The sequence below is a fragment of the Acinetobacter sp. UC24323 genome (assembly GCF_024151445.1).
Classification (GTDB): domain Bacteria; phylum Pseudomonadota; class Gammaproteobacteria; order Pseudomonadales; family Moraxellaceae; genus Acinetobacter; species Acinetobacter baumannii.
Genome location: NZ_JAHIBY010000013.1, coordinates 1 through 115343, shown reverse-complemented (window position 1 = coordinate 115343; position 115343 = coordinate 1). Strand labels below are relative to the sequence as shown.

General features: G+C 38.4%; 105 protein-coding genes and 1 pseudogene (1 of these 106 running past the window's edge). 40 read left to right on the top strand and 66 right to left on the bottom strand.

Annotation, left to right across the window (positions count from 1 at the left end; translation table 11 throughout):
- From KNQ97_RS16475 to KNQ97_RS16425, 11 genes are all read right to left on the bottom strand, one after another.
- Positions 1-400 carry the start of a hypothetical protein gene (locus KNQ97_RS16475; RefSeq protein WP_253612474.1) on the bottom strand. It extends 764 nt beyond the left edge of the window, so the window shows 400 of its 1164 coding nt (coding positions 1-400); it begins with the start codon at positions 398-400; the stop codon falls past the left edge of the window.
- A complete protein-coding gene (locus KNQ97_RS16470; protein ID WP_253612473.1) occupies positions 393-1721 on the bottom strand; it encodes a TolC family protein in 1329 nt (442 codons plus the stop codon). The genes KNQ97_RS16475 and KNQ97_RS16470 overlap by 8 nt, the downstream gene beginning before the upstream one ends.
- Positions 1718-3304 carry a GH3 auxin-responsive promoter family protein gene (locus KNQ97_RS16465; protein ID WP_253612472.1) on the bottom strand — a complete coding sequence of 529 codons (1587 nt, stop codon included), beginning with the start codon at positions 3302-3304 and terminating at the stop codon, positions 1718-1720. The genes KNQ97_RS16470 and KNQ97_RS16465 overlap by 4 nt, the downstream gene beginning before the upstream one ends.
- Positions 3301-4089, bottom strand: a complete 789-nt coding sequence (locus KNQ97_RS16460; protein WP_075874782.1) for a hypothetical protein — start codon at positions 4087-4089, stop codon at positions 3301-3303. The genes KNQ97_RS16465 and KNQ97_RS16460 overlap by 4 nt, the downstream gene beginning before the upstream one ends.
- Positions 4090-4276: 187 nt before the next feature.
- Positions 4277-5824 (bottom strand): DHA2 family efflux MFS transporter permease subunit, encoded by a 1548-nt coding sequence (locus tag KNQ97_RS16455; protein WP_005135229.1) that lies wholly within the window; start codon positions 5822-5824, stop codon positions 4277-4279.
- 24 nt (positions 5825-5848) lie between these two features.
- The gene (locus KNQ97_RS16450; RefSeq protein WP_253612471.1) at positions 5849-6910 is read right to left on the bottom strand and encodes an HlyD family secretion protein; all 1062 of its coding nucleotides are present in this window, start codon (positions 6908-6910) and stop codon (positions 5849-5851) included.
- Between the two features lie 1045 nt (positions 6911-7955).
- On the bottom strand, positions 7956-9350 hold the full coding sequence (locus KNQ97_RS16445) for a methylenetetrahydrofolate reductase C-terminal domain-containing protein (RefSeq protein WP_253612470.1): 1395 nt from the start codon (positions 9348-9350) through the stop codon (positions 7956-7958).
- A gap of 73 nt (positions 9351-9423) precedes the next feature.
- Positions 9424-10191 carry an NUDIX domain-containing protein gene (locus tag KNQ97_RS16440; RefSeq protein ID WP_000155306.1) on the bottom strand — a complete coding sequence of 256 codons (768 nt, stop codon included), beginning with the start codon at positions 10189-10191 and terminating at the stop codon, positions 9424-9426.
- A gap of 60 nt (positions 10192-10251) precedes the next feature.
- Positions 10252-11745, bottom strand: a complete 1494-nt coding sequence (locus KNQ97_RS16435; protein WP_253612469.1) for a nicotinate phosphoribosyltransferase — start codon at positions 11743-11745, stop codon at positions 10252-10254.
- Positions 11746-11756: 11 nt separating this feature from the next.
- On the bottom strand, positions 11757-12641 hold the full coding sequence (locus KNQ97_RS16430; RefSeq protein WP_253612468.1) for a phosphoribosyltransferase family protein: 885 nt from the start codon (positions 12639-12641) through the stop codon (positions 11757-11759).
- A 181-nt stretch (positions 12642-12822) separates the two neighbouring features.
- Entirely contained in the window at positions 12823-13632 is an 810-nt protein-coding gene (locus KNQ97_RS16425) for a sulfite exporter TauE/SafE family protein (protein WP_253612478.1), read from the bottom strand.
- A 98-nt stretch (positions 13633-13730) separates the two neighbouring features.
- Between KNQ97_RS16425 and KNQ97_RS16420 the strand changes: the two genes are divergently transcribed.
- The gene (locus tag KNQ97_RS16420) at positions 13731-14519 is read left to right on the top strand and encodes a helix-turn-helix domain-containing protein (RefSeq protein WP_253612467.1); all 789 of its coding nucleotides are present in this window, start codon (positions 13731-13733) and stop codon (positions 14517-14519) included.
- Here the strand turns inward: KNQ97_RS16420 and KNQ97_RS16415 are convergent.
- The 4 genes from KNQ97_RS16415 to KNQ97_RS16400 are packed head-to-tail and all read right to left on the bottom strand — an operon-like array spanning position 14514 to position 17795.
- Entirely contained in the window at positions 14514-15005 is a 492-nt protein-coding gene (locus tag KNQ97_RS16415; RefSeq protein WP_057051822.1) for a GNAT family N-acetyltransferase, read from the bottom strand. The two genes, KNQ97_RS16420 and KNQ97_RS16415, sit on opposite strands and share 6 nt — an antisense overlap.
- Complete coding sequence (locus KNQ97_RS16410) at positions 15002-15766, bottom strand: ABC transporter ATP-binding protein (RefSeq protein ID WP_253612466.1); 765 nt, start codon at positions 15764-15766, stop codon at positions 15002-15004. The genes KNQ97_RS16415 and KNQ97_RS16410 overlap by 4 nt, the downstream gene beginning before the upstream one ends.
- Positions 15763-16773, bottom strand: coding sequence for an iron ABC transporter permease (locus tag KNQ97_RS16405; RefSeq protein ID WP_190597306.1), 1011 nt, complete (start codon positions 16771-16773; stop codon positions 15763-15765). The genes KNQ97_RS16410 and KNQ97_RS16405 overlap by 4 nt, the downstream gene beginning before the upstream one ends.
- A gap of 2 nt (positions 16774-16775) precedes the next feature.
- Positions 16776-17795 (bottom strand): ABC transporter substrate-binding protein, encoded by a 1020-nt coding sequence (locus tag KNQ97_RS16400; protein ID WP_190597304.1) that lies wholly within the window; start codon positions 17793-17795, stop codon positions 16776-16778.
- A 250-nt stretch (positions 17796-18045) separates the two neighbouring features.
- Here KNQ97_RS16400 and KNQ97_RS19270 point away from each other — a divergent pair.
- Positions 18046-18153 (top strand): annotated as a pseudogene (locus KNQ97_RS19270) (hypothetical protein); the annotation flags it as partial.
- A 71-nt stretch (positions 18154-18224) separates the two neighbouring features.
- Here KNQ97_RS19270 and KNQ97_RS16395 read toward each other — a convergent pair.
- From KNQ97_RS16395 to KNQ97_RS16385, 3 genes are all read right to left on the bottom strand, one after another.
- Positions 18225-19277, bottom strand: coding sequence for an NAD(P)-dependent alcohol dehydrogenase (locus KNQ97_RS16395; protein WP_000206299.1), 1053 nt, complete (start codon positions 19275-19277; stop codon positions 18225-18227).
- Positions 19278-19332: 55 nt separating this feature from the next.
- Positions 19333-19971 carry a carboxymuconolactone decarboxylase family protein gene (locus KNQ97_RS16390; protein ID WP_001181581.1) on the bottom strand — a complete coding sequence of 213 codons (639 nt, stop codon included), beginning with the start codon at positions 19969-19971 and terminating at the stop codon, positions 19333-19335.
- 112 nt (positions 19972-20083) lie between these two features.
- Positions 20084-20578 (bottom strand): cupin domain-containing protein, encoded by a 495-nt coding sequence (locus tag KNQ97_RS16385; RefSeq protein ID WP_065708665.1) that lies wholly within the window; start codon positions 20576-20578, stop codon positions 20084-20086.
- Between the two features lie 208 nt (positions 20579-20786).
- Here KNQ97_RS16385 and KNQ97_RS16380 point away from each other — a divergent pair, with 208 nt between their 5' ends.
- Complete coding sequence (locus KNQ97_RS16380) at positions 20787-21671, top strand: AraC family transcriptional regulator (RefSeq protein WP_000013631.1); 885 nt, start codon at positions 20787-20789, stop codon at positions 21669-21671.
- 95 nt (positions 21672-21766) lie between these two features.
- On the opposite strand, the gene KNQ97_RS16375 is transcribed toward KNQ97_RS16380, so the two are convergent.
- The 4 genes from KNQ97_RS16375 to KNQ97_RS16360 form a co-directional block, all read right to left on the bottom strand.
- Positions 21767-22639, bottom strand: a complete 873-nt coding sequence (locus tag KNQ97_RS16375; RefSeq protein ID WP_002133499.1) for an NAD(P)-dependent oxidoreductase — start codon at positions 22637-22639, stop codon at positions 21767-21769.
- A complete protein-coding gene (locus tag KNQ97_RS16370; protein ID WP_004747117.1) occupies positions 22639-24015 on the bottom strand; it encodes an MFS transporter in 1377 nt (458 codons plus the stop codon). The genes KNQ97_RS16375 and KNQ97_RS16370 overlap by 1 nt, the downstream gene beginning before the upstream one ends.
- Positions 24016-24048: 33 nt before the next feature.
- A complete protein-coding gene (gene denD, locus KNQ97_RS16365) occupies positions 24049-25020 on the bottom strand; it encodes a D-erythronate dehydrogenase (RefSeq protein ID WP_001101646.1) in 972 nt (323 codons plus the stop codon).
- A 210-nt stretch (positions 25021-25230) separates the two neighbouring features.
- Positions 25231-26166 carry a LysR family transcriptional regulator gene (locus KNQ97_RS16360; protein WP_065184787.1) on the bottom strand — a complete coding sequence of 312 codons (936 nt, stop codon included), beginning with the start codon at positions 26164-26166 and terminating at the stop codon, positions 25231-25233.
- A 111-nt stretch (positions 26167-26277) separates the two neighbouring features.
- Between KNQ97_RS16360 and KNQ97_RS16355 the strand changes: the two genes are divergently transcribed.
- The 3 genes from KNQ97_RS16355 to KNQ97_RS16345 all read left to right on the top strand — a co-directional run bounded on the left by KNQ97_RS16355 (position 26278) and on the right by KNQ97_RS16345 (position 30922).
- Positions 26278-27453: a fumarylacetoacetate hydrolase family protein gene (locus KNQ97_RS16355; protein ID WP_001011893.1), complete on the top strand. Its 1176-nt coding sequence runs from the start codon at positions 26278-26280 to the stop codon at positions 27451-27453.
- An 87-nt stretch (positions 27454-27540) separates the two neighbouring features.
- Positions 27541-29328, top strand: a complete 1788-nt coding sequence (locus tag KNQ97_RS16350) for an IlvD/Edd family dehydratase (RefSeq protein WP_253612465.1) — start codon at positions 27541-27543, stop codon at positions 29326-29328.
- A gap of 16 nt (positions 29329-29344) precedes the next feature.
- On the top strand, positions 29345-30922 hold the full coding sequence (locus tag KNQ97_RS16345; protein ID WP_253612464.1) for an aldehyde dehydrogenase (NADP(+)): 1578 nt from the start codon (positions 29345-29347) through the stop codon (positions 30920-30922).
- A gap of 77 nt (positions 30923-30999) precedes the next feature.
- Here the strand turns inward: KNQ97_RS16345 and KNQ97_RS16340 are convergent, their stop codons facing one another.
- Positions 31000-31620, bottom strand: coding sequence for a TetR/AcrR family transcriptional regulator (locus KNQ97_RS16340; RefSeq protein ID WP_001278392.1), 621 nt, complete (start codon positions 31618-31620; stop codon positions 31000-31002).
- A 166-nt stretch (positions 31621-31786) separates the two neighbouring features.
- Between KNQ97_RS16340 and KNQ97_RS16335 the strand changes: the two genes are divergently transcribed.
- Positions 31787-33364 (top strand): MFS transporter, encoded by a 1578-nt coding sequence (locus KNQ97_RS16335; protein WP_253612463.1) that lies wholly within the window; start codon positions 31787-31789, stop codon positions 33362-33364.
- Positions 33361-34446 (top strand): HlyD family secretion protein, encoded by a 1086-nt coding sequence (locus KNQ97_RS16330; RefSeq protein WP_253612462.1) that lies wholly within the window; start codon positions 33361-33363, stop codon positions 34444-34446. Before KNQ97_RS16335 ends, KNQ97_RS16330 begins: the two co-directional genes overlap by 4 nt.
- Positions 34447-34524: 78 nt before the next feature.
- Here KNQ97_RS16330 and KNQ97_RS16325 read toward each other — a convergent pair whose 3' ends face one another.
- From KNQ97_RS16325 to KNQ97_RS16300, 6 genes are all read right to left on the bottom strand, one after another.
- Positions 34525-35793: an OprD family outer membrane porin gene (locus KNQ97_RS16325; RefSeq protein ID WP_253612461.1), complete on the bottom strand. Its 1269-nt coding sequence runs from the start codon at positions 35791-35793 to the stop codon at positions 34525-34527.
- A gap of 66 nt (positions 35794-35859) precedes the next feature.
- On the bottom strand, positions 35860-37203 hold the full coding sequence (locus KNQ97_RS16320; RefSeq protein WP_000081456.1) for an aromatic acid/H+ symport family MFS transporter: 1344 nt from the start codon (positions 37201-37203) through the stop codon (positions 35860-35862).
- A gap of 111 nt (positions 37204-37314) precedes the next feature.
- Entirely contained in the window at positions 37315-38016 is a 702-nt protein-coding gene (locus KNQ97_RS16315) for a fumarylacetoacetate hydrolase family protein (protein ID WP_000008093.1), read from the bottom strand.
- Between the two features lie 32 nt (positions 38017-38048).
- Positions 38049-38687, bottom strand: coding sequence for a maleylacetoacetate isomerase (maiA, locus tag KNQ97_RS16310; protein ID WP_000781207.1), 639 nt, complete (start codon positions 38685-38687; stop codon positions 38049-38051).
- Positions 38684-39904, bottom strand: a complete 1221-nt coding sequence (locus tag KNQ97_RS16305; RefSeq protein ID WP_253612460.1) for a 3-hydroxybenzoate 6-monooxygenase — start codon at positions 39902-39904, stop codon at positions 38684-38686. Before KNQ97_RS16305 ends, maiA begins: the two co-directional genes overlap by 4 nt.
- A 27-nt stretch (positions 39905-39931) precedes the next feature.
- Complete coding sequence (locus KNQ97_RS16300) at positions 39932-40969, bottom strand: cupin domain-containing protein (RefSeq protein ID WP_000400481.1); 1038 nt, start codon at positions 40967-40969, stop codon at positions 39932-39934.
- Between the two features lie 154 nt (positions 40970-41123).
- Between KNQ97_RS16300 and KNQ97_RS16295 the strand changes: the two genes are divergently transcribed.
- The gene (locus tag KNQ97_RS16295; protein ID WP_079548619.1) at positions 41124-42017 is read left to right on the top strand and encodes a LysR family transcriptional regulator; all 894 of its coding nucleotides are present in this window, start codon (positions 41124-41126) and stop codon (positions 42015-42017) included.
- Between the two features lie 101 nt (positions 42018-42118).
- Here KNQ97_RS16295 and KNQ97_RS16290 read toward each other — a convergent pair whose 3' ends face one another.
- Entirely contained in the window at positions 42119-42577 is a 459-nt protein-coding gene (locus KNQ97_RS16290) for a DMT family transporter (protein ID WP_002047413.1), read from the bottom strand.
- Positions 42578-42586: 9 nt separating this feature from the next.
- A complete protein-coding gene (locus tag KNQ97_RS16285) occupies positions 42587-43021 on the bottom strand; it encodes a DMT family transporter (RefSeq protein ID WP_001166493.1) in 435 nt (144 codons plus the stop codon).
- A 99-nt stretch (positions 43022-43120) separates the two neighbouring features.
- Here KNQ97_RS16285 and KNQ97_RS16280 point away from each other — a divergent pair, with 99 nt between their 5' ends.
- Positions 43121-44053: a LysR family transcriptional regulator gene (locus KNQ97_RS16280; RefSeq protein ID WP_000366426.1), complete on the top strand. Its 933-nt coding sequence runs from the start codon at positions 43121-43123 to the stop codon at positions 44051-44053.
- Between the two features lie 100 nt (positions 44054-44153).
- Here the strand turns inward: KNQ97_RS16280 and KNQ97_RS16275 are convergent, their stop codons facing one another.
- Entirely contained in the window at positions 44154-45497 is a 1344-nt protein-coding gene (locus KNQ97_RS16275) for an MFS transporter (RefSeq protein WP_002047463.1), read from the bottom strand.
- Positions 45498-45792: 295 nt separating this feature from the next.
- Between KNQ97_RS16275 and KNQ97_RS16270 the strand changes: the two genes are divergently transcribed.
- On the top strand, positions 45793-46671 hold the full coding sequence (locus KNQ97_RS16270; protein ID WP_253612459.1) for an SMP-30/gluconolactonase/LRE family protein: 879 nt from the start codon (positions 45793-45795) through the stop codon (positions 46669-46671).
- A gap of 93 nt (positions 46672-46764) precedes the next feature.
- Here the strand turns inward: KNQ97_RS16270 and KNQ97_RS16265 are convergent, their stop codons facing one another.
- Positions 46765-47496, bottom strand: coding sequence for a GntR family transcriptional regulator (locus KNQ97_RS16265; RefSeq protein WP_000883494.1), 732 nt, complete (start codon positions 47494-47496; stop codon positions 46765-46767).
- A 111-nt stretch (positions 47497-47607) separates the two neighbouring features.
- Between KNQ97_RS16265 and KNQ97_RS16260 the strand changes: the two genes are divergently transcribed.
- From KNQ97_RS16260 to KNQ97_RS16250, 3 genes are read left to right on the top strand one after another with little or no spacing between them, the layout of a single operon-like run.
- Complete coding sequence (locus KNQ97_RS16260) at positions 47608-48897, top strand: SLC13 family permease (RefSeq protein ID WP_000126044.1); 1290 nt, start codon at positions 47608-47610, stop codon at positions 48895-48897.
- A 7-nt stretch (positions 48898-48904) separates the two neighbouring features.
- On the top strand, positions 48905-49717 hold the full coding sequence (locus tag KNQ97_RS16255) for an amidohydrolase (RefSeq protein ID WP_253612458.1): 813 nt from the start codon (positions 48905-48907) through the stop codon (positions 49715-49717).
- Positions 49718-49726: 9 nt separating this feature from the next.
- On the top strand, positions 49727-51067 hold the full coding sequence (locus KNQ97_RS16250; protein WP_000786781.1) for an MFS transporter: 1341 nt from the start codon (positions 49727-49729) through the stop codon (positions 51065-51067).
- Between the two features lie 193 nt (positions 51068-51260).
- Here the strand turns inward: KNQ97_RS16250 and KNQ97_RS16245 are convergent, their stop codons facing one another.
- Positions 51261-51401 carry a hypothetical protein gene (locus KNQ97_RS16245; RefSeq protein WP_000770269.1) on the bottom strand — a complete coding sequence of 47 codons (141 nt, stop codon included), beginning with the start codon at positions 51399-51401 and terminating at the stop codon, positions 51261-51263.
- A 249-nt stretch (positions 51402-51650) separates the two neighbouring features.
- On the opposite strand from KNQ97_RS16245, the gene KNQ97_RS16240 reads away from it, so the two are divergent.
- The gene (locus KNQ97_RS16240; RefSeq protein WP_002125199.1) at positions 51651-52103 is read left to right on the top strand and encodes a hypothetical protein; all 453 of its coding nucleotides are present in this window, start codon (positions 51651-51653) and stop codon (positions 52101-52103) included.
- Positions 52104-52192: 89 nt separating this feature from the next.
- Here the strand turns inward: KNQ97_RS16240 and KNQ97_RS16235 are convergent, their stop codons facing one another.
- The 4 genes from KNQ97_RS16235 to KNQ97_RS16225 form a co-directional block, all read right to left on the bottom strand.
- Positions 52193-52861, bottom strand: a complete 669-nt coding sequence (locus KNQ97_RS16235) for a hypothetical protein (RefSeq protein ID WP_228150505.1) — start codon at positions 52859-52861, stop codon at positions 52193-52195.
- A gap of 169 nt (positions 52862-53030) precedes the next feature.
- Positions 53031-53447 (bottom strand): hypothetical protein, encoded by a 417-nt coding sequence (locus KNQ97_RS16230; protein WP_253612457.1) that lies wholly within the window; start codon positions 53445-53447, stop codon positions 53031-53033.
- Between the two features lie 104 nt (positions 53448-53551).
- Positions 53552-53701: a hypothetical protein gene (locus KNQ97_RS19265; protein WP_367398854.1), complete on the bottom strand. Its 150-nt coding sequence runs from the start codon at positions 53699-53701 to the stop codon at positions 53552-53554.
- 299 nt (positions 53702-54000) lie between these two features.
- On the bottom strand, positions 54001-54480 hold the full coding sequence (locus tag KNQ97_RS16225; protein WP_253612477.1) for a hypothetical protein: 480 nt from the start codon (positions 54478-54480) through the stop codon (positions 54001-54003).
- Between the two features lie 93 nt (positions 54481-54573).
- Here KNQ97_RS16225 and KNQ97_RS16220 point away from each other — a divergent pair, with 93 nt between their 5' ends.
- Both KNQ97_RS16220 and KNQ97_RS16215 read left to right on the top strand, forming a co-directional pair.
- A complete protein-coding gene (locus KNQ97_RS16220; RefSeq protein ID WP_002047802.1) occupies positions 54574-54780 on the top strand; it encodes a helix-turn-helix domain-containing protein in 207 nt (68 codons plus the stop codon).
- Between the two features lie 112 nt (positions 54781-54892).
- Positions 54893-60958 carry an ATP-binding protein gene (locus KNQ97_RS16215; protein ID WP_253612456.1) on the top strand — a complete coding sequence of 2022 codons (6066 nt, stop codon included), beginning with the start codon at positions 54893-54895 and terminating at the stop codon, positions 60956-60958.
- A gap of 68 nt (positions 60959-61026) precedes the next feature.
- On the opposite strand, the gene KNQ97_RS16210 is transcribed toward KNQ97_RS16215, so the two are convergent.
- Positions 61027-61749 carry a hypothetical protein gene (locus KNQ97_RS16210; protein WP_253612455.1) on the bottom strand — a complete coding sequence of 241 codons (723 nt, stop codon included), beginning with the start codon at positions 61747-61749 and terminating at the stop codon, positions 61027-61029.
- A gap of 317 nt (positions 61750-62066) precedes the next feature.
- On the opposite strand from KNQ97_RS16210, the gene KNQ97_RS16205 reads away from it, so the two are divergent.
- The 3 genes from KNQ97_RS16205 (at position 62067) to istB (ending at position 64881) form a co-directional block, all read left to right on the top strand.
- Positions 62067-62303 carry a hypothetical protein gene (locus KNQ97_RS16205; RefSeq protein WP_002047769.1) on the top strand — a complete coding sequence of 79 codons (237 nt, stop codon included), beginning with the start codon at positions 62067-62069 and terminating at the stop codon, positions 62301-62303.
- Positions 62304-62572: 269 nt separating this feature from the next.
- The gene (gene istA / locus KNQ97_RS16200) at positions 62573-64138 is read left to right on the top strand and encodes an IS21 family transposase (RefSeq protein ID WP_253612454.1); all 1566 of its coding nucleotides are present in this window, start codon (positions 62573-62575) and stop codon (positions 64136-64138) included.
- Positions 64135-64881, top strand: a complete 747-nt coding sequence (gene istB / locus KNQ97_RS16195) for an IS21-like element helper ATPase IstB (RefSeq protein WP_253612453.1) — start codon at positions 64135-64137, stop codon at positions 64879-64881. The genes istA and istB overlap by 4 nt, the downstream gene beginning before the upstream one ends.
- A gap of 67 nt (positions 64882-64948) precedes the next feature.
- On the opposite strand, the gene KNQ97_RS16190 is transcribed toward istB, so the two are convergent.
- The 3 genes from KNQ97_RS16190 to KNQ97_RS16180 all read right to left on the bottom strand — a co-directional run bounded on the left by KNQ97_RS16190 (position 64949) and on the right by KNQ97_RS16180 (position 66494).
- A complete protein-coding gene (locus KNQ97_RS16190; protein ID WP_253612452.1) occupies positions 64949-65131 on the bottom strand; it encodes a hypothetical protein in 183 nt (60 codons plus the stop codon).
- Positions 65132-65541: 410 nt separating this feature from the next.
- A complete protein-coding gene (locus tag KNQ97_RS16185; RefSeq protein ID WP_253612451.1) occupies positions 65542-66096 on the bottom strand; it encodes a TetR/AcrR family transcriptional regulator in 555 nt (184 codons plus the stop codon).
- Positions 66097-66332: 236 nt separating this feature from the next.
- Positions 66333-66494 carry a hypothetical protein gene (locus tag KNQ97_RS16180; RefSeq protein WP_153300538.1) on the bottom strand — a complete coding sequence of 54 codons (162 nt, stop codon included), beginning with the start codon at positions 66492-66494 and terminating at the stop codon, positions 66333-66335.
- A gap of 513 nt (positions 66495-67007) precedes the next feature.
- Between KNQ97_RS16180 and KNQ97_RS16175 the strand changes: the two genes are divergently transcribed.
- Together KNQ97_RS16175 and KNQ97_RS16170 are read left to right on the top strand one after the other, a co-directional pair.
- A complete protein-coding gene (locus KNQ97_RS16175; RefSeq protein ID WP_253612450.1) occupies positions 67008-68390 on the top strand; it encodes an amidohydrolase in 1383 nt (460 codons plus the stop codon).
- Positions 68391-68652: 262 nt separating this feature from the next.
- The gene (locus KNQ97_RS16170; RefSeq protein ID WP_000276394.1) at positions 68653-69333 is read left to right on the top strand and encodes a hypothetical protein; all 681 of its coding nucleotides are present in this window, start codon (positions 68653-68655) and stop codon (positions 69331-69333) included.
- Positions 69334-69377: 44 nt separating this feature from the next.
- On the opposite strand, the gene KNQ97_RS16165 is transcribed toward KNQ97_RS16170, so the two are convergent.
- The 3 genes from KNQ97_RS16165 to KNQ97_RS16155 form a co-directional block, all read right to left on the bottom strand.
- Positions 69378-71216, bottom strand: coding sequence for a monovalent cation:proton antiporter-2 (CPA2) family protein (locus tag KNQ97_RS16165; RefSeq protein WP_253612449.1), 1839 nt, complete (start codon positions 71214-71216; stop codon positions 69378-69380).
- Between the two features lie 235 nt (positions 71217-71451).
- On the bottom strand, positions 71452-72894 hold the full coding sequence (locus tag KNQ97_RS16160) for a glucose/sorbosone family PQQ-dependent dehydrogenase (protein ID WP_069371077.1): 1443 nt from the start codon (positions 72892-72894) through the stop codon (positions 71452-71454).
- A 188-nt stretch (positions 72895-73082) separates the two neighbouring features.
- Complete coding sequence (locus tag KNQ97_RS16155) at positions 73083-74009, bottom strand: LysR substrate-binding domain-containing protein (protein WP_000845355.1); 927 nt, start codon at positions 74007-74009, stop codon at positions 73083-73085.
- A 152-nt stretch (positions 74010-74161) separates the two neighbouring features.
- Between KNQ97_RS16155 and KNQ97_RS16150 the strand changes: the two genes are divergently transcribed.
- From KNQ97_RS16150 to KNQ97_RS16125, 6 genes are all read left to right on the top strand, one after another.
- Positions 74162-74803, top strand: coding sequence for a hydrolase (locus tag KNQ97_RS16150; protein WP_000200064.1), 642 nt, complete (start codon positions 74162-74164; stop codon positions 74801-74803).
- A gap of 39 nt (positions 74804-74842) precedes the next feature.
- Complete coding sequence (locus KNQ97_RS16145; RefSeq protein WP_024437362.1) at positions 74843-75139, top strand: putative quinol monooxygenase; 297 nt, start codon at positions 74843-74845, stop codon at positions 75137-75139.
- Positions 75140-75323: 184 nt separating this feature from the next.
- Positions 75324-75893, top strand: a complete 570-nt coding sequence (locus KNQ97_RS16140) for a TetR/AcrR family transcriptional regulator (RefSeq protein ID WP_253612448.1) — start codon at positions 75324-75326, stop codon at positions 75891-75893.
- A 140-nt stretch (positions 75894-76033) separates the two neighbouring features.
- Positions 76034-77053 carry an MBL fold metallo-hydrolase gene (locus tag KNQ97_RS16135; protein WP_253612447.1) on the top strand — a complete coding sequence of 340 codons (1020 nt, stop codon included), beginning with the start codon at positions 76034-76036 and terminating at the stop codon, positions 77051-77053.
- A 198-nt stretch (positions 77054-77251) separates the two neighbouring features.
- Positions 77252-77800, top strand: coding sequence for an Rrf2 family transcriptional regulator (locus tag KNQ97_RS16130; protein ID WP_000323486.1), 549 nt, complete (start codon positions 77252-77254; stop codon positions 77798-77800).
- Between the two features lie 158 nt (positions 77801-77958).
- Positions 77959-79164: an NAD(P)/FAD-dependent oxidoreductase gene (locus KNQ97_RS16125; RefSeq protein WP_253612446.1), complete on the top strand. Its 1206-nt coding sequence runs from the start codon at positions 77959-77961 to the stop codon at positions 79162-79164.
- Positions 79165-79255: 91 nt separating this feature from the next.
- Here the strand turns inward: KNQ97_RS16125 and KNQ97_RS16120 are convergent, their stop codons facing one another.
- On the bottom strand, positions 79256-79948 hold the full coding sequence (locus tag KNQ97_RS16120) for a type 1 glutamine amidotransferase domain-containing protein (protein WP_004841099.1): 693 nt from the start codon (positions 79946-79948) through the stop codon (positions 79256-79258).
- Positions 79949-80103: 155 nt separating this feature from the next.
- On the opposite strand from KNQ97_RS16120, the gene KNQ97_RS16115 reads away from it, so the two are divergent.
- Complete coding sequence (locus tag KNQ97_RS16115) at positions 80104-80520, top strand: MerR family transcriptional regulator (protein WP_001026795.1); 417 nt, start codon at positions 80104-80106, stop codon at positions 80518-80520.
- A 75-nt stretch (positions 80521-80595) separates the two neighbouring features.
- Complete coding sequence (locus KNQ97_RS16110) at positions 80596-81402, top strand: type 1 glutamine amidotransferase domain-containing protein (protein ID WP_032000616.1); 807 nt, start codon at positions 80596-80598, stop codon at positions 81400-81402.
- Positions 81403-81463: 61 nt separating this feature from the next.
- Here the strand turns inward: KNQ97_RS16110 and KNQ97_RS16105 are convergent, their stop codons facing one another.
- From KNQ97_RS16105 to KNQ97_RS16095, 3 genes are all read right to left on the bottom strand, one after another.
- Positions 81464-82531 carry a trans-acting enoyl reductase family protein gene (locus tag KNQ97_RS16105; RefSeq protein ID WP_098714114.1) on the bottom strand — a complete coding sequence of 356 codons (1068 nt, stop codon included), beginning with the start codon at positions 82529-82531 and terminating at the stop codon, positions 81464-81466.
- A gap of 15 nt (positions 82532-82546) precedes the next feature.
- Positions 82547-83785, bottom strand: a complete 1239-nt coding sequence (locus tag KNQ97_RS16100) for an NADH:flavin oxidoreductase/NADH oxidase family protein (protein ID WP_000862286.1) — start codon at positions 83783-83785, stop codon at positions 82547-82549.
- A gap of 160 nt (positions 83786-83945) precedes the next feature.
- Positions 83946-84776, bottom strand: a complete 831-nt coding sequence (locus KNQ97_RS16095) for an alpha/beta fold hydrolase (protein WP_098714115.1) — start codon at positions 84774-84776, stop codon at positions 83946-83948.
- A 329-nt stretch (positions 84777-85105) separates the two neighbouring features.
- Here KNQ97_RS16095 and KNQ97_RS16090 point away from each other — a divergent pair, with 329 nt between their 5' ends.
- Complete coding sequence (locus KNQ97_RS16090; RefSeq protein WP_098714116.1) at positions 85106-86002, top strand: acetoacetate decarboxylase; 897 nt, start codon at positions 85106-85108, stop codon at positions 86000-86002.
- 129 nt (positions 86003-86131) lie between these two features.
- Here KNQ97_RS16090 and KNQ97_RS16085 read toward each other — a convergent pair whose 3' ends face one another.
- Genes KNQ97_RS16085 through KNQ97_RS16060 form a run of 6 tightly spaced genes read right to left on the bottom strand, consistent with a single transcriptional unit; the run spans position 86132 to position 93301 of the window.
- The gene (locus KNQ97_RS16085; RefSeq protein ID WP_253612445.1) at positions 86132-86749 is read right to left on the bottom strand and encodes an NIPSNAP family protein; all 618 of its coding nucleotides are present in this window, start codon (positions 86747-86749) and stop codon (positions 86132-86134) included.
- Positions 86746-88482, bottom strand: coding sequence for an FAD-dependent oxidoreductase (locus tag KNQ97_RS16080; protein WP_098714118.1), 1737 nt, complete (start codon positions 88480-88482; stop codon positions 86746-86748). The genes KNQ97_RS16085 and KNQ97_RS16080 overlap by 4 nt, the downstream gene beginning before the upstream one ends.
- 12 nt (positions 88483-88494) lie before the next feature.
- The gene (locus KNQ97_RS16075; protein ID WP_098714119.1) at positions 88495-90270 is read right to left on the bottom strand and encodes an FAD-dependent oxidoreductase; all 1776 of its coding nucleotides are present in this window, start codon (positions 90268-90270) and stop codon (positions 88495-88497) included.
- A 5-nt stretch (positions 90271-90275) separates the two neighbouring features.
- Positions 90276-91103, bottom strand: coding sequence for a sugar phosphate isomerase/epimerase (locus KNQ97_RS16070; protein WP_058061844.1), 828 nt, complete (start codon positions 91101-91103; stop codon positions 90276-90278).
- A complete protein-coding gene (locus tag KNQ97_RS16065) occupies positions 91093-91908 on the bottom strand; it encodes a shikimate dehydrogenase (RefSeq protein WP_058061845.1) in 816 nt (271 codons plus the stop codon). The genes KNQ97_RS16070 and KNQ97_RS16065 overlap by 11 nt, the downstream gene beginning before the upstream one ends.
- A gap of 37 nt (positions 91909-91945) precedes the next feature.
- Positions 91946-93301, bottom strand: coding sequence for an MFS transporter (locus KNQ97_RS16060; protein ID WP_098714121.1), 1356 nt, complete (start codon positions 93299-93301; stop codon positions 91946-91948).
- A 209-nt stretch (positions 93302-93510) separates the two neighbouring features.
- On the opposite strand from KNQ97_RS16060, the gene KNQ97_RS16055 reads away from it, so the two are divergent.
- Entirely contained in the window at positions 93511-94281 is a 771-nt protein-coding gene (locus KNQ97_RS16055; protein ID WP_005305821.1) for an IclR family transcriptional regulator, read from the top strand.
- 89 nt (positions 94282-94370) lie between these two features.
- Here KNQ97_RS16055 and KNQ97_RS16050 read toward each other — a convergent pair whose 3' ends face one another.
- Complete coding sequence (locus KNQ97_RS16050; protein ID WP_098714122.1) at positions 94371-95579, bottom strand: MFS transporter; 1209 nt, start codon at positions 95577-95579, stop codon at positions 94371-94373.
- Between the two features lie 101 nt (positions 95580-95680).
- On the opposite strand from KNQ97_RS16050, the gene KNQ97_RS16045 reads away from it, so the two are divergent.
- Positions 95681-96298 (top strand): TetR/AcrR family transcriptional regulator, encoded by a 618-nt coding sequence (locus tag KNQ97_RS16045; protein WP_005305827.1) that lies wholly within the window; start codon positions 95681-95683, stop codon positions 96296-96298.
- A 38-nt stretch (positions 96299-96336) separates the two neighbouring features.
- Here KNQ97_RS16045 and KNQ97_RS16040 read toward each other — a convergent pair whose 3' ends face one another.
- From KNQ97_RS16040 to KNQ97_RS16020, 5 genes are all read right to left on the bottom strand, one after another.
- Positions 96337-97671 carry a carbohydrate porin gene (locus tag KNQ97_RS16040; RefSeq protein ID WP_252357164.1) on the bottom strand — a complete coding sequence of 445 codons (1335 nt, stop codon included), beginning with the start codon at positions 97669-97671 and terminating at the stop codon, positions 96337-96339.
- 211 nt (positions 97672-97882) lie between these two features.
- Complete coding sequence (locus tag KNQ97_RS16035) at positions 97883-99235, bottom strand: aromatic acid/H+ symport family MFS transporter (protein ID WP_058061848.1); 1353 nt, start codon at positions 99233-99235, stop codon at positions 97883-97885.
- Between the two features lie 87 nt (positions 99236-99322).
- On the bottom strand, positions 99323-99655 hold the full coding sequence (locus tag KNQ97_RS16030; protein WP_013197722.1) for an NIPSNAP family protein: 333 nt from the start codon (positions 99653-99655) through the stop codon (positions 99323-99325).
- Positions 99645-101429 carry an FAD-dependent oxidoreductase gene (locus KNQ97_RS16025; protein WP_058061849.1) on the bottom strand — a complete coding sequence of 595 codons (1785 nt, stop codon included), beginning with the start codon at positions 101427-101429 and terminating at the stop codon, positions 99645-99647. The genes KNQ97_RS16030 and KNQ97_RS16025 overlap by 11 nt, the downstream gene beginning before the upstream one ends.
- A gap of 311 nt (positions 101430-101740) precedes the next feature.
- The gene (locus KNQ97_RS16020) at positions 101741-102547 is read right to left on the bottom strand and encodes an IclR family transcriptional regulator C-terminal domain-containing protein (RefSeq protein ID WP_005305842.1); all 807 of its coding nucleotides are present in this window, start codon (positions 102545-102547) and stop codon (positions 101741-101743) included.
- Positions 102548-102737: 190 nt separating this feature from the next.
- On the opposite strand from KNQ97_RS16020, the gene KNQ97_RS16015 reads away from it, so the two are divergent.
- On the top strand, positions 102738-103478 hold the full coding sequence (locus KNQ97_RS16015; RefSeq protein WP_058061850.1) for an SDR family NAD(P)-dependent oxidoreductase: 741 nt from the start codon (positions 102738-102740) through the stop codon (positions 103476-103478).
- A gap of 125 nt (positions 103479-103603) precedes the next feature.
- Here KNQ97_RS16015 and KNQ97_RS16010 read toward each other — a convergent pair whose 3' ends face one another.
- Genes KNQ97_RS16010 through abaQ form a run of 3 tightly spaced genes read right to left on the bottom strand, consistent with a single transcriptional unit; the run spans position 103604 to position 107503 of the window.
- Positions 103604-105178, bottom strand: coding sequence for an aldehyde dehydrogenase (NADP(+)) (locus KNQ97_RS16010; RefSeq protein ID WP_098714124.1), 1575 nt, complete (start codon positions 105176-105178; stop codon positions 103604-103606).
- A gap of 11 nt (positions 105179-105189) precedes the next feature.
- Positions 105190-106188: an AraD1 family protein gene (gene araD1, locus KNQ97_RS16005; RefSeq protein WP_086261939.1), complete on the bottom strand. Its 999-nt coding sequence runs from the start codon at positions 106186-106188 to the stop codon at positions 105190-105192.
- Between the two features lie 10 nt (positions 106189-106198).
- Positions 106199-107503, bottom strand: a complete 1305-nt coding sequence (abaQ, locus tag KNQ97_RS16000) for a multidrug efflux MFS transporter AbaQ (protein WP_000345063.1) — start codon at positions 107501-107503, stop codon at positions 106199-106201.
- A gap of 169 nt (positions 107504-107672) precedes the next feature.
- Between abaQ and KNQ97_RS15995 the strand changes: the two genes are divergently transcribed.
- Entirely contained in the window at positions 107673-109406 is a 1734-nt protein-coding gene (locus tag KNQ97_RS15995; RefSeq protein ID WP_253612444.1) for an IlvD/Edd family dehydratase, read from the top strand.
- 83 nt (positions 109407-109489) lie between these two features.
- Positions 109490-110206 carry a FadR/GntR family transcriptional regulator gene (locus KNQ97_RS15990; RefSeq protein WP_005110669.1) on the top strand — a complete coding sequence of 239 codons (717 nt, stop codon included), beginning with the start codon at positions 109490-109492 and terminating at the stop codon, positions 110204-110206.
- 67 nt (positions 110207-110273) lie between these two features.
- Here the strand turns inward: KNQ97_RS15990 and KNQ97_RS15985 are convergent, their stop codons facing one another.
- Together KNQ97_RS15985 and KNQ97_RS15980 are read right to left on the bottom strand one after the other, a co-directional pair.
- Positions 110274-111068, bottom strand: a complete 795-nt coding sequence (locus KNQ97_RS15985; protein ID WP_031994141.1) for a TorF family putative porin — start codon at positions 111066-111068, stop codon at positions 110274-110276.
- Positions 111069-111149: 81 nt separating this feature from the next.
- Entirely contained in the window at positions 111150-112064 is a 915-nt protein-coding gene (locus tag KNQ97_RS15980) for a LysR family transcriptional regulator (protein WP_000423293.1), read from the bottom strand.
- Positions 112065-112164: 100 nt separating this feature from the next.
- Here KNQ97_RS15980 and KNQ97_RS15975 point away from each other — a divergent pair, with 100 nt between their 5' ends.
- The 4 genes from KNQ97_RS15975 to KNQ97_RS15960 all read left to right on the top strand — a co-directional run.
- Positions 112165-113271 carry a muconate/chloromuconate family cycloisomerase gene (locus tag KNQ97_RS15975; RefSeq protein WP_001986121.1) on the top strand — a complete coding sequence of 369 codons (1107 nt, stop codon included), beginning with the start codon at positions 112165-112167 and terminating at the stop codon, positions 113269-113271.
- Between the two features lie 23 nt (positions 113272-113294).
- Positions 113295-113585 carry a muconolactone Delta-isomerase gene (catC, locus tag KNQ97_RS15970; RefSeq protein WP_000897234.1) on the top strand — a complete coding sequence of 97 codons (291 nt, stop codon included), beginning with the start codon at positions 113295-113297 and terminating at the stop codon, positions 113583-113585.
- A 160-nt stretch (positions 113586-113745) separates the two neighbouring features.
- Positions 113746-114666 (top strand): catechol 1,2-dioxygenase, encoded by a 921-nt coding sequence (gene catA / locus KNQ97_RS15965; RefSeq protein ID WP_001081618.1) that lies wholly within the window; start codon positions 113746-113748, stop codon positions 114664-114666.
- A gap of 134 nt (positions 114667-114800) precedes the next feature.
- Positions 114801-115343, top strand: a 543-nt coding sequence (locus KNQ97_RS15960; RefSeq protein WP_253612443.1) for a 3-oxoacid CoA-transferase subunit A, incomplete at its 3' end; no start/stop codon positions are given.

The following is a 115343-nucleotide window of genomic DNA, read 5'->3' as shown; positions in this document are numbered from 1 at the left end:
CAAAAATAATCATTTGGCTATAGTTTGGTTCATGCATAGTCTGTTTTACATGTATGCCTAAGACTTTCACCAATGATTTACCCCGATAGCTGTGATCTACCCGTAAATCTCCAGCATAGCGTAAGTTTTGAATGTTCCGATTGATATAACACGGACGGTAACCATTGCTATAACAGGCAACTTTCTTTTGACTCTCGGTATCTTCAATCACGACATGCAGTTTATGCCGATAGAGAATGTCAGACGCCCTAAAATAACTCGATTCACGCTGAAAGCTGATTTGTATGCCTTTGGTGGTCATGGGTACGGCAATTAACTCTCGTAAAGCCTCGTCATCTGCCAAAGTCGCTTCACGGGTAATAAGCGTATTATCAGTAAGTGGTGTATTTGTTTTATTCATTATTCACCTGTTGTGCGGTCTGTGTAGGAACCAAATTGTTTAAACGCCCCATTTGGTCGAGTAGCTGATAGACAAACACCACTTCGTCTTGGTCATTTACGGTTTTCTGGGTTTGTGCATCGAGTAACTTCTGCTCGGTATTAAGCAAATCAAAAGTGGTTTTGGTGCCCACATCGAACTCTTTACGGGTATAGACAAAGGCAATAGACGCTGCCTCTATGGCATTTGCCAATGCGTCTTTATTTTGTCGAATGGTTTGAAGCTGCGCATAGGTGGTACGGGTACGCTTATTCAAGTCCAGCTCAAGACTTCGAATTTTTTGCGCAGCCAAATCGATATCGGCCTGCGCTTTTTTGACATTGGCCCGATTTAAACCATCGTCATAAAGCGGCACATTGAGCTGCACCCCAACCATATAGTTATTACTTTCAGAGCCAATATAGCTCGCTTCATCTTGCTTTCCGGCACGACTGGTCAACATGACCGTTGGCCAGAGTTCGCGTTTAGTTAAAGCATATTGTTTTTCGGCAGCCTGCTTTTCATATTTAGCCCGCATTAACGCCGGATAGTTCTTGGTTTGAGCCAATATCTCATCTAGGTTAGCGGGAATAGTAGGTAATTGATTGATTGGAACAAGGTTGTCAGGAGTTGTACCTGTCACTTGATAAAACTGTGCTTCGCTTACGGTCAAGTTAGATTGCGCCTGTGTAATATCGGCTTGACCTTGTGCGACTTGAGCTAAAACCTGAGCCAAGTCTGCACGGGTAATCATACCGACATCAAAACGGCGCTTTGATTCATATAAAGACCGTTGCAGATTTGCCATAGTCTTTTGTCTGAGTTCTAAAATGGCTTTCTTTTTTAATACGTCGGTATAGACCATCACGGTATTTAAAATCGTTTCCGATCTTTGATCTGATAAGCCTTGGTGTTGGGCAGAAAGCTGACTTTCGGCAATGTCTATTCCTAAACGGTGTCGCCCAGAGGTATAAATCGGATAATCTGCCTGCAATTGCAAACTTCGGCCTTTACGGTTTCCTTCGGTTGGAAACAAGACGTGTGAAGGCGTATTTATTCTTTCATAGTCAAGTTGCCCGACTAAATTGACTTTGAGTCCATCACGTTGCTTGGCCTGTTCAAGCATAGCGGTGGACTGGTTCACACTTAAACGGCTCACTTCAAGCTGGCTTTCATGCCTTAAACTAGCCGACAAAGCCTCATCTAAAGTCATGGCATGTGTATTCGACACAACCAACACGCCTAGAAACAAGGCGTGTCGAAGTGTTAAAAACCGAGTATTAAATGGCTTCATCCCTTTCATAGTTGTTCCAAACTATTCAGGGTGACTTTCTTGAGTGGCTCAGGTTTGATATTGCCTTCGATAATGCCATCAAACATGACTAGTTTCTTGTACGCATTCCAGCCATTATTAGCTTGACGAATTTGAGGCTGATCGAGCTGCCCCAAGTTTCGTGCAAGTTCATAATGGAAGTTTTGACGTAAAATACTGTCGATATATTCATTGTTAATACTGTGATGAATTTCACCTTCAAAAAGCACGCAATAAAATGGTTTAACTTGTTGTTGGGTATCAATCGCCAGTAAAGAAATCGCTTTTGACTCGGTTTCGTTTAACTGAGACAACAACTGTTGAGCAGTTTCAGGTGCTAGTTTTTCACCGACCAGATCTACACCAAAGCGACGGCCTTGGAACTCAAAACACGGAATTTGCTCTATAAAGCCAGTCACTTTTAAGCAGTCATCTAGACAGTAACGCAGTAAGCCATTACCCGAAGTAATCAGCGGGCTGACCACGTCACCTTGTTTAAGCTGCCATGAAGGAACGATTTGACCTTGTTTCTCACCCTCTAAATATTCAAACTCATAGAAGTGACTTTGGTAAGCCAATGGGTATTGGTCGTTATAGGGAATGGTGACTACACCTTCCGTCGCCCATAACCCTTTACCTTCAAACTGAACACTGGGCAATTTCTCTTTTAATTTTTCGGCCCAAGCTTTTGAACCAGCGGTGTCCCAACTCGACACTAAACTTAACTTTGGCCAGAGCTTTTTAAAGTCGATCTGTTCGCCATTTGAACTTGCAATTAAAGCTTGAGCACTTTCAGGGCTATGCGGTGCAATCACTTCTTTTAGTGAAGCCTCACGATTGCCCCATTTGCCACTGTTAAGCACCTCTATCACATCTTTTTGCAATGCCTCTAAACGTTCAAGTAATTGCAACGCAAACGTTGGACTCCATACCGAAATCATGGCTAAGCTACGGTTTGCGACCAAATAACAAATGGTGGCAAACAGTGCATCGTCAGCATTGGCCGCAAATGCAACGTTACTTGGAACCGCTTGGGTAAACTTAGACAAAATGCGCTTACCTACACCAAGTAGCGCACTGTCATCATTTAGGTTTTTGTCTTTTAAAACTTCACGCTGGCTTTCAGGTAACCATGACACTGACCAGTAATGTGTACCCGAACTCAACTGTGGGCATTTGCGGTATAAACTTGCCATCCACGGTGCAATCGCATGGTCAAGTTCATCTAAAAACAGCTTGGTATATGGAATAAACTTGATTTGTTCACTTGAACCACTGGTCGGCTGGAAACGAACCAACTTACTGCTAGAGAGTGAAAGCTTTTGTTCACGGTAATGCTGAATGTCTTCTCGCCAAGCACTATAGCGAGTTGCAGGAAATGCTTTTACAAACTGCTCATAGTTTTGAACCTGTTTATCTTTGGCCAAAGTAGAGGTCTGTAAAATCGAATGCAAAATTTGACGTTGCGTGGTCTCTAAAGCATTAAACTGTTTTTGGAAATTACGGTCAGATGCATCACACCATTTTTTTAAAATAAGATGCGAGCCGAGAGTCAACCATTGATTAGATTTCATTGGATAGCCTCTCTACGTTTTGTTTTATGGCTTAACTGCGCTTCAAATTTTCCTTTACTGGTCGGTTTAGTCATCAGTTTTACAGGGAAACGGGCAATATCTTTCCAACCAAGTCGACCAATACATGGCAGTTCTGTACCGGCTCTCCAAGTTGGATTTTTCTGTTCAAAGAAATGAATATTTGGGTTCTTTTCTCTCATTTCGGCAGTAATCGGTGCGACTTCGCCTTTTAATGGTTGATAATCATCGCCAAAGTTGAGTAAGCCGGCTTCTTTGTCGTAGTATTCACCAAAGAATTTTTCACAGTAATGTTCAACAACTTCCGAAAGATGTTGGTTTTCATCTTTAATGTTTGGGTAATACACATAATAGTTATTAGCAAGTAAGAGATAAGTCTTATAGCCTTTAGAAATGAGAAGCCAATAAAGTTCGTTAAAAGGATATTTAATTCGAAGCTTGATCATGAGTTTGAGCATGGTACTTTGCAATGTACGTGTGCCCCAAAACTTTTTCAAAATGACCGTATCACCGCTAAAGAGCACGGTGTAATCTTTACCGTTTAAGTAGAAATGCTGCACAACTACCGTCGAGAAACCGACAATCTCATCTGTTTCTGAGTCAAAAATTAAGATCGCACCGCTTTTATTTTTAAAATCATCTACGAAAATAGAAAATCTGGTATTTTCATAATACTGCTCGTAAATGGAATACATCACTTTCAATCGTTCAGTATCGATTTGCTCTTTTTCAAAATATTGCCCATAAGTTGCGTTTTTCAGGTTCAATTTTGAAATCAGTTTATATGTTGTATTAATCATAATACTTTAATCTCCCACATCCAGATCTGTGAGTTCCCCTATCTCATACAGCGATATTCGAAACTCATATCAATGTTCTTTTTCTATGAAGGGATATGTTTTGATATGCCCTATTGTTTTCATTCTTTGAAAGCTGCCTTTTATTTCTAAATCGCTACATATTCATTTTCTTCCCCCGATCCATAAATATGGTTAAAAAGGCGGTCACAAACATAATGATTGCGAGCATGCGTAATAAGTCATTGAAACTCGATGTCAGTGCTTGAAAGTGAATATCGCGATAGATCACGCTGAGCGCGATTTGCTGGGCATTTGTACCAACTTCTTGATATTGCGCCGTAAGCTGGTCGAGTCTTTCTGTAAATATCCAGTTTTGTGGTGTCATCGACTGATTAATCTGGGTAACATGCATGGCGGTCAGCCAGTCTAAGGATGAGTTAATAAGAGCCAGTCCAACCGCGCCGCCAATATTGCGCATCAGGTTATAAATCCCACTGGCATCGGCAACTTTACTGAGTGGCAATGTACTCATAGCCAAATGCGAGACCACAATCAGGCAAATCATGAGGCCGATACCACGGTAAATTTGTGGCCAAAACATAAAGTCATAATCACTATGAATGCTCAAATGTGAATTGAGCCAGACACCAAAGCCCGCCAGAATCATTCCGACAAATACGGTTTTTCGGGTATCAAAATTAGGAATGAGCCACGCAAGAAACGGCGCAAAGCAGAACATGACAATACCTGTCACCATCATGACGTGACCAATTTGGCTACTGTTCATTTCACGGACTTGCCCAAGAAAGACAGGAATCATGTAACCCAAGCCATACAGCGCCATACCAATCACAAACGTTGTAATGGCACTTAAGGTAAAGTTTTTATTTTTAAATACCGATAAATCGAGCAAAGGTTTAGGCTGAGTAAAACTTCTAGAGAAGAAAATCATGCCGCCTACAACACAGACCATAAAAGCAATCCGAACGCCTGTGTCTGCAAGCCAGTCATGCCGTGCACCTTCATCAAGGAAATATTCAAGCCCACCCAAAAACATCGCCATACCAACGAGGCTAAACCAGTCCATACTTTTGATGAGTGAATAGTTGGCGCGGTCGATATTTGGACCTGAGTAAATGACTGTGGCAATGATAATGCCCGGAATAATATTGATCAGGAACATCCAATGCCATGAGAAATTATTGGTAAGCCAACCACCAATGGTGGGGCCAATCGCTGGGCCTAATGTACTGATCATGCCAAACATGACCAAAGGCAATGAACGTTTTGGTTCTGGAAACAGTAAATACAACGCCGTCATGGAAGTCGGAATCATGCCGCCACCCATAAAGCCTTGAATGCCACGGAACACCAGTAAACTTTCCAAGTTCCATGACAAAGCACAAAGTAAAGAACTCACCGTAAAGCCGATTGCACACATGGTGTAATACACCCGTGTTGAAAGCACTCGCGAGACAATACTCGACATTGGAATCGCAATAATCTCGGCAATTAAATAAACCGTTTGTACCCAAGTGACTTCATAACGGCTTGCACTCATACCAGCTTGAACTTCGTTTAGAGAACTTGCCACAATCTGAATATCAAGAATCGCCATGAAGTTGCCAAAAATCATGGCAGCAAAAATTGCCCATGCAGTCTTTGCGGGAAACCTCCACTCGGCTTCAACATGCTTATTCATTTATGATTACCCAAAATTTTATTATTAAGTTCTTAGGTCAACGGTGGCGCTCACCGACATTCCAGGTTTTATCAAATCAATATGCGGGCTTGAATCTATAGCGATACGTACAGGAATACGCTGTACAACCTTGTTAAAGTTGCCTGTGGCATTGTCTGGTGGCATAAGTGAGAAAGTCGCGCCTGAAGCGGGAGAAAAACTCTCAATTTTTCCGGTAAAGTTAAGGCTCGGATAGGCATCAAGTTTTAATTTAACTTTCTGACCAATATGCATTTTTTCAATTTGAGTTTCTTTGAAGTTCGCCTGTACATACAAACTATTTTCAGGAATGATCGCCATTAAACGGGTTTGTGGAGAAACACGTGAGCCTTGTTGAATTGCCAGACTACCGATTTTACCGCTTACAGGACTAACCACTTTTGATGAAGCCAAATCGACCTGATACAGGTTTAAGTTTGCATTGGCACTTTGAATATCTGCTAAAAGCTGCACTCGACTGGCTTGTAAACTCCCCAACTGAGCTTCTGCTGCATTTACGGCGGCTTGCGCTTTGCTGAGCTGTGCCTGAGCCGTTAAATATTGAGACTGAATCCCTTCAAAATTTTGTCGGGTAATTACGCCATCTTTTAATAAATCTTGATAACGCTCGAACTCTTTTTTCAAGCGCGCCAGGTCTGCTTGTGCTGCCACTACACCACTATTTGCTTCAATAATTGACGACCGTGCAGACTTTTCATTTTGTTGTTGTACACCAAGCGCTGCTTCTTTTAAGCTGACCACAGAACGGGCTTGGTCATAACGTGCTTGGTAGTCACGATGGTCTAATACCGCTAAAGTTTCCCCTTTTTTTACAAACTGATTATCGTTAATTAATAACTCCATCACTTCGCCTGAAATCTTTGGCATTACCCAAGTGACATCGGCTTGTACATAAGCATTATCAGTAGATTGATAGAATCGGTATACAAAAAAATAATATAAGATGCCAGCAACTAAAAATAACAGCAGGACACTAAAAACACCCCAAGTTATTTTCTTTCGGCTTTGGAAATTAGTATCAGTTTCTAGCTGAGCTACGTTATCCATAATCATTCCGCTTATTTGTAATATTCGATTTTTTATTTAAGCCAATAAAATTATTGGTTTCTTTTTTACGTAACTTTTCACTTGGTTTTATTCAATGAATCGTGACAGCGTAAAATTTGGTGCAAATTATGGTTCTTAAGTGAATTAAATATCATTGACCTCTTTGACATATATTTTTTCTATTTATGTCAATTAATCATATTATATAAACTATGTTTAAAAATTATGTAATTCGAATTTGTCTAAATTTTCGATATAAATTTATTTTAAAGAATTAAATATAAATAATTGTTTTACAAATAAATTACCACTTATTAGACATAGTTTTTTAAATTTACTAAATAGCCTTTTATTGCAATATTATTAAATATAAGTTTAATTATGTAATATTTAAGTGTTATTAATTAAAATAATATGTAATTTTAAAATTGGTTAACAATCTAAATTGTTATAGTTATACGAATAAGATATATAAGCTATAAATATTATATTTCTTTAAATTAACAATAGTAAAACTGACAGAATGTTTAATCTTATAAGTAATCATTGTTTAATAAATAAGCTACTACAATAAGTAAAATAGCTTATTATTTTTAGATAAAACAAACTTACAAATAAGTTTAAACTTACTATTAAAAGGCGAACAAACCTTTAAAAATAGTAATTTAAGTGGTTTTGTTTATTAATTAAACTCTTAAAAATTTCTTCTAAAGTTATTCCAAATGAAACCCACTCATTGAGTGGGCTTTTTTATTGCTAACCGTTTTGCCTGAGGTGATCTTGGAACTCTTGGTCGTGTATTTTGTTGTAATTAACAGGGTCATAAACACATCCAGTTAAAACAACAATTACAGTAAGTACAGCAACCAACTTTTTCATTGAGACAGCCTTCTTTTAACGCAAAATATTCGCTTTAAGTATACTCCTCGGTAGCCATTTTGACTGGACATAATTAAGGCAACTAATTGTTATTTTTAAATTATCGCCGTGCTTTAGCCTATCATTTGATTGTTTAACAAGTTCAAATCAAGGGTTAATACAAAACTTAAGCCTCAGTCGCTAAATACCAGTTTTTCCAAGAACTGGTTCCTCTCGTTTCAAGAGGCACCGTTGGAATCAATTTATCTTTTAATATTTCGGTTTGTTTAACCGCTCTGGCTAGTCTTGCTTTGACTGAATGAATACATTCACGATCACCAAATTCACAGCGATCTAAAGTTGTTCCACCACAAGGACCATTAGCTAAGCCTTTTGGACATGTTTCAGGGCAAATATATAAGGTGTCACCTAAACGGCACTGACCACAGCTTTCACAGCCGACTAGGCTATGTTTACTCAATACTTCTGTTTTGAGTAATGCTTTAGCGACCACAGAATTTTCCCAAAAAGGCGCTTTAAAAATAAACCGCCCAACGCCTTTGGCAATTTTGGATCCGAACAGGGCCTCATGCATCACATGCAGTTGGCGATATTTAATGATTTGTTTAGATGTTGGCTGCCGTGAAAAACGAGCAATTTCAGGGGTAAACTCTTTGCCTGTCTTGACTTGCCAAAGTGAACTCCAAAGCTCTTCTAAGGCCTTAAGGTTAAGATGTCTGTATTGCTCGATGTAACTTTCAAGCAGCATTTGCTCTTCTGGCTTATGACAAGCAGATAAATGAATACCCGCAAATCCTAAGTGTTTACATATTAAAATTTGTAAAGCGCAGCGCAAATAAACACGGTCTGTATGCCCTGCCTGTTTTTCTTCTGCCAAGACTTTTAGCATGTGTGGAGTAATCACAATACCCGCAACTTTATGCTTTACCATGAAGTTAGCACGGCCTAAAGTCAGTGGCATGACGCAAGCTAGTATTTGCTGCGAATAATCATGCTTGGTTAAAAATGATTTGGCTTGTTTTAAGGCTTCAATGTCATAGCCCAATTGGGTAATGATAAAGTCAGCACCTGCTTTAATCTTCTTATGCAGTTTTAAATACTGTGCATCACGCTCAGCTTCGACATATTTAAACGGATTAAAAGCAACGCCAATACGAAAACCACCATGTTGCTTAGCTGCCATTACGGCGTTTACCGACTCTAGGTAACGACTACGAGGCTGTCCATCTCGACCATTATGATGTTCTTTGAGTTTATCGCCTGTAAGCAATAACAAGTTTTGAATATTGGCAGACTTGGCTTGTTCTAAAAAGCGTTCAAAATCTTGTATGTCTCTCGCTTTACCTGAAAAGTGTAAGACTTTCTCTATTGAGTCAGGGTAACTTTTACTGGCTTCAAGCGGCGCGATATCATGATCTGAATGTACACGATCTGCCAATGTCATTGCAGCCGAATATCCTGCAAACTCATGTCTTACAGGATAAATTTCATGTAGTGAAGTGAGGTACTCCACCAACACAAAAAACTGGTTTTGCTGGAAGCAGGGAGAAACGTGTGACATAGGCAAAGTGCTGATCAAAACATGACATCAATCATAAGCGCGGCATTATAAATCAAAAGTGCATCAAGATGCGCTAGTCAGAAAGCTCATTGTTTTGCTTGCCTTCACCCTCTTTATTTCTAGGTAATTCGAGTGAACGAGGAAATATAAAATCAAAAGAATCGAGTGCATAACGGTAAAGCTGAGCTGGTCGTTTGCCTACAATTTTACTGTGGTTGGTTTCTTCAACTGCGCCTGCTTCTATCATACGGCGTCTAAACGCTTTTTTATCTAAGGATTGTCCAAGAATAATTTCATAAATAGTCTGTAGCTCGGTCAGTGTAAATAACTCGGGCATGAGACTAGCTGGCAAAGCTGTATAGCGAGTTTTACTGGTTAAACGCTCTAAAGCTAAGCTGAGCAATTCATTATGATCAAACGCCAATGCTAAATCTTTTGCTTTTGCTACAGGCACCCATTCACTGTATTCAGCCAATGCTTGATGTTGATAGGCATTAAAATCAATTAATGCAAAATACAAAATAGTCACGGCCCAACCACGCGGGTCACGTTTCGCGTTACCGACAGAAGCAACTTGTTCTAAGTAAGGTGAACTAATCCCTGTTTTTTCGACGAGCTTACGATAAGCTGTGGCCATCAAATCTTGATCATGGGTTAAATCGGCAAAACCACCCGGTAAAGCCCATTGGTCTTTGGCTGGAAAGTTGGGCCGCTTAATGAGTAATACCTGCAACTGACCATTAAATACCGAGAAAATAGCCATATCTACAGTGAGTAAAGGTGCGTCATAATCTCGGCGATCATAACTGGCAAGGAATTCTTGTTCAGTTTGAATAGTCACGTTCAGTCTCTCAGTGAAAATGATGAGCCGATACTCATGCAACGGTTCATCTAAACTCAGTTATACGATGGATAAACGCTCACGTATTTGATCCAAAGTACACTCATACTGAAGTTTACCATTTTCAAAGACTGTTTTAAGTGCTCCGCCTTGTTCTTGTTCGGCTGTTTGCTCATCAAACAAAGTAAAGCCATTTTCACTTTCTTCAATGCGTAATAGACCTTTCGCAGATTTTTTAACGCCTGAGTCAGTAATCGGGTCTTTGAACAACTCATGGCCTACCCCATTTACTTGCCCCCAAGTCGCTTTCACAGCAAACCCAAAGGTGTCGCGAGTTAAGTAGTTATAGGTAAAACTGCCTATACCAAACACCAAGTTATTTGAAGCAAAACCTTTGGCTTCTAATCCTTCCAAAATACGCTGTGCACGGTCTAGAGTAATCGAGTCACCGTAAATTAAACCCACACGTTCATTCAGTACTTTATAGCCTTGGTCAGTTGTTGTACCACCAAACACTTCCCATAAACATTCAACAGCGCCTTTATATGCTGGGCTGCCGACTTCGGCGTTTGTGTCACCACAAATAATTTTGACAGGATCACCAGAGTCAGGACGGAAAACTAATTTAGCCAAACCTAAAGCATTCGGTTGTCTTGCCAGAATTTCAGGTTTTAAAGCCACTGTAAATTCTGTAATGACTCGCCAAAAGTCCCAAGTATCAGACACGACACTGACAACACCCGAAGGATAAAGCTCACAGATTAAACGCTTAAATGTGTCTAGCTCACTGTTTTCTGTGCCCATACACATCACACTGTGTTCGGTCGCTGGTACAGATACCCCAATCACACCTGTTGCATTGTAATATTCTTCTGCGTAGTCAATTGAAGCAACCGAATCTGTTCCAATAAAACTGGTTAAGTGACCCACACCAGACTGAGCTGCATCATACATTCCACTCATACCACGGCTACTAAAATCGTGTCCTTGCACAGGTACAAAATCGAGTGGTGCGCCAGTTTTTACGGCATATTGAGTTAATAATCGTTTGTACTCGTAGGCAATCGTTGCTGTAGTACAGCTTTTCCAAAGCTCAGCACTTAACACGGTTTCAATATAGTTGGTTAGCCAAAAGAAACGCGGGTCGGTATTAATAACGGTGAGCACGGGTACACGCATATTGACGCGGCTGCCTTCTGGCAAAGCTTTAATGCGTAATGGTAAATAGCCCAAGTCATGTAATGCTTCAATGTGATCGACCGGCACAGCACCTTCACCTAATGAACTATCCATACGGCGTTTATAAGCAGCTACCACTTTGTCTTTAGGTTGCTTAAAAAAGCCTACATTCCATGTATCGATTAAAAAGTGTTTGATAAAACCCTGAAGACCAAAGAAAACAACTTTATCATCGAAGTCAGGCAACATTTTAGCAAGTCGAGATGAACGCGGCGTAAAGTTTGCGTACACGTACTCTGTACCTGCTGGATACTGACGTCTGTGATCGGCTTTATAAAAATCGATAGCGTTTAATGGATTAAGTTTAATCGTCATCTTTGTTCTCTTTATTCTGCTGCAAAAGCAATTACTGAAATTTTGTCTGATGGTTGTTGTGGAAAGCTGTCCGAGGTAAATAGCTGGTCAAGCAGCCCATCAAAAACCTCTATTCCTTTACTGAAAATACCGTGGGTCACATATAGAACGACCTTATGGCAATTGAGGCGACGCAGTTCTTTGGCAATACCAATAAAGGTTGCACCGCCGTCGCAAATGTCATCGGTAATGACCGCTGTGAGGGCTGATAAATCAGTCGCATGTACATGCGTACCTAAAATTTTGCCAGTTACCGGATCACGTTTTTTATCGCACTGAATAATAGTGATTGGTTGTTTGCGCTTAGAATTAAAAGCATCTGCGACCATTTGTGTACGCGCTTTTGCGCCTTTGTCTGGGCAAACCAGCACTGTTTTTTCATCTTTTAACAATGTGCTTAGCGCTTCACTCTTTGCGATGATGTCTACTGAACTGATGTTTACAACTTCGCTAAAAGAAGTATTGGTAGCAAGTAATGCTGTTGTTACTTCACTATGACAGTCCCAAACAGTGATCTTGCCTTGGTTGCCCGCTTTTTTGTCAGCATTGATGTTGAGTAACTTGGTCATCACATCAAGCGAGAACGCTTGGCCTACTGCACAAATACGGTCCTGACGTGCATATGGAAAATACGGAACTTCTAGGTCAATGGTTAAACCCTGAGTCAGCAATATATTTTCAAGTAACAAATAGTCCATCACATCATGACTTGAAGCCATCTTTGCGCGAACGAGTACTCTGCCAGATAGTGAACCTAAGGTTGTCTCATCAATTTGAACATGACGCTCGCCACCAGAAAACTGCGTAAATTTCACTGGAATCTCATTTCTTGCCGCATCTAAAAGCTGGATAGCCATATCATCCTCTTTTTGTCTGATGACCTTCGATGAATATATAGTGGCACAAAGCCACTATATATTGCAAGTCTAATTTTTAAACTTTTTTCAAAGCCCTTTAATACATAAAATTTATAGTTTTAGAGCATTTAGAGATTCGATTTTTAAAAGAGATTATTCCTCAATCAATTAAAATAAAAAGTTAATTTACTAAAAACATGACGAGTAGAACTATTATTAAAAGTAGCGGATACAACTTTGCCCGCCATAAATCAGGTAGTTTTGAAATAAATTTTTCTGAAAAATATAGTCCAATCCATGTTCCAGCAACCAAGAATAAAGCAGCTTCAAACCAGATTAGACCGATAAATCCGTTGGGTGTCCATGTTGATTGCCAAATTGACAATACACAGTAAGTAAGTGTTGCAGTGAAAGACAAAGGCAGCGTAAGAATGTTTGCAATAGCCGCAGCCTGTGCCATAGAACTACCCCGCCGCCGTAATAAAGGAACCGTCATTACGCTGCCACCAACCCCTAAAAGTGCTGCAACCCAACCAATAATGCCCCCTTTAATGAGTTCACTATTTTGTCCATAGTGTTGCTTTTGCTTTGAGGTCACTATAAACCCTGGTCGGTAATAACAATCTAGAATGGTTATGAACACATAGCCCATAAATATCCAGCGAAGCCAATTTCCATTAAACAATGAGGCCATTACCGCACCGATAATTCCACCAAGTGCAATACCACCCCATAAAAAGCGGATTTTTTGCCAATCTATATGTCCAGACCGATAGTGCCGAAAGACTGCAAAACTTGCCGAGCAGAGCATGACAAAAGCTGATGTAGCTACGGCGATTTGCATGGCATGTATGCCGATATTACTTTCATTACTCCACTTTTGAATAATGACTGTATAAAGCAAAGGTACAGCAACAAATCCGCCGCCAAAACCAAATAACCAAGTCGTTATGCCTGACAGTAGTCCAAATAAAAATAGCTCATATAGCATCATCATCTTCCTCACGTTTATAGAGGCATGATATAAAATAGCTCTATGGCAAACTAACGTAGAAAAGCCATATTTTTATTTGTTTCAGCCAAAAATATATGCGTAATATTCCAATTAACGATGTAGACCATCTACCACAGGCAGTTCTAGCGTTAGGGTCAGATTATCCTGCTGATACCTTGTTAGATACGCATAGCCATCGCCGTGCACAGTTCTTATATGCACCCGAAGGGCTTATGAAAGTTGAAACTGAAGATGGACAATGGCTTGTGTTACCGTACAGCGGTGTATGGATACCGGCAGGCAAACCACATCGGGTATGGTTATCTAAAGTCAGTACTTATAGTTTGTATATAGAAGTGAGTAATGCCCCAAGACAAGCAAACTATTGCGAGGTTATACAAGTCTCGCCTTTGTTACATCAATTGCTCATTCAGGCAAATAAGTTATCCATTGATTACTCGCGCTCAGGCCGTGACGGCGCTCTTATCGATTTATTGTTATATGAATTAGAAATTGCACCAGCCCTGCCTCTGTTTATTCCATTGCCTCGCAACACATTACTATCTCAACAATGTGCTGAGTTTATGGAGCGTCCCGATATTCATAGCAGCCCTAAAGATTGGGCACATGACCACAATAAAAGTGAACGGACTTTTCACCGCTGGTTTAAGTCTGAAACTGGCTTGTCCTTTCAAGCTTGGCGTAATCGAGTCTGCATTATTTATGCTTTAAATGCCTTAAAAGAAAATATCTCGATTACGGAAATTGCTTTTAGTTTGGGCTATGAACACTCGGCAGCTTTTACCGCAATGTTCAGCAAAATTATGGGTTATCCACCTACCCATTTTCAAAAAAGATTTCATACGCATGATAAAGCGCTATAAAGATTTACTCATATGAATGGTGTCATAGGTATCGATCCATTCCCGTTGAATAACCTCAAAACCTCGTAGAGTCCAAAACTCTTCAGCCGCCGGTAAAAATGGATGAGTATGCAAATACAAACTAGTAATAGCATGTTTTTTGGCATGGCTAAACAACATTTTACATAGCATGGTTGCAATGCCATTACGGCGGTATTCAGGCAATACAAATAACTTAACCACCTCAACCGTATTAAGCGGTAAATTTAAATCAAAACGATGGTCATAAGCCCGATATGCAATCGTGCCAATAATACGGTTTTGGTCTTTTACTGTAATGAAGCAGCCCAGTGGATCATGGACATAATGTTGCTCAAAACTCTGTAAATCTTTGGGAATTTGCCCATGATAGATTTCTGGGAATAACAACTGTCTTGTATAAAGTGCAAACTCTACCGCTGACTCATAATCAGTTTTGCCCACTAGCTGATAATTCAACATATTCATAGCCAAGAATGATCAGGAATCACAATGGTTTTGTCTTGAATCATGGCTTCATGGAACTCAACATCATAGACACTTTTTAAAAACTTAGGATCGGTGATTCGTGTTTTAGACTCAGGCTTAACCACTTCGTGTTGGCGCATAAAAAACAGATGATCTGCAAATAAAAAAGCTAAATTGGGATCATGCATAATCGCAATCACCGTAAAATCTTGCCGCGACAACTGACGCAATTTTTTCATTAAATAAGACTGATAATAAACATCGAGATGATTGGTTGGCTCATCGAGCAAAATGACTTTCGGTGCTTGCACTAAAATACGCGCAGTCAAAACCAATTGCCGTTCACCACCCGATAGCTCGGTATAAGGACGATCACGCAAATGCTCAATATCTAAATCAAGCAAAGCTTGGTCTACACGTTCCCAGTCTGATTTTGAAGGTCTATATCTGCTAAAAGCAGCACGCCCCGTAATCACGACATCTTTAACCAAAAATGGAAATACGGTTTTATGAAACTGCGGTAAAAAGCCGAGCAATACAGCCCGATCTTTACCTTTAAAGTCCGATAATGGTTTTCCTGAGTAACGAATCAAGCCATCTTTTACAGGTTCTAGGCCCGCCATCAATTTAAACAGTGTCGATTTACCACAACCATTACGCCCTAAAATTACGGAAAACTGATTTTCAGGAAACTCCAGATGAATATTTTTAAGAACCTGTTTGTGCCCATAGGCATAATTTAACTGATCAATTTGAATCATGCCCAATGAGTCCTCTGTGTTTTCATTAATAATAAGAAAAATGGTGCGCCAAGTAGCATGGTAAAAATACCAATTGGTATTTCAAATGTCAGTAAAACCCGAGAAAAGTTATCAATCAACAGTAGAAAACTGCCGCCCAACACCATATTGGCAGGAATACTGTAGCGATGATCTGGCCCAACCAACATTCTCACAATATGTGGCATAAACAGCCCATATAAACTAATAATGCCTGCCGCAGCCACAGAAGTTGACGTACATACAGTCACCAGAGCAATTAAAAGAAGTTGTTCCCACCCTGGGTTAACACCCACCGCCTGTGCTTCTTCAGCACCAAGTGCCATTAAGTTTAAGCGCCAACGCATTGCAAATAATCCAGCAAGACCAATACAAATCGGAAGCACGGCGTATTGAACCTTTTGCCAAGAAGCCTGATGTAAGTTGCCCATCGTCCATTGCACAATTGCTTGTAATTTAAATGGATCACTTAGGTATTGAATAACCGTAAGTCCTGCTAAAAACAGTCCCGAAACAATCATGCCCGATAAAATTACCATCACTAAAGACGTCTGGCTTTCATGTTTTTGATGTGCAAATAAATACGTTAAGCCAACAGCACAAACGCCAAAAATAAAGGCTGATAGATTGGGTGAAAGCCAACTTAAAGAAAGTGCCAAGGCTGCACCAAACGCGGCGCCAGATGAAATACCAAGTACATAAGAATCAACCAATGGATTACGAAACAATGCCTGCAAGCCATTACCTGCGGTTGCCAATGCAGCTCCCACCATAAAGGTCAGTAAAATTCTGGGTAATCTGACATTTACAAGAATGTTTTGCATCAGTCTAAATTGTTCCGCATCAAAATATGGTGTACCAAAGACTGCTTGCACACCCCACCGCAAATAATCCCATGCACTCAATGTTTGAGTTGGCCCAATAAGCAATGAGATAAAAATCATGATGAAAGGTAACGGGTAAAACCAATAATATTTCAGCTTTTCCATATTCATTGCACCAACGCTTTAGCAAGCTGCTCACCATACAACTTGGTTAAAATACGCTGTTGTAAAGTACTTACTGGTAAATCAGACTGTTCAGGATAAATACTGTGATTTAGATAAATCGCCGTAATAATGATTTTGATGGTGTGCGGGTTATATATAAATGCAGGACTCAAATTAAATACCTTTCGGTTTTGTACAGCGCTTAAACCCTGTAATTCTTTTCGTTCATAAATCAGTTTAGGATTGGTATTCCAAAGCACAATATTGTCAGGGTTCCATTCAATTAATGTCTCGGGGTTTACGTTAGGTTGGTTAGCAGCGGTCTGAACAATGTTGTACGCACCCGCTAGCTCAATAAAGTCATTGGTAATCGACTGACGTCCCGAGGTAGAAAAAATTCGTCCACCAGACCAAGCATAGTAAATCGATTGTTTATTTGGCTGACGGGCCGTTTTGGCTGCGACTTCTGCCACAATTTCATCAGAGAAATTTAAAATTTCCTGAGCTCGCTTTTGGGCGCCGCTCAGAATAGCAATTTCAGACAGTTCTTCTTTCACTTGTTTATAGGTGCCTGACTCCATTACATATACAGCGATGCCAAACTGCCGTAACAGTTCAATCGTTTGAGTCTGCCCGCTTCCTACAATCACCAGATCTGGTTTTAGCAACACGAGACTTTCAATATTGGTTGCATTGGCTCCTTGCGAAGGTGCTGCAAGCTGCTTATTAGCAATGCGTTTATCTATTTTTGAATAGGCATTAAATAATAAAGGTTGAATGTATACTTCAGCAGGTATACCAATTACTTTGTCACCTTGCCCTAGCATATAGAGGCCATCTAAACCCGACTCAAACAAAGAGACAATTCTTTGGGCAGGTTTGGCTACACAGACTTTTGTATTTGTACTATCAAAGACACATATTGAATGAGAGGTTGGGTTTTCTTGAGTTTTTCTATTTTGCTCAGATGAGGAACATCCACATAGAATGAGTAAAGTGAGTAATGAAGCCAATAACTTCATTATGGCACCCCGTGCACAAATAGAGTGCAAAATAAAAAGATGTGTTTATTTAGTGCATTTTTCATGTGAAAAAAACACCATAACAGAGCAAGACGGTTTGAATCATCATTTATACAGCAATCAAATTAAGTATGTTAGATAAGACCTTAGATAGTAAGCAAAAAAAACGCCAAATTTACTAACTAATAAAAACTATTTAATGATTGGGCAAAAAGTCTACAAAAGCGAGTCAAATAATTTAATCATGTTTATAGCGGTGAGCCTCGTGTTAGGACTCAGCTTACCTGTTTTTGGATTTAGTATTTTATTTAAGCTATTTATCTTTGCTATGCGTAAATATATACCTTCTAAATCATAGCGCTCGCATCAATTAACCTGATGGGCTGTGCACACATAGCTATAGTATGCACAGCTCAAATAATGTCTGAATTAATCTTCAGACAGTGTTTTCATATCAATCACAAAACGATACTTCACGTCGCTCTTTAGCATACGTTCAAAAGCTTCATTAATGTTTTGCATATTAATCATCTCTACTTCAGAAACGATATTATGCTCACCACAAAAATCGAGTAATTCTTGTGTTTCTTTAATTCCACCAATAACCGAGCCTGCAATTGATTTTCTACCTAAAATCATAGGTACTGAATTTGCGCTAATTTCACCTAAATATCCAACTAACACAATGGTTCCATTTAAAGCTAAGGTTGGAATATAAGGCTTCAAGTCATGGTTATAAGGCACCGTATCAATAATCAAATCAAATTGATTTAATACCGACTTCATTTGATTCTCATCTGTTGATAACACTACATGATGTGCGCCAAGTTGTTTTGCATCTTGTTCTTTGTTTGCTGAGCGAGTAAATAGTGTCACTTCAGCGCCTAGAGCATTGGCAAGTTTAATCGCCATGTGTCCTAAACCACCTAAACCAACGACAGCAACTTTACTGCCCTTTCCAACATTCCAGTGACGTAGCGGCGACCATGTGGTAATACCCGCACAAAGTAGTGGTGGTACAGCTTGAGCATCCAGATTTTCAGGTACTTTTAATACAAAATCTTGACTACAGGTAATGCTTTGTGAATATCCACCATAAGTTGGGCGTTGGTCATGGCGATCTACGCCACCATAAGTCTGGATGTTACCTTCTTCACAATATTGCTCTAGCCCTGAATGACAAGCAGAACAAGTACGGCATGAATCGACCATACAGCCAATGCCCACTAAATCACCAACTTTATACTTTGTGACTTTAGGACCGATTGAGGTAACACGTCCAACAATTTCATGGCCCGGAACTAATGGATAAGCACTAAATCCCCAATCGTTTTTAGCTTGATGTAGATCAGAGTGACAAACACCACAATACTCAATTTGAATGACAACATCATCTTCACGTGGGGTTCTACGTTCAAATTTAAACGGAACTAAAGGAGTTTCTGATGACAGCGCGGCATAACCTAAAACTTCAGTTGTCATATTTTTTCTCTCATGCTTAATGTAAATGAAGACGATTTTTTCGCTGGGAGCTCATTTAGAGCGATTGATTGTGAAAACTGGTCAATACATTTTGGAACCTTTGACCCACTTGCAGACTTACTTTTTCAGCAAGTATTTTCTGTATATTTTCAAATTGATGAGAACTAACACCTTGAGTCTTTGCAATATTAAGATGGGATTGAAGTTGGCTATCTACACCTTCTAGAGCCGAAAGCATGCTCAAAGTAGCAATCTCACGATCTTGCCAATTCAGCACATCCCTTGAAAAAATATCGCCAAAAAGATGAGCCTTTAAATACTCATCTATAGCTGGAGCAAACTCAAAAAGTGCACCTTTTACAGGTTGACCCACCAACTGAGTTTGATTCTGAGTACCTTGTAAAAGTGCCTGATAATCTTTCGGTAGAGTGCTGTTAGTCTTACCCTCTATGTCACGAATACCGCTTTCTTTACGCTGCTCTAGCACCTGCATAAATGTTGTAAGGGCATTCAAACTTCGAGGAAAACCTGCATAGGCATAGGTTTGAACTAAAACTTCCTTAATTTCTGCAATGGTTAACCCTAAATCTAAACCATCTTTTAATGATTGACTGAGTTTAGCTAGGTCACCATTTGCAGCATAGGCAGCAATCGGTATGATTGCCTGTTGCTGTTCGGATAAAGAATTTTGCATTTGTGTTATTTCCTTCTTTTGAGATAAAGGAAGCTGGACCATATGGGTAGCTGCATAAATCTGTTGATTCAGCGCCAACAAACTGATGGCTAGAAATAGGAACTTTATAATTTCAGTGGCCCGCCTCTTTATATTGCTCATCTGATACAGGCTCTAACCAGTCCACATTTTTGCCATGTTCATCAGTTGCAGTTAAAGCAAGATGTGTCATCGCAGAATTTCCACTTGCACCATGCCAATGTTTCACTCCAGGTGGACAATAAATCACATCTCCTACAGAAATTTTTTCCGCAGGTTTACCCCATTCTTGCACCAGTCCCTCTCCTTCTGTAACAATGAGATATTGCCCTTTAGGATGGGTATGCCAAAATGAACGGGCATTGGCATTAAAACTTACATAAGCACTGGAAGCATTTATACTGTCAGTAACATCAGTTAATGGTTTAATTGCAACTTGACCCGTGAAAATATTATCTAGGCCGGTAATTACCTGTTGTTGGTTGGCTTTTTTAACGGTTTGAAATGCTGTGACTGATTTTTTATCCATTGCGGGTACTCCTATTGAGATAAATAAACTGGTCACAAACGTGACTGCCTTAACATTCATCTTTTTTCCTAGATTGATACCAATGCCCTCAATTTAATGAGGGATGCAGGATTAAGCGTTGTTCAAACAGTATAAAAATGAAAGTTGTAAGGTGTTGTTCTATTCCTCTCACAGATTTGCCTAATCCTCCAAATTGTTGCACTTCTCACTATTTTTCTTATTTGAAATGCCTACAATAAAAATACAGAGGGTAATCGGTAGAATCTGAATGGCGAATAGGTCTAACCATAATCAAGAATTGGCTCAACTTGTCGATCAATGGACACGAGAAAAAGGCACATTCGAAACAGCTATTACGGGACTGACTTTATATCGTGCAGAGACATTGACCAAACCAAGTAGCAGCATGATGGATGCGAGTCTATGTATGATTGCTCAAGGCAAAAAACAGGTGATTCTTAGCGAAGAGACTTATACTTATGACTCTAACCATTTCCTTTTTACTGCAATTGACCTGCCTGTAATTGCTCAAGTGCTTGAAGCTTCTGTTGAACAACCCTATCTCTCAATTGTGCTAAGGCTAGACCCATATTTACTTGCTCAAATCATGCTTGAGGCCCATATTCCCTTTAAAGATGTAAATACTGAGAAAAAAGGAATGGCTGTTGGAGTAGTCAATTCAGAGCTGAATGATGCGTTTATACGGTTAATAAAATTACTAGATACGCCACAAGACATTCCCATCTTGTCTCCTCTTATTATTAAGGAAATTTTTTATCGTTTATTGATGAGCCCGCAAGGCGATCGACTTAAACGTATTGTAGCGGCAGGCACTACAGGTCATCGAATTGTGAAGGCGATTGAATGGCTGAAAACAAATTTTGCAAAACCATTTAGTATTGAAGAACTGGCAAGCACAATGGGGATGAGTGCATCAAGTTTTCATCAACATTTTAGGGATATAACCTCAATGAGTCCCTTACAGTATCAAAAGAGAATGAGATTGACCGAAGCACGGCGTTTATTAATGACCGAAGAATACGATATTTCATCTACCAGCATGCAAGTCGGTTATGAAAGCTTGTCCCAATTTTCCAGAGAATATAAACGCTTTTTTGGGGTTTCTCCGTCAGTAGATATTAAGAATATATAAAAGCAATAAACGTGGACTATTAAAAAATTAATACCAGAAAAAAAGCGGTACTTGATTATGTCTATTCATCAAGTACCGCTAAAATTAAAGCAATATTACACATGATTCATTCGTTCAAGCTCACGAATTAAACCAGAATGATCAAGCTCACCATCTCCGGCAGCAAGCATATTTTCGAACAATTGACTGACTTTTTGGGCTATAGGTAAATTCAACTCAAGCGATTTAGCATAGCTAACGGCTGTATGAATATCTTTATGCTGGTTTCGAGCTGTACCTCCCGGTTTAAAATCTCGATTTAACATGCGTTCGCCATGCTGTTGCAAAATCGGAGAATCTGCAAAACCGCCTGTTAATGCTTGTTTGAGTTTTATCGGGTCTGCTCCTGCTTTACTGGCAAGCAATAAACCTTCACTCACGGTTGCAATGGTGGATGCGACTATCATTTGATTGACGAGTTTTGCCAGCATTCCACAGCCAGCCTCTCCAACTAAAATTGGCCGCCCCATGGCAGATAGAACATGTTCAGCATGTGAAAATGTTTGAGCATCACCGCCAACCATAATCGCCAGACTTGCATTTTGAGCACCTTTTTCACCGCCAGAAACAGGTGCATCTAAATATCTAAGTCCTCTTTCTTTACATTTTTCACTTTGTTTTTTTGCAACTTCAACAGGTATCGAACTCATCACTATGACCGTGCTTTCGGGTTTTAGCTGTGAGATTGCACCACGTTCTTGAAATAGAATTTCATCGCAGGTTTTTCCATCACTGAGCATACAAATCAGAAACTCTACATCTTTTCCAACTTGTTCAAGTTCACTACAAACATGTGCACCAGCTTCTTTTAAACTTTCTGCTTTAGATGAAGTTCTATTCCAAACCTTAACTTGATGACCAGCTTTTAATAAGTTCATGGCCATTGGCATTCCCATAATGCCCGTTCCAACAAAACCAATCCGAGCCATTATTTCATCTCCGTAGCAGTCCGCACTTTAAGTCGCCGTTGTTCTACTTTTAGGCTATCAGACTTTAACTTTGCCAAAAGCAGTAACCCTAAACCGCCCATGGCGACAAATCCTGCAATAGCAAGGAACGCTACTGTATAGGTGCCCGTGGTGGTATATAAATAGCCTGTTAAATATGGACCAGTAAAACCACTTAAATTACCTACAGAGTTAATTAAGCCAATACCGGCTGCGGCACCCACTCCTGTTAAAGTTTGCCCAGGAATAGTCCAGAAAATGTTAATTGCACTAAATACACCAATTGCGAGCAAAATAAAGCCCACAATAATTGCCCACGGTTGATTCACAATCAAAGCAATTGCAATTGCGAAAGCCGCCATAAGTGCAGCACAGGCACCGTGTTTATAACGCTCTTGTTTACGGTCAGAACGGCGGCTCCATAAAACCATACCAACTGCCGCAAATGCATATGGAATTGCTGTAAGTAAACCATTTTGAATAAGGCTAATCTGCATACCAAATGTGTTACGGAATGACTCTAAAACACTTGGTAAGAAGAAGAACATCGCATTTGAACCAGACGTAATTCCAAAATAAACAATTGCCATAATCCACACTAAAGGATTTTTAAACACTTGTTTAATAAGTTCACCTTTTGTTAAAGCAGCATCGGCAGATTGCTCTTTTTCTCTTTCTTCACGTTCTAGCGTATTCATGAGCCATTGGCGCTGCTCAGCTGTTAACCACTGTGCTTCTTTCGGGTTATTGGTTAAATATTTTAGGCAAACTAGTCCTAAAATAATGGAAGGAATCCCTTCTAAAATATACATTAAACGCCAGCCTTCATAGCCAATGGTATTGCCCCATTGCATAAGGCCGACCGAAATTGGCGCTCCAATAATTTGGGCAATTGGTAACCCTAAATAGAAAGTCGCGAAGACACGGGCACGATATTTAGCAGGAAACCATAAGGTTAAATAAAAAATAACCCCCGGAAAGAAACCCGCTTCTGCAATACCCAGTAAAAACCGTAAAATAATAAATTGGGTCCCACTATGGATAAATCCCATAAGCCCGGCAATAATTCCCCAAGTAATCATGATTCGGGCAATCCAAATCCGTGCACCAAACCGATGAAGTAAAACATTACTCGGTACTTCTGCAATAAAGTAACCCAAGAAAAATACACCCGCACCTAAACCAAAAATAGTTTGGGTAATTCCAATTGCATCATTCATATGTAGCGCAGCAAAACCAATATTGGTTCTGTCCAGAAAAGCCATAATGAATAAAATAATAAGAAACGGGATAATGCGACTTGAAATACGTTTAATTGTCTGCTCTTCGAGAGCAGTGACATTTTTGATATCTTCCATAATAACTCTCACATGAATTGGCGATCACTGCCATTAATTTTGGGTATCTTCTATATGTGCCTGAATGATGCTTTCAAAATTCTCATCTGCTTGGAAACCTAAAGATTCGGCATATTCAGCTTTCACTTGAACCGGCCAACTTTGAACAATCCTTTGAATGGTTTTATCTTCTTGCCACTGCACTAAATCAGTTGCTTGTTTACCGGCAACTTTTTCAAGTGCCTCAAGCATTTGCTTAACGGTAACAGTCAATCCCGGTAAGGGAATAATTCGGTTATCTTGGAGTGCCTCTGAAGAAATTGACGCAGCCTTAATCATTGACTCAACACAGCGTCGTGGTGAAGTAATAAAAACCGGAGTATCTGGCGGGACTGGACAAACTGCCGTTTCACCTTTTAAGGGCTCGCGGATAATTGAGCTAAAAAATGTAGATGCGGCTTTATTAGGCTTACCTGGACGAACCACAATAGTCGGTAATCTTAAAACACGGCCATCAATAAAGCCTTTACGTGAATAATCTGAAACGAGCAATTCTCCTACTGCTTTTTGCATACCGTAAGAGGACTTTGGTGTAACCACCGTATCATCTGTTACAACTTCTGGTAATTGACCACCAAATACAGCGCAGCCACTCGCAAAAATGACTCGAGGCATTGTTTGTTTTTTTCTTAATTCTTCTAATAAATTTAAAAGGCCATAAAGGTTTACATCCATTCCCAAGTCAAAATCGGCCTCTGCTGCTGAACTCACCACGGCGGCTAAGTGCCAAACAACATCAATTTTTTCTGTAATATTTGCCACTGTGGTTTTGTCGGTAATATCACCAATCACCACTTCAATTTTTGGATCTTGCGGTAAATCATCACCAGCAAACGCATCAAACAAAATAATTTTATCGATGGGCTTAGCTTGTTTACCGTCTAAAGTTAGGCTTCCGGTTTTTAAAATCTTTTTGGCGATTTGCTTTCCAATAAAACCCGTGCCACCAGTAATTAACACATTCATACAGGGATCCTTTCCTAATTCTTATTCACTTAAAGATTTTTAATCATCATGAATTAAACGATAAGGAGTCCCTGCAATAATTTCCAATGAATAATTTCTAAATATTGATAACTTTTTAATATCAGTTTTATGATGAAACTTTGACTAAATTAAATAGGCTTTCTTTTAATTTAAAAGCCCCAAGTCTTCTATGACTTGAGGCTGAGGACTTTACTTACGTTTTGCATTTTTAAGTAAAATATTGATAAAGGCTGCGGCTATATCAGACACTGGTTCATCTTTACGTGTCAAAATTCCATAATCTTGGGCATCTAAAATCAGGTCTGTTTCTAAAATCTGTAGTTGTCCTTCTTTCACCTGATCAATCACCATTGCTTCTGGCAACATGCCCACCATAGGTGCCCCTTTTAAGATCTGTAAAAAGGTCTGCATCGACATGGTATTTACCGTATTTAAAGGAATTTTGACTTTAGCTCGGGCGAATGCACCTTCCATGCGCTCCCGAATGGGTGTGCCTTTAGGATAAAGTACCCACGGCCATTTTAATAATTCTTCTAATGTACAAAACTTTTTCTGGGCACATGGGTGCTCATTATTGACAACAATACAGAAGGGTTCAGGGCCTAACGGCTGAAAATCGAAAAATTGGCTTTGCGTAACATCAGTAAAACGCCCTATGGCTAAATCTAGAGTATGTTCACTCAACATTTCCATTAAATGGTCACTGGTCTGTTCAACAACATCGATAGAAAGTAGAGGCCATTGTTTCTTAATTTCGATAATTGAGTTTGGAATTACTACTGCGGTTGCTGCAAATATTCCCCCTACTTTTAAAAACCCATGTCCACCCAACCGTAAAATCTCGATGTCTTCGACAAAATGTTTTGCGTCATTCAAAACACGCTGGGCATAACGAATGACATGTTCACCCAATGCCGTTACAGGCATATTACGAGGCAGTCGCTCAAAGACCTGAAACCCAAGAAGGCCCTCAATTTCCTTTAGCATTTTACTTACGGCGGGTTGACTTAAGTTCATCTGCTCGGCAGCCAAATGCATGTTATTGGTTCGAGCTAACGTCTCTAACAAAACCAAATGCTTGAATTTAAGCCAGTTATTTAAACTTGAGTAAGTCAAATCTGCCATTTTTAAAATTCCTTTTTGATAACCACTGGTTATTAATAATTAAATTATTACGATTGGTGTTTATTAAATAAGAAACATATCATGATTTCAAATAAAAGAAGGAAGCTTTAAATGAACTTTACGTTAAATTCCCAGAACTCATTACCAGATGATGCAACTCAAGGATGCTTAATTGGCCGTGCGTGGATTCCAAGTCAAATTTCGGGTCCATCCCCTATTATTTTAAGAGGCAATCAAGTTTTTGATATCTCGGAAAAATTTCATACTATTTCCGAGTTACTTGAAAGTGCTGATCCTTTAAAAGCTTTATCTGAAATTGAAGGAAGACGAGTTGGTTCAATTGATGAATTATTTGCCAATACTGTCGCCGAACCAGATACCAACAAGGCATATTTTTTAGCCCCTATTGATTTACAAGTAATTAAAGCGGCAGGTGTTACCTTTGCTGCAAGCATGTTAGAACGAGTGATTGAAGAACAAGCCGGTGGCGACGCACAAAAAGCTCAATCGATTCGTGAAGTTGTACAAGGCGTAATCGGTGATAATTTAAAAACAATCGAACCCGGCTCTGAAAAAGCGTTACAACTCAAAGAATATTTAATCGAGCAAAAAATGTGGTCTCAATATCTTGAGGTAGGTATTGGTACAGATGCCGAGATTTTTACTAAAGCCCCTGTTTTAGCAGCTGTAGGTACAGGACAAAATATTGGTATTCACCCAAAGTCTGAGTGGAATAATCCAGAGCCGGAAGTCGTATTAGTTGCCAACAGCCAAGGTAAGATTTTAGGTGCGACTTTAGGTAACGATGTGAATTTACGGGACTTTGAAGGTCGTAGCGCTCTCTTGTTAAGCAAAGCGAAAGATAACAACGCATCTTGTGCAATTGGCCCATTTATTCGTCTTTTTGACCATACTTTTACTTTAAATGATATTCGTACTTGCGATGTTGAACTGCAAATTCAAGGCACTGATAACTTTGTGTTAAATGGGGTGAGCTCTATGTCGCAAATTAGCCGAGATCCTGAAGATTTAATTCAACAAACTCTTAATGAAAACCATCAATATCCAGACGGTTTTGTTTTGTTCTTGGGCACTTTATTTGCACCTACTCAAGATCGCGAACAAGCTGGGGCTGGCTTTACCCATAAAGTTGGAGATGTCGTCCGTATTCATTCGCCTAAACTTGGTACTTTGTACAACACGGTTATGACCAGTGATAAAGCAACACCGTGGAATTTTGGAATAAATGCTTTGATGCGTAATTTGAAGCAGCGTGAATTACTATAATTTTCACGTATTATCGATCGGTTGAATTGCAAGATTCATCCCGTAAATAAACTAAATTTCAAAAAGTATGAGTGAAAGGATCAAAAAATGAATGATCAAAATAAACGGATTTTTTTACGTAGCCAAGAATGGTTTGATGATCCTGAACATGCCGACATGACCGCTTTATATGTTGAGCGTTACATGAACTATGGTTTGACCCGTGCCGAGTTACAATCAGGTCGCCCGATTATTGGAATTGCACAAACCGGTAGTGATTTGACTCCATGTAACCGTCATCACAAAGAACTTGCTGAACGCGTTAAAGCGGGTATTCGAGATGCGGGTGGTATTCCAATGGAATTCCCCGTCCACCCGATTGCAGAACAAACCCGTCGTCCAACTGCTGCACTTGACCGCAACTTGGCCTATTTAGGTTTGGTTGAAATCTTGCATGGTTATCCGCTTGATGGTGTAGTGCTGACCACTGGTTGTGACAAAACTACCCCTGCATGTTTAATGGCAGCAGCCACAACAGATATACCTGCAATTGTGTTGTCTGGTGGGCCAATGCTAGATGGTCATTTTAAAGGTGAGTTAATTGGTTCCGGTACTGTGCTTTGGCATGCAAGAAACTTACTTGCCACTGGTGAAATTGACTATGAAGGGTTCATGGAAATGACCACTTCTGCTTCACCTTCAGTCGGGCATTGCAACACCATGGGCACTGCACTTTCTATGAATGCTTTGGCAGAAGCTTTAGGTATGTCTTTACCGACATGTGCAAGTATTCCGGCGCCATATCGTGAACGTGGGCAAATGGCCTATATGACAGGCAAAAGAATTTGTGAAATGGTTTTAGAAGATTTACGCCCTTCTAAAATTATGACCAAACAATCTTTTGAAAATGCAATTGCAGTAGCCTCAGCTTTAGGCGCATCGAGTAACTGCCCTCCTCACCTCATTGCGATTGCCCGTCATATGGGTATTGAGCTGAGTTTAGAAGACTGGCAACGTGTTGGTGAAAACATTCCGCTTATTGTGAACTGTATGCCGGCGGGTAAATATTTGGGTGAAGGTTTTCACCGTGCGGGTGGTGTTCCTGCCGTTCTACACGAATTACAAAAAGCTGGTGTATTACACGAAGATTGTGCATCGGTTAGCGGTAAAACAATTGGGGAAATTGCCAAAAATGCAAAAATCTCAAATGCAGATGTCATTTTCCCTTATGAACAACCTCTTAAACATGGTGCCGGTTTCATTGTGCTCAGTGGTAACTTCTTTGACAGCGCCATTATGAAAATGTCTGTAGTGGGCGAAGCATTTAAAAAAACCTATTTATCAGATCCAAACAATGAAAATAGCTTCGAAGCACGCGCAATCGTTTTTGAAGGTCCCGAAGACTATCACGCACGTATCAATGACCCTGCCTTAAACATTGATGAACATTGTATTTTAGTCATTCGTGGCGCAGGTACAGTGGGTTATCCGGGCAGTGCTGAAGTCGTCAATATGGCTCCACCAGCAGAGTTAATTAAAAAAGGGATTGATTCACTGCCTTGCTTAGGAGATGGCCGCCAAAGTGGAACTTCTGCCAGCCCATCTATTCTCAATATGTCACCCGAAGCAGCTGTAGGCGGTGGAATTGCCTTACTTAAAACCAATGACCGTTTACGTATTGATTTAAATAAACGTTCTGTCAACGTGCTCATTTCTGATGAAGAGTTAGAACAACGCCGCCGTGAATGGAAACCGACGGTATCTCCATCTCAAACACCTTGGCAAGAAATGTATCGCAACATGGTAGGTCAATTATCTACTGGTGGTTGTTTGGAACCCGCAACTTTATATATGCGAGTCGTAAACCAAGACAACCTTCCAAGACACTCTCATTAATTTCAGGATATTTGTTATGACCATTATCGGACACAACTTTATTGGTGGTTCACGCAGCGCACAAGGTACAACCTTATTAAAAAGCATTCATGCTACGACTGGTGAAACTTTGCCTTATGAGTTTCACCATGCAACCGAGCAAGAGGTTAATCAGGCCTGTGAAGCTGCCAGTCAAGCCTTTAAGACTTACCGCCATACGTCTCCTGAACAGCGTGCTGTTTTTTTAGAAAATATTGCCGATGAACTCGATGCTTTGGGTACAGATTTTTTAGAAATCGTCTCACAGGAAACTGCTTTGCCACTTGCACGTTTGCAAGGTGAACGTGGTCGTACCAGTGGGCAAATGCGTTTATTTGCCAAAGTGCTGCGCCGTGGTGATTTTTTAGGTGCCCGTATTGATACTGCTTTACCTGAGCGCCAGCCTTTACCTCGCCCAGACCTGCGCCAGATTAAAATCGGTGTTGGCCCTGTGGCAGTTTTTGGGGCAAGTAACTTTCCTTTAGCATTCTCAACTGCAGGTGGTGACACTGCTTCGGCACTGGCAGCAGGTTGCTCTGTAGTGGTGAAAGCCCATAGTGGACATATGGCGACAGCAGACTTTGTAGCTCAGGCAATTGAACGTGCAGTCGAAAAATCAAATATGCCAAAAGGTGTATTTAACATGATCTACGGTAATGGCGTGGGTGAACCTTTAGTGAAGCATCCTTTAATTCAGGCTGTGGGTTTTACCGGTTCATTGCGTGGTGGTCGTGCTTTATGTGATATGGCCGCAGCCCGTCCACAACCGATTCCAGTCTTTGCTGAAATGAGCAGTATTAACCCGATGTTGATGTTGCCAGAAGCCTTAAAAAACCGTGGTGACAAAATTGCACAGGATTTGGCAGATTCAGTGGTTTTAGGCTGTGGTCAGTTCTGTACTAATCCGGGTTTGATTTTGGGAATTAAATCAGCTGAATTTAACCAGCTCATTAGCAACCTGACTGAAATTATAGGGGCTAAGCCTGCGCAAACTATGCTCAATGCCGGAACTTTAAAAAGCTATACCGCTGGTCTTGAGCACTTAACCCAGCATCAAGGCATCAAACATTTGGCAGGTCAAACTCAACAAGGTAATCAGGCGCAGCCACAACTGTTTAAAGCTGATGTTGAGCTTTTACTGGCAGGTGACCAGCTTTTACAAGAAGAAATCTTTGGGCCAACCACAGTCATCATTGAAGTTGAAGATAAAGCCCAACTCATTCATGCACTACAAAGCATGAATGGGCAACTGACTGCGACTTTAATTGCCGATGAAGCTGACTTAACCGAGTTTGCAGATGTAGTTCCTGTACTAGAAGAAAAAGCCGGTCGATTACTTATAAATGGCTACCCAACAGGTGTTGAGGTGTGTGATGCGATGGTACACGGCGGGCCATACCCAGCCACTTCAGATGCACGAGGTACTTCAGTCGGAACCTTAGCCATTGACCGCTACTTAAGACCTGTGTGTTACCAGAACTATCCGCAAAGTTTATTGCCAGAAGCCTTAAAAGACAGCAACCCATTGCAGATTTTAAGATTGGTCAATGGTGAGATGACCAGAGAAGCGATCTAAGAATAAAAAGAGACCACAAGTTGGTCTCTTTTTACTTCTACATTTAGGTTTTTTAAGGAGGCATAAGTTCCTTAATATCAATCTAGTTTGTAATTAATATTTTTTAAAAATAAATCAACAGCGTATTCAACCCAAGTACTAATTTCATCAGCTGAGATTAAATAATCAGGATGAGTCAAACATTTTAGGTGGGCATCACTTCTTAACAGTGATAAAAAAATATTTGCTGCGACTTCCGAAGAAGACGTTAATTCAATTTCTCCTTGTTTAACCGACTTTTCAAGATAACCTGCAATAATATTTGCTAGACGTTGTGGTCCCACTTCAAAGAACTTTTCGGATAATTCCGGGAACCTTACAGCCTCTGCAATACAGACTCTAAAAAAAGCCAAACCTGAATGCGATAAGATAAAGCACAGATAAGTTTTCCCAATTTCGGTTAAGGCTGAACGTAAATTTTTGGCTTTTGTCTCGACCGACATAATTTGTTTTTGCATGTTGGTACATTGACGTTCAATGACCGCAGCAAACATCGCTTCTTTATTTTTAAAACAACCATACATGGTCGCTTTTGAAACGCCCGCTTCTTTTTGAATCATATCTGTGGTTGTTCCACTAAAACCATGGATCAGAAAAAACTTTGTTGCTGCATCCAGAATTTTTTGATCTTTCTCATTCGTTTTAGTGCAATCAGACATACGACCCTACAAACATATTTAGCAATTTCATTCTTAGTGTAACTCATCGAAAAGTTCAAAATCGAGAATTGACGTAAATTTAATAAGATAGTAGAGTACCGATCGGTACAGTTGAGCTTAATCACCGCTATAAGCATTAAGCTCATTTTAAAATTTAAGGTAAAAGATGAATATACGACCACTCATCGGTTTGGCAGGTGCAATTTTTGCAGCCATGACTGTCGAATTTAATAACCGAATTAGCAGCATTACCTTGGTCGATATTCGCGGTGAGATGGGTATTAGTGTCGACTCCGGTTATTGGGTCAGCAGTATTTATGCCAGTGCCATGATTATTGGGATGATACTGTCCACCAGTTGGGCCGTTATTTTTTCCATGCGTCGGGTTCTTCTTTTTGCGATAGGACTTTGCCTCTTCTCTAGCGTTTTAATTCCTTTTAGCCCAAATATCGAAATATTTTATTTATTACGGGGCTTACAAGGACTCGCCAATGGTTTAACTATTCCTTTATTAATGGCATGTGCACTTAGATTCCTAGGACCTGAAATTCGTCTATGGGGCTTGGCCTGCTATGCATTGACAGCAACTTTTTTCCCAAACTTAAGCGCTGCGCTTGCTGCCTTTTATTTAGATGTGATTGGTTGGAAGATGATATTTTTCCAAACCATTCCTTTTTGTGCTTTAAGTGCTGCGTTAGTTTACTTCGGTATTCCGCAAGATCCGTTAAATTACTCAAGAATAAAAACTTACGATTGGACTGGCGCGATTCTAGCCATTATTGGTTTGGCAAGCCTTAGTACCATGCTTTTGCATGGCAATCATTTGGACTGGTTCCACTCAAAATTGATTTTTGTTTTGGCTTTAATGAGTGCCATTACCCTACCTTTATTTTTAATACATGAATGGCGCTATCCAACACCATTAATTAAACCGCAAATGCTCGAAATACGAAATTTTGGTTATGCTGTTATTGCGTTGTTCTGCTTTGTGGTTATTGGTATGTCAACCAGTACATTACCCCTTAATTACTTAAGCGCTGTGCATGGTTATAAGCCTACTCAAACCATGTGGATTGGCTTACAAATTGCCGCATTACAATTTATCTATATCCCGATTGTTATTAAAGTTTTGAACCAAGCTTGGGTTGATAGCCGATATGTACATGGATTTGGTTTACTTTTGGTTATGGTTGGCTGCTTAGGTGCAAGTCAACTTGATACGACTTGGAACCAAGACCAATTCTATTTTTGGCATGCAATCTCATGTTTAGGACAAACCTGTGTAGTGCTTTCGCTCCTCATGATGGGTACAAATAGTGTCCACCCAACTATGGCAATCTATGCTTCTCCTATGATTAACACCCCACGTGCTATTAGCGGCGTACTCGGTGTGTGCCTTTTGGACTGGGTCAATCGAGTACGTGGTGAATACCATTCAACACGGCTGATTGAAAATACCGCACAACATGTTTTTCAAAATATTCAAGGTCCTGTTATTAATCCTCTTACCCCGCCTGTGCTGAGTGCAGATGGTACCGAACGTGTTTCCGGTGGTTTATCTGCCTTAAATTCTGCGATTCAGGTACAGCAATCAGTATTAGTCATTAGCGATCAATATCTGATTTTAGCGGGACTTACTGCAATTTTATTTATCGTTATGCTGATTTTGCCAGTTAGAACTTATCCACCACGCATTGCTCTCATTAAGTTAATGAATAGTCATAACTCAGGAAAATCTTTATGAGTACTCTCGAAGCCCAAGATCACTCCATGACCGAGTCACCCAAGTTAACAAAGATGCAATATCTTAAGAAACACTGGGTTATGGTTATTGCATTTATTATCGTTCTAGTTTCCATTTTATGGATTTTAAAAGTTATATTTTTACCTTCTTCCATTGTTAAAACTGACGATGCGCGGGTAGATGTCGAGTACTCAACCATTGCTCCCAAAGTGTCAGGTAATATTGAAGAAATTTATATTAAAGATCACCAGACCGTAAAAAAAGGCCAGCTTTTGGCACGAATTGATGCACGTGATTATCAGGCGGCTTTAGCTGAAGCTGAATCTAATTATGCCAAAGCACAAGCTGACTTAAATGAAGCAATGCTGGCAGTAGAAAGACAACCAACTGTTATTCGAGAAACAGAGGCCCAGCTTAGAAAAGTAGAAGCCGGCATTAAACTCACCAAAGATAATACCGCACGCTATGAGCAATTACAGGCACTTGGCGCTGAATCTAGATTGATTACACAACAGTCAAAAACCACACTAACCGAGCAATATGCCGACTTGGACAGCAGTAAAGAAAAAGTCATTGATGCGCAGTATCAGCTCAACCAATATAAGATTCAGGTTCAAGCTAAACAAGCGGCTTTGAAACAAGCCCAAGCTGCGCTTGATAAAGCAAAACTGAATCTGAGCTATACAGAAATTCGAGCGCCTATTGATGGTATGATTGGGCAGAAGTCTGCAAATGTGGGCAACTTTGTTAGCGCAGGTAATCCACTCATGGTGGTTGTGCCTTTAGATCAAGTGTATGTAGAAGCAAACTTCCGTGAAATTGAGCTAAAACAAATTAAAATCGGCCAGCCTGTCACTGTTTATGTCGATGCTTATAACGTTGAGTTAAAAGGTGTGGTAGATAGTTTTTCACCATCGACTGGTGCATTCTTCTCGCCAATTTCAGCAACAAATGCGACGGGTAACTTTACTAAAATTGTTCAGCGTTTACCTTTACGCATCAAACTCCTTGAGAACCAACCTGATATTAAATTGTTGCGTCCTGGTCTATCTGTTGTGGTTTCTGTGGATACGACCAAATAGTTAGTCTAAACATTTGAATATGAAAGAAAAAAGAGACCTTTTATGGTCTCTTTTTTAATGATGAGTATTAAAAAGTCTTTAAAACTTTTTGGTGTAGTTGACAAATAGACGATCTTCACCAAAGTCATTGCCATGTTTAACGTTGTAATCAATACGAATATATTGCAGAGCAACGCCTTTTAAGAACGGCTGTTGAAATGCATAGTTTAAAATCACATTTGACTCGGTTTCGTGGTTTTTCTCGCCATTTGCTGCTTTAAAGTCATGACCGTAAACATATTTCACCATCGCATTTAGGCCAGACACATAGTCTTTAAAATCGTAGCCGTACATCACATGGTAAGACTTTTCGTCTTCTTTAAAGAAACCAGTAGCGTTCCAGTTAATAAAATAGGTTTCTGGTAAAAAACCATCCGGTAGCGGATAAGCTGACTCACCAATGATCTGCTGATAGCCCAAGCCAAAGGTGTGGTTTTTTACTTTTACAGTTTCAAGTAAACCAATGTTCTGCGCATCAATATCAAAAGTATTGCCATCATCTTTTGCATTGAAGTATTTAAATTTAGACGTAAGAGCAAAATTAGATTGTTTCCAATTGTGCTCAAGTCCTACATAGTGTTTATTATACAGATCTTCTAAATTACCGAAGTAATATTCAGCCTTTAAAGACGGCGTGAATTGATATCGCAGATCAATATAATTTAAGCCATCAGATTCTTTGGTAATGCCGTTCGCTGTGAAAGAAAACTTTTTAAAGTCTTCTTCATTACGTGGAGAGACTTTTTCCACTCGTCCAATTTCTGCATAAAGCTGATCTGAAAGTTGTGACTTAAGATTAGTTCCCCAATACGAAGTGAGTAACTGACGACTAGCATCAACAGCCGTTACAGGTAAATCTAGCCAGAGTTCACCGACACTTAAAAGTGTTTTGTCATAACCTAGTTTTAAAGTTGCGCCGTATTTTAAGAAGTCGGATGCTTGTGACTGTGTTTCCTTATTAAAAGGTAAAACCGTGTCCGCAACATGTTTATCTGAACTCAAGCGCACGGCGTATTGAACAGAAGCATCGGCACCAATAGTAATGGGCTTATCTGCAATTTGCAGTGGGGTGTCATGCATTTTCGACTTATAAAATAATGAAGCTGCCTGAGACCAACTGCCCGTATCTTTGATTGCATCATTATCAAAGTCACGGTTTATATAGGCATTCTTTAGCGTGAATTTCCATTCATCTTCGTCTTGTTGAGTGGTATCTGCTGCCCACAATATTGAATGACCACTACAGATAAATAAAAGAGTAGAAAACTTTAAATATTCGATTTTTAAATATTTCATGAAACAAATCATCCTTTAACTATTGTCTGCGCCATCCTTTGGTACAGACATATATTTTTTCAGTGGAATCGTGTTGACTCAATTCGAAGCGACTAAAACTTGAGATTGATTTTTCTTTAAACGTTTAATGAGTAACAACGAAACCGCGGCACAAAATGCAGGTATCGCTAAAATACTTAAAATTTCAAAACTGGAGAGATTTAATGACATTAACCAGCCGCCCATAATTGATCCCACAATCGACCCTGAGCGCCCTACTGCATTGGCCCAACTTACCCCTGTTGCACGGCAATGTGTTGGATAAAAACTAGATGCAAAAGCGTTTGCTCCCACTTGTGATCCACTAATTCCAGCACCTACCCCAAACATAGCAAACATCAATAAAACCGCATTTGCCTGTTCAATTCCAAACCCTAAGCAAATCAGAAAAAAACCACCAAAAACATAAGCCGTACTTAAAATTTTGGTTGCATCCATCTTATCCATTAGCAGGCCTAAAACAATGGCACCAATGGTTCCACCTATTTGGAAAATTGAAGTAAGCCATGATGCGTTGGATAAATTAAAGCCCTCATTGGTTAATAAAGTAGGCATCCAACTTGAAATCATATAAATAATGAGAAGGCTCATAAAAAAGGTAAACCAAATCAAAAAAGTGCCTAAAGCAAAGCCTTTATTAAACAAATCTTTCAAAGTTGATTTTTCAACTTCATTGACTGTTGGAACCAAAGTTGGTGTGTTATTTAAATGCGGTGCGATACGGTGAATAATCTTTTCAATTTTCTCGGGACTCTTCTTTTTAAGTACTAAAAAGCGAAGGGATTCAGGTAGTAAAAAATATAAGAAAGGTACAGTCGCTAAAGGTAACACTCCCCCAATAAGCAAAATACCGTGCCAACCAATATGAGGAAGTAGCTGAGCTGAAAAAATGCCACCAAGAGCAGAACCAATGGTAAAACCACAGAACATCATGGTCACTAAATTAGAACGGCGAGATGTAGGCGCATATTCAGAGGTTAGAGTAATTGCATTAGGTAAAGCCCCACCTAAGCCCAATCCAGTGAGAAATCTCCAAATAATTAGGGTTTGTAAATCTGGTGAAAAAGAGGCAAAAACACTGGCAATTCCAAACATGATGACGGAACCAATCAAAATCGGTTTACGGCCTAATTTATCGGATAACGGCCCAAAAATGAGTGCACCTGCCATCAGTCCAAATAAACCAGCGCCAAATAAAGGTGCCAAATCGGTTGCTTGCAACCCCCATTCTGCCTTTAAAGCAGGTGCAATAAACCCAACTGCTGCGGTATCGAAACCATCAATCGCAACGATCAAAAAACACAACCACATGATTAATTTTTGCAAAGACGATAGCGGTATTTCATCAATGAAACTTTGTACGTCTATAGAATTTTGAGACATGAGAGCTCCTTTCGCCAATACATTGGCGTATATGCAATCCTTAGCAAAGGTGCCCAACTGTATTTTTTATTTAGGTTGAGCACCGATTTCAATAAATCAGATCAATTTGATTTATTTCACCTTCACCGTAATTCCAGTCAGTCCGGTAATGTCTGCACGCATAACATCACCTTTCACTACCGCACCCACGCCTTCTGGAGTTCCTGTAAAAATCAAATCACCTGCTTTTAGTTCAAATAGCGTAGACAAATTGGCAATCGTTTCGGCCACAGACCAAATCAGATGACTGACATCGCTGTGCTGTTCGGTTTTACCATTTACCGTTAAATGAATATCGGCATTATTGATTTCACCCGTTTGAGTAATCGGATGAATTGGGCCAACTGGTGCAGAAAAATCAAAAGCCTTACCGATTTCCCATGGGCGGCCTTTTTCACGCATTGCCATCTGTAAGTCACGGCGTGTCATATCTAAACCAACGGCATAGCCATAGATATAGTTCACTGCATCCTCAACCGAGACATTTTTGGCATTTTTACCAATTGCAACGACCAACTCGATTTCATAATGAAAATTTGAAGTTTCAGATGGATATGGAATATCAACCGCATCTGTATTTACCGGGACAACCGACTCAAGATCATTTGGCTTACAAAAGAAAAATGGTGGTTCACGGTCTGGGTCAAAACCCATTTCACGTGCATGAGCAGCATAGTTACGGCCAACGCAATATATACGGCGTACTGGAAATTTATGCTCTGAGCCGTGAATAAATAGACCCGCAGTGGTCATTGGTTCGAAAATAAATGACATATGTAAATTCCTTCTATTAAGTTAATCACGACTCAAAATGCATCGGCCTGCTGTTCAGGCGCTGCCTTTTGAAATGCTTCTAGCGTCATGCAATGTTGGTAAATCTCATTAATGTTTGGATAAACCGATAAATCGACTTTAAAACGCTCAGCAGAAACTACTTGTGGAACCAAATAGGCATCTGCAATAGTCGGTTGCTTGCCATAGCAGAACTTTTCGCGATTCTGGTCTTGTTCCAAAATATGCTCTAAAGCAGTAAATCCATCTTGAATCCACTTGGCACACCATGCATTGATTTGTGTATCATCCAGCCCTAAGTTCTGGCGTAAATATTCAAGAACACGCTTGTTATTTAGGGGATGAACATCGCATCCAACTAATGCAGCAATGGCACGGACTTTTTCACGACCCAATACATCTGTAGGTAATAAAGCAGGTTCAGGATATTGTTCTTCTAGCCATTCGATAATGGCTGGACTTTGCAACAAGTTTCCCGATTCAGTTTCAAGTACTGGTACAAACCCTTGCGGATTTAAAGCTTTAAAAGCAGCTTGATGGTGTTCGTTTTTAGCGAGCGAGATATAAGTCGCTTCATAAGCCAAACCCTTTAGGTTCAACACAATACGGGTTCGATGTGATGTGCCACTACGGAAAAAGCTATAAAGTTTCATGCCACATTCCCTTGATAGTTTTTCACTGCATCAAGGCATTTATTGACATTCCAGCCATATAACCATTCCATTGCATCATAAAAACGTTCCGTAGGACGTCCACGCCACAAATCGTTGCGAACTAAGCGTTGCACACCTTTGGCATGGTAAATTTTGCCCATTTCACGTGAAGATAAAACAATACGTGCTGTACGTGCTACTCGTGCTTTTTGGTAAATATCAAAAGCTTTTAAAATGTCATGGTCAGTAACACGTAACGCTTCACCTAAAGTTACGGCGTCTTCCATCGCCATACATGCACCTTGCGCCATATATTGCGTGGTCGGATGTGCCGCATCGCCAAGTAATGTCACACGCCCAAAAGTCCATGTTTCAATCGGTTCACGATCTGCAGTTGCCCAGCGGCGCCAGCTTTTTGGTAACTCAATCAATTGACGTGCTTTCTGGCAAATTTCTTGAAAATAAGACAGTACTTCTTCTTTGGAGCCATCAGTTACGCCCCACTGTTCTTGCTCACGGCTATGAAACGTCACTACAACGTTATATTCCTTTCCACCGCGCAGTGGATAATGCACAAGATGGCAATTTGGCCCTACCCAAATACTGGCTGCATTCCATTTCAAGTCTTCAGGAAACTCGCTTTCAGGTACAACAGCACGGTAAACCACATGACCTGTAACCAATGCAGGGTCACCCACATAGGTATCACGCACAACGGATTTAACACCGTCAGCACCGATAAGTGCCTGACCATGATATTGTTTCCCGTTTTGATCGGTAATTGTTACACCAGCATCATCTTGGTCAACTTTTTGAATATGACAATTAGTGATAATTTCTAAGTTGCCGTATCGTTTTGCACCTTCGACCAATGAACCATGAATATCGGCACGGTGAATCACCGCATATGGGTTACCGAAACGTTCACGGAATTTTTCATCGGTTGGAATTTTGCCGACCTGATATTCATCAATCGCATCATGCATGACCATATAATCGGTATAGACCGCTTTACTGCGAGCAATTTCACCAATTCCTAGCGCATCAAAAGCATGAAATGCGTTCGGCCCTAGTTGAATTCCTGCTCCGATCTCACCAATTTCAGGGGCCTGTTCAAAAACCTGTACCTTAAAGCCTTGTTTTGCCAAAGCGAGTGCGGCTGCAAACCCACCAATGCCGCCACCCGCAATTAATATCGGTTGTTGAGTATTTGACATGATTTATATCCTTATAAAATATTCTATTTACTGGCGCTCACGCACAGAGTACAAACCCAGTTTCCGTTGTAAGGGCGCTTCATCTGCAATAAACAAATAACATGGTTGATCTGAGGTATTGATTAAATCAATATGTGAAAAACATGGCGCACATGCCGTATCAGCTTTATTTAAATTGAAATCTTTCTGATCAATTTTGACTTGGAGCTGACCATCAATCACATGAAAAATTTGGGCAGTAGAGCGCGGTTGGAGCTGTAAAGTTTCATTTGGTCTGAGCATTAAAGCTGAGTAACCAATAATATTTTGACAATCATCACCAGTTTCTGGATTGATGTATGTCACCTGAATTGGAGCTTGATGGTTTTTATCATCTGCAAGCGCATGTAAAACTTTTTTGGTTTCTTTCCAAGAGTAACGCATGATCGGATATGAAGTATTTTCACGGGTAAAATGTGCTGTTGGTACAATGCCAGTTCCATAATGATGAGCATTTCCGGCACTGGTTACTTTTTGGATTTCACCCGGTTGTACATAAGAAGCTTCCATGTAATAAACTAAAGGTAAATCCAGTACATCTAACCAGATCACTGGCTCATCGCCATCATGTCCATGTTCATGCCAAAGACCTGATGGTGTAAGGATTAAATCCCCATGCTCCATCATGCATTTTTGACCTTCAACAGTCGTATACGCCCCTTCACCTTCAACAATCAGACGCACTGCATTTGGGGTATGTCGATGTGATGGCGCCCACTCTTTTGGTAATAAAAGCTGCATGCCAAGATACATGACCGAACTGGCTTTCATATTTTCCAGACCATGTCCGGGATTGGCTAAAACCAATACACGGCGTTCAGCTTTTTCAATTGGTGTTAACTCACCAGCTTCAAGCAATAAAGGTTTAATATTCTGAAAATACCAAGCAGTTGCTATGGTCTGCGGCATCGGTTTATGCGGAGGTAATACATTGCGTAAACTTGGCCATAAAGGGACTAAATTTGATTCTTCAAGTTGACCAAGATAACGTTTCGGTAAGTCATCTAGTGTTGCTAAATGTTCCATTTCAGATCCTCTATTTAAGGCCAATTTGTACAAGAATGCTTTGTACTTTTACGGCCTATTCTTCCTTGATCATCAATTTATCAATCGAAAATTGTTGAATCCATGCACAAAAAACAATAGTCTGTATTGATAAAATCAATACAAGGAAATTAAAGTGTTTGATCTTGATACTCGGCTTTTGCAAATTTTCTTTGAAATTTATAAACATAGCAGTGTGTCTAAAGCTGCCGAACAACTTGAAATTGGACAACCAACTTTAAGTATTGCGTTAAATAAATTACGTGAGCATTTTCAGGATCCACTTTTTGTCCGTATTGAAAATAAGATGCAACCTACTGAGTTATCTAAACAAATATTTCCGCTGGTTGTAGAAATTCTGAACCGACTGAAACTGGTTCAAAACTACAATATTGAATTTGATCCAAAGACTTCAAATTATCAATTTAAAATCAGCATGACTGATATTAGCCATCTGGTTTTATTACCTAAACTGATCAATTATTTACGTGCACATGCACCTAATATTCGCTTAGAAATTGTCCCAATTGATGCCAATACACCAGTCATGATGTCAAATGGAGATATTGATTTAGCTATTGGTTTTTTGCCTCAGCTCGAAGCGGGTTTTTATCAGCAAACACTTTTCCAGCAACGTTATATTTGTATTGCCAGTAAAGAACACCCAAGGCTTACAAGGACAACACTATCAGATCAAGAATTTCGCCAAGAGCTGCATGTCGATATTTTCGCAACTGGTGGACACTATGTTCTGGAGCATGAGTTACAAAAACTTGGAGTAAACCGAAATATTCTGGTTCGCCTCCCAAGCTATCTAGGCGTTGGATTAGTTGTTCAAGACACAGATGCGATTGCGACTATTCCTCATTATTTAAGTCAGGTGCTTTTAGTCAGAGGTGGTTTAAAAGTTTTAGAACCTCCTTATCAGTTTCCAACTTATAGCGTGAAGCAGCATTGGCATGCACGAGTTCATCAAACACCAAGCAACCAATGGTTAAGAAGAGTATGTTTTGAACTTTTTTCTGAATAGAATATTTAATCAGACACTATTAAAATCTAATAAAAATAAAAAGACTTTGCGTAGAGGGATAAATTGCTCCACACAAAGTCTTTATAAAATTTTTTACAGCATTACCCCTCTACCTTTTTATCCTTACTGCTTGAATAGATAAAATATAAAGCAATTCCTAAGCAAATTAGCGCCCCTAATCGATATAACGAAAAAGGAAGCGTTTCATTGCCGAACCAGCCAAAGTTATCAATTAAGATACTCATCAAAAGTTGCCCAAAAATCACAGCCACCGTAGCAACTGCAGCCCCAATTCTTTGTACAGCCAGTACCATAATGACAATATAAGGTACGCCACACATGGCACCTAATAACTGCCATTTAGGAACATCTAATAGTGTTAAGGTTTGTTTAGGTTCAAAATAAAAAATAAGAAGAGCCGTAATTAGAGCACCGACCGAGAAAGTCAAAAAAGCACTACGAAATACACCAACTTTTGCTCCAAGTTGACCATTAATTGCGGCCTGTACACTCAGCAAAGCACCACCAATGACGGCGAGAAGAATCATTAAAATTATCATGGCTGTCTCCTACGCTTTTGCCACAAGTACAAGTGCAGCAACAATAAAGATGAGTGCGACTACCCGTTTACGGTCTACTTTCCTATGTGGAGTTCCTAGTAAACCATAGTGGTCGATAATCAGACTTTTAGATACCTGTCCCGCTAAAATGCCAATCATGGTCATTGCAATGCCAATAATTGGAGTGGTAATGGTCAAAATAATGACGTAAGCCGGACCTAAAACGCCACCGAGTAATTGCCAAGATGGAAGTGTAAAAAATGAAGGGCTATTGCGTGGGCTAAAAAACAACATGAGTAAAAAAGTAAGTGCTGCACCCACACCAAAAATACTAAAAGTGGCCCACAACTCACCTACTTCCTTTCCTAACGGCCCTAAAAGCCCAGCTTCGACTGATAGCCCCATTCCCCCTAAAATGGTTAGGAGTAGTAATAGAATTTGCATCTACATTGCCTCATCTGTATCTAGGCAACGAATACTAAGGTAGCCAATTCATCAGAAAAACAGCATAATTCATGAATCACTTTTGCAGAAATTGCACAAATGGATTTAACAAATTCGATTGATATCCGCACGCTTCGCTTCTTTATTAGTGTTTACAATGCTCAAAACTTCTCAAATGTAGCACGTAAAGAAGATGTGTCTGCCTCCATGATTTCTCGAACTATTCAACAACTTGAAGATGCGTTGGGGCAACAACTTTTCTACCGAAATACGCGAGCAATCACACCGACCGAATCGGGCAAATTATTTTTTGAATATGCAAAAAGAATTACCGAACAATTTGATGAAGCTCAAAAGGCTTTACAAGATAAAACCATAGAACCATCTGGACTCGTCCGAATTAATGCCCCTGTATTTTTTGGGCAACGACATATTGCGCCGTGGTTGGCGGGTTTATCAGAGCGTTATCCAAGGCTTCTAATAGAACTAATTCAAACCGATGAATTTATAGACCCATTACGCGAAAGCACAGATTTAATATTTCGTATTGGAGCACTGACTGATTCATCATTTCATGCCCGTATTTTTGGTACACAAAAATATCATTTAGCCGCCTCTCCTCAGTATGTTGCCAAATACGGTACGCTCGACCACCCAACAGAACTTAATCAACACAAGTGCCTAGTCTATAAAGGTTTTGAAGGTCCTAACCGCTGGTTAGTGAGAAAGCCCAATGAAGAATGGGTACATTATCCAATTACCCCGTTACTTTCTTCAAACAATGCCGAGAGTTTAATGACAGCCGCGCTTCATGGCATGGGGATTGTTTTATTTCCTGATTGGCTGATTGGCGAAGCTTTAAAAAAAGGTGACTTAATAAAGCTTTTACCTGAATATGAAGTCGCGATTAAATCACAACCCCAGCATATCGCAGCCATTTATCCAAATGTTCGTCATCCATCACTTAATATTAGAGCAGTGATAGATTATTTTGCAGAAATCTATGGTGACACACCGTATTGGCAGAATTAGTTTTCTTTTCAATGCCAGCAAAGTATTCAAATCTCGACATACTCTGCTGGTGTCTCATCAGAGATAAAAATAAGATTAAAAACTTGAAATAAATAAGAATTTAATTTGCACTCAAACTTAAATTATCAACTTGTTCTGATTTTTCTTTTTTAATGAGATAACCCAATATCATTTGCAAAATCACGCCAATAAACGCACAACATGACATTAAGAGAAAACACCAGATATACCCCTGATGACTATGCCAACCACCAAAGCTCGTAAGCAAATATCCCATAATAATCGGTGCGACAGCCCCACCTACATACTGAGCAACTGTAATTAAACTATTTGCAGTTCCAATTGCTCCGGCTGGCGCATAATCTGATGCTGTCGCATAGAAAATAGGCCAAATTGCGTTGGCAGATAGACCAAAAAACAGTTGTATTGCAATGACGGAAACCACGCCTGAGGTTAAACAAAAACTTGCAATGCTGACCGCCATCCAACAACCACATAAAATCAATGTGAGTCGTCTGCCAATCTTATCGGACAAAGTCGGCCAAATAATTTGCCCCATCATGCCGGTAATTGTAAATACAGCGCTCAAGCCAGCCGATTTCGCCAGATCTAACCCGACAATATTGTATAAAAATGCAGGAAAGATAGTTAAAAAACCAATATAAACCACATGGGTAATTAAAGTACTGGCTGCGGTAAACACAATTCCCCGAGAACTTAGAGTTTGTTTTAAACGTTCCCATGTACTATGCGTACTTGTTTTTTCTTCTCCTTCATCGTGCACAAAATCTGTTGGTGGTGTGAATTGATTATCTACACAAGATTGGTGAAACTCTGAATAACGTTTACGGGTCGAATAAATCGCCCAAAAAGTTAATGCCGGTACAGCAAATATAATTCCAAGAAAAAAGGCATAGCGCCAATTCTGCGGACCAAAATAAGTAATGATGGTAGCCATTGCAACACCACTAAGTAGCGCTCCAACCGGATAACCTGAGTGATGAGCACCTATGGCAAAACCGCGATGTTCCTTGGGCCACCATTCTGCGGTATTACTCACCCCAACTGGCTCTGCCACCCCACAACCCAAAGAAACCATAATACGTAAGGTTACAAACTTATAGAAACTTGAACTTAAAGATGTAATGCCTGAAAGCAACGAAATAAAAGTAAATCCAATTACTAAAGGCCACTGAAAAATTCCTCGCTTCCAACCGGACGCATGTTTATCACTTAAAGCAGCAACCGGAATACTAAGAACAGCCAAAGAAAGTGTAATTGCAGCAATGGTGTATCCCCATTGCGTTGGAGATAAATTAAATTCATTACAAATCATATTGGCTGCGCGGAAAATCAACTCTCGGTCGTATGCAACAACCACCCAGATAATCCAGCAAATCACTAATGATACCCAAGAGTGGCGATGAACTTTTTTTAGGCTCATTTCTAATTCCTTTTTAATTAAAATGCATCCACATGCTTTTACGTATAACGCTATGTCATTTGTCCACTCTTAAACTATCAAGTCGATTTAGAATTACTAATGATATTTCTACACCACGCAATAACTTATATTTATCAATTTAGTTTTTAGTATTTATCTCCATACATTTTTAATTCACAGGACCAATAACAATCTCTTATTAGATAAAGAAAAATTTTCATTGGTTTTTATATTTAGCTTTCATTAATTTAGTTTCATCGATGAGTGACTGAATAAAAGGACTAAAAAAGGAATTATGGAAATTAAAGTACTGGTAGATGTAAAAACAAAACTTGGAGAATGCCCAACTTGGGATGCTGTTCGCCAACGCCTATTTTGGGTAGATATTGTTGATGGACGATTATTCTGTTGTGATGAATTCGGTGGGAATATACGGGCGTGGGAAGTTCATAAAAAAATAGGTTCTTTTGCTTTACAAGAAAATTATAACGGCGCAATTGTTGCGCTCGAAGACGGGTTATATCAACTCGACTTTGACACAGGCAACTTAAAATTTATTTGCAACCCTGAACCAGACCTACCTCAAAATAGATTAAATGATGGTCGTGTTGATCGGCAAGGTCGATTCATTTTTGGCTCTATGAACCGCCTTGAAGATGGGAATACCGCGTCTCTCTATCGATTAGATGCAGATTATAAAATAGAAAAATTAGAAAATAATATTAATACTTCAAATAGTATTTGCTGGAGTCCTGATGGTACTAAGCTCTATTTTGCAGACACATGGCAAGGTGAAATCTGGTCTTATGATTATGATCTTGAAACAGGCCAAATCTCAAATAAAACTATTTTTTGTAAGATAGATACATCAGACGGTGGTTCAGCAGATGGCTCGACAGTAGATCGTGAAGGCTACTTATGGAATGCAAAAGTATATTCGGGTCAGTTAGTACGTTATCGTCCTGATGGACAAATCGATCGTATTATTGAAATGCCTGTAAAAAAAATTACCAGTGCAGTTTTTGGTGGAAAAAATCTTGATGTCTTGTTTGTTACATCTATGTCGCAACCGCCTCTTCCGAGATTCCCTGATGACAACCAATTGCGAGGCAGTGTTTTTGCCATTTATGGGCTAGGCATCCAAGGATTAGCCGATGCTCGATTTATGGGGTAATGACTCACTTCCTACAAGAAATACTTAACCATAAACGGTAGTGAACCAGCTCTGCAGCTTAATAAGGAAATCTTTATTAAGCTGCATAAGGATTTAATTAATTGTTATTTCATAATGAAAATTATCGGCCAAACCATAAGACTCGCGATATTCGACCGCTACACCTTCAAGATTTTTTGCAATACGGCATACCTTCACTAAAGGGTCTTCAAGGTGGTTATTTAAATAGCTATCTTTAATATTTTTCTCAAAAGTTAACCGTTCTGTTGCAGAAGAAACAAATTGACCGCAGTGCTGATAATAAAAAGGATAAAGTAGATTCCCAAACTCAGCGATTGGAATTTCTTCCAGATTTTTAAATAAGCGTTCAGGTAGCCAGATTCTCTCACTTAATACAACGACATCTTCATGCTTACGGACACGCTCGATATAAAGCAACTTGTCAGTGTGCCCAAGCCCTAACTCGGCGTTTACTTCCGGTATTGCATCACACACTTCTACTTTTTTAATTTGTCCTTGTGGCTGAATGAACTCGCCCTTTTTATTACGTAATCTAAAAAAACGAATGAGCGAATTTTCAAAATTAGGTTGTTTGAGGAAAGTTCCTTTTCCTTGCTGTTTAACCAATAAGCCGTCTTCAACCAGTCCTTCAACCGCCTTTCTAACGGTTCCTACCGATACGCTATACATTTGCGCAAGTTCTTGTTCACTTGGAATAGGCTCTTCGACTGTCCATTTTGACTGGATCAGTAGTTTTTGAAGTTCCCAACGGACCTTTTCATATCTTGGCAATTTAAAATTTTTAAATGCAGTCTCATCAAGCATTTGCGTTAAACATTATGAAATCGATTTGACAATACTAGCATAGTTCTGTGTAATACAAAAAACCAAACATATATATGTTTAGATGTTTATATATTTATCAAGGAAGATAATATGACTGCATTGATGCTGATGGCTTTAGCCGTATCGATAGGTTTAGGTTATAAAACGAAAATTAATATCGGATTTTTTACGATAGCGTTTGCCTACCTGATTGGTTGCTTTGGCATGGGTCTTAAACCTTCCGAAGTTATTGAATTATGGCCTGTCAAAATTTTCTTTATTATTTTATCTGTCACTCTGTTTTATAACTTTGCTTTGGCAAATGGCGCACTAGAGAAGCTTGCCAGCCATCTTCTATATAAATGCCGTAAGTTTCCTCAGTTTTTACCTTTAGCGATTTTTTTCGCAGCAACCATTATTGCTGGCCTAGGTGCTGGTTTTTATACAGTACTTGCCTTTATGGCACCGATTACACTGCTGCTGTGTAAAAAAACCAATATGAATATGATTATTGGTGGGATGGCTGCAAATTACGGCGCTTTAGCTGGCGCAAATTTTATGACATCGCAAAGTGGCATTATTTTCCGAAGCTTAATGGAAAATACTGGCATTACCTCGCAAACAGCTTTTTCATATAGTAGTGGAATTTTTGTCTTAACTTTAATTATTCCAATTGCGGTGTTGGGAATTTACACCCTGTGGAATAGAAAAAGTAATTCAATTGTAATTGAAGATCAAAAGCCTGAGCCATTCGACAAAAAACAGAAACAATCCATCTTCCTTATTATTTTAATGATGTCGATTGTTTTAGTTTTTCCAATCTTGCATCTTGTTTTTCCCGACGTAAAAACGATTAGCTTTTTAAACTCCAAAATTGATATTGCCTTCCTTGCCATTACCTTCTCCCTCATTAGTTTACTTATGAAACTTGCCGATGAGAAAAAGGTCATTGCACTTGTGCCTTGGGGAACACTGATCATGATTTGCGGTGTCGGTATGCTCATCGCATTAGGGGTGAAACTTGGCATTATTACTACCCTATCTGAATGGTTAGCAAACAATGTTCCTGTGTGGGTCATTCCAGTACTTTTATGTCTGATCAGTGCCATTATGTCTGTATTTTCAAGCACTCTAGGCGTGGTTGCTCCTACCTTATTTCCAATTGTTCCGGCGCTTGCACTTACCTCTGGCCTAAACCCACTAGTGCTGTTCATTTGTATTGTGGTTGGCGCTCAGTCTACAGCGATTTCTCCTTTCTCGTCTGGCGGTAGCCTCATTATGGCTTCAGCACCAGCAGACATCGACAAAACCAAATTCTTTAATCAACTGTTATTTAAAGCAATTCCTGTAGGAGTCATTGCCGCTTTAATCGCTATTTTCGCTTTAAAATTTGTAATGTGAGATGAAAATGAACTGTATAGATACACATGCACATGTTTTTTCGACACAGGACCACAGTATCGAAACAGCACGTTATGCACCTGATTATGATGCAACTGTACAAAGTTTTATCTCTCATCTTGATGAACACAATTTCACGCATGGTGTTTTGGTTCAACCCAGCTTTTTGGGTACCAATAACCAAGCGATGTTAAACGCAATTCAGCAATACCCTGACCGTTTAAAAGGGATCGCCGTTGTTCAACATACGACGACGTTTGATGAGCTAGTGAATCTCAAGGCACAAGGCATTGTAGGTGTTCGCTTAAATCTATTCGGTCTTAAACCTCCTGCGCTAAATACGCCTGACTGGCAAAAATTTTTACGAAATGTGGAAAACCTCAACTGGCAAGTTGAGTTACACGCACCACCAAAATATCTGATCCAACTTTTACCACAATTAAATGAATACAGCTTTGATGTTGTGATTGACCATTTTGGCCGAGTTGACCCAGTTAAAGGGATTGAAGATCCAGATTATCAGAAGTTTTTAAGCTTACTTAACGTAAAACAGCACTGGATTAAAGTGTCCGGTTTCTACCGTTTGGGTGCTACACCCAGCAACATAAATATAGCCCAACAGGCATATAACATTTTTAAAGAAAAAGGTTTTTTACACAAACTCATTTGGGGAAGCGATTGGCCGCATACCCAACATGAATCCTTAATAACTTATGAAGATGCGATTAAAGCTTTTAAACATATTGTGTTTGATAAACACGAGCAATGTTTAATTTTAAATCAGAACCCTACCGAGCTGTTTGGTTTCTCACGTACATAAGGAGTATGTATGAAAAATGATATATCTATATCGGAAGTAGAAAAGTCAACGATCCGTAAACTTTCTTTTCGTATTCTTCCTTTCCTCATTCTTTGTTATTTCATTGCATATATTGATCGGGTGAATATTGGTTTCGCCGCTTTAACCATGAACCAAGAAATTGGTTTAACTGCTACTGCCTTTGGTTTTGGTGCGACATTATTTTTTATTGCATATGTCATATTTGAAATTCCAAGTAACATGGCAATGGAAAAGCTAGGTGCACGTATCTGGATTGCCAGAATCATGATTACTTGGGGAATTGTCGGTTGCTGTACCGCCTTCATTACTGGCCCGATTTCATATGCAATTTCACGGTTTTTACTTGGTGCTGCCGAAGCCGGATTTTTCCCAGGTGTATTACTGTATTTAACACTATGGTTCCCTAAACGATATATGGCTCGAATTGTTGCCGTATTTATGGTTGCGATTCCTTTATCTAACTTTATTGGTTCACCATTATCTGCCTTATTGTTAGGCTTGCATGGTTTACTGGGCTTAAGTGGATGGCAAGTGCTTTTAATACTTGAAGCATTACCTGCAATCCTTCTTGGTTTGTTATGCCTTGTATGGCTGCCAAATACCGCAAATAATGTTAAATGGTTAAATCAAGAAGAAAAGGACTGGTTATCAAGCACTTTAACTTTTGAAAAAAATCAATTGTTGAACTCTGAAAAACAAGACAGTGCCGAACAGAAAAAGAGTAAGTTCAAGTTGCTGATTACCAATAAATATTTATGGTTCTTTGCAATTATTTATGCAGGAAGTTCAGCAACCAGCAATATTTTATCGTTATGGATGCCTCAGATTTTAAAAGCCTTCCATTTAACTGCTATGCAGACGGGTCTTTTAAATATGATTCCGTTTGGTTTAGCTGCCGCTTTCATGATTGTTTGGGGCGTACATGCCGATAAAAGTGGTAATAAGAGTCTCAACACAGCTATTCCGTTATTTGTGACCAGTTTTGGTTTGCTCCTTACTATTTTTACCTCGTCTTTAACTTTGAGCTTACTTTTATTCTCACTTGTTTTGATGGGTAACTATGCCATTAAAGGTCCTTTCTGGGCGTTGGTTTCTGAGCGCTTACCACCTACTTTAGTGGCTGTAGGTATTGCAGCGGTGAATACGATTGCGCATATCGGTACTGGGCTTATGAACTCTATTATGGGTATTGTAAAAGATTATTCGGGTAGCTTCCCTATTTCTCTTTTACCGTTATGTATGCTTACATTTACGGGTGCCATGATTGCGTTGTATTTAGGAAGAAAACCGACATTGCCAAAAGCGCAAAAGGTTCAAAAAGCAGTTTAGGTTTTAGAAATAAAAGATTTAATCAAAAGAGACCCATTGATGGGTCTCTTTTTTATTTATAACAAATATATAGAAGCTAAGATGGGTCAATATTTTCCTATTTTTATACGAAAACTAAGTTTGTCCATCTTTACTCCAACAAAAAAGCCCATCTTCCGATGAGCTTTTTATTTAATTAAGATTATCAAATGCATTAGGCTTTAAATTCTGCTAATACAAAGTTTTTTACTATTTCATCAAAATTAGGTTTCAGAAGAGTTGGCTTGCTATTTTTTATAGTTTTATACCAATAACTCGCTGCAACTCCCATGCTAACCAAAGCTAACAATTTCATAGCTCACCTCACTTATTGGGAAGAGTGGAGTTTAAAGTATCATTCGCGTTTGTAGCGTTCTAACTCGTTTTAGGGAGGTTTCTGTATATTTTTTAAGCACTATGTAATAAATAAAGCCCATATCTTTGTGAACTTTCTTTAAGGCCAGTAGTGCAATTTACTTACACTTCTTCCCATATAACTTATACTTAGTATCGGTCCTGTACAGGATCTATTTTCAATAAAAGATAAATAAAGGAATCTTCTAGAATGAAGAAATATTTATTAATTTGCCTTTTGCCTATTTTTACAACTGCTTGTAGTGCTAAACCAAGCCCTCAAGAAGAATTAGATCTCCAAGCTAGATTTTTACCTACAGTTTATAATATTGATGCAGGTACTTATGCTTTTGTTTCAAAAGAAGCACCTACACCTTTAACAAAACAAATGTATGAAGATGCATTATTTAAGCTTGGCTTATTAAAAAGATATGATGACCAAGCAAGTGCAAATTTCAAGCTTGAAAAAACTATAGAGCCAATAAAATTAAATACTTTATGTTTAATGAGTAAGTTTGTTAATAACCCAACTTATATAAAAGCTGTAAAGCATAGTATTGAGCAAGAGCCTGATTTAAATAAATGGCTCAAAGAAAAACAACCAAAATGGCAAGAAGCTTTGAAAAGAGAGGACAAGGAAATTTTTGATCATCCTTGTTTATAAAAAGTAGATTTCTAAAGAAAAGAAGCTTAACTACTGTTATTCTTCTTTATATTACTTATCATTAGTTGTTTGACAATAAACTGCTAAAGTTAGTTACATACTTTTGCCACTTTAAAAAAGTCTTTTGTATTATAGAACATACTAATTTCTCCCCATTTTACGTTATCTTTCTCTCTATAAATTATATTTTTAACAACAGTGCCATCAGAGTTAACAACAGCATCTGCTACCAATGCCGCTCGCTGATTAGTACAGTTTATTTTCATTTTAATAAATCTTTTACCTAGCCAAGTGAGACGACCATTGGGCTTCATCACTCCAGTAAACATCATAGAAATTATTGGATATCCATCACTGTAATGTTCGCGTACACCAGGTCTAACATACGTAGCATCCGAATTGTTTTTAGTTAAGAATATCCACTTAATATCATTTTCAATAATATTTTTTTCTTCAGCTTTATTTTTCGAAAGATACGTTGCAATAGATTCATTATTAACTTCCTGTTGGACAAAACCTAACTTGGAATGATCTATTTCACTAATATCTTTTTTTGAATTTTCATCTACAGCCTGTTTCGGAACTTCATATTGATTGCTAGAGGATGACTGATCATAGATTGTTTTTGGTTGAGAATAACTATAGACATAACTGCTACTTGAAGGTGTTGTTTTTGTACCTATCTTTCCATTATATGGATTGACGTTACCAGCCGTACTCCAATTATTATAAAGTCGAGCGTCTGGACTAGAACGCATATGTGGACTCACATAGGTTCCATTTTTACGATAATATCCACGGACTGATACTCCTGCATGGACAAAAGATGTATAGAAATTGCTTACCATGAATAAACAGACAAATGTAAAAGTAGTTTTAATTCTCATATTAGTACTCAGGAATATTTTAAGTTATTAATCAGCAATACTATTCTAGATCGTTAAAATTTCTGTATTTTTCAAAATTTTTATATAGATCTAAACTATTAAAATAACTATTTGCAATTTTTTCTCCAATAAAAGATAAAGTCACAAAATTATATCTAAATATTTCATCATACTTTTTCAAAAATAGCTGATATTGTTCAGCATATTTTTCTATATTTTCTTTTAAATTCTTAGCTAAACTTTTATTTTCTTTAATCTTTTCTTGTAAAATCGAAATAGCTTCATAAGCAAATGGCATATTATCAAAGTGAATCAACCCAATAGATTCTAGATATTTAGATTGTATATAATTCAAAGTAAATGAAGCATTTACTATTGATTCAAAAAAAACTATTCCTCTATTTATTTTTTTTAATATTAATATAAATTTCTGCTCATCCATATCACTGACATTCATTAACTCTTCTGAAGGTAAAATATTATTTACTATTCTAATGAAAGCTAATAGTTGAATATGTTCTGTTGTCAATTTATCGATTAAGTTAACTGATTGATTACATATCAAATCATCAAAATCATCTGCTTTTTTGAAACTTTATTCTTAATCAACTCAATCAATATTTCTGGATGAGCCTTTTCTCCTTTTCTCGCAATCTTTTGAATCGCATCATTTAAGTAAAATTGAACATCAGGGTCAGAAAATTTATCAATTACAATAGTTTCAATATTTTCCTCTATATTTTTTTTTTAGGTTTTCCGCAAAAATTTTTATATTTTCTTCTGCCTTTTGAGCAGCCGCATCTCTTAAACGTGGAAAGTTACATTCAAAGATGCATATTCTCTTTTAATTGACCACTTATTCTCTTACAGACCTGACCAGCTAAAATCTTTTTAATCTGACCAGACATCAAAAATAGATAGAACATACCAAAGTGAGGCTGCTTAAAAGTAAAGCTCATTCACCTTATGATATGTCCTCCCATGATCCAACACTCTTATTACAGTTATACCTAATTTAAAACATCTTCCATGAATTTGATGTTGGAATTGATACTTCTAATGTCATTTTCCAATTTCTGCTGATGCGCAATGAAGTATTTTTCTAGTGTTTTATCATCTGCCAAAAGAGTCTGAATAAAATTTATATTGCTTTCTTTATCTTTAATTTGACCTAAAAATTCTGTCTTTTTTGTTAAAAATACTTTTTCAAGTTTTTGTTTTTTATATTTTTCTCTTAGATTATCTAATCGATATGTCTCTTTATAGCTAAATGCTCTTCTTGTAGATTGAGATACATCAACTTCTAAATAATGGCATTTTACTAGAATTCTTAACCCTCCATACATGAGTCGTCGATGTTGTTCAGCCTTGGAACTTTTACCCATTCCCATTTTTTCCCAGAAATGCTTGGCTTGCCAATTCTGAATTTCATGATTTGCAAAAATATCCATAAACTCATCGTATAAAGGTAAATTTACGGTTTTTCTCATGACGGGCTGTCCTTTATGTAAAAGAGGATTATAGTCCGTGGATATATAGTCCTCAATTGGTGATATTTCTGTTTTTTGAGCAGTTAGTTTCAAATGTCAGAATTATCCAACGTAATTGGTCAATTAATTCGCAATAGAAGAACACAAAGAAGCATCACGCAAGAAGCACTTGCATTACAGTGTGGTATTGATCGTAGTTATATGGGGCGTATTGAACGTGGAGAAGTCAACCTCACTGTTGAAAAACTATATGAAATTGCGTCTGCACTAGAAATCAATGCCAAAGAATTATTACCTTAAACGAGCAAAAATATGGTTCTGAGATAGACTTAACTGCACTATTCATGTAAAACATAAATATTTGATATTAATTATTTTAGAAGCAGTTTTAAGCTAAAACTTTAGGATTGATATGAGTAGAAATCTTAAACCAGCGCATGCTGGTTATCGATATCAAGATATCATTACAGCATATTTTTTTGTTTTGGGCATTATAGAAAAATTTGATTCAGTCACAGTCGATAAAAAGCAATTAGATGATGACAGATTTGATGATTTACAAATTATAAAAAAGGATGGCTTCAAGACTAGAATTCAAATTAAGCATAGTTCAGTAATAGATAAAAAGCTTACACTTTCTGAATTCACGAATAAAACTAGTACAAATCTAACAATTGATAGATTACTTTTAACAAATAAATTAGCTACTCAGACCGTAGATGAATTCAGGTTATGTGCTACTTGGCTTCCTCCATCCACGACAGATAGCCTTAATAATTATTTAATAGAAACTCAGGAACAGCCTATTTTTAATACTATTAAATCAAAAATATTTAAATTAGATTATGAAAAAATTTGGCCTGAAAATGATATACCTCACTGGAAACCTTTAAAAAATAGAAGTGATTTTACAAGAGAAGACTTTATTGAGTTTTGTCAAAAATTCTTAATAGAGTTAGATTTACCACATGCATCTACCGATTTGCTTTCACCAAGTAGAGTAGAGACTGAACTTCTAACACTATTGCATGAGAAAATAGGTATTGGGCAATATCCTAATAGTGATCGTAAAGTAGAGGATGTCGCAGCTTTGGCAATAGCACTGGCAACTTGGGCAAGAGCTAATGAAGCAAGATTAGATATTAATGAAATTATCAAAGTTCTTGGAATAAGAACAGACTTTGGAAGAATTGCTCAAGCATTCCCTTTTGATCAAAAATATTTTTATGATCGTCCAATTTTTAGAGAAAATATTCTAAACTTAAATCATGGAAAGAAATTCCACATTTTAATGGGTCCACCAGGATCTGGTAAGTCATGGGAATTAACTAATCTAGCAGGAATTCTAAAAAAAGAGCTTATCGTTGCTCGACATTATTGTTATCTAGATCCTACTGATGAGAATTCGGAGAGACGGGTTACAACTGATGTGTTTTTTGCCAATTTATTAGCAGAATTACAAGATTCAATAGGAGTATCATTTAGCTCAGATATCGGGTTATCAGCGAACTTATCAAATTTTGAAAATGCTTTAAATGAATTAGTAAGCCAGCATGAGCAAATTGTTTTAATCATTGATGGTTTAGATCATATTTCAAGGATTAAGACCGCATCATCTAATTTGAATGATAATGAAACAGACATCATTGAAAGATTAGCTACCTTAGATATTCCAGATGGTGTACAACTTATTTTAGGTACTCAACCTGGTGATCATCTAGCTCCTATTATAGACCGTAGGGAAGATGATGTTGCAATTTATCACATCCCGAAATGGACTATAGAAGATACAATTGAATTATGTAAATTATACGAATTAGATTCTCTTTTCCATGATCATGGCATTACAAATCATGATGAAATTTTCACTTTGATCGCTCAGAAGTCAGATAGCATACCTTTATATGCACGATATTTATGTAAAGGTTTGATTTTGAACTTAAAAGAAAACCCTACAGAAAAACCTGATGACTGGTTAAATAAATTACCGAGTATTCACGGTGATATTAAAATTTACTATAAATACTTATATGAACAGATTTCTGAAAAAGCACACTTTGTTGCTGATTTATTTGCAGTCATAGAGTTTGCTATAACTGAAAATGAACTTAAAGAAATATTTCCCCCATTTCAATGGCGTCATGTTTCTAAAGCTTTAAAAGTATTTGAGCCTGTATTTGTTCAAGTTGAAGCCCAAGGTGGACTCAGAGTATTCCATGAAAGTTTTCGACGATTTATTAGAGATGAGCTAAAATCCAAAGGTATTGATTTAGTAGACATTCTTGAACCAATTATTACTTGGATGAGTAATAAGGGTTTCTATAAAAATGCTAAAAGTTATCGCTTTCTCTTATCTGCATTAAATAGAGCAAATCGGATTAATGAAATATATGAGTTAGTTTCATTCAATTTTGTTTCAATAAGTATTAACTATGGTCATACCGTTGAGGCTATCCAAAATAATATTGCAATTACAGCTAATATTGCCGCTAATAATCAAGAATGGGCAATTTTAACTAGGTGTAATGAATTACGCCGAGCATTGCATACATATGAAGTAGAGCGACTAGGTGGTAGAGAGTATTGGCTAACTTATGGAAGGCTTTTTGGCCATCAAGCCCTATCAGAAAGATTACTTTTTGATGGGAGAGCAACTTTAGATTATTTCAATGGTATGCAGGCTTGTTTAATCGTTGATGATATGGGAGGAATTGCACCATGGAAAGAATATCTAAATATTAAAGAAATGAATTCTGATGAAAACTATTACAGTGAATATTTTGATTCACTTAGTCAATTGACATCAGTAGAAGAAAACAACTTAGCTCTAATTCAATGCTATTTAAGCCTAGGACTAGGATTTCCTATCCTCAGAAAAATATATAAATATCTAATACAATTTGAATCTGATGATCAAACTCCAATTTATTTTATAAACTGTATAGCTACACGACTCGCAAAAAATGATCTAGTAAAAACTGTAGAGAAATTAGCAAAAAAAATTAGCACCAATAAAAACAATAAACTTGTTGGTTATGGATTATATTGGGGCTTAGCTGATTTTTATTATAAGTGTGGTTCCCTCACTTTATCCAAAAAATACGCTGAAGATGCTTTGCTATTAACAAAAAGTCCCACCCTGATTTCTAGATTGGTTGAATATAATATAAATATAGATAGTTTAGCTATTAGTAATAAGACAGTTTCTTTAATAGATATAGGCCTTAATGGTTATCCCAAAAAAGACAATGTAAACTTATGGGTTTCTGAACTTAGAATTTTAGCACACTCTGATCAACTTGAAGAAATTTTAAATACAGAATTGGAACGAATAAAAGGAGCTGGTTGGTATAGATGTTGGTTGAAATTTACTATTAATATATTTCTTGCCGAAGCAGGTGAAAAATATAATATTAAAGATATCTTTAATATTCTTGTTGAAGAATGCCATCCATTTGTTGGAAAACCCAGGGCATGTGACTTATATGAAATTCATAGAGTAATTAAATATGTAATATCGCTAGGTTTAAAATTAGTTAAAACTAAAGATGAATGGACTCATATTCTTAAAGTATTGAAACAAGTTAACTTTAACACTACAACGAGATTCGATAGAGAAGTTAATGGTCCTGTTTCGAGTGATATAATTTTTCAACTACTTGAGCCATATTCTACAAATAAAGATATTAATATTTATATTTTAAATACCTTAAAAGAAGAAATTGACCATGTAGAGAAAAGTGGAACTTATTATTCAACTCATGCTGATATTGCATTGAATTTTACACAAATCCTTTTAAATAATGGGAATAAAGAAGAAGCTCTAAAAAAATGGCAAGATATTGGTACTTTTTTAACTAGTTATGGCTATAGGAAAGATACTACTCTATTTGAGATAATCGATTCAGTATCAGTAATCTCTAATAAATCCAAAGCTAAATGCTTACAGGCTTTAGAAAAGATTCAACCTTTAATTTCTTCTGTATTAATGCATACGGATGGAAGAAGCACTAAGTATGCACCAAATAGATGGTTTAATGAGTTATTAAGTATAGCTCCAGAAAGTGCTCTGGATGTATTAGCAAGAACAATTATTCAAGATAATTACCATGAGAATTGGTCATTAATGGATGCTTATAGATCTGTAGCTAATAAATTATCAGATCAGGTAAACCCCTTAATAATTGATAGCTTATGGCAAACATTACCCTTTAAAATTGAATATGAAAATGAAGGGGCAACTTTAGTAAAAGAGCGCTTAGATTCTATTCTGAAATTAAATGATTTTTATCCTCAATTGGTTGAGAGTAGACTTAATTTGTTGGCAGCTCAGGTTTCTAATGATGTTCAAAATCATAATGAAGATGCTATTAAAGAGTTAGAGTTAGTTTCAGAAAGTTTAGGTTTCCCTATTAAGTGTCAAACAAAGAAACATGAGCAACCTGTTAAGTTAGCTAACCAAAGTTCACAGCACTCATCATCAAAATCAAATTCTACTTCTGTAGAAATTGTTCCTCACCCTCCTCAAGATTGTACTCTGGGAGATATTATTAAATGTATTAGAGTTATTGAGAAAACTAAAGATAAGAATTTTCAAAGATTGAATCTATATCTTTCATATAAACTTCATGAATTAAGTTTAGAAGGAAAAGAGGATGAAGCAAAAAAAATAGTTATTTTCTATGGACATGAAGTTTTTTCATGGTCAGATAAACATCCTTTAGTTGATTTGGCTGTATGTCTAGAAAATGCTGAATGCAGAGATTTAGCATCAATTTGCTACACTTTAGCCTTTATGAAATCAAGAGGAAATAGTGGCTGGGCTAGTATTGGTGGTTCACAACAAAAGGATTTATTATTATCTGCTAAAAAACTTAATGAAGATCTTACGAAAAAAATATTTTCAGAGGAGTTAGGTAGAAAATTAAAATATACAGATTATGGTGCTGGTATTACTCAAAGCTTAATCGAAAGGCTAAGGGATTGGGGATATTATGATGAAGCGATTGCATGCTGGGATGAAGCCTTTAAAGTTATAGAGCATCGTCTTACTTTAACTAGAAAGTATCTTTATTTTGCAGAATATAAATTTTCAGACTCTAATCTTTTAAATATCGATGAAAGTATAGTTTTACTAGTTTTATTAAGATTATCGGAACCAAGAAAAACACGAAAAGTATCTTCTTTGGTTAGTATAACAAGTATTTTAAAATATTTACCAGATCTCTTATACAAACCCATAGAAAGTTTTGCCTTAAATAGTACTCCCATCTCTTCACTACTATTAGTAATGGAGATATTATATTATCTTGAAGATAATCCATTTATTATTACTAATGGTTTACAAGAAATTCTTGAACTATATGCAAACTCACCAATATGGGGTGCTCAAGTTTTAAGCTATTCCCTATTAAAGAGAGCAGGTCTTAAATTTAATTTAAATAATAGTTTAAATACCCCAGTCACGGTAGAGACTAAAAATGATTCCTATAATCCATATATTTTTGAAGTAGATCCAACTAATAGTCTAAAAAAATTAATATTGTTTGTTCCAGAATTACCTATAAAAATTGAAAAATTTCTATATGAAGAGTTTAAAAAGGAACCAAACAAACAATTAATGAGAGAAACACTAGAATTAAGATATGGCATAAATGGAAAGGTTCTTCCCGCTGTTGATGTATTAACATGGCACGATGAGTTATTCATCTCAGAGTTAAACAGCTGTGGTAACGCTCTAAAGCAAGATCTCGAGAAAGACTACCTATGGTCTATAGAAACAGAAGAAGAACTTGTTCTAGATACATTACCTGATTTAGCTTTTCATTTGGGTGTATACCAAAGTCGAGTTACAAGACCACTTTTATCTCTTCCAAGTGAATTAACTAAAGGTTTATGCTCAATAAAAACTGTTGAAAATGACCCTGTGTATGAGGGGTGGGTTCAACTCGCTTGTATTGAATATCAATATCTCAATGAAAAACATAGCTTTTCAAATCCGAATGAAAAAGTAGTAAATATATCTGGTGTCACATTCATCCCAGAATTTTCGAGTGAACCTAAAGATTTTATTCCATTGATAAGAGGTGATGAAAATATATGGTGGGTCAAAGACTTAGAGTACATTATCCCTAGGTATACTAATATATGGAATCCGTTAGTTGGTATTTCAGAAAAATCTGATATTTTGGGAGATAGTTTTATTCTTACACCACCTTTAGAATTGTTTTTAATAGAAAAAAATATTATTACTGCAGAATTTTCAGAAAAACTTTGTTTAAAAGATCATCATGGTAAAGAATTAATCAGATTAAGATCATGGGAAGTACGTGGAGATCACGGGAGTTCAGATACATACAAATTACGTGGCATGGATTTAATTGTACATCCCAGAATATTTGAAATGCTTAATCAAATGTATTCTTCAAGTTTAGCTAATTACCAATTTATCGCTAGGTCTGAGATTAAAAACGGATAAGGTACTTCTTAAAATATTGAATGTAGGTTCGGCATAAAATATCTAGATCTTATTTGTGAGCACATTAATTAAAATAGATCATTATTTGTTAAATCTAAAAACATTTCATAAGCACGAATATATGAAAAGTGATCGTCTCTTTTGCCCAAATGACATAAAGATTTTTTGATAAGTTCAACTTCATCAATAAAAACAACATGTTTACAAGGTATAGCATGTACATATGCTTCAAAAAACTCTTTTACAGTAGGAGGTAGAAGCTGTAATTGGGGTAAATTAAAAACTTGATCTAATACCGTCAATGAACAAATTTTAAGGTTTAAAAAATATCCCGAATAGCTCATATCAACAGCTTCATTCAAGAACAAAATAAATACTGTTAGAGTATCTAAAGGATGTTTTTTAGACAACTTTGTTAGTAACTCAAATATTTCACTATTTTTATAAAAAATTCGTTTTACAAACCTAAGCTCAAAAGATGATCTTTCAGCTAAATGAAGAAAATGACGGCTAACTTCAGGGGCTAAGCTAAGTATTATTCTATCGGTCTCAATAGCAGAACGTGAATCAAAATTGAAAATATTCCAAATTGGATGATGAAACCAGATAGCAGTTTCTGGATACTTCAATGCCACCATTTCTACACGTTCAGGTCTTGGAGAAGCATTACCACGCTCATAGCGTTCCCACAATCTTGGTTTTTGATCTACTGGCTCTAAATGCTGAAATTTTTCAGGTTCAAAAAAGAGTTCTAATTGAGCTGGCGATAAACCACCTGAATAATATTTCATGAGGTGGAACCAAATCATTGTTCTGATTCCTCTAACTTTCTTTCGAAAGTTCTTTTGCCGTTGTATATAACTTTTCTGATCCATAATTTTTTTGGTGTAAATCGTGACAGAAGAAATCTATCAAATCACAATAAGAATTTCATGAGTTTTCGCTTTTTAGTCATCCGCAACTTTCCTAAAAAACACTATTTAAATAAATCAGCAACTTAACATAAAAATTATGGCTATTTTGTACTTAAAGTTTTAGAAAAAAATTCGGGTTCTCAAGCTTCATTATTTTTTTCATAATATAAAAAATCCAACACCACCGAACAAATATGGACACGACCAAACAACATCAGAATTTTGCAGATGAACTCGAGCAAAAATTTGGAAAAATTGTAGGAGGAACTGAATTAACGAAACTGCTAGGCTATCCAAGTACAGATGCTTTTCGGCAAGCAATGAAAAGAGAACAATTACCAATAGATGTTTTTTCTATACCTCATCGTCGTGGATATTTTGCCTATTGTCGAGATGTTGCTCAATGGTTAGAGAATTTACCTAAAAAATAGTGAATTACTTACATGAGATATTTCAAGGAGAAGTACTAGTGATTTGATTTACCAAACTTTTATGATCTTTAGGTAAGGCACAATAGTTTATGCTTTGCAGAGCATAAACTATTGCAATAAAACGATGTCTTGAGCAGACCTTTTTATTCTGTGCATTTTTCGAAGTAATGTCAATTCGCTTTGTCTTATGCCATCACGCCTTACCATAAATATTCAACTATCTCATTCAATTAGAAGCTTTTACTCTGATGTAAAGGTTAGGAATCTTTATGCGTATACCTTATGAAAAACAACGTGAAATTATCCGTTTACTATCTACAAATACATTAAGTAATCGTGAAATTGCTAGAATTGTTCATGTTTCACATAACACGGTAAAACTTTTAAGAACAAAGTTTATGAAAAGCGGCGAAACATGGGAAAGCCTCTCATCTTTAACTATACAAGAATTCCATCAACGACTCCCCAAAACTACGAAAAAACGGTTACATAGACCTAGAAAGCATGTGCCTGATTGGGAATATATTAAACAGGAATTATCACGTAAAAATATGACTTTAGAACTTCTTTGGCAAGAATACAGAGAAGAATTTGGCTTTAATGGTTATTCATACTCATGGTTTGTTAAATTATTCAATCAATGGTGTAAAGTTCAAAAAAAGAGCATGAAGCAGTTTTATCATGCTGGTGAATTTTTATTTGTGGACTTTTGTGGACAAACCATTCCAATTTATGATGCCAAAACGAATATGGAAAAATTTAAAGCCCAAATTTTCGTTGGTGTGATGTGTAACTCTTCTTATAACGTTATACATGCAGTTCCAGATCAAAAGATTAAATCTTGGATTGAATGTCATATTGAAGCATTTAAACAACTAGGAGGTGTTCCGCAATATATTATGCCAGACAACTTAAAGGCTGCTGTCATAAAACATACTCGTTCTGAAATTATTATCCAAAAGGATTTTAATGAGTTCGCTGAACATTATAATTTCATTGTTTATCCTGCTCGCTCACGAGAACCACAAGATAAAGCATTAGCTGAGAAAGGTGTTCAAATCATTCAAACTCAGATTCTTGCTAGACTAAGAAATCAGCGTTTTTATTCATTGACTGAATTGAATAAAGAACTCTATATACATAACCAAAAAATCAATGAAAAACAAACTAAGACCTTTCCTATGGGTAGGACACAGCTATTTATACAAACTGACAAAGTTGCACTATCACCATTACCAGAACTACCATTTGAGATATGTGAACGTAAGTATGATGTACGTGTTAATGAATTTGGTTTGATTGAATGGAATAAGCATTTTTATTCAGTCCCTCATCAATATGTACATTGCCTTGTTGACCTTAAAGTGACACAACAGATGATTGAAATTACACATCAGCGTCAATTTATTGCTCAACATTTATTAAATGATCAAACTGGTGGCCATACGATTTCATCCGAGCATATGACTGAGACACAACGAACTTACAAAGAATTAACTTTACCTTACCTAATCGAATGGGCAGAAAAAACAGGCCCATATACGACTGAATTTGTTCAAAAGAAAATTTCGGAGAGACGTGATTTTGCGAATGGTATCCGTACAGTACAACGATTAAAGCAATGGTCTAATCAATCAGGATACACAAGTCAAGATTTAGAATCTGCTTTGCAATATGCTATAAAAATTAATGCTTTAACTTTTGACAGAATAAAATCAATTATCCAAAAACAAGTATATGGTAATCCTAGAGAGACACCTACTACTAAACTCACTTTACATCATAATATCCGAGGTGCCGATTATTTTAATATCAATAAATTAGGAGATAAATGATGTTATCACCTGATTTAAGAAATAAATTGGTTCAACTCAGATTATCAGCTATGGTCAAAGTTTTAGATTTAAATTTGGTTGACCCAAAATTTTTAGAATTAACGTTTGAGCAACAACTCACTCATATCGCCGATGCTGAAATTTCAGATCGTGCCAATAGAAAAATTAGTCGATTATTAAAAAATGCAAGCCTGAGATACCCTCGCGCATCAATAGATAATATTGACTATCACTCAGAAAGAGGTATTCAAAGACGCCAAATTTCAACATTATTTGATAATAAATGGATTCAGTATCGTCAAAATTTAATTATTCTTGGTGCAACTGGAACAGGAAAAAGTTGGTTAGGTTGCGCCTTTGCAACACATGCTTGTCGCCATCATTATAGCGTTCTGTATTTCAATACCAATACTCTATTTGAGGCACTAGCTCTTGCTGTAGCAGATCGAACGCTACCGCAGTTAAGACGTAAGTTGATTAATACTAATCTATTAATTATTGATGACTTTGGTTTAGGAAGCATAGATTCGCATTTAGCATCCATATTTCTGGATATCATTGACCTACAGGCCGTAAACGGATCATTACTTTTAACAAGTCAGTACCCTACGTCTGTATGGCATAGTCGATTTGAAGATCCGACATTGGGGGATGCTGTTTTAGATCGAATCGTGCATAAAGCTCATCTTATAGAGTTACAAGGAGAATCTATGAGGAAAAGACAAGGTAAAAATACAAATTAATTTTTAGGGAGACTGAAATATGTCTCCTTTATTGTATGTATGTAAAAATGGTCAGGTTAAAAAGATTTTAGCTGGTCAGATCAAAAGAGCATGAGTGGTCAGTTTGATAGATATTTTGCACAAAGAGACCTAAACAATAAATTTCAACCTCTTTAGGACTCAAACCATTTTCAATAGTCAAATTTTCAATTACTTCTGCTTGAACAGCTGTAGAATTATTTTTGACATCCTGTTTTTGATTATTACCCATTTTAGGAGTCCACATCTTTATTAACTCTCTTATTAATCGTAAGACCTGTAATATTTTCACCCTGAATTCCTATAGAGTTATCAGACACCTTCTGTATTTTGGTTACTGATTTACTCTCATTTTTTGGGATCCTAAAACTCATCAGTAAAGCAATAATTGCAACTATAAATCCCCCCCATGAATCAAATCCTGGTTTAGTAATTCCCCAGCATAGAGCTAAAAGCATACTTATAAAGGAAAATAATATTATAATTAGTCGAAACATTTTGATCTTACCTAATTTACAAATTTATGAATATCAAATTTAGATAACTTTTCATTAATTTTACTTCCTTTTCAAATGATTCCTTAGTATTTATTCAAAAATTTTGATCAATTTGCAACTTATTCCCATTTAAAAACGGAACCAATTAGTGAATCCCCCCAAAAAACCTCTCCACCACCATATCCCTTTCTTCCAAACTATTTGAGCTTAAAATCTGGAACATCAAGCCATCAATTAGGTTTAAAACCAAATTGGCATCGGGCTTTAATGTATGGGTTTCTAAACTAAAAATGAGGTCAAAAATCTCATGATGCAGCCATTTTCTATACTCAACCGCCATACGGTAAGCGCTCGCATACATATGTTTAATTTCAAAAAAGGCTTTAAGCAAAAGATAATATAGGCTATTAAAGTTAACATGTAAGTTTATAATTTCTTTGAGTTTGTTCTTTGAAGTGCGGTAACGACTTGAGTAAATAATGGCAAGTACTTCTTCTTTCAGCAAACTTTTTTGAAAAGCAATGCACATTTCAATTAACCGTTCTTTTGAGTGAAAGTAATTATAAAAAGTCGCCTTGGTTATTTTGGCTTCTTTAATAATTAGGTCTACACCCGTCGTATGAAAACCATAAGTAACAAATAGGCGTATGGCAGTATGAATAACCTGTAATTTTTTGGAAGAAGTTTTTAAATTTTGCATAGTTTTACCGTTATAAATTCTTGTTGTTTCTAAAAGAGATTAAAAAGCCTGTGCCTTTTCTGGGAGAAAAAAAGGCACAGCAAAGCCGTAAAGACTGTGCTTGGCACATCTCAAGTTTTATTGTTGCTAAGTTTTGGTCGTGACGATTTAAAGCCTGAAAAGCCTATAGGCAATCAAACTGCTTTAAAGTGTTTTAAGTTGTGTCGAGATAGATTTTGACAGTGACTGCCAATAATTTATGAATGTGCATAGCCAACTCCTTCTTTTGGGAGTTCTGCCGAAACATTATAAATTATGGTGGCAGAACGGAAGCGGGTTGACGGACTGGTTTCAACTCCAGCACACTCGAAAGTGTCCCACTCCCGTCCTACCGCTACGGGAGGGAACGAGGTGTGCACACAAGACTCTTCCTCAGAAGAAATAATCCTGATGTGGTTGAAATAGCGGTCCGTCAAAACCGACTGGCAATGTAGGCCAGCCCGCAAATGGTAATCTTCAATATTTGAGCTGTCAATGTGAAATTGGCTAGAAATTATTTAATTAATTATTGTTTTTCATTGTATTAGGTACTTTGTCTAAACATTATATAAAGTAATATTGAACACTGTTTTATAAGTACAAGCTCCCGCCTCTATTTTTTTCAAATGTTGTATACGCCAAGTCCCCTTATACGCCTATAAGCTTAACTTAATAAAATGATTAAGAAGTATTAGATAAATATTGCATTTTTTTTATTAGATAAGCTATTTTTATATGCATAAAGTTGTATATACATGTTAGGTTGTGACTATACATATAAACCATGCATAGCCATAACGCCAGATACGCTTTATCACAAAATTTAATATTGAGAACCGGGCATTTTGTCCGTTTGTTCTCCTCTAAATAAGAACTGACTATTGAGGCAAAACATGGATTGTTTATTTAATAAATCTTTCGAAAAGACGATGAAAGGATTTCAAAAACTGGTGTTGGGGGCACCCCTCCTCATTACCGCCCAAACAAGTTTTGCCGATTGGATTAAAGATTCTGTTTCTAAAAATGAATCAAAAACTATTCAAATTCGCCATTATATTCATGAGCATCCAGAACTTGGGAACATGGAGTTCAACACTTCAAAATTAGTGCAAAATGAGTTGAAGTCTTATGGTATCGAAGTTCGAAAAGGATTTGCCAAAACAGGTGTTATTGGAATCTTAAAAGGCGATCTGCCTGGTCCCGTTATGGCATTAAGAGCAGACATGGATGCCTTACCCATCGAAGAAAAAACAAATTTGAGTTATGCAAGCAAAGTAAAAGCACAATATCAAGGTGAGTTACAACCTGTTATGCATGCATGTGGTCATGACGCACATACGGCTATGCTATTGGGTGCAGCAAAAATACTTGTAGAAAACAAGAATAGACTCGCAGGCACTGTTGTTTTTGTTTTCCAACCTTCTGAAGAAGGAGCTGCTGATTTGGCTGGTTTTAGCCAAGGTGACCAAATCGGCTCAAGAAAGATGATTACAGACGGCGCTCTTAAAAAACCAGAACCTGAAGTCATGTTTGGTATCCATGTCGTTTCAGGTATTCCAAGTGGCAGCATTTTCTATAAAGATGAAGCTATGCTTAATAGTGCTGATGAATTCCGCATTAAACTGACTGGACAGCAAGTGCATGCTTCTATGCCATGGGCTGGTCGAGATCCAATTGTGGCATCTGCTGCCATTATTAATAATATTCAAACGATGATCAGTCGCCGTTCTGATCTTACTAAAGGTATGGCCGTGATAACGGTAGGACATATTTCCGGCGGAACTGCGGCCAACATTATTCCGAAAGAAGTTGATATGGAAGGTACTATTCGTACCAATAACGAAGATATCCGTCAAAATATTCTTCAACAATTGCCTGAAATGGTCACTCATACTGCACTTGCAAACAATGTAAAAGCTGATATTGAACTCTCGCCTTATGCACCTGTAACTTATAACAATAAAATGTTAACTCAATTAATTTTGCCTACATTAGAAAATACGGTTGGTAAAAATAATTTGCATCGTATGGAGACTAATGCAAGTGCAAGTGATGACTTTGCACACTATGGCAAGCTTATGCCCTCACTTTATATTTCACTCGGTGCGACTCCTAAAAATCAAGATATGAGTAAAGCAGCTCCTAATCATAGTCCAGAATTTATTGTAGATGATGCAACTTTAAAAACAGGTGTTGAGTCTCATATACGTTTTGTTATGGATTATCCTGCTATTGCTAGTCAGGTACAAAAAGCTTGGAGAAATGATAAGAAATAATTTTTATTAGTTAATCGCTTCACTCATTTTATATGGGTGTGAGCGATTAATATAAAAATATTAGATTTCTATTTATAAATCATAATTAAAATTATAAAAACAATGCATAAAAACAATAAATTACAAGAAAAACAATATTAAATTGATTTTATCAAAACAGCTATATTCTATATGGATATATAGTAAAAAATTATACAATATTGATACCTATTTTTTAATGTTATTAATTAATCTCTTAACTAATAAAATAGGTAAAATCGTAATGTATAAATTTTTAGCACTTTCTTTTATTAGTATAGGTCTGGTTGCTTGCAATAAAACTAGTGAGGATTCTGCATTAACTATAAATAATCAGGAATATATGCCGAAACACCAACTAACAGCTAATAAATATATTTATGAATACAACAATATTATTTATAACTTACCTAACAATAGTGACCAAAAATCGATCAATTTAAAATTAAAAAAATTATTAAATACCATGCCATCTAATGAAGATAATTTAGCCATTTTAAAAACTAAAAGGAAAATTCTTATTCGTCTGGGTTGCCTTGAACAAGCTTATGCCATTACTGAAAAAATGTTAACGAAAGCTAATAATTCCAAGCTTCAAGAAACGCAATGTATTTTCTTAAAACGGATGAAAAAAGATATATCACTTATAAAACAATGTTATGAAAAAACTGCGTCCAGCTATTTAAACGAAATAAACCTAATTCCTAAAGCACAGTTATGGTACCAATATGCATTATGGGGGAATTATGCAGCAATGTACCACGCTGGTCATAAAGAATATAAGTTTAAGTTACTCGAACTTATTAACTATCATAATAATGAAGATCATCGTTTAACATACCGACAAATGTATGAAAGCGTAGTGAATCCGTCAATTTTACAAAAAAGAATCGACCGGATTCCTTATAGCCCTGAGTGTCGTTAGCAACTCTTTAACCTCTAGATTTTCACCTAAAAATTTTGGAGCATTTACCCATCCATATTTTCATTATCCGAAGCATCATCTTTATTTAAAATACGCCCTTCCTGTTTTGGCCGAATTAATGGTGCTGTTGGTCTCGGATGATGCGCATGCGTATATTGCATACCCGCTCCGGCATATACATCATCGGCGGCAATTTCAGTTTCAAAACGCTCATTGTCCAAATCTCGAATTTCTTCGGTAATTCGCTCTACCTCGTCTTCATCTACACCTAGTTCTTGTAAAATAACACCCCCAAATTTGATGGCAGACTCAAAAGTTTCACGAATCATGTAGTCTACTTTTTGTTTGACTAAATGTAGTGAATGTTCACGATCATATGAACGAACTAATAATTTCGCTAACGGAAATTCATGAGTCACAAGTTCTACAATTCTATTGGTAGTTTCTTTACTATCTACACATACAACAATTGCTTGTGCGGTTGCGGCTCCAGACGCATGTAGAATATCTAAACGGCAACCATCACCATAATAAATTTTAAAACCAAATCTTTCAGCATTTCGGATCATGTCGGTATTATTATCAATAATGGTGACGTCTACTCCTCTTGCCAACAATAATTGACTAGTTACCTGCCCAAATCGCCCGAAACCGATCATTAAAACATTACCAGTTAAACCCTCGGCAATATTGATGTTTTCTAATGAAACATTCGCCTTAGATTGAGTAAAACGCTTAAAAATAATACCTACAATTGGGGTTAATACCATTGAAAGTACAACAATCGCAGTTAGGTTTGATTTAATAGTACTATCAATGACTTGTGCACTTAATGCGGCAGAAAAAAGTACAAAGGCAAACTCGCCACCTTGAGCCATCAATAAGGCACGATCTAAGGCCTCAGTATGAGAACTTTTAGTTAATCGCGCGACCATATAAATCATGATGGCTTTAGCAAACATGAGAGCAATTACGCTACTTACAATAAGCTGCCAGTTTTGAGCAACCACTGATAAATCCAGTGACATGCCAACCCCAAGGAAAAAGAGGCCTAACAGGATTCCACGGAAAGGTTCAATATCAGCTTCAATTTGATGCCTAAAGGTAGATTCAGATAGCAACACACCAGCCAAGAAAGCGCCCATTGCCATAGTCAAACCGCTCACTTGCATGAGCAATGCCGCACCCAATACCACCAGCAAAGCGGCAGCTGTCATCACTTCTCTTGCTTTAGCGGCAGCCAAGATTCTAAATAATGGATTAAGTAACCAATGCCCTGCTGCAATAAGACCCGCAATGGCCAATAAACCAATTCCTATATTTTCTAAACGTACCGATGTGCTTTCGACCACATGATTCGGTGCCATAAAAGCAACAATAGCCAGCAATGGCACAATCAATAAATCTTCAAATAATAAGATGGCTACAATTTTTTTCCCGCGAGGCTGAGTTAAGTCACCACGATCGCCCAGTAGTTGCATCACAATAGCAGTCGATGTTAATACAAACCCTGCTGCGCCAATAAAAGCAACTTGCCACGTAAAACCAAATAGCAAACCTACACCTGTTAATGCCACAGCACAGCTTATGATTTGTAGTGTTCCTAGCCCAAAAATTTCCCGTCGTAGACTCCATAAATGTGATGGCTGCATTTCGAGACCAATCACAAATAGGTACATCACAATGCCCAACTCGGCAATATGTAAGATTGCGGTGGAATCTTGGAAAAATGCAAAACCGAAAGGGCCAATAATCAGACCCGCAATGAGATAACCTAATACCGAACCTAAACCAATACGTTTAAAAATAGGGACTGCAATTACCGCGGCCGCCAATAAAACTACAGGGGCAATCAAGCTAATTGAATGTGCTTCTGAACTCATATACTACTCATCTTTTGATTTATCTTTTTGTATTTATTTAAATTCTCACCCTCTCCTTGCTGTAAATTAAACGTAATTTCCTATATAAAAAAGCACCCTTTTGATTGTTGCTAACTTATAAAAAGTACTTTTTAAATATTATTAGGCATCCTCTACAACTAGTTAAAAAGACCAATAACCTTATATAGATATACAAAAGAATCTAAAGGAATACCTTTAGATTCTTGTCATTATTTTACTTAGCTTTATAGGTAAACTTAATTAAAGCCCCTGGGTTTTCCAACTGGTTTGTAACGGAACCATCATCTTTTTGAACATTACCTTCCGGGTCAGTTAAGACATATAAAGTATTCCCTTCAGGGTTTGCAATAACATCACGATAGCGATTGTTACTCTTGAACATCGGAATAGCATCATCATAGGTCGTGCTATATGTCTGATCCATCTTAATACGGAAAATAACCCCACGTTTTAAAGATGGAACAAGCAAAGTATTTTCCCAACCAGGAATTGCTTTTTTACCGCCCGTATAAACATAAGCCGAAGATGGAGCTACCGTTGGCCAGCAGATATAAGTCATATCGCCACACATCGGGTCGTTATAGTTATAAGTATCCTGAACGGTAAATAAGGTCTTCAAAGGTGCAATAAAGTTTTTACCAGTCCATTCAGACTCTTTTGTTACTGGAACACCCGCCGCTACTTTTATGCCGTTTTGTCCTAAATCTTTAATTTGAGATTTATTGCTTGCGGCTGAATAGTTTGCATAGGCATAACCACTGTCATCTTTATAGCCTGCCACATTAGGCCAACCGTAGTTCCCGCCCTTAACAACCAAATTAATTTCATCGTCAGAATTTGGGCCTTGCTCAGCTTGTAAGAGCTTACCATTTGGTGCAAATGCCAAACCTTGTGGGTTACGATGACCTAATGTGTAAACATGACTTGTAACACCATTAAAACTTGGGTTATCACGAGGAATACTACCATCCAAATTTAAACGCAGGACTTTACCAGAATAGGCATGGAAGTCTTTATTCTTTAATTCTTGTTGGGTTGGAAGACTTTGGGCATAGTTAGGCTCAAACAAATACGTTAACTGGTTATGGCCTTGGTCACCCAAAGTGTAATAAATCTTATGGTCCGGTCCAATCACTAAACGACCAGCTTGATGGTCTTTAGAAGAAGGTAACCCTGCTAATAAATCAACTGGGTTTTGCAAGGTATCTGTTGATTTATTATAGGTGTATCTTCTAATAATTGTCTGATTTGGAGAGTTCTTGTCTGTTGCTTGAGGATTTTTAAAAGTTCCAGAGATATAAATATATGGGTTATTTTTAAAATCAGGATGAAATGCAAAACCTAATAAGCCGTTTTGTGCATGCGGATCATTAATAATACCAGGGACTTGAAATACTGTTTTAACTGCACCAGTTTCTGGATTTACTCGTAAGATTTTGCCTGTCACAAGTTCAGTCAACCAAATCTGGTTATCCGGTCCCCAGACTAAAGCATGAGGTTTATTTAAATTTGATAAAAGAACCTTTTTTTCAAAATTTTCAGTTTTTGCTTTTGCAAATTGCGCTGGAGTTAAGGGAACATCAGCCAATGCATTAGACATTGTAAAAAGCTGGACCGAACCTAAAAAAGCAATGTTTAGTAATAAATGTTTATTCATAATTTTCACCGTATTCAAAGTTAATGCTTTCGTATTTAGCACTTTAGTCTGTAGTTAAACTTTCATTATTATGAAATTATCAAAAACCGAATAAAATCCATATTAATGAGACACACTATCTCAAAAATGACTTAATCTTGAGTTGAAGACCAAAATCTCATTAACAACAAATTCACTTGTCTTGAATATTATTCAAAACCGGGTCGTTCATTAATAAGTGTTTCGAACTCCTCTGATAAAAAATCTAATAGTGCTCGAACGCTTGGCAATAGTCCTTTTCGTGAGGGGTAAACTGCATGCATAATGCTATTTTTTAATTCCCAATTTGGCATTAAATTAATTAATTCACCACGCTCAATTTCTTTATAAATCAGGGCAAAAGGTAATTGAGCAATCCCAACTCCTCTTAATACCGCATCTCGTACACCAATCATGTCGTTCACAATCAAACGTGGTGTATGTATAACTTTTTCAATTTTACCATTCTCTCGGCTGTATAGTGTCCATATACTTTTTTGTTCCGAGTTACCTAACCCAATTGAAGGATAACCACATAGATCTAATGGGGTTTCGGGCATACCATGTTGCTGGACCAGCTCACAATGCCCCACTATACATTGCGGATTTTTTGCAAAAATCTTCATGACCTGATCGGAATCTTCCAAGGGCGGAAATCTAATTCTTAACGCGATATCTATTCCGTCATTTAACAGGTCAATATTCTTATTGGTTACTTCAAGATGAATATTAACTTGGGGATACAACCTCATAAATTTTGAAATCATATCTGCAATGTGGTCATATAACCATGCAGGCGGGCAACTGACTCTTATTACCCCACAAGGTTCTGCCTGATTTCTTTCAATGACTTGCTGTGCAGCTTCTGCACCTAAAATCATATTTTGACATTGATGATAGTATTCTCGTCCTAACTCGGTTACATCAAATTGACGAGTATTTCTATTGATTAATCTTACCCCTAACCTTTCTTCTAATAATAAAATGCGGCGGCTTAACTTGGATTTTGGAATATCAATTTCGCGACTAGCAGAAGCAAACCCTCCATGTTGTACCACTTTTACAAAATAATAAAGATCATTTAAATCTGTTTTCATGCAATTACCACTGTTTCAATTTTAGGATTCTTTAGCCTAATTTTGTGTAGTTCCGTCCTTTCTCACTTAATTATATAGTTCATAAGTGACCAAACTTATGGCACAAAAATAATATTTGTATTATTTAATTATATTTAATAAAGGTGAAAAAAATGACTAGTGAAAACATCCGTGACCCAAAACAAGATCATCTTTTAACTCCAGAAAACTCTGCTTTTATTGTCATTGATTATCAACCGGTTCAAGTAAACTCCATTGCTTCGATGGATCGTCAACTGTTGATTAATAATATTGTAGGCACGGCAAAAGCTGCCATTGTTTATAATTTGCCAATTATCCATTCAACCGTAAATGTTAAGACTGGTTTAAATAAACCACCGATTCCACAATTAAGTAAAGTTTTGAAAGATTACCCTACCTATGACCGTACAAGTATTAACTCTTGGGAAGATACCGAATTTAAAGAAGCCGTAAAAGCAACAGGCCGTAGAAAACTCATTATGACAGCGCTTTGGACTGAAGCTTGCTTAACATTTCCTGCACTAGACGCCCTAGCTGAAGGATATGAAGTATATGTTGTGGTAGATGCTGTAGGTGGTACTTCTGTTGCAGCGCATGAAGCTGCTTTACGCCGTATTGAACAAGCAGGCGGCAAAATGATCAGTGTTGCTCAGTTATTCTGTGAACTGCAACGTGATTGGAAACGCTCAGAAACTGTACCTCAATTTATGAAATTATTTATTGAGACTGGTGGTACAGCGGGTATCCAATTCTCTTACGACAAAGCTGAATAAAAGTTTTGTATTGTCCCTATTCAAAGGATATACATTAAAATGAGTGCTGTTTATTTAGTAGTGGGACTTCGAGCAAAACCAGAAAAGATTGATCAGGTCAGAAGTGATCTTATTGATGTGGTAGCTCCATCCCGCAAAGAAAGCGGCTGTATCACTTATGAATTATTCCAAGATCAAAATGATCCTAGTCTATTTATATTTTATGAACATTGGGCTAGTGAAAAAGATCAGGAACATCATCATAATTTTGGACCACATATCCAAAACTTTCAAAAAGAAGGCATGGGTAACGTTGAAAAAATAGAATTTTTTCATCGGCTTCAAGCGCTGGCTTAGTATCAATTTAAATTATTAAATTTTTAATCTTTTGTACCTCCTTTTAAGGAGGTACTTTTATTTAAAATAAAGAAAGACCGTCAATTTTTTTATTGAAACCCCTTCGTTAAGAGCTTTTTATTTAGCTTGCATTATTTCCATTTTTATTTATGATTGAGTAATCACTCAATTATTTTATTTGTATATGGCTCGTCCTCGTAGTGAAGATAAACGTAATGCAATTTTAAGCGCTGCTATCGAAACATTGGCAGAGCTTGGCGAGCGTGCGTCTACCTCAAAAATTGCCAAAGTTGCTGGCGTAGCAGAAGGTACTTTATTTACCTATTTTAGTAATAAAGAAGAACTGCTTAACCAATTATATCTTTCACTAAAGGCTGAGTTACGTCAGGTGATGATGCTTAGTTACCCCACTAACGCTGACCTGCAAACACAAATGTCGCACATTTGGCAAAGCTATTTGGACTGGAGTTTAGAAGCTCCCCTTAAACGTAAAGTGATGGCGCAGCTTTCAACATCGGAACAAATTACTGAGCAAAGTAAACAAATTGGTATGCAAACCTTTTGTAACCTCACCCAAAACATTCAAGAATGTATTAATGACGGCAAATTAAGAGATTACCCACCGTTATTTATTGCTTCAATTTTAGGTGCGCTTGCCGAAGTTACACTCAATTTTATTGCCCAAGACCCTTCTCAAACCGAGCGTTATCGCAAATCTGGTTTTGAAGCCTTTTGGCATGCAGTTTCAATATAGACAAGAGTTAAGGATGCACGGCGTCCTTATTTTTGAATGAATTAATGAGTGAGTAAATACTCATTTAAATAAATCTAAATAAGCACTTAGCCCAAGTTCTTATTTGTACATATAGGTTTGTTCCAATAAGGAAAAACAAAATGACTATTTCAAACACAACAGACTTGCCTACTCCCTTAATGCCATCTCAGCAACACAATGGCAAATTTAGAAATACACGTCCAAACCAACACCAGCCTTCTTTTGGCAAAACGCTTCAACTCATGTGGAAGTTTCTATTTAACAAACCCAAAGATACCGTTCCAAACAAAGCAATTCCTGTTTTAAGTTTGTCAAAAGAGCAATTATTAAGTGCGCCTGACCGCTCTCTATTTCGTTTGGGCCACTCAACCATTTTGTTAAAACTGCAAAATGAGTTTTGGTTAACCGACCCTGTTTTTTCGGAGCGTGCCTCACCTTTTCAATGGATTGGTCCAAAACGTTTTCACCAACCACCGATTAGTATTGCAAACTTACCACCCATTAAAGGCGTGATTTTGTCGCATAACCACTACGACCATCTAGACTACCATGCGGTCATGCAGCTTAACGATAAAGTTGAGCATTTCTTAACACCACTTGGTGTAGGCGACACCCTTATTAAATGGGGAATTCCAGCAGAAAAGGTTCAGCAGCTCGACTGGTGGGACACCACACATGTAGATGGACTCGAACTGGTGGCTACCCCTGCCCATCATTTTTCAGGCCGTGGAATGGGTGATAGCAATGCGACGCTTTGGGCGTCGTGGGTGATTATTGATAATGACTTACGTGTATTTTTTAGCGGTGACACGGGATATTTTGACGGTTTTAAAGAGATTGGACATCGTTACGGTCCTTTCGATCTGACCATGTTAGAAACTGGTGCTTACGATCCCGAATGGCCCGATGTTCATATGCAACCAGAGCAAACTTTACAAGCTCATATCGATTTAAAAGGACGTCATTTGTTACCTATCCATAACGGTACTTTCGACTTGGCACTTCATGCTTGGGACGACCCTTTTGAACGTATCGTCGCTTTGGCTCAACAAAATAATTTAGCGATTAGCACACCGCAAATGGGTGAATTATTGAACTTAGAGGAACCAAATATTGAAAATTATTGGTGGCGTTCGTAAGTTTTCCGATAATTTTTTAAATTATTTATCCTATTAAATTTCAATTTAAAGGTATTTAAATTCAGTTATATACCCTACACATCTAGCCTCAATACCACTTCCAAATAAAACTAGGACAAACTTTGTCTTAGTTTTATTATTGACTTAAAACACAGACTGCATTAGTCTGTGTTTATAGTTGATCAATTATGAAATTAAATGGCTTATATCACTAGTAGCGTCGAGTATGCGATTCACTGTCTTCTTTTTCTTGTGAACAATGAAGATAAACCTTTGAGTAGTAAGGATCTTGCTGAATTACAAGGAGTCTCTCCGAGTTTTATGGCCAAGATTTTTCCTAAACTTGAAAAGGCAGGTCTGGTTGTTGCTCAGGAAGGTGTTCGCGGCGGCTATTTACTGGCTCGATCTGCTCACGAAATCAGCTTTTTAGATATCGTGAATGCAATCGAAGGTGAAAAACCGCTTTTTGAGTGTCAAGAAGTTCGCGGTAAATGTGCAGTCTTTAACAATGCCCCACCAGATTGGGCAACCAGTGGTGTGTGTGCCGTACATGCTGTCATGCTACAAGCCGAAAAAGCTATGCGAGACGCATTAGGTGCTCATACACTTGGCGATATTGCAGACCGTTTTGGCCGTTATGCCCCCGACGTATTTTTTAGTGATGTAAATGGTTGGATCAATGAACGGATTGAAGGAAGAACAGCAAAAATGCGGAAAAGTAAAATATCGCGGGATACTCCCGACTAATGAGCTAATAACCCTCAAATACTAAAGTAAAACATCCCTAATCCGTTTTAAACGCCTTCTCAGATTTTTTCGGACAATCAGAGAATGGATTCGCTCACCCTAAATTTTATGATGAGCTGGAACGTGTTGTCCGAAAAATCGATCAAAAGGATAATCCAATGAGTAAGCGTATTATTATTGCTGGTTCTGGCTTTGCAGGTTTATGGGCTGCACTCGCTGCACAAAGAGCAATTCATTTAGCATCACAAGAACAAAACATTGAAGTGATGATGGTTTCCCCTAGTCCAAATGTCGGGATTCGTCCTCGTCTTTATGAGGCCGTGCTTAAAAACATGAACCCTGATATTTCAGAGTTATTAAGTGTGGTGGGAGTTAAATTTCTGGCAGGTTGGGTAAATAAAATTGACTCAAACCAACAGACTATCGAAGTTGCAACCACCGATGGTAACAAACAAAATTTAAGCTATGACCGTTTTGTTCTGGCAACCGGAAGTACGACTTTTATGCCACCTATACCGGGTCTAAAAGAATATGCATTTAGCGTAAATACATTAGAAGATGCTGAAAAACTAGATCATCATCTTAAAAACTTAGCCACTAAACCTGCAAATGCAGCACGTAATACTGTAGTTGTTGCTGGTGGTGGTCTTACGGGCTTAGAAACTGTGACCGAAATGCCTGAACGTTTGCGTAGCATTTTAGGTGAAACTGATGTCCGTGTGGTTTTGGTTGATTCCTCAACAGAAATTGGTGCAGCAATGGGCGACCAAGCTGCTACTGTTATTCGAGAGGCCCTTAACGAACTCGGTGTTGAAGGTAAAGCTGGGCTAAGAGTTAATGCGCTAGATGCCACTGGCGTAACGCTTTCTAACGGCGAAAAAATTGAAACAGAGACCGTGATTTGGACTGCCGGTATGCGAGCCAACCCACTCACCTCTCAAATTGCTGGTGAAAAAGATAATTTAGGCCGTTTGATTGGGGATGCTTATTTACATGCACCCGAAGCAAAAAACATTTTTGTGACTGGCGATACTGTAAAAGTTCCAACCGATGATTTAGGCAATTTTAATGTGATGTCGTGTCAGCATGCTATGAGCTTAGGCCGTGTGGCGGGTTATAACGCTGCGGCAGAATTGGTTGATTTACCACTTCATCCATACAGCCAACCAAAGTATGTGACGTGTGTTGACTTGGGTCCTTGGGGTGCACTTTATACCGAAGGTTGGGATCGACAAGTTCAATTTGTGCGTGAAGAAGCGAAAAAAATTAAACAGGAAATTAATACTGTATGGATTTATCCACCAGTTGCAGACCGTGAAGCAGTTTTTGCAATAGCAAACCCTGATTTTGTGATTGTTCCTTAAGCTTAATTTTTTACACCAATCCATTTATTTAAAACCCTAAAAGCAAGCCCATCGCTGTTTTGCTTTTAGGGTTTATATTTGAATTATTAAATTATGACTTTTCTAGCTCTTCTATTATCGCTAAAGCCGTCTTTTTAGCTGAAAACGGGTTTTGCCCCGTAATTAACTTACCGTCTTGAACCACGTATGGCGCAAAAGGAATAAAAGCCTTTTCATAACGAGCACCATATTCTTTTGCTAACTCTTCGGCATTGTATGGCACTTTTTTTGCCACCCCTGCCAAAACTTCTTCACTCCATGCAAAGCCTGTTAACTTTTTGCCTTTTATAAGTCGTTCACCATTTGAGAGCCTGACATTGAGCAAACCACAGTAGCCATGACAAACACTCGAAACAATACCGCCTTTTTCATAAATATTTTTGGTGATTTCTTGAAGTTCAGGGTTATCTAAAAAATCCCACATCACACCGTGACCACCCGTATAGTAGATCACATCATAATCTTGCCAATTAATATCGGAAGGCTTAAAAGTATTTGCCAGCAGCGTAATAAAAGCTTGATCTTTTTCTCGGTCTTTAACAGATTTATCTGCCACTAAAGGCACAAGCGATTTTGGTTCAATTGGAGTTTTTCCACCATTTGGGCTGACAATATCTTGCACATAACCTTGCTTTTCAAACTCATCATAAGCATGAGTGAGTTCGCCTAACCACAGCCCTGTTGGTTCATCGAAATTCTTATAGCGTGAAACATTGGTCACGACATGTAATATGCGTTTAGACATTTTCTCACCTCATTCTTCATATTTATAATTCTATCTTTTATCTATCACAACATAGAAAGCTGTTACTGAAAGTGTGCGCTTAGTAAAGTTATGAACCTTGCTTTTACATTACTATAAGTCTAAAGTTAACTTTAATGTCAATAGAGTATGTGGCTATGAATATTAGCGAGTTATCAAAACTAAGTGGTTTAAGTACCCCTACAATTCGTTATTATGAGCAAATCAAACTCTTGCCTAAAGCGAAAAGAAAATCGAATGGCTACCGTGAATATACCGATAACGATTTGAAACAACTTTCTTTAATTCAGCAAGCTCAGCAAGTCGGGTTTTCTTTAGCAGAAATTAAATCATTTTTACCGTCAAAGGTAACTACTTGGAACCATGACGCACTCATCCAAACACTTGAATCTAAAATTCAGGAAATAGAGCTTTTAGAACAGAAGCTAAAAGTCAGTAAGCAAAACTTACGTACTATGGTTGAAGCAATTAATAACAAACCCGATGAAATTACCTGTGAAGAAAATGCCGAACGTCTCATGAATCTCTATTACGATAAATCAAAAACTCCCTAATTCCTTAAAGGTATATTGACCTTAAAGTGTGCTTTAAACATACGATTGATTACAGGTGATAAATGAGGACCTGTCATGTTTAAAGTGTGGAACTTTCAACGTTGTTTAAGCATTATTTTTGCCATTCTTTTATCTACAAATGCGGTTTATGCCGCAGGTTCAGATAAAGCTCAAAGCCCTGCAAAAATAAATGGAAAAATTTTAGTCGTCATGACTAATCACTCGGCTTACCCTTCTCGTTCGGATAAAACAGGGCTGTGGTTGACTGAACTCACCCATTTTTATGATGTTGCATCAGCTGCTGGCTATGAAATGGATTTTGTAAGTCCTTTAGGCGGTCAAGTGCCGTTAGATGAGCGTAGTTTAAAGTCTATTTACTTAGACAAATCCGCTCGTCAGCATTTAGCTGACCCAGCATTTATGCAGAAGTTGAAAACGACATTGGCTCCGAACACGATTAATCCTACCCAGTACAAAGCCATTTACTATACGGGTGGACACGGTACCATGTGGGATTTCCCAAACAATAAAGCTTTGCAAAACATTAGCGAACAGATCTATCGCCAAGGTGGGGTTGTTTCAGCGGTCTGTCATGGCGTAGGTGGTTTATTACCTCTACAGAATGAAAATGGTAAACCACTAATTGCGGGTAGAACTGTTACTGGTTTTGCAAATATTGAAGAAACTTTATCTGGTATTAAGTCTCAAGTTCCATTTTCTTTACAAAACGGACTCATTGAACGTGGAGCAAACTACAAACAAGCATTTATTCCGTTTACCTCATATGTGGTTTCAGACGACAGAATTATTACTGGACAAAACCCTCAGTCGAGTAAAGAAATTGCAGAAGCAGTCGTTAAGCGTTTAAGTACCATTCAATAAATTAATAAAATATTCATATTAAAAAGCCAATTACAGATTAACTCTCTAATTGGCTTTTCTTTTAAGTAATAAGCAGCGGACCAGAACCCGGCAGCTCGGTCACTAGCTTATAACCCATCAGTTTTGCTGGTGTATATGTACCGCCCTTAACGGTGTTTTTGAGTAAATAATTCACCACAGTCAGTGAGCCATTTACGGTAAGGCTATAAGCGTTTTCCGTTTGGATACGGGCGGTTTTTATTTCCCCACGTGAATTTCTTGCTTCTCCCCAAACATAGGTGGGTACTTTCGTGCGGAGTTCCTCATTTGGTCCAACAACCGTTTTTTCAATACATGATTTAATAAACTTTTGCACGGCATTGAGTTTTAATACAGGGCGGAAGCAGTTCATCATTTTCGCACCAAAAATCATTTTGGGAGGTGCAGGAACAAATACTTCAATGTTTGGAATACCCGTTGTATAAAACGCTGTAGATACATCTCCCCACGGAACGCTCATAGCACTTTTTTTACCATCACCGAAATCGATAGTACGGACATAATGTGCTAATGGAACAGTGGTAATTTTTCCGTTTTTACGAATTTTGCCGCCTTCGGCCATACCTTCTGTACTTGTTTTTGCCGTACCCGGTGAAAGCCCTGTTTTTGAATCAAAACCAAGCGCCAAATGGGTCGCATCTGGCAGAGCTTCTTTCAGTGCAGCGGCAACACAATCTGTCGGAATCACGTCAAAACCAACACCTGGACAAAGCACAACATCGGCTTTTTCGGCTTGGCTGTTAAGTGACTGTGCCAACTCAAATACTGAGATCTCGCCCGTAATATCTAGATAGTGAGCACCGGCCTTTATACAAGCTTCCATCATGGGTTTCGATGTCGCGGAAAATGGCCCTGCACAGTGCATGACCAGTTTAAAGCCTTGGAGTTGCTCACTTACCGCATCCACGTTATCGAGTCCAAAAGCCTTATAACCAAGCCCCAACTCTTGAGCAAGTGCTTCAACCTTAGCTTTGTTACGACCAACCAAAGTTGGTTTTAGATCTTGGCGTACAGCTTCACGAGCGATTAACTCGCCCGTGTAGCCATTTGCTCCATAAATTATCCAGTTTGAATCGTTCACATTTGTCATAACACAACTCACTTATTAAGAAGCAAATGAATAGTCACGCATGCCTTTTTTGTATTGGCGAGTACGGCATGACATAGCTGATTGTTGCAAAATTAAAGCCCAAGCTGGTGAAACATTTGGTTTTGTTTTTTTACCTGCGCTTAAATTACGTAACTGGAATTTGACCACAGCCATATTAGCAAGTGAAGCAAGTGTTTTGTTCTTCCAAGTAATTGGTTTTAACTCAGGAGTAAGATTCTGGCCTTGTTTCCAAGCATTTGGCAAATTAGGTTCAATGGCTAAAGCTGTGGCAATACCGACCATATCTACACCACTTTCAATTACTTTTTCTGCCACTTGTTTACGGCGTATCCCACCTGTCACCATAACAGGCATTTTGGCAACTTTACGAATCTCTTGTGCAAACTCTAAAAAGTAAGCTTCACGGGCAAGTGTACGACCATCACGTGCTTGACCTTGCATTGCAGGCGCTTCATAGCTACCGCCTGAAAGTTCAACCAAATCAACTGCATGCTCATTTAACATTTTAACCACTTGTTGGGCATCTTCAGCGCTAAACCCACCACGTTGGAAATCGGCTGAATTTAGTTTCACTGCAACAGTAAACTGAGGCGAAACCACTTTACGAACAGCTTCAACAATCTCAATTAAAATGCGAGCGCGGTTTTCTAAAGAACCACCCCATTGATCTTGGCGTTTATTGCTCAGTGGAGAAAGAAACTGGCTTAATAAATAACCATGCGCTGCATGAATTTCTACACCTGTAAATCCTGCTTTTTCACCTAAACGCGCCGTGTTTGCAAAACGCTGAATCACCTCTGCAATCATAGATTCCGTCATTTCGATTGGCGTGTTAAAGCGATTTGACATTTTGCCAAGATCAAGTGAAATAGCGGATGGTGCCCACGTCTGCTGACCAAGATTGGCTTGCATTTGGCGACCCGGATGGTTAATTTGAAGCCACATCTGAGCGCCTTTTGAGCGCCCAATTTGTGCCCATTTTTTAAAAGTATCTAGATGCTTTTCATCTTCAAGCACTACGCCGCCCGGTCCAGTCATCGCTCGGCGGTCTACCATTACATTTCCGGTAATAATTAAACCTACGCCACCATTTGCCCAAGCCTGATATAAACGCATTAATTCTTCTGATGGTGCATGGTTTAAATCAGCCATGTTTTCTTCCATTGCTGCTTTAGCAATACGGTTAGGAACATATGAGCCATTTGGGAATACTAATTTTTCGAACACTTTCATTGGAATGACCTCATTCAGTATGGCTTTACTTTAAGGTTAAAGCTAACTTTAATGTCAATACCTTTTATTATTCCTCTCTTTATTACTTTTAATTTCATTGGGTTATAAATAAAAAAGAGGCACTTAATATGCCTCTTTTTTTAGAGTTTAAAGCTTTAAATTATTCGCGAATAAAGGCCAATAAATCAGCATTAATCACTTCATGGTTTACGGTTAACATACCGTGAGAAAAACCTGGGTAGATTTTGAGTTGGCTATTTTGAAGTAACTCAGCAGATTTTACGCCAGAAGTTTTATACGGCACGATCTGGTCGTCGTCACCATGCAACACCAAAACAGGAACCGTGATTTTCTTTAAATCTTCGGTGAAGTCAGTTTGTGAGAATGCCACAATACCATCGTAATGTGCTTTTGCACTGCCCGTCATACCCTGACGCCACCAGTTCGAAATGATACCTTCAGATGGTTTCGCATCAGGGCGGTTAAAACCATAGAATGGACCAGATGGCAGGTCACGGAAAAATTGCGCACGGTTTGTGAGTACTTGATTTTGAAGGTCATCAAAAACTTCTTTTGGTAAACCTTCGGGATTATTTTCAGTTTGAACCATGAGTGGCGGTACTGCACTGACAAGTACAGCTTTTGCAACGTTTTCCTGACCATGACGTGCAATATAGCGGACTACCTCGCCACCACCGGTTGAGTGTCCAATATGAATTGCATTTTTAATGTTCAGATGTTTAACCACTTCTGCAACATCATCTGCATAATGGTCCATATCGTGACCATCCCACACCTGACTTGAACGCCCATGGCCGCGTCTGTCATGAGCCACCACACGGTAGCCTTGTCCTAAAAAGAAAAGTAATTGTGTATCCCAATCATCTGAACTCAAAGGCCAACCGTGATGAAAAAATAAAACTTGGGCATCGCGTGGCCCCCAGTCTTTATAGAAAATGTCTACGCCATCTTTTGTGGTTACATATCCCATCTTTGTACTCCTGCTGAAAATCTGCTTCTAGATTCGTTATAAAGGCTTGAATATTTATCGTAAGATTAAAGTTAGCTTTAAGGTCAATAGCCTCAATCTTATTGTTAAAATAAAATTTATATGAAGACTCTACTGTACTCTGTATCTTTTTAATCTTTAATTGTTTTTTATTTTATTTCTTTTAAATGTCAAAGACTTTACAGCTAGAAATTAAAGTCTTGACTTTAAAGTGAACTTTAACCTTATAGTGCCGACATTGGCTATAAATTAACACGTCTTGATAAAGACAACGGTAGCTACGCGGTCAATTAATGTAAAGGTGAACTCCAATGAATATAAAACAACAATTTACTGAGGTTGAATTTGGACAACAAAAAATCAAAGTACCCAAAGGTGGTTATTATGACCGTTTTAGAATGAATCCCGATTTAGATGAAGTCGCTCAAGACCCTACTGCTGGCAATATCGACTTTTTCCGTCATATTCCTAAAAAATTAGTTGAATCAAGAGTTGGACCTGTTTGGGCACCGAACTTTTATTATCGTAGTGCAAATGTTCAGCTATTAATGCTTGCTCCCATTAAACAGATTAAGGCAAAACTTCCTGATGCTTTAACGCCCTTACAACCATTTTCTGGTTATGGGTTAGTCGCCGTCACTTTTTTCTCTTATTCGGTTTGTGACAATGACCCGTATAACGAGTTGTCGATTGCGATTGTTGTACGTAAACCCAAGGCTCGTGGGCCTCACATCGCAGAGTTAATGAAATCGATGCGTCAACGCCACTTTCATGCACATGTTTTAGCTTTGCCTGTAGATACAGAAATTGCTAGAGTCCGTGGTGTATATGGTTACCAGTTACCAAAATGGTTAACAAAAATTGATATCGGTATTAGTTCAAAAGAGGTTCAAGCCAAAATTTTCGATGTTAATGGAAAATTGGATTTAAGTTTAAAAACTGCTGTTCCTACTTTAAAACGTGTCGATTCTGAAACACATATTAATAAAGCAACCATGCTACATATAGTCGATGGGAAATGGCATCAAACAGATGTTCAATCAAACGTTCTTTCTTTTGCACAAAAGCTTTTTCCAAAGAATGTTCAACTCGAGAAAAATGAGGGGCCTTTAAGTACCTTGCTAAATGAACTAGGTGCGTCAAGAATTCTTCGTTTAGATGTTATTCAAGATGCGCAGGTCGTGCTTAATTTGCCAGTTAAAATTTAGTAATGCTTTATTCAATAAAATTAGAGTAGTTAAACTAGATATATAAACATATTTCATGATTGTATTTTCTACATCTAAAAGCCTACTACCTAAATAGTAGGCTAGTTTTCAATACATTATTACCAAATTTTATTTCAGTGGCGATATTGAAGTTGGTAATGCAATCATTGACTTCATTTCATGAGTTAACCACTGTGGACCACCTTTTGGTGGCCAAATGCCATCTGCCACAGATTTGGCACGAACTTTCGAACGCTCATTCAATGACGCATATGGCCAAATACTTACAATACGAGGTGTGCCATCAAGAGCATACATCGCTATTGTTAATTTTGAGTATTGAGTGCGAGTCGGCACTGCATTTTTCCATGCTTCAAGGACATGAGGGACACCACCATGTTTCAACTCATAAGTACGGATTTCATATACAGGACCAAATTCACCCACCTCAACTTCTGGTAAGAAGTCAAAACTAGCAAAATTTTCTACTGAATATCTAATAATATTTTCAGATGCACCAAACAAGTTTTCTTGTTCTGCTAAACGCGCATTTTCATCATCTAATTCTTGTTGTGAAGCATAGCTGCGTAATACAACAACTTGGTTGAGCTCGCCTATATCAGAGAAAAATACTCCAAGTAGCTTACCCTTAGCTGTCTCAGCTTGGTAAAAACTTTGAATACCTGCTGCAACAGTTGCAGTTGTACCCATTTTGATAGTGATGTTAATCAGTTGATAAAGCTTCATGCGGTTCTCCGTGGTTGTGTCATTTGTGTAGGTTGTTCAGTCACTTGTTTATTTAGTTTTCCTGCGGCAAATTGAGCAATTCGCCAAGCAAATACCATCCCTGGCCCTAGTGTTGTTCCTGGGCCTGGATATGTTCCTTTAAAAATTGAAGACAGGTCATTACCGCAGGCAAATAGTCCAGTAATCACTTGATTATTCTGATCAAGCACTCGACCATAAATGTCGCCAGCTAATCCACCACTACTCGCACAGTCCATTGGAATAACAGGTAAAGCGTAAAAAGGACCTTGCTCAAGTTTGCCCAGACATGGATTAGGTTTGACTTCAGGATCTCCATTAAACCGATTCATCACACCACTTCCTTTACCAAAATCGGTGTCTACACCTTGTTCAACGAGGTGATTAAAACGTTGGACTGTATTCACCAATCCATGAGCGTTAATCCCAACCTTTTGGGCAAGCTCTTCTAGTGAGTTTGCAGAGAATAAATATTTTGCTTTGAGGTAGTAATCGAGTTTTTTTGCGCCTGGCAAAACAAAACCTAACCCATATTTTTGAATCGCAGTTTGGTCGCAAATCAGGTAAGACTGAATTTTTGGTTTACCTTGATTTGTTTTAAGCTGAGCCATACAAAAGTCGTGGTACGAATCCGACTCATTGACAAAACGGTTACCATCGTCATTGACAGCTATTACACCTGGTTTGGCCCGGTCTAAAATAATGTGTGGCCAAATAGCTTTATAACCGTTGGCATGAACATGGATGGAGCATGGGAAATACAGCACACTGCTATCCACAGATAGGTCAAGTTTTGCACCTTTTTCCATAGCTTTACTAAGCCCATCGCCCGTGTTTGAGTAAGGTGAAAGTGAGTCTGCGATTAAACCTTTTGGGAACAATTGTTGACGTAACTTTATATTCCACCCCACACCACCAGTAGCTAAAACTACACCCTTTCTGGCACGAACGACTTTTACGCCTTGTTCGGTTTCAATTTTGGCTCCCACCACTTTGCCTTTTTCGATCAGTAGCTCTTGCAGTGGTGCATTGAGCCAAACAGGAACATGTTTTTGTTTAAGGTTATAAAATAAGCTACCTACCAAAGCATTACCCATAACAAGCCGTGTACCCCGATTAAAGCGTAGACGTGACAGAAAATAAGGCACCACAACTTTTAAGGTAGTCATAAAGTTCTGAAAGCTTTGTAAAGGATTTAACAATGCATTTAATTCAGTACGATTGACCATCATGCCTCCTAAGCCCATAAATTCCGCTCGTGGAGGACGTACATATTTAAAGTCAGCACCTAAAATACTTGCATCAAACTCAGCAGGCGCAAGTGCACGACCACCAAATGCTTCACCTGGTTGATTTTTGACATAGTCTGGGTGTGCTAAACAAGCGTTAAGCTTAACTGTAGTTTTCTCATCTAAATCACGGACCATATCCGCACATGAAGCTAGAAATGCTTCACGAAGTTCTTCACCACCACGTTCACCAACGACAGATTTAAGAAAAATTCGAGCTTGCTCAATATCATCAGGAACACCTGCTTGAACACTTAAATGTGAGCCTGGTGCCCAAATGGTTCCACCTGATGTTGCTGAAGTGCCACCTACTTGTGGAGCCTTTTCGCAAAGTAAGACATCTAATCCATTAAGCTTGGCAAAAAGTGCTGCGGACATGCCTGCTGCCCCACCGCCAATAACCAATAAATCAACTTCTTTATCCATGTTCAATCCTCCTTAGTCTTGCTTATGTGGCATGAACGCTACTGTTTCAGTTCTAGCTTGTTCAGCAATTTTTTTTGCAGCAAGATAACCAAATGTCATGGCTGGACCCAAGGTAATTCCACCACTTGGATATTGACCACCCATGATGCTATTGAGATCATTTCCAGCCGCAAATAATCCATTAATTGGTTGCCCTGCTTTATTTAGAACTTGGGCATATTCATCTGTAACCAATCCTGCAAATGTCCCTAAACTTCCTGGCACCACCTCAACTGCATAAAATGGTCCATTTTCAATCGGGGCAATACATGGATTCGGATGATGATCGGCATCACCCTGTGCTTTTTGATAAGGAGTAGTACCACGTTGAAACTCGGGGTCTTGGCCTAAATAGGCATATTGGTTGTACTGCTCTACTGTTTTTAAAAAATGAACTGGATCTATACCGCATGCCACAGCCAGCTCTTGAATAGTGTGTCCTTGTTTTAAGTAACCATTGTCTAGCCAAGGCTTTAGAGAAATTGGAAAAGGTTTAACAGCGCCTAAGCCGTAACGGCGAATGAACTTGTGATCGCAAATCAACCAGCAATGTGCTTGTTTGCCTTGCGATGTATGTTTGAATAAATCTTTAATAAATGCAGGATAGGAATCACCTTCATTCGTGAACCGACAGCCATTTTTTAAAACAGCAATTAACCCTGGTTTGCCTCGCTCAACCAAATGTGGAAAACGACCTAAAGTTCCATCTAAACGCGGAATTAATGAAACAGGTGCCCATGCGCCAGACCAAGGCAAAGTTTGATCAACAGTTGCTCCAATTGCTTCTGCTGCAATTAAGCCATCACCTATATTTGTTTCAGGAGCAGCTGAATGATGAGGAGTTCCTTCACTCACATGTTTGAATAAAGCTTGTTTACGTTTTTCATCATGCGGAAAACCACCAGTCGCTAATACCACGCCATGTTTTGCTATTATCTTGACGATGCCAGCTGGTGTTTTAAATAATGCTCCAATCACTCGACCATTTTCTTCAACTAATTTAGTCATGGCATGATTTGCTAATAGTTGTACTTTGTAATCAAATGCAGATTTGAGTAAGCGAGCCACCAAAGCATTACCATTCACAATTTGAGTAGAGCGTTTTCTAAAAATCAGGTCAAGGAAATGGCGTAATACGCGTTTGGTCGCATAGATAAAGGATGGAATTGCATTAAAAGTATTAATGAAATGCTTCATATCTGCGCCAGAAGCGATACCCATTCCCCAAAGCGTAGTTTCAGGAATTGGCGGACGTAGGATATTTAGTTTCTGACCAAGTAAACGGCCATCGTAAGGTGCGGCAACAATCGAACGCCACCCAACCCTAGCACCTTCAATATTGAAAAAGTCAGGTACTGCGGTACCAATATTAAATTTAACCTCAGTTTTGGCTTCGAAAAATTCCACCATTTTGGGTGCTTGAGTTAAATAAGTATGAATCTTTGTCTCATCATACTTTTCACCCAAAATATTTTTTAAATATAGCTTAGGTATCTCAATTGGTTCGGCTTTTCCTTCACGTACGGCATGAGGTGTATTAGGAATCCATAACCACCCTCCCGATACAGCAGTAGTTCCACCAAATACGGATGCTTTCTCTGCGACAATGACCTTTAATCCTTCATATGCTGCGGTCACGGCGCTTGAAAGCCCACCTGCACCTGAGCCAATGACTAAAACATCACATTCGTAGCATTCACGAATTGGCATCGGAATCATCTGAAATAGTTGTTGGGTTTTTGCGTTCATACTTATTACCCCGTAACCGTGCCCAACTGAGCGAGCGCAACGAGCTGCTTCATTGCTTGTAAATTAACTTCAGCGCGTTCGAGAGCTGGACGTTCAGCTAGTACTAAATTGGGGACTTCTGCAGCTAACATAATTTCTTTAGGTAAAGCACGAATTAAGCCTACAAGATCAATTTCGCCTTGCCCTGGCACTAATCGATTAGAACGTGCAATCTTAATTAAGCCTTTGTCGCTCGGATCATATTCAGCAAAACCATCGCAAAGCTGAACATAGTTCAATTGCTTTGGATTAAGTGCTTTGATCTGCTCAAGTGTTGAATCTGATCGGTCAAAATGTAATGCATCAATTAAAATGGCCGCATTTTCTTGCCCTGATTGATTGACGATATATTCAGCCTGCGCCAAATTTTTCACATTGGTCCACGGCATGAACTCTAGGTCACAACTCAAGCCAAACGGTTTACTTAACTCACAAAATTGTGCGAAGTGATGTATTTGTCTTGACTGGTCAGGATCATTTCCTGCAACTAAAATATGCCTAGCACCGAGTTGCTCAGCGGTACTTAAAAACTGCAAATATTTATTTGGTTCAAAGTCAGAAGTAATTCGTACAATTTCAACATCAGCAATACGAACACCTGTGTCATCCAAAGCAGCCCTTGTTTCCTTAATTAGCTTGCTATCATTTAAAATTGGATAATCTACTTCATTAGGTGCTGCTGGCAGCAGGCGTAAGCCCACTGCTGCATAACCACACTTTGCTGCAATTTTGACTGCTTCTACAGGACTCACATCTGCAACTGTCAAAAATGAAAGTGAATATTCACGCGACATCTTGTTGCTCCTGCTCTTTCTCAAGTAAATAAGCAATCATTAGGTCACGAACCTCAATAAACATGTCCGTTCCTTTGACTGCGTTACATCCCAAAGTCGACGCATGCTGAATAAATGGCGTGTTTTCAGGACTAGTCACCACATCTGCAACCGACATTTGTGCAGTTATTTTTTCTAATTGAAAAGCTGCTGAAGGATCACCATTCATTCCCATAGGTGTCGCATTGACCACAATGTCAAATCCTGTTGGATCATTGTTATGTACAACAACTTTTCCTTTACCTAGCTGTTGAAGTTGTTCAACTAGTTGTTGTTGTCGCGTTTGATCTACATCAAAAATTGCTAACTCCGCTACCTCAGCAAGAAGTAATTCATAAGCAATCGCTTTACCTGCTCCACCCGCTCCCGCCAAAATGGCACGTTTATCTTTTAACTCGATTAACTTATTTCGTATCGCTTGTACCATGCCTTTACCATCAAGCATGTCTCCTTCCCACCCTTCTTTACAGCGGCGAATCGTATTTACCGCCCCAATAAACTGTGCACGTGAAGTTAATTTTTGGCAGCAATTCAAAGCCGAAATTTTATGAGGCACCGTGACAATCAAGCCGTCACTATTATTTAAATACAAATTTTGCTGAACAAAATTTGGGAAGTGTTCTGGTGCTACATCAGCAGGTATAACAATCGCATTTAAATCCTTTTTAAGCAGCTCCATCGTTACACCCTCAGGTGATTTGACCTGTACAATCGGATGTCCGACCACAAAATAAAGACGAGTTGATCCATTCAATTGAATATCCATTATTCAATCTCCTTAAAAATCGATGAGTTAGAAAATTTTAGATTTGAACTTTTTTAAGTTCGTGCTGACGTATCTTTGTTGGCGAATAAACCAGTTTCATAATGATTAATGCTGCGACCATACCCGCGGTTGGTAAGCAAAGCACAAGGAAAATTTTGCTCGTTGCCCAACCTAGGCTTAAAAAATATGCTCCGGCAAATGCGCTACCCACTGCTCCTAATCGGCCTATCCCATGCATCCAACTGTTGCCGGTCGCGCGAGCAAAAACTGGGTAAAATGAACTGGAAACACTGTTAAGACCTGCATTCGCACCATTCATCCACATACCGATGAAGAAACACATCATGCTATACATTACAAAGTTATGACCCACTGCACCTAGAAAGAACATGAAGCCAATCGCTAAAAGATATGCAATCACTAATCCAAGGTGTGGATTCAACTTGTCCATCAAATAACCGCATGCTATACAACCTACTGGGCCCCCTAGCTGATAAATCGCAGTGATAATTGAAGCTTCACTAATGCTGAAACCAAATTCATGGCTCATCATTGGTAACCAACTTCCAAGTAAATACACTACAAACAAACCAGATGCGTAGCTCCACCAGAGCAAAAAGCTGCCTAAGAAATAAAAAGGACTCAGAACTGCTTTTATTGGATTATCAACCGTATTGGTTTTTGCTTTAGGTAAAACGAAAACAGTGTTAGCTGTATCAAAATCTGGTGCCATTTTATGGATAATGGCATCAATCTCTGCTTTTGGATGTTCCTTCAGGACTTTATAACCAATAGATTCAGGTAATTTAAATACTGCGATAACGGCTAGAACAAGTGGTAGGACTCCACCAATAATCATCATGGCATGCCAGTTAAAATGTGGAATCACCCAAGCAGCCAAAAAACCTCCAATAGCAGCACCAATTGTGAATCCACTTAGAATGATGGTAACCATGCGACCATTCATTCTCATAGGAGAGTAATCCGTTACCAACGTAACAGCTTGCGGCATTACCCCTCCCATAAATAAACCAGCAATAAAACGGAACATCATCAGTTCTGTCACATTGCTAGAAACTGCTGCACATAAAGTAAATACACCAAAACCAATTAAGTTAATAATAAGTAGTTTTTTACGTCCAAACTTGTCTGCTAAAGGTCCTGAAATCACTGCGCCTACAGCTAAACCAATTAATGCTGCACTCATTACGGGTGCAAGATCATTTGTAGTAATTCCCCATTGCTGCTTAATGACGGGAGCCACAAATCCCATGATTGATATATCAATACCATCAACAACGACAATCATTAAACATAAAAAGATAACTAGTTTTTGTATTGGAGATATGCGATTTTCATCAATAAACTCCCTTAAATTTACCTGTTGAGTCATACACTTACTCCATTAGTGTGTATCAGCAAATATGCGTTTTCCATCGCTTATTCAGTTTTGCTCCCTACTTATTCTCAAAAGCTGAATAATTAGGAAACTCCTTATCTGAATGATTCATCTGTACGGCATTTGAGATAGAATCTAAAACAACTATAATCTGTTTTTAATTTTTTTGGAACACTGTTCCAGAAAATAATATTAGGATTTTTATGCTCAGCAATACCGATCGTTCTTTGCTCATCCTCGAAGCACTATTAAAAGAAGTGGATGGATGTGCACTTAGCCAGCTTTCTGTTGATCTTGATATCCCAAAGTCTGCAATGCATCGCATTCTGACTGCGATGAAAGACATGGGATATATCTATCAAGATGAAATCACCCAACACTACAAGCTCACTCTTAAAATTGCCTCAATGGGTTTAAGTTTTCTGTCTTCACGCTCGATTACCGAAACATTTCAACCCTATCTTGATGAACTTGCAGAAACCTCTTCTGAACTGGTTCGCCTCGGTTTAATCGAAGACGAAAAAATTATCTGGATTGGTAAGGCTCAAGGAGCCAAATCAGGTCTAAAATATGATCCTGACTCAGGCAACGTGGCCTATTTACCCGCTTCAGCTTGTGGTTTAGCGTATTTATCTACCCTTGATCAAAATGACTTTTCACGAATTGTGGAGCGTGAAGGTTTCGATAAAGCCAAAAACTTTGGACCAAACTCACCAAAAGACCTTACAGAACTAGAGCAAATGATTAAGGCTTCTAGAGAGCGAGGTTATGGTGTGATTAGTGACACCTATGAGCTAGGCATGTCTGCTATGGCTAAAATCATTCTCAATCCACAGACAGGCCAACCTTTCGGTACAGTCAGTATTGCAGGGCCTTCTGTACGTTTAAGTCCTAAACGTATTGAAGAGTTAGCACCAGCACTCATGGCAACTTCTGAAAAAATTGCATCCATCATCAATTTAATCCATATCTAATTTTTAGCTTCTAAGGCAATCAAAATCATATTTCGATTGCCTAGACTCCTTTTAAAAACATTTTTCAAGCTCCAAAAACTGAGCAATCATTATTTATGACAAGCTAATATAGGCCCCACCTTAAATTTAAGTTGATGCATCAACCAAACGATAGTCACCATTAATAATGCTGCAGTCAGCCCTAATGTGATGATCACTCCGAAATATTCAATAAAATAACTGGAAAGGATGACAGGCCAGATCGTACCTTGATAAGCAATAAACAAATAACTAGAAAAGATCAGCGGATTTTTTTCCCGATCCATCATATTGCCAATAAAGTGGTAGACAGCACTTAGGGTAAAACCATGTCCCATACCCGTCAGTAAAATACTGATCAATAAAAACCAAACTATGTGTTCGATTTCTGCAATCACCAAACTAATGGTTCCAAGCAATAAAGCGAATAGTCCTGCATACAACACATGCAATTCTTTAAAAGATTTACAAAATAATTGACTCAGCACTGACACAAATAAAATGATTGAAATTGATACACCGGTTAAGGTGGCTGATGATTTAATGGGTAATTCTTTAATAAAAGTCCCGGCCAAAGCTGCATATAAGCTGAAGGCCCCGAAACTACAAAGTGCAGCCACACTACAGACCCAGAAAATTTTACGTGAAGCCATCTGTGGTAATGCTAAACCTTGTAACTTTAATAACTCATTTAACTGATATTTCTTCTCAATTTTAAATCTGGGTTTGACCCAAAACACACTGATAAATATTAGAAGTGAAAAAAAGATAATAATCCAATAAGGATCAGCCAAAGGTCGCACAGTATGATCAGCTAATACACCACCGACCAAAGGTCCCAAACCAAAACCCAAAACAGTAATTATAGAAGTAAGCTTTTCAGCTAATGCCTTATTACGAAACGGATATTGGTCTTTGAGTCCTACCATTGCAGCGGTGGTAATAAGTCCTGAAGCAATTCCTATCAGAAACCTTGAAAAGCCCAGTAACCAAACAGAACTTGCCAATGCAGACAACACTAAACCTAAAATGGTTAAAGCCAAACTGACCAAAATCACATTTTTATAGTGATAAATTGCATTGAGTTTATTTAAAAACAGGAGTGAAAAAACTACGCCTAACATATAGGAAATAAAGATATAGCCTATTTGAGATGTTGAAACGCCCCACTGTTGTTCATAGATTGCATATAGAGGACTTGCTAAAGCTGTGCTTAAAGCAGCAAGGCATAGTGCAAAACTAATAATACAATATTGAACACTGGACTTTGGTGCCTGCATAATTCAACCAAAAGTGACTTTTAAGTCGATTTTAATTCGAATATGACCCGCAGGTCAATTTATGTTAAAATAATATTGTTAACAATGAAATCTAGTTCAACATGACGAAATCTAAAACACGCGGCCCAAGCCTAGAAAAGACGCAAGAAACTAAAAAGAAAATTATTGACTCTGCTCTACAACATTTTATTGAAGTGGGTTTTGCAAGAGCAAAAATTTCAGATATTGCTAAACATGCTGAATTAGGCAAAGGTACAATTTATTCTTATTTTGAAACTAAAGATCAGTTATTTGAAGCAGTCATTGATGCTCTCATCAACGATTCATTTCGCCCTATTCGCGCCTCTGAAATCACTCAAAATGAAACCGTTTACGAGTTCATTTGCAAAAAGATTATTCCCAGTGTTTTAACGCTTGAAACGACTGGTCGTGCGGATATGGCACTCTTAATTTTACGTGAAGGAAATAATTTTCCGCATATTCGTCAAACTTACGTGAATAAGATTTTTTTACCTATTCAGTATGAGCTTGAGCAATTAACCAGTTTAGCGATTCAACGTGGAGAATTATCAGCCACGATTTCCCCACAGCAATTTGCATTGCTTATTGTGAGTCCTATGTGGATGGGTATGATTCACAATGGTATCCTGAATCCCAATGAAGTTTTATCACTTGAAACGCTTTTTCAAGAAAATCTAAAAATCTTGTTTGGAAAATAAAAAGACAAACCTCTGTTTGCCTTTTTACTCATACATATTTAAAAATTAAGCTTCATGGTCATACCTGCGACCCAAGCATCATCCACCTGTTTTACACCGCCAGGTTGATGCACATATTGAATATTTGGTCGTAAAGCAATACTAGGTGACCATTGAAAGTTATAGTTCAATTCAATATTCAATTCGTCATGCTGAATCGGTGTATATTTCGGATCCGCATAGTCAGCTTCGGTTAATCCCAGCAATTGATTAGATGCATTTTGGCGTTCTCGGACACGATCATTCACATCAAAACGTGCCAGACCTAAACCAATAGTATCATTTGGTCGATGCTCGAATATGCCCTTATACCAAAGCGCTAGTTGCTGTGTGCTTTCAACAACAGTTGTAGATTTATCATTAAAAGTAAAGTTTGCTGAAATAAATAAACCACGCTTAGGGTCGTCCGCAGGCGCAAAAACCTGTTGTTGCGCATTAAGCCAAACACTATGCTTATTGTTTTGCCATTTCCGATCTGCTGCATTTGGCTCAATATTACCTTTTTCATCTGTACTAACATTACGTGCATCTGCCGTTGACAAAAATGCACCGACTTTATATTCACCACTTAAGCCATCGAAAAATGCTAGATTGGGTTTCCACGATAGTTCCGCAGGAATTAAAATACCTTTGCGTTGATCCATATCCAAATTAAAACCATGTTGCTCTAAAGCGTTTTCAGGATTGACCTCATAAATCCCTGTTCCAAACCAGAGTGATGGTAAAAATTGATATTTGGCGTTAATTCCCCATTGGCTTACAGAGCTATTGAACCAAATATCTCCTACTGTTTTACCTAACTGACCTCCGCATAACATTAAGTTTTGAAACTCACAATGCGATGCATTAAAATCATCTGAAAGCCCCATACGACCTACCTTAATTTGTAGATCATTATTCAAAAATCCTTTTTTAATCCATGCACTGGTTAAGCGCCACCATTGTCCACGACCATAAATCTCTTGAGCACTACTAAATTGCGGCGCTCTAGGATCACTAATCCGATCAGTAGAAAGCGGTTGTCCATCTCGTTTCGTTATGCTCAACTGTGCTTGAGTATCTTTCCAACCTGCGATTTTTTCTAAATCTAGACGTGTACCAAATGTCCATTGGTTTGCATTAAATAATCGTGATGAATCGTCATATCCCCCACTCAAATTAACAGCACTTTCATTTTGAAAAGCGGTGGTAAATTGATAACCTTGCTGTTCGAGTTGAGTCCGTTTTCCATTCCAATCGCCCAATATCCATTTTTGATCCTGAGCTAAAGGATCGAAGGCGAATACCGCACTACTTACTAATGTAAAAGTTGAAATCATCGCAAGCGAAGTCATAGAAAATTTCATTAATGCTGTTCCTTAGCACATTGTTTATTATGAACATAAAGCCTTGAATTATTTCAGTTGAATCAACTGCTATACATTTTTTAGGTGCATTTATCCTTACCTGACCAGCATGCTAATCAAGCTAATTCAAAGCCATAGAAAATATTTAAGAAGCAAAGATAGATTTTAAAGTTGTTAATCAACTTGCTTTATTACTGATTTAACTCAACTGTGTTTTGGTTTGCACAACAGACTGTTTCGTTTTAATACCCTGAATTAAAACAGCAAAACCAGAAAGTACAGCAGGAATCATTAACAATGAGAACATCATAGAAAATGGCATACCTGAACTGATCATCGCAGCTCCAGCAAATGCACTTAATATTGCACCAAAGCGCCCAATACCATTCATCCAGCTTGCTCCGGTTGCACGAGCAGAAGTCGGATAATATCCAGTCGCTAAAGCACTCAAACCAACGGCCCCACCATTAAAGGTAAAACCAAGAATCCATGCAAAAACACACATAAGCACCATATCATGACCAAAATGCCCTAACCCAAAGGTTGCAAGTGCACCAATTAACATGGCAATAAAAAGAACCAAACGCGGACGATAATGATCCATACACCAACCAAGAGTGATACTTCCAACAGGACCACCAATTTGAAAGAACGAAGTCACAATGGCAGCTTGAGAAATCGTAAATTGATTCGACTTAATTAAGGTTGGTAACCAGCTACTGCATAGGTAGATTAAAAATAATGCCATGAAATAACTGATCCAGAGCATAATCGTGCCATAGCGATATTTACTAGATAAAATTAGACCTAGACCAGATTTCTCAGTTTTTACTTCATTCAGATAAATTTCTTGATTTAAAAAAGAAGATTGTGGAAATAAGCGTTTTAAAATCGCTTTGATTTTATCTTGTGAGTACGATTGTTTGACTAAATAAGTAATTGATTCAGGCATTTTCCAATATAAAAATGGTACCAAAATCAAAGGTAGTACACCTCCTAATATCAACATACCACGCCAGCCAAACTCCGGAATCAGCCATGCTGCTAAAAAACCACCTGCGGCAGCGCCTAAAGAAAATCCACAGTAGGCAACAGTAACTGAAAATGAACGGCGATGATCTGCTGCATATTCTGAAACTAAAGTCGCTGCATTGGGAGCAGCAGCACCGGCACCTAATCCAGTAAGAAAGCGATAAATTAAGAGATGTGTGATATCAGTTGAAAATGCTGTCAGCAAAGTAAAAATACCAAAGCCAAGTACACTTAAAATTAGCACTGGTTTTCGGCCAAATTTATCTGATAAAGGCCCAGAAACTAATGCACCTATTGCTAATCCAACCAATGCTGCACTTAAAACTGGTGCTAACTCTTGTGCACTAATGCCCCACTCCTGAATAATCTGAGGAGCAATCAATCCCATGACGACTACATCCAGACCATCTAGAGCAATAATAGCAAAGCAAAAAAATAGAATGAGCTTTTGTAGTCCACCCATCTTATTTTCATTTAATATGCTTTTTACATCTTTCCTTTGTATTTGACTTGTGCTCATGAGTTTCTCCTTATAAAAGCACGAAGTTTCCCTCGGTGTTTTTCTCAAAACACCGTTCCTTAAGGGAATTTTTAAATAAACTGCTGTTTAAGGCTTAATTAATGAAGCTAAGTTCACTGGCCTTAAAATTTGATTCACCTGTGACGTCACTAAACCTTCAGATGCTTTCAAATAAATTTGGAAGTCAGGATCTGTATCTCGGGCAAAACTACGCTTTTCATAGTCATCCAGACTGTCATAACCCCACAAATGTACAACCTGATTTAACGTACCGATATTACTAATATAAAAACCAAGTGGCTCACCCAAGTGCTTTTTCAAAATAGGCATCGCCAACTGATCGAATACCTCAAGAAATCTAGGCATACATCTTGGTGTAATATTGTAAATACGGTGATCAACAATCGGTTTATGAAACATGAAAAGTCTCCTTAACAGATTGAGAGTTGGCAGATTTAGAATTTTTAGATGATATAAAACCATTCCCTCCTTTAGCTAAATCAGCAATATGTGATCCTGTGATATAACCAAAAGTCATGATTGGCCCTAAAGTAATTCCTGCACCTGGATAGTTTCCACCCATAATACTCGCACGGTCATTACCAACTGCGTATAAACCTTGAATGGGTTGATGAAACTGATTTAAAACTTCACCAGTAACAGCTGTTCTGATTCCATCAAATGTTCCTAAGTCGCCCATAAACACCTTCACAGCATAAAATGGACCTTGCTCAATTGGTGCTACACATGGGTTTGGTTTGTGATCTGGATCGGCCAAATATCGGTTAAACGAAGTAGAACCACGGTGGAATTCTAGATCTTGGCCTTTAACAGCCCCTTCGTTATAACGCTGTACTGTTTTAACCAATTGCTCAGCATTAATTCCCACTTGCTGTGCCAATTCTTTTAAACTATTACCTTTAAAGAGATAGCCTTTTTTAATTAAAGGTGAAAGTGGCATTGGGGCTGGTTTGGCATAACCTAAACCGTATTTGCTAATCGTTTTATGATCGCAGATCAACCACATGGCTGTTTCATCAAACTCCTCACAAGCCCTAAATAAATCTGCACCTACATCATGATAAGAGTTTGATTCATTGGTAAAACGTTTCCCGTTTTTAAGTACACCAATAATTCCCGGCTTATAACGGTCTAATAAATGTGGGAACACGCCGTAGCCATCTGTATAAGGGACTTTTGACACTGGCATCCATGCAGCAGAATCCGCATATTGAATATCCACTACACCACCAACCGATTCTGCAAGGCGACAACCATCTCCTGTATTAGTCTTTGGCACAGGTGAGATGTGTTCACCACCACGTTTCAGGTGCGCGTAAACTTGTTTGAGTCTTTCAATATCATGTGAAAATCCGCCACATGCTAGCACAACTCCATTTTTAGATTTAATCTGGCAGTGCTGATCTTGTTGTTGAACTTGTACGCCAATAACTTTGCCATTTTCAAAATTTAACTGCTTAACTTCAGCTTCTGTATAGATTGGAATATCTAAATCAAATGCAGATTTAGCCAAACGTGCAGCCAAAGCATTACCGCTTGTGACATTGGTACCACGACCATAAACAGCCAGTTCTTTTAAATGAATAGCTAATCGCTTTGCCACATAGATAAATGAAGTAAACGATTTAGTGGCATTAAAAAAGTGCTTTAAATCCGCATTAGATGAATTAAACATCATGCCCATAAAAGTAATGGTTTTAAGAGGTGGGCGTAGGCGCTTCATATTCTCGCCCAAACCACGAATATCATAAGGTGCAGCTAGTACAGAGCGACCAATATCAACCCCACCAGGAGCATCTGGATGATAGTCTGGATAAAGTGTCGGGATAAATTTAACTGAGGTGTATTGTTCGAAAAAATTTAGCATTTCAGGTGCATAATCCAGAAATGCGTTTACAGCCTCAGCATTAAAAAATTCTTTGGTTTCATGCTTTAAATAGGTCAATGCTGCTTCACGGCTATCTTGTATACCATTTTGTTTTGCATGATGATTTCCTGGAACCCATAGTACTCCACCAGAAAAAGCTGTTGTACCTCCGAACACATCGTCTTTTTCAAGGACAATAACATTTAAGCCTTTTTTCTTAGCAGTAATCGCAGTCGACAAACCGCCTGCACCTGCACCCACCACAACCAAATCGCATTCAAGCTGTTGAGGTAATTTGGTATTCATTGTTGTCACTCCTTGCGACAGATCCATGCGTTCACTTGCCTGAAATAGCTGGCTACACCATCCTGATAGTGTTGTATCGAACGCTTTTCTTTTTATTAAACTACGGGGCTATCACAGTTCCGACTAGACCACTTTCTTTTAAATTGAACGATGATCGCGCAAACACATCTTATATCGTTCACTGTTTATAAAATCATCTCTTCCAACGTTTATATAAGACAAATTAAATAGTCTTAAGATATTGATAAAATTATTTTAAATATAAAAAAACGCCCAATAAGGACGTTTGATTGAAACCAAAGAACAATAAACTAAATCATGTCTCGAATTTCTTTGGCTGCCTCTCTTAGTAATGGCAAAACCGTATTAATCAGATAGGTATCATTTACTTTAGAAATCGGAGCAACAGCATTTAATCCCGCAATAATATCACCAGTCTGATTAATAATCGGTATCGCAATTGCTGTTACGCCCAGTTCATATTCTTCAGCGGAAATACAATAACCATTGTCCTTAATGGTCTGTAATGCAGCTAGAAAACTGGCTTCTTCTGTGTATGTATATGCAGTAAATCGTTTAAGTCCATATAACTTAATCCAGTTTTTCTGCTCTTCTAAGGATTTATGCGCTAATAAAACTTTACCAGTAGATGAAGCATGAGCAGGAATTCGGTTACCTAGATGAATACCAAAAGGACTTACCCGGAAATGATCATTTTGCGGGACACTTCTAGCAATCGGAACAACCTCATAATTATCTTGAACCACTACTGAAAAAACTAATGTCGTTTTTTCAGATAAATGATTTAAGACAGACTGTGATATTTTTGGCAAATGTGCTGTACTTAAAAAAGCCCCTGAAAACTTAAGTACCTTATGTGTTAACCAGTAATAATATTCATCAGTTTCAAGATAGCCTAAAAACTTGAGTGTCTTTAGATATCTACGTGCTGCTGTACGAGTAATATTAGTTCGCTCTGCGACTTGAGTAACATTTAAACGCTGTCGATCTGTGCCAAATGCTTCAAGAATATTGAGGCCCTTTGCTAAACCTGCAATATAGTCATCGTATTTAATCGTCTCTTCTGAGAGCGGATGTTGAATAATCTGATCCCTCATCATTTTCCCTTTTCTAAATTCCCTGTCCGATATTCGCTCAGTATGTCTGAATATCGTCTTCATTCCCAGATTGTATCTAGAGCTCGTTTGGCTAAATACGTATTTTAAGTCTTACAGGAGAACTTCAATATTTAAGCATCTATTTCACAAAGAGAGCTTAGATCAAAATTTAGGATTTAGGAAATGTATTATGTCTAGACTACAAAATAAAGTCTGTATTATCACAGGTGCAGCCTCTGGTATGGGTGAATCGGAAGCAATTGCTTTTGCACAACAAGGAGCAAAATTAATTATTGCCGATATGAATTTAGAACAGGCTAACCAAGTTGCCGAGAATATCATCAACGCAGGTGGAGAAGCCTTTGCTTTTCGAGTTGATGTCACTCAATTTGATCAGCTCAAGCAGTTAGTTGAATTTACATTAGAGAAGTTTGGACGAATTGATGTACTACTGAATAATGCAGGTATTTTCGACAAATATACCAATAGCTTAGATACGACCGAAGAACTTTGGGACACTATGTTTGCCATAAATGTAAAAGCTGTATTCAATTTAAGTAATTTAGTTTTGCCTAAAATGATTGAGCAAGGTTCTGGTGCAATCATCAATATTGCATCTATTGCGGGTCTAGTTGCTCAAATGGGAGGCGCTTCTTATACAGCCTCAAAACATGCTGTAATTGGTTATACAAAACATCTAGCAGCAGTGTATGCCAAACATGGCATCAAAATTAATGCTATTTGCCCAGGTACAATTCGTACGCCAATGACGGCCAAAATGCTAGAAACCCGTCCAACTGATAAAATTCCACTGGACCGTTTTGGAGAGGCGTCTGAAGTTGCTGAGTTAGCTATTTTTCTAGCTTCCGATGAAGCCCGTTTTATGAATGGCTCATGCATTACAATTGATGGTGGATATACCATTATTTAATAAAACACCTTTACTAATAAGATAGTTATATAAATTAGACCTGAATCTATTACCGACTCCCATATAAATTTATTGTTATACATTACAAGAGTAAAAAGAGACCATCACATGGTCTCTTTTCATTCTTAGATCGCGTTTCTAGTCATCTCACCATTGACCAATCTTAAAATCTGCAACGGATTGCTGTCTTTTAAGGCTTCTGGCAATAAGCTTTGCGGATAGTTCTGGTAACACACAGGTCTTAAGTAACGGTCAATGGCCAAGGTTCCAACTGAAGTACCTCGTGCATCTGAAGTGGCTGGGTATGGCCCACCGTGTACCATCGCATCACACACCTCAACACCAGTTGGGTAGCCATTTATAAGTAATCGACCGGCTTTTTCCTCTAAAACTGGAACTACATCTGCAAACTCGGTTAAGTCAGCTTCATCGGCAATTAAAGTCGCAGTCAATTGCCCATTCATACTTTGTAGTGCCTGAATGAGTTGGGCTTTATCTTCAACTTCAATGACGACTGTGGTTGGCCCAAAGATTTCTTCTTGTAAAAGCTGGTCACCCGCCAGTAAAAGCTCAACATCAGCTTTAAACAGTTGTGGCTGTGCCTGATTACCTTGTTGAGTATTGCCAGCCAAATGCTTAATGCCTTGATGCTGGGTCAAGTGCTCAAGACCAGCGGTGTAACTTTTTAAGGTGCCGGCATTCAGCATAGTCTGCGCAGGCTTAGCCCCTATAATTTCAGTCAGGTTGCTAATGAGCTGGTTAAATTCAGCTGATTTAATTCCCAAAATCAAACCCGGATTAGTACAGAACTGACCACAGCCTAAAACCACTGAATCAGCCAAGTCCTGTGCAATTTTTTCTCCACGGTTTTTTAAGGCTTCTGGCAACATCAGCATCGGGTTAATACTGCTCATTTCAGCAAACACAGGAATCGGTTGTGGTCGGGCTGCTGCCATGTCACATAAAGCACGACCACCACGTAGTGAACCTGTAAAACCCACAGCCTGAATTAAAGGATGCTTCACTAAAGGCTCGCCCACACCATTACCGTAGATCATGTTAAATACACCTTTAGGCATATTTGATTTTTCTACGGCACGCTCAATTGCCTGAGCTACAAAGTCTGCTGTCGCCATATGTCCACTATGGGCTTTCACCACTACAGAGCATCCTGCTGCCAGTGCTGAAGCAGTGTCACCACCCGCAGTTGAGAATGCTAAAGGAAAGTTACTTGCCCCAAAGACTGCAACAGGGCCAACACCGATTTTAATCTGACGCAGGTCTGGGCGAGGTAAAGGCTGACGCTCAGGTAAAGCGGTATCAATACGGGCACCTAAAAAATCACCACGGCGCAATACTTTGGCAAACAAACGCATTTGCCCACTGGTCCGGGCACGTTCACCTTGTAGGCGTGCAAGTGGCAAAGCGGTTTCCTGTGAGACAATTTCAAGAAAATCTGTACCCAAAGCATCGAGTTCATCGGCAATATTTTCTAAAAAAACTGCACGCTGTTCAGGTGACGTATGGCGGTAAGTCTTAAAGGCTTGACTGGCTGCTTCACAGGCCTGATTAATCTCTTGCTCGGTTGCATGGTGAAACTCATAAGGCAGAGCTTCACCAGTCGTAGCATGAATGCTTTTTAATAAGGTTGTACCTTGTGCGCTGCGTGAACCGCCAATAAAGTTGTGTCCAATGACCATTTTTATATTCCTTAGAGAGTAATAACTGAACCGACCGGTAATTCGGGTTGCATATGAGCAAGTTTGTTTTTGAGTGGATGGCCGAACTCTTTCATTTCTATTTCAAACTCATCGTTGACTTGCGCTTGAATACCGTCGGCAAAAGACAAAGTGGCTGTACCGAAGTAGTGAATATGAACATCCCCTGCTTTTAAAAATTGTTGATACTTAAAGTGGTGATATTCCAGATTTGCCAAGCTATGGCACATATTGTCCTCACCCGACAAAAACTCTTTTTCCCAAATAATTTGTCCATCACGGCGCAAGCGGCTGGTTCCGACTAAATGTTTTGGTAACTCGCCCGTCCGTAAAGCTGGACCAAAACTGCAAAAACGCAATTTTGAATGGGCCAGATATAAATAGTTACGGCGCTCCATCACGTGATCAGAATATTCATTGCCCAGCGCAAACCCGATTCGGTAAGGCTTTAAATCTTCGCCAATAACATAGAGGCCTGCGATTTCAGGTTCTTCGCCGCCGTCTTCAGCAAATGGGGGTAAAGGCAGCTCTGCTCCCGGTCTTACCACAATTGAACCATCGCCTTTATAAAACCATTCCGGTTGCGCACCGATCTGACCTTCTGCTGGACGCCCCTTTTGTAACCCCCATTGAAATATTCGCATAGTGTCGGTCACCGAGTTGTCATCACTTAAATTTTGTTGATGCATTTTGTCGCGTGCAGATGCAGAACCTAAATGGGTTAAACCTGTACCGGAAATTAAACAATGCGTTGGATCTGGATGGTCTAAAGGCGGCAGTACCTTTAAATCTGCTAATAAAGATGAATAATCATAAGTTTCGGACTCAAACCCTAACGCCTCAACTTGTTGTTCCAGTGAAACTTTATTGCGGATTGCTAAAAGTGCTAAATCACGAACCGATTGAATATCTTTAACCGGATATGCCATGTTGCCTTCTACTTTCGCGACGGCACGTTGATTTGCACGATTTTCAAATTGAATAATTTGCATGTTTTATTCCTTACAAAGGCTTTTGAATATTCACTGTTTGTGTTTTTTGACGTTCGAGCTTGGCATAGACGATGTAAGTCAGAATCAAGCCAAAAAGCATGACGATAGATAAGAAATACAAACCAGCAGCCATATTTCCCGTGTATTCTTTTAACAGTCCGATCCCAAATGGACCGACATAGCCACCTAAATTTCCAACAGAGTTAATTAAGGCAATACCAGCTGCTGCACTTGCACCCGTTAAGAAACGACCCGGTAGTGTCCAAAACACGGCAGTCGATGAAAATAGACAGAACGCAACTACAGCCAAAGCTGCCAACTGCATAACTGGAGAATTTAGCCAACCACTTAAAAACATTGCACAAGCACCTAGTGCATACAGAAAACTTAAGTGTCCATAACGATCGTTTAGGCGGTCAGTACTACGCGGAATAATGAGAAGTCCAATAATTCCAAAAATATAGGGAATGCTAGATAAGAACCCAATTTGAATATCACTACCTCCGCCAAATTGCTTAATAATGGTAGGAAGCCAGAGATTTAAACCATAAATACTTAACGTTACCGGTAAGTAGTAAAGTGCTAATAAAAGTACGCGTTTGTCTTTTAAAGCATGTAGTGGATTGGCATGTCGGGTTTGGTCATATTCGGCTTCATCTTTAACGAGTTCATTTTTAAGCCATTGTTTTTGTTCAATGCTTAACCATTTTACTTTATCAATGTTATCGGGCAGCCACAAAAAGGTAGGTAAAGCCAATAAAACCGCGGGCAAGCCAACTGCAACAAACAACCATTGCCAACCGTGCAAATTTGCAATGCCATCCAATCCAAGTAATAGACCAGCTAAAGGCCCTGCAATCATCATGGCAATCGGTTGTGAAAGTACAAACATTCCCATGATTTTTCCGCGATGCCGCACCGGATACCACTGTGTAATTAGGTATAAAACACCAGGGAAAAAACCCGCCTCTGCTACACCGAGTAAAAACCTTAAGAGATAAAAACTTTTAGGGCCTTGAATAAGCGCCATGGCCATGGTGATGAGGCCCCATGTTAATAAAATGCGGGTAAACCATTTACGAGCACCAAATTTGTCTAAAAGCAAATTACTTGGAACTTCAAAAAGAAAATATCCAATAAAAAATAAGCCAGCTCCTAGACCATAGGCAGCATCACCAATTCCTACATCGGCACCCATATGCAAATGAGCGAACCCGACAGCGGCCCGATCAATATATGCCACCAGATATAGTATGACTAATGCAGGTATCAGCTTAAACGTGACCGTCCGTATTACATCCTTTTCGAAATCCATGTTCGACTCCATTTCCTATTATTTACTTATAGAGCATCTTGCTCGTAAATTATCCTTTCAATTTAAAATATAGTAATACTATTTAAATTTCAAACCTTTTAAAAATAAAATTTATGGTGTATTTTTAAATTAATTAATTCTAATAGTAATACTATATAGGGAAATTTGTATGAATAACAAACAAGTTCTTCGTTCGGCTGCCTGGTTTGGTACAACGGATAAAAATGGCTTTATGTATCGCAGCTGGATGAAGAACCAAGGAATTCCAGATCATGAGTTTCAAGGCAAGCCTATCATTGGGATTTGTAATACGTGGTCTGAACTCACCCCATGTAATGCGCATTTTCGAAAAATTGCCGAACACGTAAAAAAAGGGATTTTAGAAGCGGGCGGCTACCCTGTTGAGTTTCCTGTATTTTCAAATGGTGAGTCGAATTTACGTCCTACCGCCATGTTTACCCGTAACTTAGCCAGTATGGATGTCGAAGAAGCGATTCGTGGTAACCCTATTGACGGTGTGGTGTTACTGACAGGTTGTGACAAAACCACCCCTGCATTATTAATGGGTGCTGCAAGTTGTGATATTCCTGCCATTGTAGTGACTGGCGGACCAATGCTGAATGGTAAGCACAAAGGTAAAGACATTGGTGCAGGTACCATCGTTTGGCAAATGCATGAAGAGTTAAAAGCAGGCAAAATTGATTTAAATGAATTTTTATCTGCCGAATCTGGTATGTCACGCTCAGCTGGTACATGTAATACCATGGGCACGGCTTCTACAATGGCTTGTATGGCTGAAGCCCTAGGCACTTCTTTACCCCACAATGCGGCCATTCCAGCGGTAGATTCTCGCCGTTATGTGTTGGCTCATCTTTCTGGCATGCGTATTGTTGACATGGTTCATGAAGATTTATGCCTTTCTAAAATCTTAACCAAAGAAGCTTTCGAAAATGCCATTAAAGTCAATGCAGCTATTGGTGGTTCAACCAACGCCGTGATTCACCTAAAAGCAATTGCTGGACGCATTGGGGTTGATTTACAACTGGATGACTGGAACCGTGTTGGCCGCGGCATGCCAACCATTGTCGACTTACAGCCTTCGGGTCGTTTTTTAATGGAAGAGTTCTATTATAGCGGCGGCTTGCCAGCCGTGATTCGTCGCATGGGTGAAGCCAATTTCTTACCACATCCTCAAGCTTTAACCGTAAACGGTCAAACCATTTGGGAAAACTGCCAACAATCACCTATTTATAACGATGAAGTGATTCGAAAAATAGATAATCCAATTCGACAAGATGGCGGTATGTGTATTTTGCGCGGGAATTTAGCGCCTAAAGGTGCGGTGCTTAAACCATCTGCTGCAACACCCGAACTTATGAAACACCGTGGTCGTGCAGTCGTATTTGAAAACTTCGATGATTATAAAGCCCGCATTAATGACCCAGATCTAGATGTCGATGAAACTTGTATTCTTGTGATGAAAAATGCCGGCCCTAAAGGCTATCCGGGCATGGCCGAGGTTGGAAATATGGGCCTACCACCAAAAATTTTAGCCAAAGGCATTACCGACATGGTTCGTATTTCCGACGCACGTATGAGTGGAACTGCGTATGGCACGGTCGTTTTACATGTTGCCCCTGAAGCTATGGCAGGTGGGCCTTTGGCCGTAGTTCAAAATGGTGACTTTATCGAACTTGATGCCTATGCTGGAAAACTTCACCTAGAAGTGAGTGATGAAGAACTTAAGCAACGTCTTGAAAATTTAGCACCACCAGCTCCACCAAGTTTTATTGGTGGTTACCGTAAGCTCTATGTAGAACATGTTTTACAAGCCGATGAGGGTTGTGATTTTGATTTCTTGGTCGGTTGCCGTGGCTCAGAAGTTCCACGTCATTCCCATTAATATTTATTCTTGAAAAAGATGATCTTGTTAAAACACAAGGTCATCTATACCATAGGATATTCAACATGTCGTAATAGTGAAATATGAGTAAAGCTGACTATAAAAATCCTATTCCAAGCAAAAGCCAACATGCATTAATCGTTCAACAATTGGGATTAAAAATTGTTTCTGGAGAAATTTCAGAAAATGAAAAGCTCCCAAGTGAAGTTGATTTGTGTGAGGAATATAAAGTCAGCCGCCCTGTCTTTCGCGAAGCTATACGTGTTTTAAATGCGAAAGGCTTAACATATTCAAGGCCCAAAATCGGAACAGTAGTTCGACCTAAAGAAGAATGGCATTTACTCGACCCAGATGTACTGTTCTGGTTGATTCAAACCACGCCTGAACATGAGTTTTTTAAAACACTTTCTACCGTACGACGAGTTTTAGAACCAGAGTTAGCCTATATTGCGGCAAGTACAGCAAATGAAGAAGATATTGAGCGTATTAAGCAAGCCTATAAAGGAATGGAAAAGGCGACAACAGTTGAAGAGTTTATAGAGCCAGATATCCAGTTTCACTTAGCAATTGCCAAAGCAACGCATAATGACTTGCTGGCTTATATGTCAAAAATGCTGGTTTTACCTTTGCAGCAATCGATTCAAGTCACCAGTCTACGCCCAAATTTACAAGGTCATTCATTACCAAGACATAAAGCAATTTTAACTGCAATTGAAAATAAAGATCCGCTCTCTGCTCGCCATGCTTCACTGGTTCAGCTAGACGATACTAAAATGGCTTATGATTTAATTAAAAAATAATTTTCTCTATGTATTAGAAAAAGCCTGCTGACTCCAAATTAAAGTGATCAGGCTTTTTATGTATAAATTAGAACACCTTTTTTACAGCTACTGTAAAGGTTGAGTGAATTGGATTTGAAATTGGTGCATCTGATTCACCATTACTATAATTTCTATAGTATCCGTCTTTGTCCCACGCTTTGGTATAAGCTAACCCTGTAGTCCAGCCATCACCTAAATCTTTAATAAGTTCGACTTTCATATCCTGAAAATTAGCTTCTGAGAAGTTTTTAATTCTTTCATAGCCATAGTGGGCACCAAAAGTCCAACTTTCATTGATCGGCTGTGTAAAGTTGAGGTCTAAATAGGTTGTTCCTCGTGAACGTTTACCTTCCGGTCCACCCATCGTATTTGAGTTATAACCTGCGTAATCTGGGGTATAAGTAATAAAATATTTGAGACTTAAAGGACCATAGCCAATTTGAGGCACAATTTCGCCATAGTTATAGCTTGTACTCCCCGTTTCAGCCGTACTTTTTGCACCTGGGTAATAATAATAAAAAACAGACATTCCAATTGAGAATTTATCGATGGTTTTTAAATAACCTGCATAAAAGTCCCATTCAACTGAAGCATCACGGAGATAGTTAGAACTTACATTGGATGCCCAAGTACCCACAAATAGCCCATTCGGATTTGCATAGTCGAAACCAATTTGTAGTGCAGGCTTACCCCAAGTTTGTTGAAAACCACGTGAAATATATTGACTTGCAAAAGTCACATTCGCACTGTACGGAGAAATTTGTTCTTGTTCATTTAATTGTTCAGCATGTACAACACCTGTAGACATAATGAGAGAAGCTACACCTAAAATTTTTCTCATTTAATAATTCCTTTTACATATTACCTATAGGTTTAAAGTTTTAAAATAACATGATAATTCAATTTAAAGCGTATTAAAAATTTATAAATTCAAATTTCTGGATACTTCTTCTTCACTATAGATCTCTTCAATACAATCTAAGATTTTAGGAATATAGGAACTTTGGTCCATGTTGCGCATGGATAGAGAGATGGGACTATAGGCTTCTAAGTCTAAGATATTTAAATAAGTTAGATTCTTCATTCCAATGTCGCAGGCGCTTTCCGGAATAATACAAATACCCTCTCCGGATGCCACTAAGCCAAGTGCCATATGAATTTCTCGTACTTCAGTCAGCTTGGCCGGAACAAGACCTAATTTGGTAAATAAAGCTTGAATAGTGGTCGAAAAATTTGGTTTAGGTGTGGTTGGATAAGAAAAAATTGTCTCATTGATAATTTGAGATAAATAAATTCCTGACTCTTGGAAATCACTTAATGGGTGTTTTTTATGGATTGCGAGTTTTAATTTTTCTTTTCTGAGTAAAAGTCGCTTAATGGCTGGATCACTAATTGGTAATCGACCAAAACCTAAATCAATTTTACCGAGTTTTAAAGCTTCCACCTGATCTCGTGTACCACATTCAATAAGCTCGACATGAATATCAGGATTTTTTTGTCTAAATAGATAAATGACCTGTGGTAATCGCCCATAAAGAAGCGAACTCACATAACCAACTTTAACAACGTTCTCGACCAGCTTCATTTTTTTAGCCATCGAAGCAGCTTGAGCGGTATGCGTCAAAATTTGTACCGCATGCTGGTAAAAAAACAGCCCTGCTTCCGTTACTTTTAATGGACGAGAGCCTTTTTCGAATAAATCGATCCCTAATTCTTCTTCTAGTTTTTTGATTTGGCGTGTTAAAGGTGGCTGAGCAATAAAAAGCTTTTCTGCAGCTTTCGTCAGACTCTGTTCTTCAACAACGGTAACAAAATAACGTAGATGTCTTAATTCCATTAATATACCTTTTTAGTATCTTAAAATACCGTTCTATATCTATTTTAGGCTATTACATTCTTCTATGGTATACAAACAAGTTCGTAATAGTTGAAACTTCATGTATAGAACCATAGAAACCATACTTGTGGATATTCCAACTATCCGTCCTCACCAGTTGTCTGTGACTACTATGCGTACCCAGACTTTGGTACTCGTTAAAATTACGACCACGGATGGTATTGTCGGTTGGGGTGAAGCCACCACCATTGGTGGGCTGAACTATGGTGAAGAAAGTCCTGAGAGTGTCAAAGCCAATATTGACACCTACTTTGCACCATTACTGACATCAGTTAAAGATTTAAATGTTGCACAAACACTAAAACTGATTCGTAAAAATATTAATGGTAACCGCTTTGCTAAGTGTGCCATTCAGACTGCCCTACTTGATATTCAGGCCAAACGTTTAGGTGTGCCATTAAGCGAAGTTTTAGGTGGACGTCTGCGTAATAGTTTACCTGTGCTTTGGACGCTTGCGTCTGGTGACACGGAAAAAGATATTGCTGAAGCTCGCAAAATGATTGAGCTAAAGCGCCACAACACGTTCAAACTTAAAATTGGTGCGCGTCCTTTACAGCAAGATGTTGACCATGTGATTGCTATTAAAAAAGCATTAGGTGCTGATGTTAGTGTACGTGTAGATGTAAACCGTGCATGGTCAGAACTTGAGTGTATTCATGGTATTCAACAGCTCCAAGATGGTGGAATCGATTTAATCGAACAGCCATGTGCAATTCAAAATACCGAAGCACTTGCTCGCCTCACCCAACGTTTTGATGTAGCCATTATGGCTGATGAGGCTTTAACTGGACCTGACAGCGCGTACCGTATTGCAAAAAATCACGGTGCAGATGTATTTGCCGTAAAAATTGAACAATCTGGTGGTCTGATTGAAGCATGTGAAGTTGGCAAAATTGCTGGTTTGGCTGGTATCGACCTATATGGCGGCACCATGCTTGAAGGCCCTGTAGGAAGTATTGCATCGGCCCATGTATTTGCAACTTTTGAAACGTTAGCGTTCGGCACTGAATTATTTGGTCCGTTATTACTTACCGAAGAAATTTTAAAAGAGCCGCTACGTTACGAAAACTTTGAATTGCATTTGCCGACAGCTCCGGGCTTAGGCATTGAAATTGATGAAGATAAGATTGAGAAATTACGTCGTTAAGGCAAAAGGATAAGGAGTTTCCCATGTTATTTCATGTACGTATGGATGTGCATATTCCACTTGATATGCCAGCCGACAAAGCAAATGAAATTAAGGCCGTTGAAAAAGCTTATTCGCAAGACTTACAACGCCAAGGTAAATGGCGTCATATCTGGCGAATTACAGGTCAGTACTCGAACATCAGTATTTTTGATGTAGATAGCAATGAAGAATTGCACAACATTTTACAAGGTTTACCTCTCTATCCATATATGGACATTGAAGTGATGGCACTTAACCGTCATCCATCATCTGTTCGTGATGATGATTCGTAAATAGAAAGAATTTTTTAAATGCGATCTCTGAAGTCCATTTAAAAACCAAGCAGATTATTCAGAAGGTAACAAGGAACGTGGCGGCACTTATTCGCTAGCAAAACCAAATGCCCGCAGCGCTGCCACCCAAAACCGTATTGCATACTTAAGGAGTTTTAGTATGAACCGTCAACAAATTGATGCGCTTGTAAAACAAATGAATGTCGACACTGCAAAAGGCGAAGTTGATGCACGTGTTCAACAAATTGTAGTGCGCCTTCTTGGGGATTTATTTCAAGCCATCGAAGATTTAGACATCCAACCTTCTGAAGTTTGGAAAGGTTTGGAATATTTTACCGATGCAGGTCAAGCAAATGAACTTGGTCTTTTGGCAGCAGGCTTAGGTCTTGAACATTACCTTGACTTACGTGCAGATGAAGCAGATGCCAAAGCTGGTATTACAGGCGGTACACCTCGTACTATCGAAGGTCCACTTTATGTTGCTGGCGCACCTGAATCAGTTGGCTTTGCACGTATGGATGACGGAACCGAGACTGGCAAAATCGATACCTTAATTATTGAAGGTACGGTAACCGACACTGATGGCAATATTATTGAAAATGCCAAAGTTGAAGTATGGCATGCCAACAGTTTAGGTAACTATTCATTCTTTGATAAGTCACAATCTGACTTTAACTTACGCCGTACCATTTTCACCGATGCAGATGGTAAATATGTAGCGTTAACCACTATGCCAGTTGGTTATGGATGCCCTCCTGAAGGTACAACACAGGCTCTTCTTAACAAGTTAGGCCGTCATGGTAACCGTCCATCTCACGTTCACTACTTCGTTTCTGCACCGGGTTACCGCAAGCTGACTACTCAATTCAACATTGAGGGTGATGAGTATTTATGGGATGACTTTGCCTTCGCTACTCGTGACGGTTTAGTGGCAACAGCAGTAGATGTCACAGACCCTGCTGAAATTCAACGCCGTGGTTTAGATCACGCTTTCAAACACATCACATTTAACATTGAACTGGTTAAAGAAGCCGCTGCTGCTCCTTCAACTGAAGTTGAACGCCGTCGCGCTAGTGCTTAATTGAAAGTGTATGTGAGTTAAAAGTTCGCTTTTGACTCACAAAATTTACTCCATTTATTACTACCATTAAGAATTTCAATAAATTTTTAGCGGTAGTAATACATCACGTTACCTCATGCTCTAAGGTTTCTCACATGATTGACAAAAGTAAGTCCTCACTAAGCGAGGTTCTATCGCAGATTAAAGATGGTGCAACCATTCTGATTGGTGGTTTTGGTACCGCAGGACAACCCGCTGAACTCATTGACGGTCTGATTGAACTTGGCGTTAAGGACCTGACCATTGTGAGCAACAATGCCGGTAATGGGGATTATGGTCTGGCTAAACTGCTCAAAGCCGGTTCAATTAAAAAGGTGATTTGCTCTTTCCCACGTCAGTCTGACTCTTATGTATTTGATGAACTGTACCGTGCCGGAAAGGTTGAACTTGAACTGGTACCGCAAGGCAATCTGGCGTGCCGTATTCAGGCAGCAGGTATGGGACTAGGGGCGGTGTTTACCCCAACAGGCTTTGGAACACTTTTGGCCGAAGGCAAAGAAACCCGTCATATTGATGGTAAAGACTATGTGCTTGAGTATCCGATCAAGGCTGACTTTGCCCTGATTAAAGCCTATAAGGGCGATCGCTGGGGCAATCTGGTTTACCGTAAATCTGCACGTAACTTTGGCCCGATCATG

Bases quoted from the DNA above. Each gene is read 5' to 3' on its own strand.
- KNQ97_RS15975 (WP_001986121.1), top strand. From the start codon at position 112,165: ATGTATAGAACCATAGAAACCATACTTGTGGATATTCCAACTATCCGT.
- KNQ97_RS16040 (WP_252357164.1), bottom strand. From the start codon at position 97,671: ATGACTTCGCTTGCGATGATTTCAACTTTTACATTAGTAAGTAGTGCG.
- KNQ97_RS16125 (WP_253612446.1), top strand. From the start codon at position 77,959: ATGAGTAAGCGTATTATTATTGCTGGTTCTGGCTTTGCAGGTTTATGG.
- KNQ97_RS15990 (WP_005110669.1), top strand. From the start codon at position 109,490: ATGAGTAAAGCTGACTATAAAAATCCTATTCCAAGCAAAAGCCAACAT.
- araD1 (WP_086261939.1), bottom strand. From the start codon at position 106,188: ATGCAAATTATTCAATTTGAAAATCGTGCAAATCAACGTGCCGTCGCG.
- KNQ97_RS16010 (WP_098714124.1), bottom strand. From the start codon at position 105,178: ATGGTCATTGGACACAACTTTATTGGCGGTTCACGCAGCGCACAAGGT.
- KNQ97_RS16050 (WP_098714122.1), bottom strand. From the start codon at position 95,579: ATGCAGGCACCAAAGTCCAGTGTTCAATATTGTATTATTAGTTTTGCA.
- KNQ97_RS16270 (WP_253612459.1), top strand. From the start codon at position 45,793: ATGGAAATTAAAGTACTGGTAGATGTAAAAACAAAACTTGGAGAATGC.
- KNQ97_RS16405 (WP_190597306.1), bottom strand. From the start codon at position 16,773: ATGGAAAAGCTGAAATATTATTGGTTTTACCCGTTACCTTTCATCATG.
- KNQ97_RS16175 (WP_253612450.1), top strand. From the start codon at position 67,008: ATGGATTGTTTATTTAATAAATCTTTCGAAAAGACGATGAAAGGATTT.
- KNQ97_RS16430 (WP_253612468.1), bottom strand. From the start codon at position 12,641: ATGGCTATCCAGCTTTTAGATGCGGCAAGAAATGAGATTCCAGTGAAA.
- KNQ97_RS16345 (WP_253612464.1), top strand. From the start codon at position 29,345: ATGACCATTATCGGACACAACTTTATTGGTGGTTCACGCAGCGCACAA.
- KNQ97_RS16240 (WP_002125199.1), top strand. From the start codon at position 51,651: ATGAAGAAATATTTATTAATTTGCCTTTTGCCTATTTTTACAACTGCT.
- KNQ97_RS16060 (WP_098714121.1), bottom strand. From the start codon at position 93,301: ATGACTCAACAGGTAAATTTAAGGGAGTTTATTGATGAAAATCGCATA.
- KNQ97_RS16380 (WP_000013631.1), top strand. From the start codon at position 20,787: ATGGCGAATAGGTCTAACCATAATCAAGAATTGGCTCAACTTGTCGAT.
- KNQ97_RS16255 (WP_253612458.1), top strand. From the start codon at position 48,905: ATGAACTGTATAGATACACATGCACATGTTTTTTCGACACAGGACCAC.
- KNQ97_RS16455 (WP_005135229.1), bottom strand. From the start codon at position 5,824: ATGAATAAGCATGTTGAAGCCGAGTGGAGGTTTCCCGCAAAGACTGCA.
- KNQ97_RS16070 (WP_058061844.1), bottom strand. From the start codon at position 91,103: ATGTCGCGTGAATATTCACTTTCATTTTTGACAGTTGCAGATGTGAGT.
- KNQ97_RS15980 (WP_000423293.1), bottom strand. From the start codon at position 112,064: ATGGAATTAAGACATCTACGTTATTTTGTTACCGTTGTTGAAGAACAG.
- KNQ97_RS16330 (WP_253612462.1), top strand. From the start codon at position 33,361: ATGAGTACTCTCGAAGCCCAAGATCACTCCATGACCGAGTCACCCAAG.
- KNQ97_RS16415 (WP_057051822.1), bottom strand. From the start codon at position 15,005: ATGAATATGTTGAATTATCAGCTAGTGGGCAAAACTGATTATGAGTCA.
- KNQ97_RS16105 (WP_098714114.1), bottom strand. From the start codon at position 82,531: ATGACAAATGTGAACGATTCAAACTGGATAATTTATGGAGCAAATGGC.
- KNQ97_RS16435 (WP_253612469.1), bottom strand. From the start codon at position 11,745: ATGACGATTAAACTTAATCCATTAAACGCTATCGATTTTTATAAAGCC.
- KNQ97_RS16075 (WP_098714119.1), bottom strand. From the start codon at position 90,270: ATGAACGCAAAAACCCAACAACTATTTCAGATGATTCCGATGCCAATT.
- KNQ97_RS16350 (WP_253612465.1), top strand. From the start codon at position 27,541: ATGAATGATCAAAATAAACGGATTTTTTTACGTAGCCAAGAATGGTTT.
- KNQ97_RS16130 (WP_000323486.1), top strand. From the start codon at position 77,252: ATGGCTTATATCACTAGTAGCGTCGAGTATGCGATTCACTGTCTTCTT.
- KNQ97_RS16235 (WP_228150505.1), bottom strand. From the start codon at position 52,861: ATGCGTTCTAGTCCAGACGCTCGACTTTATAATAATTGGAGTACGGCT.
- KNQ97_RS16285 (WP_001166493.1), bottom strand. From the start codon at position 43,021: ATGCAAATTCTATTACTACTCCTAACCATTTTAGGGGGAATGGGGCTA.
- KNQ97_RS16030 (WP_013197722.1), bottom strand. From the start codon at position 99,655: ATGTTTCATAAACCGATTGTTGATCACCGTATTTACAATATTACACCA.
- KNQ97_RS16275 (WP_002047463.1), bottom strand. From the start codon at position 45,497: ATGAGCCTAAAAAAAGTTCATCGCCACTCTTGGGTATCATTAGTGATT.
- KNQ97_RS16390 (WP_001181581.1), bottom strand. From the start codon at position 19,971: ATGCAAAATTCTTTATCCGAACAGCAACAGGCAATCATACCGATTGCT.
- KNQ97_RS16450 (WP_253612471.1), bottom strand. From the start codon at position 6,910: ATGGATAACGTAGCTCAGCTAGAAACTGATACTAATTTCCAAAGCCGA.
- KNQ97_RS16220 (WP_002047802.1), top strand. From the start codon at position 54,574: ATGTCAGAATTATCCAACGTAATTGGTCAATTAATTCGCAATAGAAGA.
- KNQ97_RS16055 (WP_005305821.1), top strand. From the start codon at position 93,511: ATGCTCAGCAATACCGATCGTTCTTTGCTCATCCTCGAAGCACTATTA.
- KNQ97_RS16170 (WP_000276394.1), top strand. From the start codon at position 68,653: ATGTATAAATTTTTAGCACTTTCTTTTATTAGTATAGGTCTGGTTGCT.
- KNQ97_RS16085 (WP_253612445.1), bottom strand. From the start codon at position 86,749: ATGAAGCTTTATCAACTGATTAACATCACTATCAAAATGGGTACAACT.
- KNQ97_RS16155 (WP_000845355.1), bottom strand. From the start codon at position 74,009: ATGAAAACAGATTTAAATGATCTTTATTATTTTGTAAAAGTGGTACAA.
- KNQ97_RS16025 (WP_058061849.1), bottom strand. From the start codon at position 101,429: ATGAATACCAAATTACCTCAACAGCTTGAATGCGATTTGGTTGTGGTG.
- KNQ97_RS16135 (WP_253612447.1), top strand. From the start codon at position 76,034: ATGACTATTTCAAACACAACAGACTTGCCTACTCCCTTAATGCCATCT.
- KNQ97_RS16015 (WP_058061850.1), top strand. From the start codon at position 102,738: ATGTCTAGACTACAAAATAAAGTCTGTATTATCACAGGTGCAGCCTCT.
- denD (WP_001101646.1), bottom strand. From the start codon at position 25,020: ATGAATGTGTTAATTACTGGTGGCACGGGTTTTATTGGAAAGCAAATC.
- KNQ97_RS16045 (WP_005305827.1), top strand. From the start codon at position 95,681: ATGACGAAATCTAAAACACGCGGCCCAAGCCTAGAAAAGACGCAAGAA.
- KNQ97_RS16445 (WP_253612470.1), bottom strand. From the start codon at position 9,350: ATGTCACACGTTTCTCCCTGCTTCCAGCAAAACCAGTTTTTTGTGTTG.
- KNQ97_RS16140 (WP_253612448.1), top strand. From the start codon at position 75,324: ATGGCTCGTCCTCGTAGTGAAGATAAACGTAATGCAATTTTAAGCGCT.
- KNQ97_RS16165 (WP_253612449.1), bottom strand. From the start codon at position 71,216: ATGAGTTCAGAAGCACATTCAATTAGCTTGATTGCCCCTGTAGTTTTA.
- KNQ97_RS16210 (WP_253612455.1), bottom strand. From the start codon at position 61,749: ATGAAATATTATTCAGGTGGTTTATCGCCAGCTCAATTAGAACTCTTT.
- KNQ97_RS16400 (WP_190597304.1), bottom strand. From the start codon at position 17,795: ATGAAGTTATTGGCTTCATTACTCACTTTACTCATTCTATGTGGATGT.
- KNQ97_RS16340 (WP_001278392.1), bottom strand. From the start codon at position 31,620: ATGTCTGATTGCACTAAAACGAATGAGAAAGATCAAAAAATTCTGGAT.
- KNQ97_RS16375 (WP_002133499.1), bottom strand. From the start codon at position 22,639: ATGGCTCGGATTGGTTTTGTTGGAACGGGCATTATGGGAATGCCAATG.
- KNQ97_RS16185 (WP_253612451.1), bottom strand. From the start codon at position 66,096: ATGCAAAATTTAAAAACTTCTTCCAAAAAATTACAGGTTATTCATACT.
- KNQ97_RS16315 (WP_000008093.1), bottom strand. From the start codon at position 38,016: ATGTCATTTATTTTCGAACCAATGACCACTGCGGGTCTATTTATTCAC.
- KNQ97_RS16205 (WP_002047769.1), top strand. From the start codon at position 62,067: ATGGACACGACCAAACAACATCAGAATTTTGCAGATGAACTCGAGCAA.
- KNQ97_RS16370 (WP_004747117.1), bottom strand. From the start codon at position 24,015: ATGGAAGATATCAAAAATGTCACTGCTCTCGAAGAGCAGACAATTAAA.
- KNQ97_RS16385 (WP_065708665.1), bottom strand. From the start codon at position 20,578: ATGAATGTTAAGGCAGTCACGTTTGTGACCAGTTTATTTATCTCAATA.
- catA (WP_001081618.1), top strand. From the start codon at position 113,746: ATGAACCGTCAACAAATTGATGCGCTTGTAAAACAAATGAATGTCGAC.
- KNQ97_RS16020 (WP_005305842.1), bottom strand. From the start codon at position 102,547: ATGAGGGATCAGATTATTCAACATCCGCTCTCAGAAGAGACGATTAAA.
- KNQ97_RS16290 (WP_002047413.1), bottom strand. From the start codon at position 42,577: ATGATAATTTTAATGATTCTTCTCGCCGTCATTGGTGGTGCTTTGCTG.
- KNQ97_RS16190 (WP_253612452.1), bottom strand. From the start codon at position 65,131: ATGGGTAATAATCAAAAACAGGATGTCAAAAATAATTCTACAGCTGTT.
- KNQ97_RS16470 (WP_253612473.1), bottom strand. From the start codon at position 1,721: ATGAAAGGGATGAAGCCATTTAATACTCGGTTTTTAACACTTCGACAC.
- KNQ97_RS16395 (WP_000206299.1), bottom strand. From the start codon at position 19,277: ATGACAACTGAAGTTTTAGGTTATGCCGCGCTGTCATCAGAAACTCCT.
- KNQ97_RS16265 (WP_000883494.1), bottom strand. From the start codon at position 47,496: ATGCTTGATGAGACTGCATTTAAAAATTTTAAATTGCCAAGATATGAA.
- KNQ97_RS16300 (WP_000400481.1), bottom strand. From the start codon at position 40,969: ATGGAACATTTAGCAACACTAGATGACTTACCGAAACGTTATCTTGGT.
- KNQ97_RS16410 (WP_253612466.1), bottom strand. From the start codon at position 15,766: ATGATTCAAATTGATCAGTTAAATTATGCCTATGGGCACAAACAGGTT.
- KNQ97_RS16145 (WP_024437362.1), top strand. From the start codon at position 74,843: ATGAGTGCTGTTTATTTAGTAGTGGGACTTCGAGCAAAACCAGAAAAG.
- istA (WP_253612454.1), top strand. From the start codon at position 62,573: ATGCGTATACCTTATGAAAAACAACGTGAAATTATCCGTTTACTATCT.
- KNQ97_RS16360 (WP_065184787.1), bottom strand. From the start codon at position 26,166: ATGGCAGATTTGACTTACTCAAGTTTAAATAACTGGCTTAAATTCAAG.
- KNQ97_RS16260 (WP_000126044.1), top strand. From the start codon at position 47,608: ATGACTGCATTGATGCTGATGGCTTTAGCCGTATCGATAGGTTTAGGT.
- KNQ97_RS16420 (WP_253612467.1), top strand. From the start codon at position 13,731: ATGCGTAATATTCCAATTAACGATGTAGACCATCTACCACAGGCAGTT.
- KNQ97_RS16465 (WP_253612472.1), bottom strand. From the start codon at position 3,304: ATGAAATCTAATCAATGGTTGACTCTCGGCTCGCATCTTATTTTAAAA.
- istB (WP_253612453.1), top strand. From the start codon at position 64,135: ATGATGTTATCACCTGATTTAAGAAATAAATTGGTTCAACTCAGATTA.
- KNQ97_RS16320 (WP_000081456.1), bottom strand. From the start codon at position 37,203: ATGTCTCAAAATTCTATAGACGTACAAAGTTTCATTGATGAAATACCG.
- maiA (WP_000781207.1), bottom strand. From the start codon at position 38,687: ATGAAACTTTATAGCTTTTTCCGTAGTGGCACATCACATCGAACCCGT.
- KNQ97_RS16230 (WP_253612457.1), bottom strand. From the start codon at position 53,447: ATGAATGTCAGTGATATGGATGAGCAGAAATTTATATTAATATTAAAA.
- KNQ97_RS16110 (WP_032000616.1), top strand. From the start codon at position 80,596: ATGTTTAAAGTGTGGAACTTTCAACGTTGTTTAAGCATTATTTTTGCC.
- KNQ97_RS16065 (WP_058061845.1), bottom strand. From the start codon at position 91,908: ATGGATATTCAATTGAATGGATCAACTCGTCTTTATTTTGTGGTCGGA.
- KNQ97_RS16115 (WP_001026795.1), top strand. From the start codon at position 80,104: ATGAATATTAGCGAGTTATCAAAACTAAGTGGTTTAAGTACCCCTACA.
- abaQ (WP_000345063.1), bottom strand. From the start codon at position 107,503: ATGGATTTCGAAAAGGATGTAATACGGACGGTCACGTTTAAGCTGATA.
- KNQ97_RS15995 (WP_253612444.1), top strand. From the start codon at position 107,673: ATGAATAACAAACAAGTTCTTCGTTCGGCTGCCTGGTTTGGTACAACG.
- KNQ97_RS16325 (WP_253612461.1), bottom strand. From the start codon at position 35,793: ATGATTTGTTTCATGAAATATTTAAAAATCGAATATTTAAAGTTTTCT.
- KNQ97_RS16225 (WP_253612477.1), bottom strand. From the start codon at position 54,480: ATGAGAAAAACCGTAAATTTACCTTTATACGATGAGTTTATGGATATT.
- KNQ97_RS16355 (WP_001011893.1), top strand. From the start codon at position 26,278: ATGAACTTTACGTTAAATTCCCAGAACTCATTACCAGATGATGCAACT.
- KNQ97_RS16090 (WP_098714116.1), top strand. From the start codon at position 85,106: ATGAATATAAAACAACAATTTACTGAGGTTGAATTTGGACAACAAAAA.
- KNQ97_RS16425 (WP_253612478.1), bottom strand. From the start codon at position 13,632: ATGCTATATGAGCTATTTTTATTTGGACTACTGTCAGGCATAACGACT.
- KNQ97_RS16335 (WP_253612463.1), top strand. From the start codon at position 31,787: ATGAATATACGACCACTCATCGGTTTGGCAGGTGCAATTTTTGCAGCC.
- KNQ97_RS16080 (WP_098714118.1), bottom strand. From the start codon at position 88,482: ATGGATAAAGAAGTTGATTTATTGGTTATTGGCGGTGGGGCAGCAGGC.
- KNQ97_RS15985 (WP_031994141.1), bottom strand. From the start codon at position 111,068: ATGAGAAAAATTTTAGGTGTAGCTTCTCTCATTATGTCTACAGGTGTT.
- KNQ97_RS16245 (WP_000770269.1), bottom strand. From the start codon at position 51,401: ATGAAATTGTTAGCTTTGGTTAGCATGGGAGTTGCAGCGAGTTATTGG.
- KNQ97_RS16160 (WP_069371077.1), bottom strand. From the start codon at position 72,894: ATGAATAAACATTTATTACTAAACATTGCTTTTTTAGGTTCGGTCCAG.
- KNQ97_RS16215 (WP_253612456.1), top strand. From the start codon at position 54,893: ATGAGTAGAAATCTTAAACCAGCGCATGCTGGTTATCGATATCAAGAT.
- catC (WP_000897234.1), top strand. From the start codon at position 113,295: ATGTTATTTCATGTACGTATGGATGTGCATATTCCACTTGATATGCCA.
- KNQ97_RS16280 (WP_000366426.1), top strand. From the start codon at position 43,121: ATGGATTTAACAAATTCGATTGATATCCGCACGCTTCGCTTCTTTATT.
- KNQ97_RS16100 (WP_000862286.1), bottom strand. From the start codon at position 83,785: ATGAAAGTGTTCGAAAAATTAGTATTCCCAAATGGCTCATATGTTCCT.
- KNQ97_RS16305 (WP_253612460.1), bottom strand. From the start codon at position 39,904: ATGTCAAATACTCAACAACCGATATTAATTGCGGGTGGCGGCATTGGT.
- KNQ97_RS16120 (WP_004841099.1), bottom strand. From the start codon at position 79,948: ATGTCTAAACGCATATTACATGTCGTGACCAATGTTTCACGCTATAAG.
- KNQ97_RS16250 (WP_000786781.1), top strand. From the start codon at position 49,727: ATGAAAAATGATATATCTATATCGGAAGTAGAAAAGTCAACGATCCGT.
- KNQ97_RS16150 (WP_000200064.1), top strand. From the start codon at position 74,162: ATGACTAGTGAAAACATCCGTGACCCAAAACAAGATCATCTTTTAACT.
- KNQ97_RS16095 (WP_098714115.1), bottom strand. From the start codon at position 84,776: ATGGGATATGTAACCACAAAAGATGGCGTAGACATTTTCTATAAAGAC.
- KNQ97_RS16035 (WP_058061848.1), bottom strand. From the start codon at position 99,235: ATGAGCACAAGTCAAATACAAAGGAAAGATGTAAAAAGCATATTAAAT.